The 115343-nt window shown below is 60.2% G+C and carries 102 protein-coding genes, 1 other RNA gene and 1 pseudogene (1 of these 104 only partly in view); 46 read left to right on the forward strand and 58 right to left on the reverse strand.

What is annotated here, in order from left to right; translation table 11 throughout:
* On the forward strand, positions 1-772 hold the 3' portion of the coding sequence (gene adeC / locus PQR62_RS18250) for an AdeC/AdeK/OprM family multidrug efflux complex outer membrane factor (RefSeq protein WP_408159436.1). Its footprint begins 728 nt before the window's first position; 772 of the gene's 1500 nt are visible here — the last part of the coding sequence; its start codon lies off the left edge, out of view; it ends in the stop codon at positions 770-772.
* On the forward strand, positions 772-1407 hold the full coding sequence (locus tag PQR62_RS18255; RefSeq protein WP_408159437.1) for a TetR family transcriptional regulator: 636 nt from the start codon (positions 772-774) through the stop codon (positions 1405-1407). Before adeC ends, PQR62_RS18255 begins: the two co-directional genes overlap by 1 nt.
* A gap of 115 nt (positions 1408-1522) precedes the next feature.
* On the opposite strand, the gene PQR62_RS18260 is transcribed toward PQR62_RS18255, so the two are convergent.
* Positions 1523-2200, reverse strand: a complete 678-nt coding sequence (locus PQR62_RS18260) for a winged helix-turn-helix transcriptional regulator (protein WP_408159438.1) — start codon at positions 2198-2200, stop codon at positions 1523-1525.
* 99 nt (positions 2201-2299) lie between these two features.
* On the opposite strand from PQR62_RS18260, the gene PQR62_RS18265 reads away from it, so the two are divergent.
* Positions 2300-2767 (forward strand): MaoC family dehydratase, encoded by a 468-nt coding sequence (locus PQR62_RS18265; RefSeq protein WP_408159439.1) that lies wholly within the window; start codon positions 2300-2302, stop codon positions 2765-2767.
* An 89-nt stretch (positions 2768-2856) separates the two neighbouring features.
* Positions 2857-3006, forward strand: a complete 150-nt coding sequence (locus PQR62_RS18270; protein ID WP_408159440.1) for a hypothetical protein — start codon at positions 2857-2859, stop codon at positions 3004-3006.
* Positions 3007-3109: 103 nt separating this feature from the next.
* Here the strand turns inward: PQR62_RS18270 and PQR62_RS18275 are convergent, their stop codons facing one another.
* From PQR62_RS18275 to PQR62_RS18295, 5 genes are all read right to left on the reverse strand, one after another.
* The gene (locus PQR62_RS18275) at positions 3110-3256 is read right to left on the reverse strand and encodes a hypothetical protein (protein WP_408159441.1); all 147 of its coding nucleotides are present in this window, start codon (positions 3254-3256) and stop codon (positions 3110-3112) included.
* Between the two features lie 403 nt (positions 3257-3659).
* Positions 3660-4307, reverse strand: a complete 648-nt coding sequence (gene maiA, locus PQR62_RS18280) for a maleylacetoacetate isomerase (RefSeq protein ID WP_408159442.1) — start codon at positions 4305-4307, stop codon at positions 3660-3662.
* 109 nt (positions 4308-4416) lie between these two features.
* Entirely contained in the window at positions 4417-5754 is a 1338-nt protein-coding gene (fahA, locus tag PQR62_RS18285; RefSeq protein WP_408159443.1) for a fumarylacetoacetase, read from the reverse strand.
* The gene (gene hmgA, locus PQR62_RS18290) at positions 5751-7106 is read right to left on the reverse strand and encodes a homogentisate 1,2-dioxygenase (RefSeq protein WP_408159444.1); all 1356 of its coding nucleotides are present in this window, start codon (positions 7104-7106) and stop codon (positions 5751-5753) included. Before hmgA ends, fahA begins: the two co-directional genes overlap by 4 nt.
* Positions 7107-7155: 49 nt before the next feature.
* Complete coding sequence (locus tag PQR62_RS18295; RefSeq protein ID WP_408159445.1) at positions 7156-8481, reverse strand: MFS transporter; 1326 nt, start codon at positions 8479-8481, stop codon at positions 7156-7158.
* Positions 8482-8840: 359 nt separating this feature from the next.
* Here PQR62_RS18295 and PQR62_RS18300 point away from each other — a divergent pair, with 359 nt between their 5' ends.
* The 5 genes from PQR62_RS18300 (at position 8841) to PQR62_RS18320 (ending at position 16751) form a co-directional block, all read left to right on the forward strand.
* On the forward strand, positions 8841-9746 hold the full coding sequence (locus PQR62_RS18300; RefSeq protein WP_408159446.1) for a LysR family transcriptional regulator: 906 nt from the start codon (positions 8841-8843) through the stop codon (positions 9744-9746).
* A 55-nt stretch (positions 9747-9801) separates the two neighbouring features.
* The gene (locus tag PQR62_RS18305; protein ID WP_408159447.1) at positions 9802-10698 is read left to right on the forward strand and encodes an alpha/beta hydrolase; all 897 of its coding nucleotides are present in this window, start codon (positions 9802-9804) and stop codon (positions 10696-10698) included.
* A 355-nt stretch (positions 10699-11053) separates the two neighbouring features.
* Positions 11054-13807: a PepSY domain-containing protein gene (locus PQR62_RS18310; protein WP_408159448.1), complete on the forward strand. Its 2754-nt coding sequence runs from the start codon at positions 11054-11056 to the stop codon at positions 13805-13807.
* Positions 13808-14416: 609 nt separating this feature from the next.
* Positions 14417-15721: a cardiolipin synthase gene (cls, locus tag PQR62_RS18315; RefSeq protein WP_408159449.1), complete on the forward strand. Its 1305-nt coding sequence runs from the start codon at positions 14417-14419 to the stop codon at positions 15719-15721.
* Positions 15722-15860: 139 nt separating this feature from the next.
* Positions 15861-16751 carry a hypothetical protein gene (locus tag PQR62_RS18320; protein WP_408159696.1) on the forward strand — a complete coding sequence of 297 codons (891 nt, stop codon included), beginning with the start codon at positions 15861-15863 and terminating at the stop codon, positions 16749-16751.
* 128 nt (positions 16752-16879) lie between these two features.
* Here the strand turns inward: PQR62_RS18320 and PQR62_RS18325 are convergent, their stop codons facing one another.
* Together PQR62_RS18325 and ilvD are read right to left on the reverse strand one after the other, a co-directional pair.
* A complete protein-coding gene (locus PQR62_RS18325) occupies positions 16880-17191 on the reverse strand; it encodes a c-type cytochrome (protein WP_408159450.1) in 312 nt (103 codons plus the stop codon).
* 266 nt (positions 17192-17457) lie between these two features.
* Positions 17458-19128 carry a dihydroxy-acid dehydratase gene (gene ilvD, locus PQR62_RS18330; RefSeq protein ID WP_408159451.1) on the reverse strand — a complete coding sequence of 557 codons (1671 nt, stop codon included), beginning with the start codon at positions 19126-19128 and terminating at the stop codon, positions 17458-17460.
* 257 nt (positions 19129-19385) lie between these two features.
* Between ilvD and PQR62_RS18335 the strand changes: the two genes are divergently transcribed.
* Positions 19386-20306, forward strand: coding sequence for a LysR family transcriptional regulator (locus tag PQR62_RS18335; RefSeq protein WP_408159452.1), 921 nt, complete (start codon positions 19386-19388; stop codon positions 20304-20306).
* Positions 20307-20401: 95 nt separating this feature from the next.
* Positions 20402-21232, forward strand: a complete 831-nt coding sequence (lgt, locus tag PQR62_RS18340; protein WP_408159453.1) for a prolipoprotein diacylglyceryl transferase — start codon at positions 20402-20404, stop codon at positions 21230-21232.
* Between the two features lie 133 nt (positions 21233-21365).
* Here the strand turns inward: lgt and PQR62_RS18345 are convergent, their stop codons facing one another.
* Both PQR62_RS18345 and edd read right to left on the reverse strand, forming a co-directional pair.
* The gene (locus PQR62_RS18345; protein ID WP_408159454.1) at positions 21366-21995 is read right to left on the reverse strand and encodes a bifunctional 4-hydroxy-2-oxoglutarate aldolase/2-dehydro-3-deoxy-phosphogluconate aldolase; all 630 of its coding nucleotides are present in this window, start codon (positions 21993-21995) and stop codon (positions 21366-21368) included.
* Entirely contained in the window at positions 21992-23851 is a 1860-nt protein-coding gene (edd, locus tag PQR62_RS18350) for a phosphogluconate dehydratase (protein ID WP_408159455.1), read from the reverse strand. The genes PQR62_RS18345 and edd overlap by 4 nt, the downstream gene beginning before the upstream one ends.
* A gap of 284 nt (positions 23852-24135) precedes the next feature.
* Between edd and pgi the strand changes: the two genes are divergently transcribed.
* The 4 genes from pgi to tal all read left to right on the forward strand — a co-directional run bounded on the left by pgi (position 24136) and on the right by tal (position 29418).
* Positions 24136-25794 (forward strand): glucose-6-phosphate isomerase, encoded by a 1659-nt coding sequence (gene pgi / locus PQR62_RS18355; RefSeq protein WP_408159456.1) that lies wholly within the window; start codon positions 24136-24138, stop codon positions 25792-25794.
* Positions 25795-26018: 224 nt separating this feature from the next.
* Positions 26019-27491 (forward strand): glucose-6-phosphate dehydrogenase, encoded by a 1473-nt coding sequence (gene zwf / locus PQR62_RS18360; RefSeq protein ID WP_408159457.1) that lies wholly within the window; start codon positions 26019-26021, stop codon positions 27489-27491.
* 28 nt (positions 27492-27519) lie between these two features.
* The gene (locus PQR62_RS18365) at positions 27520-28374 is read left to right on the forward strand and encodes an SIS domain-containing protein (protein WP_408159697.1); all 855 of its coding nucleotides are present in this window, start codon (positions 27520-27522) and stop codon (positions 28372-28374) included.
* 108 nt (positions 28375-28482) lie between these two features.
* Positions 28483-29418 carry a transaldolase gene (gene tal, locus PQR62_RS18370; RefSeq protein ID WP_408159458.1) on the forward strand — a complete coding sequence of 312 codons (936 nt, stop codon included), beginning with the start codon at positions 28483-28485 and terminating at the stop codon, positions 29416-29418.
* A 132-nt stretch (positions 29419-29550) separates the two neighbouring features.
* On the opposite strand, the gene PQR62_RS18375 is transcribed toward tal, so the two are convergent.
* The 24 genes from PQR62_RS18375 to gyrA all read right to left on the reverse strand — a co-directional run bounded on the left by PQR62_RS18375 (position 29551) and on the right by gyrA (position 56734).
* Positions 29551-29964 carry a DUF3597 domain-containing protein gene (locus PQR62_RS18375; protein WP_408159459.1) on the reverse strand — a complete coding sequence of 138 codons (414 nt, stop codon included), beginning with the start codon at positions 29962-29964 and terminating at the stop codon, positions 29551-29553.
* A 269-nt stretch (positions 29965-30233) separates the two neighbouring features.
* A complete protein-coding gene (locus PQR62_RS18380; protein WP_408159460.1) occupies positions 30234-31085 on the reverse strand; it encodes an ABC transporter permease in 852 nt (283 codons plus the stop codon).
* Between the two features lie 14 nt (positions 31086-31099).
* Entirely contained in the window at positions 31100-31909 is an 810-nt protein-coding gene (locus PQR62_RS18385; RefSeq protein WP_408159461.1) for an ABC transporter ATP-binding protein, read from the reverse strand.
* 227 nt (positions 31910-32136) lie between these two features.
* Complete coding sequence (locus PQR62_RS18390; protein WP_408159462.1) at positions 32137-33174, reverse strand: ABC transporter substrate-binding protein; 1038 nt, start codon at positions 33172-33174, stop codon at positions 32137-32139.
* Positions 33175-33268: 94 nt separating this feature from the next.
* Entirely contained in the window at positions 33269-34564 is a 1296-nt protein-coding gene (locus PQR62_RS18395; RefSeq protein WP_408159463.1) for a CaiB/BaiF CoA transferase family protein, read from the reverse strand.
* A gap of 268 nt (positions 34565-34832) precedes the next feature.
* The gene (recR, locus tag PQR62_RS18400) at positions 34833-35429 is read right to left on the reverse strand and encodes a recombination mediator RecR (protein ID WP_408159464.1); all 597 of its coding nucleotides are present in this window, start codon (positions 35427-35429) and stop codon (positions 34833-34835) included.
* Positions 35426-35728: a YciI family protein gene (locus PQR62_RS18405; protein ID WP_408159465.1), complete on the reverse strand. Its 303-nt coding sequence runs from the start codon at positions 35726-35728 to the stop codon at positions 35426-35428. The genes recR and PQR62_RS18405 overlap by 4 nt, the downstream gene beginning before the upstream one ends.
* Before the next feature lie 157 nt (positions 35729-35885).
* A complete protein-coding gene (locus PQR62_RS18410; protein ID WP_408159698.1) occupies positions 35886-36212 on the reverse strand; it encodes a YbaB/EbfC family nucleoid-associated protein in 327 nt (108 codons plus the stop codon).
* 117 nt (positions 36213-36329) lie between these two features.
* Positions 36330-38513, reverse strand: a complete 2184-nt coding sequence (locus PQR62_RS18415) for a DNA polymerase III subunit gamma/tau (RefSeq protein WP_408159466.1) — start codon at positions 38511-38513, stop codon at positions 36330-36332.
* Between the two features lie 279 nt (positions 38514-38792).
* Positions 38793-39764, reverse strand: coding sequence for a GGDEF domain-containing protein (locus tag PQR62_RS18420; RefSeq protein ID WP_408159467.1), 972 nt, complete (start codon positions 39762-39764; stop codon positions 38793-38795).
* A gap of 435 nt (positions 39765-40199) precedes the next feature.
* On the reverse strand, positions 40200-40559 hold the full coding sequence (locus PQR62_RS18425) for a ComEA family DNA-binding protein (protein WP_408159468.1): 360 nt from the start codon (positions 40557-40559) through the stop codon (positions 40200-40202).
* Positions 40560-40755: 196 nt separating this feature from the next.
* A complete protein-coding gene (gene rfaE1, locus PQR62_RS18430; protein ID WP_408159469.1) occupies positions 40756-41688 on the reverse strand; it encodes a D-glycero-beta-D-manno-heptose-7-phosphate kinase in 933 nt (310 codons plus the stop codon).
* A gap of 4 nt (positions 41689-41692) precedes the next feature.
* The gene (locus PQR62_RS18435; protein WP_408159470.1) at positions 41693-43069 is read right to left on the reverse strand and encodes a UDP-glucose dehydrogenase family protein; all 1377 of its coding nucleotides are present in this window, start codon (positions 43067-43069) and stop codon (positions 41693-41695) included.
* 36 nt (positions 43070-43105) lie between these two features.
* Positions 43106-44281 carry a lipopolysaccharide assembly protein LapB gene (gene lapB, locus PQR62_RS18440; protein WP_408159471.1) on the reverse strand — a complete coding sequence of 392 codons (1176 nt, stop codon included), beginning with the start codon at positions 44279-44281 and terminating at the stop codon, positions 43106-43108.
* A gap of 15 nt (positions 44282-44296) precedes the next feature.
* A complete protein-coding gene (locus PQR62_RS18445) occupies positions 44297-44623 on the reverse strand; it encodes a LapA family protein (protein ID WP_408159472.1) in 327 nt (108 codons plus the stop codon).
* 301 nt (positions 44624-44924) lie between these two features.
* A complete protein-coding gene (locus PQR62_RS18450; RefSeq protein WP_408159473.1) occupies positions 44925-45230 on the reverse strand; it encodes an integration host factor subunit beta in 306 nt (101 codons plus the stop codon).
* Between the two features lie 14 nt (positions 45231-45244).
* A complete protein-coding gene (gene rpsA / locus PQR62_RS18455; protein WP_408159474.1) occupies positions 45245-46960 on the reverse strand; it encodes a 30S ribosomal protein S1 in 1716 nt (571 codons plus the stop codon).
* A gap of 315 nt (positions 46961-47275) precedes the next feature.
* Positions 47276-47944, reverse strand: coding sequence for a (d)CMP kinase (gene cmk / locus PQR62_RS18460; protein ID WP_408159475.1), 669 nt, complete (start codon positions 47942-47944; stop codon positions 47276-47278).
* Between the two features lie 57 nt (positions 47945-48001).
* Positions 48002-49333: a 3-phosphoshikimate 1-carboxyvinyltransferase gene (gene aroA / locus PQR62_RS18465; protein WP_408159476.1), complete on the reverse strand. Its 1332-nt coding sequence runs from the start codon at positions 49331-49333 to the stop codon at positions 48002-48004.
* Between the two features lie 144 nt (positions 49334-49477).
* On the reverse strand, positions 49478-50392 hold the full coding sequence (locus PQR62_RS18470; RefSeq protein ID WP_408159699.1) for a prephenate dehydrogenase: 915 nt from the start codon (positions 50390-50392) through the stop codon (positions 49478-49480).
* Positions 50393-50453: 61 nt separating this feature from the next.
* Positions 50454-51560 (reverse strand): histidinol-phosphate transaminase, encoded by a 1107-nt coding sequence (gene hisC / locus PQR62_RS18475; protein WP_408159700.1) that lies wholly within the window; start codon positions 51558-51560, stop codon positions 50454-50456.
* 90 nt (positions 51561-51650) lie between these two features.
* Positions 51651-52724 (reverse strand): prephenate dehydratase, encoded by a 1074-nt coding sequence (pheA, locus tag PQR62_RS18480; protein ID WP_408159477.1) that lies wholly within the window; start codon positions 52722-52724, stop codon positions 51651-51653.
* Between the two features lie 136 nt (positions 52725-52860).
* Positions 52861-53976, reverse strand: a complete 1116-nt coding sequence (gene serC, locus PQR62_RS18485) for a 3-phosphoserine/phosphohydroxythreonine transaminase (RefSeq protein WP_408159478.1) — start codon at positions 53974-53976, stop codon at positions 52861-52863.
* Positions 53977-54037: 61 nt separating this feature from the next.
* Positions 54038-56734 carry a DNA gyrase subunit A gene (gene gyrA / locus PQR62_RS18490; protein WP_408159479.1) on the reverse strand — a complete coding sequence of 899 codons (2697 nt, stop codon included), beginning with the start codon at positions 56732-56734 and terminating at the stop codon, positions 54038-54040.
* 818 nt (positions 56735-57552) lie between these two features.
* Here gyrA and ompA point away from each other — a divergent pair.
* The 7 genes and pseudogenes from ompA to PQR62_RS18525 form a co-directional block, all read left to right on the forward strand.
* Entirely contained in the window at positions 57553-58167 is a 615-nt protein-coding gene (gene ompA / locus PQR62_RS18495; RefSeq protein WP_408159480.1) for an outer membrane protein OmpA, read from the forward strand.
* 123 nt (positions 58168-58290) lie between these two features.
* Entirely contained in the window at positions 58291-58989 is a 699-nt protein-coding gene (ubiG, locus tag PQR62_RS18500) for a bifunctional 2-polyprenyl-6-hydroxyphenol methylase/3-demethylubiquinol 3-O-methyltransferase UbiG (RefSeq protein WP_408159481.1), read from the forward strand.
* Positions 58990-59140: 151 nt separating this feature from the next.
* Positions 59141-59803 (forward strand): HAD family hydrolase, encoded by a 663-nt coding sequence (locus PQR62_RS18505; RefSeq protein WP_408159482.1) that lies wholly within the window; start codon positions 59141-59143, stop codon positions 59801-59803.
* A 180-nt stretch (positions 59804-59983) separates the two neighbouring features.
* The gene (locus PQR62_RS18510) at positions 59984-63859 is read left to right on the forward strand and encodes a DUF748 domain-containing protein (RefSeq protein ID WP_408159483.1); all 3876 of its coding nucleotides are present in this window, start codon (positions 59984-59986) and stop codon (positions 63857-63859) included.
* 90 nt (positions 63860-63949) lie between these two features.
* Positions 63950-64313: a transfer-messenger RNA gene (gene ssrA / locus PQR62_RS18515) on the forward strand.
* 165 nt (positions 64314-64478) lie between these two features.
* A complete protein-coding gene (locus tag PQR62_RS18520) occupies positions 64479-64940 on the forward strand; it encodes a tyrosine-type recombinase/integrase (RefSeq protein WP_408159484.1) in 462 nt (153 codons plus the stop codon).
* A 101-nt stretch (positions 64941-65041) separates the two neighbouring features.
* Positions 65042-65431 (forward strand): annotated as a pseudogene (locus PQR62_RS18525) (helix-turn-helix domain-containing protein); the annotation flags it as partial.
* Here PQR62_RS18525 and PQR62_RS18530 read toward each other — a convergent pair.
* Both PQR62_RS18530 and PQR62_RS18535 read right to left on the reverse strand, forming a co-directional pair.
* Positions 65388-65765: a hypothetical protein gene (locus tag PQR62_RS18530; protein ID WP_408159485.1), complete on the reverse strand. Its 378-nt coding sequence runs from the start codon at positions 65763-65765 to the stop codon at positions 65388-65390. The pseudogene PQR62_RS18525 and the gene PQR62_RS18530 sit on opposite strands and share 44 nt — an antisense overlap.
* 138 nt (positions 65766-65903) lie before the next feature.
* Positions 65904-66485 carry a TetR/AcrR family transcriptional regulator gene (locus PQR62_RS18535; protein ID WP_408159486.1) on the reverse strand — a complete coding sequence of 194 codons (582 nt, stop codon included), beginning with the start codon at positions 66483-66485 and terminating at the stop codon, positions 65904-65906.
* Positions 66486-66663: 178 nt separating this feature from the next.
* Between PQR62_RS18535 and PQR62_RS18540 the strand changes: the two genes are divergently transcribed.
* The gene (locus tag PQR62_RS18540; protein ID WP_408159487.1) at positions 66664-66882 is read left to right on the forward strand and encodes a hypothetical protein; all 219 of its coding nucleotides are present in this window, start codon (positions 66664-66666) and stop codon (positions 66880-66882) included.
* A gap of 112 nt (positions 66883-66994) precedes the next feature.
* On the opposite strand, the gene PQR62_RS18545 is transcribed toward PQR62_RS18540, so the two are convergent.
* The 3 genes from PQR62_RS18545 to PQR62_RS18555 all read right to left on the reverse strand — a co-directional run bounded on the left by PQR62_RS18545 (position 66995) and on the right by PQR62_RS18555 (position 71354).
* The gene (locus PQR62_RS18545) at positions 66995-68695 is read right to left on the reverse strand and encodes a methyl-accepting chemotaxis protein (RefSeq protein WP_408159488.1); all 1701 of its coding nucleotides are present in this window, start codon (positions 68693-68695) and stop codon (positions 66995-66997) included.
* A 488-nt stretch (positions 68696-69183) separates the two neighbouring features.
* Positions 69184-70002, reverse strand: coding sequence for a hypothetical protein (locus tag PQR62_RS18550; RefSeq protein ID WP_408159489.1), 819 nt, complete (start codon positions 70000-70002; stop codon positions 69184-69186).
* A gap of 371 nt (positions 70003-70373) precedes the next feature.
* A complete protein-coding gene (locus PQR62_RS18555; protein ID WP_408159490.1) occupies positions 70374-71354 on the reverse strand; it encodes a flavin reductase family protein in 981 nt (326 codons plus the stop codon).
* A 43-nt stretch (positions 71355-71397) separates the two neighbouring features.
* On the opposite strand from PQR62_RS18555, the gene PQR62_RS18560 reads away from it, so the two are divergent.
* A complete protein-coding gene (locus tag PQR62_RS18560; RefSeq protein ID WP_408159491.1) occupies positions 71398-71841 on the forward strand; it encodes a hypothetical protein in 444 nt (147 codons plus the stop codon).
* A 109-nt stretch (positions 71842-71950) separates the two neighbouring features.
* Here the strand turns inward: PQR62_RS18560 and PQR62_RS18565 are convergent, their stop codons facing one another.
* Positions 71951-72424 carry a VOC family protein gene (locus PQR62_RS18565; protein ID WP_408159701.1) on the reverse strand — a complete coding sequence of 158 codons (474 nt, stop codon included), beginning with the start codon at positions 72422-72424 and terminating at the stop codon, positions 71951-71953.
* Between the two features lie 236 nt (positions 72425-72660).
* Complete coding sequence (locus PQR62_RS18570; protein WP_408159492.1) at positions 72661-73410, reverse strand: helix-turn-helix domain-containing protein; 750 nt, start codon at positions 73408-73410, stop codon at positions 72661-72663.
* Positions 73411-73636: 226 nt separating this feature from the next.
* On the opposite strand from PQR62_RS18570, the gene PQR62_RS18575 reads away from it, so the two are divergent.
* The 3 genes from PQR62_RS18575 to PQR62_RS18585 all read left to right on the forward strand — a co-directional run bounded on the left by PQR62_RS18575 (position 73637) and on the right by PQR62_RS18585 (position 75825).
* Positions 73637-74074, forward strand: a complete 438-nt coding sequence (locus PQR62_RS18575) for a hypothetical protein (protein ID WP_408159493.1) — start codon at positions 73637-73639, stop codon at positions 74072-74074.
* Positions 74075-74125: 51 nt separating this feature from the next.
* The gene (locus PQR62_RS18580; protein ID WP_408159494.1) at positions 74126-74920 is read left to right on the forward strand and encodes a DUF2145 domain-containing protein; all 795 of its coding nucleotides are present in this window, start codon (positions 74126-74128) and stop codon (positions 74918-74920) included.
* 122 nt (positions 74921-75042) lie between these two features.
* The gene (locus PQR62_RS18585; RefSeq protein WP_408159495.1) at positions 75043-75825 is read left to right on the forward strand and encodes a metallophosphoesterase; all 783 of its coding nucleotides are present in this window, start codon (positions 75043-75045) and stop codon (positions 75823-75825) included.
* A 310-nt stretch (positions 75826-76135) separates the two neighbouring features.
* Here the strand turns inward: PQR62_RS18585 and PQR62_RS18590 are convergent, their stop codons facing one another.
* Positions 76136-77077: a DMT family transporter gene (locus tag PQR62_RS18590; protein ID WP_408159496.1), complete on the reverse strand. Its 942-nt coding sequence runs from the start codon at positions 77075-77077 to the stop codon at positions 76136-76138.
* Positions 77078-77178: 101 nt separating this feature from the next.
* Here PQR62_RS18590 and PQR62_RS18595 point away from each other — a divergent pair, with 101 nt between their 5' ends.
* A complete protein-coding gene (locus PQR62_RS18595) occupies positions 77179-77325 on the forward strand; it encodes a hypothetical protein (RefSeq protein ID WP_408159497.1) in 147 nt (48 codons plus the stop codon).
* Positions 77326-77517: 192 nt separating this feature from the next.
* Here the strand turns inward: PQR62_RS18595 and PQR62_RS18600 are convergent, their stop codons facing one another.
* From PQR62_RS18600 to PQR62_RS18630, 7 genes are all read right to left on the reverse strand, one after another.
* The gene (locus tag PQR62_RS18600; protein WP_408159498.1) at positions 77518-78834 is read right to left on the reverse strand and encodes an MFS transporter; all 1317 of its coding nucleotides are present in this window, start codon (positions 78832-78834) and stop codon (positions 77518-77520) included.
* A 115-nt stretch (positions 78835-78949) separates the two neighbouring features.
* The gene (locus tag PQR62_RS18605) at positions 78950-79972 is read right to left on the reverse strand and encodes an SMP-30/gluconolactonase/LRE family protein (protein ID WP_408159499.1); all 1023 of its coding nucleotides are present in this window, start codon (positions 79970-79972) and stop codon (positions 78950-78952) included.
* Between the two features lie 59 nt (positions 79973-80031).
* Positions 80032-80415 (reverse strand): VOC family protein, encoded by a 384-nt coding sequence (locus PQR62_RS18610; RefSeq protein WP_408159500.1) that lies wholly within the window; start codon positions 80413-80415, stop codon positions 80032-80034.
* Positions 80412-81389 (reverse strand): hydroxymethylglutaryl-CoA lyase, encoded by a 978-nt coding sequence (locus PQR62_RS18615; RefSeq protein ID WP_408159501.1) that lies wholly within the window; start codon positions 81387-81389, stop codon positions 80412-80414. Before PQR62_RS18615 ends, PQR62_RS18610 begins: the two co-directional genes overlap by 4 nt.
* A gap of 16 nt (positions 81390-81405) precedes the next feature.
* Positions 81406-82596 (reverse strand): CaiB/BaiF CoA transferase family protein, encoded by a 1191-nt coding sequence (locus tag PQR62_RS18620; protein ID WP_408159502.1) that lies wholly within the window; start codon positions 82594-82596, stop codon positions 81406-81408.
* A 109-nt stretch (positions 82597-82705) separates the two neighbouring features.
* A complete protein-coding gene (locus PQR62_RS18625; protein WP_408159503.1) occupies positions 82706-83605 on the reverse strand; it encodes a LysR family transcriptional regulator in 900 nt (299 codons plus the stop codon).
* 214 nt (positions 83606-83819) lie between these two features.
* The gene (locus PQR62_RS18630) at positions 83820-84827 is read right to left on the reverse strand and encodes a zinc-binding alcohol dehydrogenase family protein (RefSeq protein WP_408159504.1); all 1008 of its coding nucleotides are present in this window, start codon (positions 84825-84827) and stop codon (positions 83820-83822) included.
* A gap of 174 nt (positions 84828-85001) precedes the next feature.
* On the opposite strand from PQR62_RS18630, the gene PQR62_RS18635 reads away from it, so the two are divergent.
* A complete protein-coding gene (locus PQR62_RS18635; protein WP_408159505.1) occupies positions 85002-85955 on the forward strand; it encodes a LysR family transcriptional regulator in 954 nt (317 codons plus the stop codon).
* 20 nt (positions 85956-85975) lie between these two features.
* On the opposite strand, the gene PQR62_RS18640 is transcribed toward PQR62_RS18635, so the two are convergent.
* Complete coding sequence (locus PQR62_RS18640) at positions 85976-86875, reverse strand: LysR substrate-binding domain-containing protein (RefSeq protein WP_408159506.1); 900 nt, start codon at positions 86873-86875, stop codon at positions 85976-85978.
* 178 nt (positions 86876-87053) lie between these two features.
* Here PQR62_RS18640 and PQR62_RS18645 point away from each other — a divergent pair, with 178 nt between their 5' ends.
* Positions 87054-87590 carry a GlcG/HbpS family heme-binding protein gene (locus tag PQR62_RS18645; protein WP_408159507.1) on the forward strand — a complete coding sequence of 179 codons (537 nt, stop codon included), beginning with the start codon at positions 87054-87056 and terminating at the stop codon, positions 87588-87590.
* Positions 87591-87673: 83 nt separating this feature from the next.
* Positions 87674-89224 carry an MFS transporter gene (locus PQR62_RS18650; protein ID WP_408159508.1) on the forward strand — a complete coding sequence of 517 codons (1551 nt, stop codon included), beginning with the start codon at positions 87674-87676 and terminating at the stop codon, positions 89222-89224.
* A 31-nt stretch (positions 89225-89255) separates the two neighbouring features.
* On the opposite strand, the gene PQR62_RS18655 is transcribed toward PQR62_RS18650, so the two are convergent.
* Positions 89256-90005, reverse strand: coding sequence for an SDR family oxidoreductase (locus PQR62_RS18655; protein WP_408159509.1), 750 nt, complete (start codon positions 90003-90005; stop codon positions 89256-89258).
* 227 nt (positions 90006-90232) lie between these two features.
* On the opposite strand from PQR62_RS18655, the gene PQR62_RS18660 reads away from it, so the two are divergent.
* The 3 genes from PQR62_RS18660 to PQR62_RS18670 all read left to right on the forward strand — a co-directional run bounded on the left by PQR62_RS18660 (position 90233) and on the right by PQR62_RS18670 (position 94811).
* A complete protein-coding gene (locus PQR62_RS18660; RefSeq protein WP_408159510.1) occupies positions 90233-91138 on the forward strand; it encodes a LysR family transcriptional regulator in 906 nt (301 codons plus the stop codon).
* 395 nt (positions 91139-91533) lie between these two features.
* Positions 91534-93057: a SulP family inorganic anion transporter gene (locus PQR62_RS18665; RefSeq protein WP_408159511.1), complete on the forward strand. Its 1524-nt coding sequence runs from the start codon at positions 91534-91536 to the stop codon at positions 93055-93057.
* 113 nt (positions 93058-93170) lie between these two features.
* Entirely contained in the window at positions 93171-94811 is a 1641-nt protein-coding gene (locus tag PQR62_RS18670) for a CYTH and CHAD domain-containing protein (RefSeq protein ID WP_408159512.1), read from the forward strand.
* A 91-nt stretch (positions 94812-94902) separates the two neighbouring features.
* On the opposite strand, the gene PQR62_RS18675 is transcribed toward PQR62_RS18670, so the two are convergent.
* Positions 94903-95745, reverse strand: a complete 843-nt coding sequence (locus PQR62_RS18675) for an oxidoreductase (protein WP_408159513.1) — start codon at positions 95743-95745, stop codon at positions 94903-94905.
* 219 nt (positions 95746-95964) lie between these two features.
* Here PQR62_RS18675 and PQR62_RS18680 point away from each other — a divergent pair, with 219 nt between their 5' ends.
* Entirely contained in the window at positions 95965-96912 is a 948-nt protein-coding gene (locus PQR62_RS18680; protein WP_408159514.1) for an AraC family transcriptional regulator, read from the forward strand.
* A gap of 18 nt (positions 96913-96930) precedes the next feature.
* Here PQR62_RS18680 and PQR62_RS18685 read toward each other — a convergent pair whose 3' ends face one another.
* Together PQR62_RS18685 and PQR62_RS18690 are read right to left on the reverse strand one after the other, a co-directional pair.
* A complete protein-coding gene (locus tag PQR62_RS18685; protein WP_408159515.1) occupies positions 96931-97179 on the reverse strand; it encodes a hypothetical protein in 249 nt (82 codons plus the stop codon).
* Between the two features lie 247 nt (positions 97180-97426).
* Entirely contained in the window at positions 97427-97798 is a 372-nt protein-coding gene (locus tag PQR62_RS18690; RefSeq protein WP_408159516.1) for a hypothetical protein, read from the reverse strand.
* A gap of 362 nt (positions 97799-98160) precedes the next feature.
* On the opposite strand from PQR62_RS18690, the gene PQR62_RS18695 reads away from it, so the two are divergent.
* From PQR62_RS18695 to PQR62_RS18705, 3 genes are all read left to right on the forward strand, one after another.
* Positions 98161-99720, forward strand: coding sequence for a GGDEF domain-containing protein (locus PQR62_RS18695; RefSeq protein ID WP_408159517.1), 1560 nt, complete (start codon positions 98161-98163; stop codon positions 99718-99720).
* Positions 99721-100052: 332 nt separating this feature from the next.
* Positions 100053-100760 (forward strand): aspartate/glutamate racemase family protein, encoded by a 708-nt coding sequence (locus PQR62_RS18700; protein WP_408159518.1) that lies wholly within the window; start codon positions 100053-100055, stop codon positions 100758-100760.
* 113 nt (positions 100761-100873) lie between these two features.
* On the forward strand, positions 100874-101920 hold the full coding sequence (locus PQR62_RS18705) for a DMT family transporter (protein WP_408159519.1): 1047 nt from the start codon (positions 100874-100876) through the stop codon (positions 101918-101920).
* Between the two features lie 38 nt (positions 101921-101958).
* Here the strand turns inward: PQR62_RS18705 and PQR62_RS18710 are convergent, their stop codons facing one another.
* Complete coding sequence (locus tag PQR62_RS18710) at positions 101959-104310, reverse strand: FdhF/YdeP family oxidoreductase (protein ID WP_408159520.1); 2352 nt, start codon at positions 104308-104310, stop codon at positions 101959-101961.
* 301 nt (positions 104311-104611) lie between these two features.
* On the opposite strand from PQR62_RS18710, the gene PQR62_RS18715 reads away from it, so the two are divergent.
* Positions 104612-104806 (forward strand): hypothetical protein, encoded by a 195-nt coding sequence (locus PQR62_RS18715; RefSeq protein ID WP_408159521.1) that lies wholly within the window; start codon positions 104612-104614, stop codon positions 104804-104806.
* A gap of 288 nt (positions 104807-105094) precedes the next feature.
* On the opposite strand, the gene PQR62_RS18720 is transcribed toward PQR62_RS18715, so the two are convergent.
* Together PQR62_RS18720 and PQR62_RS18725 are read right to left on the reverse strand one after the other, a co-directional pair.
* The gene (locus PQR62_RS18720; RefSeq protein WP_408159522.1) at positions 105095-105553 is read right to left on the reverse strand and encodes a hypothetical protein; all 459 of its coding nucleotides are present in this window, start codon (positions 105551-105553) and stop codon (positions 105095-105097) included.
* Between the two features lie 434 nt (positions 105554-105987).
* Positions 105988-107109, reverse strand: a complete 1122-nt coding sequence (locus PQR62_RS18725; protein WP_408159523.1) for a catalase family protein — start codon at positions 107107-107109, stop codon at positions 105988-105990.
* A gap of 407 nt (positions 107110-107516) precedes the next feature.
* Between PQR62_RS18725 and PQR62_RS18730 the strand changes: the two genes are divergently transcribed.
* The 6 genes from PQR62_RS18730 to PQR62_RS18755 all read left to right on the forward strand — a co-directional run bounded on the left by PQR62_RS18730 (position 107517) and on the right by PQR62_RS18755 (position 112463).
* Positions 107517-108587: an acyl-CoA dehydrogenase family protein gene (locus tag PQR62_RS18730; RefSeq protein WP_408159524.1), complete on the forward strand. Its 1071-nt coding sequence runs from the start codon at positions 107517-107519 to the stop codon at positions 108585-108587.
* On the forward strand, positions 108575-109333 hold the full coding sequence (locus tag PQR62_RS18735) for a PIG-L deacetylase family protein (protein ID WP_408159525.1): 759 nt from the start codon (positions 108575-108577) through the stop codon (positions 109331-109333). The genes PQR62_RS18730 and PQR62_RS18735 overlap by 13 nt, the downstream gene beginning before the upstream one ends.
* Positions 109330-109989, forward strand: coding sequence for a class I SAM-dependent methyltransferase (locus PQR62_RS18740; RefSeq protein ID WP_408159526.1), 660 nt, complete (start codon positions 109330-109332; stop codon positions 109987-109989). Before PQR62_RS18735 ends, PQR62_RS18740 begins: the two co-directional genes overlap by 4 nt.
* A 10-nt stretch (positions 109990-109999) precedes the next feature.
* Positions 110000-110680 (forward strand): glycosyltransferase family 2 protein, encoded by a 681-nt coding sequence (locus PQR62_RS18745; RefSeq protein WP_408159527.1) that lies wholly within the window; start codon positions 110000-110002, stop codon positions 110678-110680.
* Positions 110681-110857: 177 nt separating this feature from the next.
* Entirely contained in the window at positions 110858-111742 is an 885-nt protein-coding gene (locus PQR62_RS18750) for an SDR family oxidoreductase (protein WP_408159528.1), read from the forward strand.
* A gap of 268 nt (positions 111743-112010) precedes the next feature.
* Positions 112011-112463, forward strand: coding sequence for a response regulator (locus PQR62_RS18755; protein ID WP_408159529.1), 453 nt, complete (start codon positions 112011-112013; stop codon positions 112461-112463).
* A 64-nt stretch (positions 112464-112527) separates the two neighbouring features.
* Here the strand turns inward: PQR62_RS18755 and PQR62_RS18760 are convergent, their stop codons facing one another.
* Positions 112528-114075, reverse strand: coding sequence for a YihY/virulence factor BrkB family protein (locus tag PQR62_RS18760; RefSeq protein WP_408159530.1), 1548 nt, complete (start codon positions 114073-114075; stop codon positions 112528-112530).
* A 411-nt stretch (positions 114076-114486) separates the two neighbouring features.
* On the opposite strand from PQR62_RS18760, the gene rutR reads away from it, so the two are divergent.
* Positions 114487-115284 (forward strand): HTH-type transcriptional regulator RutR, encoded by a 798-nt coding sequence (rutR, locus tag PQR62_RS18765; RefSeq protein ID WP_408159531.1) that lies wholly within the window; start codon positions 114487-114489, stop codon positions 115282-115284.
* The last annotated feature ends 59 nt before the right edge of the window (positions 115285-115343 follow it).

Raw genomic sequence — 115343 nt, forward strand, 5'->3', positions numbered from 1 at the left:
TGTAGAGCGTTACACCTCGCAGGTGGCGCAAGACCGCAATGCACTGATTCTGCTGGTCGGCGCCGAATTGCCGGATGCGCTGCTGCCCGCCGGCCTGCCCGATGACGCCACGGCCGCGTCCAGTCCGCTGGCCAGCATTCCACCCGGCCTCCCTTCAGACCTGTTGCAGCGGCGTCCGGATATCCTGCAAGCGGAGCACGACTTGCAGTCCGCCAGCGCCAGCATCGGCGCCGCGCGCGCCGCCTTCTATCCGCGCATCAGCCTGACCGCTTCTGCGGGAAGTTCCAGCGCCAGCCTGTCCGGGCTGTTTGGCGCGGGTTCCGGCAACTGGACGTTTGCGCCGCAGATCTCCTTGCCGATCTTCGATGGCGGCAGCAACCGCGCCAATCTGACGATCGCCACCACCAACCGAGACATCTATGTTGCGCAGTATGAGAAAGCCATCCAGACGGCCTTTCGCGAAGTATCCGACGCGCTGGCGCAACGCAACACGCTGGGCCGTCAACTGGCTGCGCAGCAGGCGCTGGTCGGTGCAACGTCAGCCTCGTACCGCTTGTCGGACGCGCGCTTCAAGCGCGGCGTCGACAGCTACCTTACGGTGCTCGACTCCCAGCGTTCGCTCTACACGGCTCAGCAGAATCTGATTGGCACCCGGCTGTCGCGCTTCACCAACCTGGTGACGTTCTACAAGACTCTGGGCGGCGGCTGGATAGAAACGACCGGTTCGCCGGTCGCTGCGGCGGAGCCGGATACGGCGGCAATGGGGCGGTGATGAACTCGCGCGCCGAGCGAACTCGCGCCGCCTTGCGGGATGCTGCGTTGACCGCATTCGCACAGCGCGGGATACGCGCCACCACCCTGGAGGATGTCGCCGCGAGGGCAAACGTCACTCGCGGCGCGGTGTACTGGCATTTTGCGGACAAGGCTGCGCTGGTGCGCGAAGTATTCAATGATCTGGCGTGGCCGCTCGACATCGGCACCAATATGGACGCCTACTGGCTGTGTGAAAATCCAATGCAGCTGCTGCGTCAGGTGCTTTGGCTGAGGATGAGAAATTGCATCGAGGATGTACGCCAGCACAGCATGATTACGCTGCTCCTCAGACAAGGCGGAACCGGTGATGTGTCATACGATCTGGCCGGCCGATTTGAAATCATGACGGCGCTTTCCGTCCAGCGTCTTGAGACGGTCATTGACATCTGCTATCAGCGCGGCGGCTCACGCCCCGGACTGACGCCGCTTCAGGTCGCCGAATGCATACACGCGACCGGCCTCGGCGTACTCGCGGAAAAACCAGGCCGTCTGCCGGATCCCTATGGTTCTTCCTTCTTCCTTCCGCTGGACCTGGTGCTTTTGGGCGCGTCTTTGGCAGGCGATGGACTCGGGATAGAAACCTACCGGCTTTAAGCCTGGCGGAGCGAGGTTCTGCATGAGCTTCGTGCGCAAGCAGAATCGTCCTCGCGATAAAAAAGCCGGCGCTCTGATGCGCGCCGGCTTGAAGACAGTTTGCGAAAAGAAAGAATCAGGCCTGTTTGCTCGCGGCCTTGCGCTTGGCCTTGAGGTCGGGCTCCGCCAGCTTGAGCGTTTTGGCGGCCGCTTTGGCCGCTGATTTCACCGCGCCTTTTTTGCTGCCGGTTTTCGCCGGCTTGCTGATGGCGGCAATGGCATCCTCATCCAGTTCGCCGTCATAGTCGACCGCGCCTTCATTTGCCGCCTTGCGGCTGGCGAAACTCAGACGCCGCAATACACCCTCCTCCGCTTGCGGTCCGGCCACGATTTTGAAGGCGCCCGGTATCACTTCCTTGCCGCTGTTGCGATCCACCAGCATCAGATCCGCAGGCGCGCCGGTCTCGCTGTCGACCAGCAAGACGCTCGCGCCTTCCGGTGCGAAATGCTTGTTGCCCCAGGCATTCAGCGACAACAGCACAAAGCGGAAATCGCGGCCGAGATCGGTCAGCACGTATTCGAAACGCGGCGGACGGTCGGTGTACTGGCGGCGTTCCAGCAAGCCGGCATCGACCAATGAATGGAGGCGCCGCGTCAGCATGTTGGGCGCGATGTCGAGACTCTTCTGAAACTGATCGAAGCGCGTCAGGCCATGAAAGGCATCGCGCAGAATCAGGATGCTCCACCATTCGCCGACCCGTTCCAGCGTGCGCGCAATCGGACATTGCATGTTGCCAAAGCTTTTGCGTTCCATGGAAATACTCCTGCGAAATCAATACTGATTTTAAGTTACTATCATTCTGCAATGCTTCACAGTATATATTAATTCAAGGCAGAAATTGCCAGGGAGACCATGATGACGCAAGCCTCGCCAGCGATGTATCTGGAGGATTTCGAAACGGGTGCGATGTTCCGTGCGGCAACGGATGTACCCATCAGCGCGGAGGAAATCAAGACCTTCGCCGCCAGTTACGACCCGCAACCGTTTCATCTGGATGAGGCGGCCGCCGCACAGAGCTTCTTTGGCGGACTGGCCGCCAGCGGCTGGCAGACGGCCGGGCTGACCATGCGTCTGCTGCTGCAGGCGCTGCCGATTCACGGCGGACTGATCGGCGCCGGCTTCGAAGAATTCCGCTGGCCGCGCCCTACCCGGCCCGGCGATGTGTTGCGGCTTGAAGTGGAGATTCTCGGTGTGAAATTCTCGCAGTCGAAACCGCAGCAAGGTTTTCTCAAACATCGGGTCACCACCTATAACCAGAACAATGAAGCAGTGCTGGTGATGGTGGGCAATCTGCTGGTGCCGCGCAAGCCGCAAAGCTGAGCGCGGCAAGGCAGACTCAAGTTGACGCAATGAAACGGCCTGGTTCTGTCGACGAAAAAAGGCCGCCCGCAGGCGGCCGAGAGACGTGAATGCAACTACCCGTAGAGCGCGGTGAATGGCAGCAAGCCATCAAGGTAGTCGATGTACTCGAGGTAAAACGGGTCAAAGAGCTTACGCAGCATCGTTCTGCTCCTGCTGAATTAAGTGGACAAGCCAAGCTTTCAAACGATCTCAAATGACTCTGACGAACCAGCCTGCCACGATGACCGGGGCTTCCGATTGAGCGCATTCGCATACAAGTTGAATGAGGTAATCCATGTGTTTCTCCTGTTAAGTGTTTGTTCAGTGGACGATGCCGCCAACGGTGTTCAGAAGCTGAAAAAACCATTCATTGTTGACACTGCGAAAGACTTCCCGGCTTGCAGCCTCGGCGCAAGATGAGGCCAGAAGGGTGACCGCAGCAGCGAAGTAGAGGGAATAAATTCGCATGGTGTTCTCCTTGGCGTGAGGGTTGTATTGCATTCGGTATGGATGCATCTTGATCCCGGCACATTCAATCCGTATTTCAAACCCCGCCGCTCGTGTTTCAATTGAAACGATGGACGTAAAAAAACCGCCACCAGGCGGTAATGCAGTTCAGTTAAGCAAAATTTTCACACAAGCCGTTCGGGCTGAGCAGGTCCGCAGGAGCGTATCGAGCAGCCGGCGCCCCTCTCCGCGCTTGCTCGCCCTTCGATACGCGGCTTTGCCGCTACTCAGGGCGAACGGGGTTCAAATCAATGCTACAAAAAATGCCGTTCAGTTCTTAGCTGAACGGCATGAGCCAGCAGGCCGTCCTTCGTTTGCGGCAACGCATGCCTGTGCACCATCACGCATCCCGGCGTCCGGAAACTCAGGCCGAATCAGGCTGCACCGAAGGATGCGCCAGCTGAAACGCCGGCACGCTGTTGCAGGCCTCTTCAATCGCCACCAGAGTCGGATACGGACTCATGTCCACGTCGAAACGGCGCGCATTGAAGATCTGCGGAATCAGGCAGCAGTCGGCCATGGTCGGCGCATCGCCCACGCAGAAATGACCACGCAACTTATCGCTGCCGATCTGTTTCTCCAGCGCCGCAAAACCGAGCGTGATCCAGTGCTGAATCCAGGCGTTCTTGGCCTCTTCCTCGACCTTCAGATCGTGCTTGAGATAACGCAGCACGCGCAGATTGTTCAGAGGATGAATCTCGCACGCCACCGCCAGTGAAAGCTCACGGATGCGTGCGCGCTGCAAAGGATCGCCCGGCAGCAACGAAGGCATCGGACAGCGTTCTTCCAGATATTCCAGAATCGCCAGCGATTGTGTCAGATAGGCATTGTCGTGCTCGAACACCGGTACCAGCGAATGCGGATTCATCTCGCTGAAGTCGGGCTTGAATTGCTCCCCTCCCTGATTCAGCAGATGCACCGGCACGGTGTCGAACGGCAGCTTCTTCAGATGCAGCGCGATGCGCACGCGATAAGAAGCCGAACTGCGGAAGTATCCGTAAAGCGTGGTCATCTGGACTCCTGAAAATTTTGACGAAGACGGATCGCTGCATGATCCGCGTTCGCCGTCAGTCAACATCTCTCGGCAAAAATGCACGCGGCCCGCACATTGTAGCGAAGGCTCAGAGCGCACGCGCCGGCAGCACCGTGCCGACCACTTCGCCGAAGCCTATGCGCGGCAAGCCGGCCTTGTGTGCGACCGCGCGCATGACGATGCTGTCGCCGTCTTCAATGAAGATGCGCTTTTCGCCATTGGCCAGTTCGACGGCTTTTTTTCCGCCGCCGCTCAGTTCCAGCAGCGAGCCGGCTTCTTCCGGACGCGCCCCCGATTGCGTGCCCGAGCCCAGCAGATCGCCGGCGCGCATATTGCAACCGTTGACGGTGTGATGCGCCACCAGTTGCGACACGCTCCAGTACGAATCGCGGAAGTTGGAGGCCGACAAACGCTGCGGCGGCAAGCCCGCTTCGCGCATCGCCGGCGTCTGAATCAATACTTCCAGTTGCAGATCGATGGCGCCGGCATCGCGCAGTTGCGGCGAATCCAGATAGGCCAGCGGCTGCGGATCGGCGGCGTCGCGCGTCCATGCTGCACGATAAGGCGCCAGTGCTTCCAGCGTGACGATCCAGGGCGAGATGGTGGAAGCGAAATTCTTTGCCAGGAAAGGGCCGAGCGGTTGATATTCCCAGGCCTGCACATCGCGCGCCGACCAGTCGTTCAGCAGGCACAGGCCGAACACGCTCTGCTCCGCCTGTGCGATGGAGATCGTCTCGCCCAGCGCATTGCCGCCGCCGATGAAGATGCCGACCTCCAGTTCATAGTCGAGCCGCTTGCAGGGCGCCAGCACCGGGGTCTCGCTATCGGGCGCCTTGATCTGTCCGACCGGGCGGCGAAACTGCTGACCGCTGACGCCGATGGAGGAAGATCGGCCGTGATAACCGATCGGCACCCATTTGTAATTCGGCAGGAGTGGATTGTCCGGACGGAACAGCTTGCCGATGGCGGTGGCGTGATGAATCGAGGTGTAGAAATCGGTATAGTCGCCGATCTGTGCCGGCAGATTGTATTCGGCCTCGGCCTGCGGCAGCAGACAAGCGCGCAGCTTGTCTTCATGCCTGGCGCCGGCGCGCAGCACGCGCGACAAGGCCAGACGCAAGGCCGACCACGAGGCGGCGCCGAGCTGCATCAAGGCATTCAGCGAAACGCCCTGCGCCGCTGCAATAACTGCTTGCTGCGCCAACTGTTCTGCGTCGCCAAACACACCGGCCGCATGCGCCGCGCGCAGGTCAAGAATCTGATCGCCGATGGCGACGCCGGCGCGCCAGCTTTGCTCGTCTTCGCCACGGCGACGGAACACGCCGTAAGGCAGATTCTGCAAGGGGAATTCGCATTCTGCGTCGTTCGCGCTTTGCAGCCAGCTGCGCAGCGCGGCGTCGTGGGTTTCGTTCAATTGCATGCTCATTGTTGCTCCGGGTTGAAGTTCTTTTTGATGTCGCTCCAGCACTTGTAATAGTTGGCTTGCAGCGTCGGCGTTTCCAATGCGTAGCGCGTCGGACGAATCACCTGACGCGTCTCGAACATGAAGGCCATGGTGTCGTCCACCTTGCGCGGCTGGCTGACATCGCCTTGCGAGGCCTTCTCAAACGTCGCAGCATCCGGTCCGTGGCCGGTCATGCAGTTGTGCAGACTGCCGCCGCCGGGACGGAAGCCATCGGCCTTGGCATCGTACTCGCCATGAATCAGGCCCATGAATTCGCTCGCCACATTGCGATGGAACCAGGGTGGACGGAAGGTATGCTCAGCCGCCAGCCAGCGCGGCGGGAAGATCACGAAATCGATCGTGTCCACACCCGGCGTATCGCTCTGCGCCTGCAGCACCAGAAAGATCGAGGGATCGGGGTGATCGTAACTGATGGAGCCTATGGTGTTGAACTGGCGCAGATCGTATTTGTAGGGCGCGTAATTGCCGTGCCACGCCACCACGTCCAGCGGCGAATGAGCGATGGCGGCCTGCCACAGATGGCCGCCGAATTTCGCCAGCAACGTGAAGTCGCCTTCGCGATCTTCGTACCAGGCGCGCGGCGTCATGAAGTCGCGCGGATTGGCGAGGCCGTTGGAACCCAGCGGTCCCAGATCCGGCAGACGGAACAGCGCGCCGAAGTTCTCGCAGATGTAGCCGCGCGCCTGGCCGTCCGGCAAGCGCACCTGAAAACGCACGCCGCGCGGAATCACCGCGATCTCCTGCGGCTCCAGATGGATCACGCCCATCTCGGTGCGCAATTCGAGTCGCCCCTGCTGCGGCACGATCAGCAGTTCGCCATCAGCCGAATAGAAGAAGCGATCCGTCATGTCGCGATTGGCGAGATAGAGATGAATCGCACAACCGCTCTGCGCATCGGGCGAGCCGTTGCCGGCCATGGTGATCAGTCCCTCGACGAAATCGGTAGGCTGATCGGGCATGGTTTGCGGATCCCAGCGCAATTGATTGGGCGGGGTGGGCACGGCATTGAAATCGCTGAGCAGCAGGCCGCTGTCGATCTGGCGGAAGGGTTCATGCACGGCAGCCGGCCGGATGCGATACACCCACGACCGGCGATTGTGGCTGCGCGGCGCCGTGAATGCGGTGCCGGAAATCTGCTCCGCATACAAACCATAGGCCACTTTCTGCGGCGAATTCTGATGCGGCGGCAAAGCGCCCGGCAGCGCTTCGGTCGCGAACTCATTGCCAAAACCTGACTGATAGCCTGCGGACTTTGCGCTCTTGTCCGCCGACACTTCACGGGCTGAAAAATGTGATTCTGCCAAGCTGTTCATGCTCTCTCTCCTTCTCAATGCTGCTTCCTGCTGCTTGATATCTTTTACTTCAGGCGGTCGCGCCGCCTTTGCTCCAATGCAAGCGTGCGACCATCACCGCTGAAATAAGTGCCGGCACCGCTGCCGCCATGAACAGCGAACCGTTGCTCCATTGCATGGCGATCAACTGACCGCCGATCACCGGGCCGACCACCGAACCGATGCGGCCTATGCCCAGCGCCCAGCCGATGCCGGTAGAGCGCAGCGAGGTCGGATAGTAGGTGCCGGCCAGCGCATTCACCGCCGGCTGACCGCCCACCACGCAGAAACCCGCCACCACCACCGCGATGAACAGCAGCGCCGGCACCGCCGCCACCTTGCCGATCAGGGCGATGGCAACGCAGGCGGTAATAAAGCAGGCGCCCAGCACTTTGGTGAATCCGAAACGGTTGATGAACCAGCCCAGCGTCAGTGTGCCGACCACGCCGCCGACTTGCAGCGAGGTGCCGATCAATACCGCCATGCCGGTGGTATAGCCGGCATCCTTGATCAGGGTCGGCAGCCAGTTCGAAAGGAAATACAGATTGATCAGATTCATGAAACTGATCAGCCACAGCAGCAGCGTGATGCCGGCGCGGCCGCCGCGGAACAGTTCGGCCACCGGCATGCCGTCGTTCCTGGCTTCCTTCACCACGATGCGGGTATCGGCATTGATCACCAGCGCAGGATCGAGCTTGCGCAGCCAGCGCGAAATCTTGCTCAGCGGGCGTTTGTGCAAGACCAGAAACTGAATCGACTCGGGCAGCCAGAACAGCATGGCAATGCCGAGCAGCAAGGGCACCAGCCCGCCTACCCAGAATACCGCATGCCAGCCGTGCGCCGGAATCAGCGCCGCGCTCACAAACCCGCCGGCGGCGGCACCCACGGTGAAGCCGCAGGACACCAGCATCATGCGCGTGACGCGAGAACTGGAGGGACTGAATTCACCGACCAGCGCCATCGCATTGGGCATGATGCTGCCGAGCCCGAAGCCGGTGATGAAGCGCAGCACCAGCAGCGCATCCAGCGTCTGTACTTGCGTGGTCAGCAACATGCAGACCGAGAAAAACAGGGTCGATATGATCAGCACCGGACGTCGTCCGTAACGATCGCCGACCGGCGTCAGCACCAGCGAACCGAGCAGCATGCCGAACAGGCCGGCGCCGAATACCGGCCCCAGGCTGGCCTTGCTGATGTTCCAGTCATTGATGATGGCGGGTGCAACATAGCCCATGGCCTGCACATCGAAACCATCGATGATCAGGCACAGGCCGCATAAAAAAAGCAATCCGAACTGAAATGCGCCGAAGCGGCTTTGCTCGACAACCTGCTCGACAACGAGCTCTGGTCCCTTCATGTCTCTTCTCCGATCTGTAGTATTGAATTTCACGACGCCGGCGCGGGTAGCGAGGATGGGCGGCATGACAAGCTGCAGAGGGTGGCTGAGCGCCTGTCTCGTGAAATGGGTTCATTGTTTTTGTTAGGTTGACACTCTAGTGCAAAGCGTTCAGTTCTACGATATAAATACGGAAATGTAGATCATTGATTTCATGAATAATGGTGATCTGGACATGAGAACACACAAGAAGAACACGGACGGACTTAGACTGCACCTGGGCCTCCGCATTGCCGGGCGAGAACCACGCCGATTCGCGCGCAAACCATGCTGCAGTGCACCGAGCGCCGCAAGATTCAATCTGAAAGAGAACTGCAACCATGATGGAACCGCGCGATATCGATCTGAACCTGCTGGTGGTGTTTCAGGAAGTGTTTCAGGAACGCCAGATTTCTGCGGTGGCGCGCCGCCTCAATCTGTCGCAGCCGGCGGTCAGCAATGCCCTGTCGCGCCTGCGCCGCAGCTTCGACGATGAACTGTTCGTGCGCACCGCGCAGGGCATGCAGCCGACGCCGCTGGCCGAACAACTGGCCGAGCCGGTCGCTTCAGCGCTGTTGCTGGTGTCGCGCGCGCTGAACCGGCAGCAGGTGTTTTCCAGCGACAGCAGCCAGCGCGTCTTCACCATCGCCATGACCGATGTCGGCGAGGTGTATTTCATGCCGGCGCTGATCGAATTGCTGCATGAGCGTGCGCCCGGCATTGAAATCGGTACGGTGCGCGCCAGCAGCATCGACCTCAAGACCGAGATGGAATCCGGCCGTGTCGATCTGGCCATCGGCGCCTTCGACGATGTCTCGGAGGCGTTGTATCAACGCAGGCTGTTCCGCCAGAATTACGTCAGCATGTTTCGCGCCGGCCATCCGCTGGCGGGCAGGGAGGTGACGCTCAAGGAGTTCCTGGCGGCGCGGCATCTGCTGGTGTCTTCGCTGGAAAGTCCCTACGACCGCATCAATCAGAATCTGGAAAAGGCCGGCATTTTCTCCAGCGCGCAATTCCGCGTGCCGCATTTCACCGCCGTGCCTTACATCGTCAGCAGCACCGATCTGGTCGTGACAGTGCCGCGCAAGCTGGCCGAGAGCGCGGCCAAACCCTTCAACCTGCAATACATCAAGCCGCCGCTGCGACTGCCCTCGCTGCAGACCAACATCTTCTGGCATCGCCGCTACAACCAGGATGAAGGCAATCAGTGGCTGCGCAATCTGATCTCGGAACGCTTCGCGGAATAACTTCGCCGGATGCCGACCGCACTTCAAAAACATACATACAGGAGACGCGACGAACATGAGTACAGACCGACTGGTGTATCGCCAGTACACGCAAGAAGAACTCGACCGCCAATACAATGTGCGGCTAGGCATTCCGAATTTTCAGGCCTACTTTGATCGCTTCAGCACATTGGCGGAGGCTTTCCGCCGCAGCGTTGCGATTCAGGCCGATCTGCCATATGGCGATCATCCCTTGCAGACGCTGGATTATTTCCCGGCCGCTGCCGCTGCCGACGCCGGGAATGCGCCGCTGCTGCTGTTCATCCACGGCGGCTACTGGCGCAGTCTGGATAAGAGCGACTTCAGCCACGTCGCGGCATCGTTTGTCGCGGCCGGCATCAACGTGGCGCTGATCAATTACCGGCTAGCGCCGCAGGCGACGATGGACGAGACTACCGGCGACTGCCGCGCGGCGCTGCACTATCTGGTTCAACAGGCGTCCTCGCTGCGCTTCGATCCCAATCAGATGCACCTCGCCGGACATTCGGCCGGCGGCCATCTCACCGCCGCACTGGCCGGCGCAACAGCCTCGCAGCCGGACGCATTTCCGGCACTGCGCAGCATCTGCTGCATCAGCGGACTCTACGATCTGCAACCCGTGGCGCTGAGTTATCTGAATCAGGATTTGCATCTGCGTGAAGCTGAAATCGATGCCCACAGCCCTCTGCAGCATCTGCCGGCATCGACCACGCAAGTCATCCTGACCGTGGGCGGGCGCGAGTCGGATGCGTTCCATGATCAGCAACATCGGTATGCGCAGGCATTGACCGCATGCGGTATGACACCACGCATCGTGACGCTGCCGGCGGCGCATCATCTGGATGTCATCGACGTCTTGGCGGACGGCAATAGCGAATTGACGCGCGCGATGCATGAAGCGATACAGGCATGCAGGGTCAAGGCAGGCACTTAGACCCGCCGCACTGAACCGCGGACGGACTGCTCTGCGATGGATTGGCAATAAAGCTACGCGCGATGGCGAGCTGCGAGAAATGTCAATAGTTATCATTTACGATTCAACTATAATAGACGGCTTTCGCACCGACATTGTCGCAATGCAACATCAGACTCGTACATCAGAGGGATACTGATGCGCACGTCAGCCCTGGCGGCGCGAAAGAAGCAAGCCTCACCGCCGCAACTCGCCAGCTAGCGACAGCCCGCATCTCATCCACGCAGAAGGCTGGCGAAACACGCAGGCGAGATAACAACAAGCCGCCCGGGCACATTCACCGTAGCCCGCTCGCCCTTCGCCACTGCCATTCGCTATGTTCAAGAAAATCTGGTTTCAAATTCACTGGTTCATCGGCATCACCGCCGGCACCATCCTGATGCTGATCGGCGTCACCGGCGCGACGCTGGCCTTCCGCGAAGAGCTGCTGAATGTATTCAATCCGGGCATGATGCACGTCGCGGCCAGCAATCAACCGCTGCTGACGCCGCAACAGATCATCGACCAGGTGCATCTGAGCCATCCGGAGCGACGCATCACCTCGATCAACCTGTCGGCCACGCCCGGCACGTCGCCGCGCATCATCTTCGCGCCGCCGCCTTCGGTGCGCCGTGGCGAAGCACGCTACGTCAATCCTTACACGGCCGAAGTGTTTCCGGCGCCGACCGCCGGCGAATTCTTCGAAGTCACCGAACGCCTGCACCGCTGGCTGCTGCTGCCGGTCGAGATCGGCAAGATCGTGCTTGGCACGCTGGCGCTGTGTCTGCTGATCCTGGCGCTGTCCGGCCTGTACTTGCGCTGGCCGCGCCGGCCGCTGTCGCTGCAGGCCTGGTTCCGGCTCGACTTCAAGCTGACCGGCCGCTCCTTTCTGTGGAACCTGCACTCCATCATCGGCACCTGCGCGCTGATCATGTATGTGATCTTCACCACCACCGGCATGTACTGGTCGTTCGACTGGTTCAAGCAAGGCGTCAACACGCTGGTGGGCGAAGCCGCGCCGGCGCGCGCTGCGCCGCCGGCCGGCGGCAGACCGCAGGGCCAGGGCAATCAGGGCGGGCGCAGAGACAAAGAGAAGACGCAGGAAAAGAATGCAGAGGAAGAAAAACCGCTCAATCTGGATCTGGCCTGGGCCAGCTTCCTGCGCGAATCGGGCGGCTACGACGAAGCCAGCCTGCGCCTGCCGGATCGCTCCGGCAAGACCATGCAGGTACTGTATCTGGCGCACGGTGCGCCGCATGAACGCGCGCGCAGCCGCATGGTGATCCAGTTGCAGAACGGTGAAGTGAAACAGAGCGAACGCTACAGCGACAAGGGTCTGAGCGGCAAATTCCTCGCGGCGATCTATCCGCTGCACATGGGCACCTATTTCGGTCTGCCGGGGCGCATCATCATGGCCATCGCCGCGCTGATCCTGCCTCTCTTCGGCATCACCGGCTGGATGCTGTATCTGGATCGTCGCAGGAAAAAGCGCCTGCTGCGCGCTGAACGTGCAGCGCTGCAAGAGACCGTGACGGCGCCGCTGCGGCCAGGCAAAATCAGCGCCACCGGCGCTGCGGCGGCCACCCCGCAAGACAGCAGCCCGCTGCTGATCGCCTTCGCCTCGCAAGCGGGACAGGCCGAACAACTGGCGCTCAAGACCGCTGCGCTGATGCGTCAGGCCGGCGCCGAGGTCACGCTGCAATCGCTGGCGCGCCTCAATCCTGAGCGCTTGCGTCATCACCACCGCATCCTGTTCATCGTCAGCACCTTCGGCGAAGGCGATGCGCCGGACAGCGCGCGCGCCTTTGCCAAGCGCATGCAGTTCGAATCGGGCGAAGCGCTGGCGCATGTGGAATACGCGATGCTGGCACTGGGCGACCGTAACTACGTGAAATTCTGCGGCTTCGGCCACACGCTCGATCACTGGCTGCGCAACCGCGGCGCACATGCAGCGTTCCCGATGGTGGAAGTGGATCGTATGGACAAGGCTGCGCTGCAAGTCTGGCAACATGGCTTGAGCGGCTGGATCGGTTACCGGGCCGACAGCGCCGACGCCCCTCATTCGGCTGCCGAAATCGCCTCCGATGCGTTCAGCGCCGATCTGAGCGACGACGGTGACGCCTACAGCGCGTGGCAACTCAGCGAACGCTTGCTGCTCAACAACGGCAGCCTGGGCCAGCCTATCTTCCATCTGGAGTTGCGCCCTGAAGACGGACATGCTGCGCAATGGAAGTCAGGCGCGCTGGTGGAAATTCTGCCGCGCCATGCTCCCGATCGCGTCGAAGCGCTGCTGCGCCGCTGGCAACTGGATGGCGAAATCGGCGTCACGTATGCCGGCCGGCCCTGTACGCTCAGCGCGGCATTGGCGCGCAGCGTGCTGCCGGTGACGTATCACCTGGAAGGCGATACCAGGACACAAGCGCAGATTGTCGCCCAGGCGCTGACCGATTCGTTGCAAGCATTGAGCCCACGCCGCTATTCAATCGCATCGATACCGCAGGACGGCGCAGTGCATCTGCTGGTGCGCCAGGTCAGCCATGAAGATGGGCTGGGTCTGGCCTCCGGCTGGCTGACCGAGTACGCGCCGCTGGGTGGCGCGCTCGACTTGCGAATTCTGCCGAATCGCAGTTTTGAGCTGGCCTGCGCAGAGCATCAGGAAACTGAAGATGTTGCAGACAGCGCAGCGGCGATCTTCATCGGCAACGGCTCCGGTCTGGCCGGTCTGCGCAGTCATCTGCGCGAGCGCATGCGCCGCGGCGAACCGCGCAACTGGCTGCTGTTCGGCGAACGCAATCGCCGCTTCGATTATCTGTATCAGGCCGAGATCGAACAATGGCAACACAGCGGCATGCTGGAACGCGTCGATCTCGCTTTCTCGCGCGACCAGACTGAACGCATCTACGTTCAGGACAAGCTGCGCGAGGCCGGCGATGCCATCCGCGAATGGGTACGCGACGGCGCGGTGCTGTATGTCTGCGGCAGCCTGGATGGCATGGCTGCCGGAGTCGATGCGGCACTGGAAGAAGTGCTTGGTCAGAGTGGCGTAGAAGACCTGATCGCGGCCAATCGATATCGGCGCGACGTGTATTAGCCCAGTTTTATTGGCCCGGTTTTATTGGCCCGATTTATTAACTCTTTTTCAGCTCGGTTTTTGGCTCTGCAGGCAGAGTCAAAAGCACCTCCCCAAAAAGCCGCACATCCTGGTGTGGCTTTTTTTCGCCCCGACGCTCTGCGGCAGCCTTACCATGCAAACAACACAGGCTGTAGGCAGCCTGCGCTTTTTCTTGTAGGACGATACTGATTCACGCGCCCGGCGGGCCGTAGTGCATTTTGTGCGCTAGAGCAAAATGCGCTGCGCACCTATACTCAAACGGCAAGAGAAGCTCAGCAGAGCGGCTGTCATGCAGGATTGCTCCAGCGAGAGCAAGAGTTCAAGAGTTCAACAGCGCGCGACCAAAACAAAGAGCGAAGAGACTTGGCCTGATAGCCGGATCAAGCCGCTTCACCGCCGTGCCGCATCGCGATTTTCCAGCCTTACGATCAAGCCAACCTCCGCGCCGGGATCACCATGAATCAGTTCGCTTCAATAAAAAATACAAGCCGAACCAAGCGTCCTGCAGCCTCATCGCTGCTCGTGCTGAGTTGCGTCCTATGTGCATTGCTGAGCGGCTGCGGCTCGCTGCCGCGCGTGGTACCCGACATGGACATGCGCTCGTCGGAGTCGATCAAAATGACCGGCGGCCGCGGCGTGCTGAGCGAGCAGCAGACCAAGGCCATACTCGCCAAGATGAAAAAGAGCGATGCCGACAATCCGATACTGGAACGGCATCTGGAAGTGGAAAACGCCATTACCGGCACGCCGCTGGTGACCGGCAACAAGATCAGCCTGCTGATCGACGGCCCCGCCACTTACGCCTCCATGTTTGCCGCCATCAAGGATGCGCGCCAGCACATCAACATGGAAACTTACATCATGGAAGACGATGACGTCGGCCATCAGTTTGCGCAGGCGCTGATCAACAAGCAGAAAAGCGGCGTACAGGTCAACCTGATGTATGACAGCGTCGGCTCGCTGAGCACGCCGCGCGGCTTCTTCCAGCCGATGATAGACAGCGGCATCAAGGTCCTGGAGTTCAATCCGATCAACCCGGCCGTCGCGCGCAAAGATTGGGAAGTCAATCAGCGCGACCACCGCAAGCTGCTGATCGTGGACGGCAAGACCGCCTTCGTCGGCGGCATCAACATCAGCAGCGTGTACTCCGCCGGCTCCTTCAGCAAATCCCGGAAACCCAAGCGTGACGCCGACGCCAAGGATGTCCCATGGCGCGATACCCAGGTGCGGGTGGATGGCCCGGTGGTCGCCGAATTCCAGAAGCTGTTCATGGAAACGTGGCAGAAACAGCATGGACCCGATCTCGGCGAGCATGCCTATTTTCCTACGGTCGCGCCGGCCGGCAACGACATCGTGCGCGCTATCGGCAGCGCGCCGGATGAGCCTTACAGCGTGATCTACGCCACCTTCATCTCGGCCATCAATCACGCCGAAGCCAAGGTCTATCTGACCAACGCCTACTTCGTTCCCGATCCGCAATTGCGCGAAGCGCTCAAGAATGCGGTCGCGCGCGGCGTCGATGTGCGCCTGATCCTGCCGAGCAAGAGCGACTCCTCTTTGGTGTTCTACGCCTCGCGTTCCTTCTACGATGAATTGCTGCGCGACGGCGTCAAGATCTATGAGCGTCAGGATGCGCTGCTGCATTCCAAGACGGCGCTGATCGACGATGTCTGGTCCACGGTCGGCTCCACCAATCTGGACTGGCGCAGCTTCGTGTTCAATCAGGAAATCAACGCCGTGATTCTCGGCACCCAGTTCGGCGCGCAGATGCAGACCATGTTTCAGCGCGATCTCGACGCCTCAAAGGAAATTACGCTGGAGCAATGGAAGGAGCGCCCGGTCAGCGAGCGCATGAAGGAGTTCGGCGCCCGCCTGTGGGAACGCTTGCTGTAAGAAAGCAGTCTCCTTTACATGAGGCTTGCAATTGCCCGGCCAAGGCTGAGCTTGCAACTGCAAAAACGAAAAGGAGTCAGGTTTGCCATTGATATTCACCAAGCTGCGCAGTGTTCACGTCATTCCCCTGCAGGCGCTGATGCTGGTTTTTTGCGCCGTCTTGCTGAGCTGGTCACCGCTCGCGCGCGCAGAAACCAGCGCTGGCGCAGCACAAAATCCGGACGGCCCTGCCGGGCTGAGTCAGCAGTACGAAACGCTGAAGGATCAGCTGCTGCACAACCAGTACGGCAAGCCGCTGTATCTGAATTCGGCCGAGAGTTCGGACAGCGTCAAGGGCGACATCTACGCCATACTGGATGCACCGTTTTCGCAGGTGCATGCCGCGCTCGGCAGTTCGGCCAACTGGTGCGATATTCTGATCCTGCATCTCAACACCAAGTATTGCCGCATCACGAACGATCAGAACAAACCCATGCTGCGGGTTCACATCGGAAAGAAGCTGGAGCAGGATCTGGACGATACCTATCGCGTCGATTTCAACTATCGCACCCTGGCCAGCAACGACACTTATTTTTCAACCGCAATGCAGGCAGATAAAGGTCCGCTGGACACCAGCAATTACCGCATCCGGATTGAAGCGATCCCACTGCCCGATGGCCGCTCGTTTTTGCATCTGATGTATTCCTACTCTTACGGCATGGCCAGCAAGATCGCCTTGCGTGCGTATCTGGCGACCATCGGCCGCGACAAGGTCGGTTTCACCGTCACCGGCAAACGCGCCAACGGCGAACCGGAATACGTGCGCGGCGTGCGCGCCACGGTCGAGCGCAATACCATGCGCTATTACCTGGCCATCAGCGCCTATCTCGACAGCCTGGCAACGCCGCCGGATCAGCGCCTGGAGAAGCGCCTGGTGAGCTGGTTCAACGACACCGAGCTGTACAAGCCGCAATTGCATGAGGTGGATCGCAGCGAGTACATGTCGATGAAGCGCAATGAAATTGCGCGGCAGCAGACCAAGCTGGAGTGATTGAAGACGCGCTGCCCTGCCGCGAAACTTCCGCACCAAAACAAAAAGGGAAACGTCGCAACGTTTCCCTTTTTGTTTGAGTACGCATGCAGCGTCGCGGATGCAGCCAGCGGCAAGCGGCAGATGATTTACTTCAGCGTGAGTATCCATTTCACCAGCGTCTGCGCTTCCGCTTCCGACACCTGACGATTGGCCGGCATCGGCACCGCACCCCATACGCCGCCGCCGCCGTTGACCACTTTGTGGGCCAGCTTGGCTTCGGCATCTTTCTGCCCGGCGTATTTCCTGGCGATGTCCTTGAAGGCCGGGCCGACCACTTTGTTGTTCACGGTGTGGCAGGCCATGCAGTTTTTGGCCTTGGCCAGATCGGGGTTGGCCGAAGCCTGAGACGACAGCAAGGCGCCCGTCAGCAGCGATGCCATCAACAGCAGATGTTTCATAGGGACTCCTTTTCGACGGGCACATTCTAACCCGCTTTGCAGGCGCACCATTATCTGCTGCCGAGTATAAGCATCATAAGCAATCCTTCATCCGCAGCCCTAAGCGCAGCGACCCAGGCCTGCTTTGCGGGCGATCGGAATACGGCAGAGAATGACACCGGCTGCGCGATCCGGAAAGGTCAACATGCCGGACAGACGTGCAATAAAAAAGCCGGATCGCTCCGGCTTTTCTCTCGCTGCGCATGCTGCCAGACGCTGAGTCGGCATCAGCCGGTCACGGCGCCCTTGCTGGCGGTGGACGCCAGCGCTGCGTACTTGGCCAGCACGCCGCGGGTATAACGCGGCGCAGGTTGTTTCCAGTTGGCGCGACGGCGTGCGATTTCTTCTTCCGGCACATTCAGCTGGATCAGCAACTGACGCGCATCGATGGTGACCGAGTCCCCCTCTTCCACCAGACCGATGGTGCCGCCGACGAATGCCTCCGGCGCCACGTGGCCGACCACCATGCCCCAGGTGCCGCCCGAGAAACGGCCGTCGGTGATCAGGCCTACCGATTCGCCGAGGCCCTTGCCGATCAAGGCGGAAGTCGGCGCCAGCATCTCCGGCATGCCGGGCCCGCCCTTCGGCCCCAGATAACGCATCACCAGCACGTCGCCCGGCTTGATCTTGTCGGCCAGGATCGCGTCCATGGCGGTGTATTCATCTTCGAACACGCGTGCCGGACCGGTGATGACCGGATTCTTCAGACCAGTGATCTTGGCGACGCAACCTTCCGGCGCCAGATTGCCCTTGAGGATGGCCAGATGGCCTTGCTTGTACAGCGCCTTGTCGATAGGACGGATCACGTCCTGATCGCTGCGCAGGTCGGGAATGTTTTCCAGCTCTTCCGCAATCGTCTTGCCGGTGATGGTCAGGCAATCGCCGTGCAGCAGGCCGGCCTGATGCAGCACCTTCAACACCGCCGGAATACCGCCGGCCTTGTGCAAATCGGTCGCAACATATTTGCCGGAAGGCTTGAGGTCGCAGATAACCGGCACTTTCTGGCGCATACGCTCGAAGTCGTCGATGGTCCATTCGACTTCGGCGGCGTGCGCGATCGCCAGAAAGTGCAGCACGGCATTGGTGGAGCCGCCGGTGGCCATGATCAGGCTCACCGCATTTTCGATGGACTTGCGGGTGATGATGTCGCGCGGCTTGATGTCCTTCTTCACGGCTTCGACCAGCACGCGTGCCGACTCGGCGGCGGAGCCGGTCTTTTCATCGTCGGGATTGGCCATGGTGGAAGAATAGAACAGGCCCATGCCCAGCGCTTCGAAGGCGGACGACATGGTGTTGGCGGTGTACATGCCGCCGCAGGAGCCGGAGGAGGGACAGGCATTGCGTTCGATGCCGTCGAAGTCTTCCTGCGACATGCGGCCGGCCGAGAATTCACCCACCGCTTCGAAGGCCGAAACGATGGTCAGGTCCTTGCCCTTCCAGTTGCCCGGCTTGATGGTGCCGCCGTAGACGTAGATGCCCGGCACATTGGTGCGCGCCAGCGCGATCATGCCGCCCGGCATGTTCTTGTCGCAACCGCCGATGACCACCACGCCGTCCATCCACTGGCCGTTGACGGCGGTCTCGATGCAGTCGGCAATCACTTCGCGCGAGATCAGCGAATACTTCATGCCTTCGGTGCCCATCGACATGCCGTCGGAAATGGTGGGCGTACCGAACACCTGCGGATTGGCGCCGGCCTGCTTGATGGTGGAGATGGCGACATCGGCCAGTTTTTGCAGGCCGGAGTTGCACGGAGTGATGGTGGAATGACCGTTGGCGATGCCGATCATCGGCTTGTCGAAGTCGTCCTTTTCGTAGCCCAGCGCGTAATACATGGAACGGTTGGGGCTGCGCGAAATGCCTTGGGTAATGTTTTTGGAACGGCGATTGAATGTCATGTCTGTCTCCTGGTTGAACAATGAGAACCCTCCCCGTTCGGCCAGGAGCTACTGGCGTGAACCCTCGACTTTTGATGGAAGCTGCGGCGCCGGCCTGGCAAGCGTGATCGTGATTGATCGCTTGCCGGACGAGCAGCGCGATGAGCGCTGCCGACGGGCATGGACAGTCGGGAATGAGTTCTGGCTGGCGTTCAGAGTGCCTTGCGTGGTGTCGCCTGTCAAATATATGATTCGTTGCAGACTAATATGGAATGCATATGAATCACGAGTCCCGTCTGGAACTGCGCCAACTGCGCTACTTCGTCGCCGTTGCCGAAGAAAAACATTTCGGCCGCGCCGCCCAGCGGCTGCACATGACACAGCCGCCGCTGTCGCAAACCATACAGGCGCTGGAAGAAATGCTGGGTACGCCGCTGTTCGCCCGCACCAAGCGCAGCGTCAGCCTGACGCCGGCCGGCCTGGCGCTGCTGCCGGAAGCGCAACGCATCCTGCAGCAGGCCGCCGCTCTGCCCGATCTGGCGCGCCGCGCCGCCAGCGGCACCTCCGGCCTGCTGTCGCTGTCGTTCATCTCGACCGCCGATTACAGCATCCTGCCGCCGCTGCTGCAGCGTTTTCGGGCGCGCTATCCTCAGGTGCAGATCGATCTGCGCGAAGCCACCACCGACATCCAGCTGGAAGATCTGACGCAGGGCAAGATCGACGCCGGCCTGCTGCTGCCGCCGCTGCCCGACAAGGCCCTGGCGACGCTGGACTATCGCCCGGTGCTGTCGGAACCGCTGATCGCCGCGCTGCCGGCGGGCGCGGTGCGCGGCAATGCACCGGTAGCCTTGAAGTCGCTCAAGGAGTTGCCGCTGATCATTTTTCCGCGCCGCATCTCGCCCGCATTTCACGACACCATCCTGAGCTGCTTCCGCGATGCCGGCGTGACGCCGCATATCAGCCAGGAGGCGATCCAGATGCAAACCATCGTCGGCCTGGTGTCGGCTGGCATGGGAATGGCGCTTGTGCCACAATCCGTGTCGAATCTGAAACGCCCCGGCGTCGATTACCGGCGGCTGACCGGCAAGGTGCCATCAATTGAAACCGGTCTGGCCTGGCGCCGCGACAGCCAGTCCACGGTGTTGCGCGCCTTTCTCGAACTGATCGATACCCCGGTGGCGGACGACGGCGCAAGCTGAACTTGTTTCGAAGACGCGTGCTCCAAGCAAGGCCTCATTGATGCCCGCGCTGCCTGCGCAAGAACAATACAAAAAACGTTAAGAAAGCCCCACTCATGCTGATCCACCCCATGCCCAATCCGATCGCCTTTTCGGTCGGCCCGCTCGCCGTACATTGGTACGGCCTGATGTACCTGCTGGCGTTTGCCCAGTTCATCTTGATCGGACGCCTGCGCATCCGGCAGCCCCACATTGCCGCCGTCGGCTGGAAGAAGGAGGACCTGGACGACATGCTGTTCTACGGCGTGCTGGGCGTGGTGATCGGCGGCCGCCTGGGTGAAATCCTGTTCTACAACCCGGCCTACTATTTCGCCAATCCGGCCGACATGATCGCGGTGTGGAAAGGCGGCATGTCCTTCCACGGCGGCTTCCTCGGGGTACTGATCGCAATGGCTATCTGGGGCCGCAAGCGCGGCCGTCATCTGATGGACATCATGGACTTCATCGCGCCCATGGTGCCGCTGGGCTACGCTGCCGGCCGCCTCGGCAATTTCATCAACGCCGAATTGCCGGGCCGCCCGGCCGATCCTTCGCTGCCATGGGCGATGATCTGGCCCAATGTCGACAACATCCCGCGCCATCCTTCGCCCATCTATCAGATGCTGGTGGACGGCATTCTGCTGTTCATCATCCTGTGGTTCTTCGCACGCAATCCGCGCCCGCGCATGGCGGTGGCCGGCATGTTTTCGCTGCTGTACGGCTGCGCCCGTTTCTTTACCGAATACTTCCGCACACCGGATTACAACGTGAGCTTCGGCGGCATCACCATCTCGGCCGGGCAGATGCTGTCGGTGCCGATGATCGTTCTGGGGATCATCCTGCTGGTGGTGGCCTATCGCAACAAGCAGCAGGCGCAGCCGGCTTTGCAAACGGGTAGCGGCAAGTAGCAAAACAATCCGATACACATGCAAAACGGGCGCTACCGGATTCCGGTAGCGCCCGTTTTTACTTTGCCCGGCTTTTTCCTGCGATCCCGACGGCAGTCAGAACGCAGACAAGCTGAGCTACATCAAGCCTTCTTCAAGCCTTTTTCAAGGCGCTTGCTGCACGCGCCAGCTCGGTGATCTTGTCCCAGTCGCCCGCTTCGATGGCGGCCTTGGGCGTGAGCCAGGAACCGCCGACGCAGGCCACGTTCTTGCAGGCCAGGAACTGGGCCGCGGTCTCTTGGGAGATGCCGCCGGTCGGGCAGAACGTGACATCGCCCAGTGGACCGGCGATGCCGTTCAACATGCCGACGCCGCCGGCCGGCACGGCCGGGAACAACTTCAGCTGGCGGAAACCGGCTTCGCGCGCAACCATGACTTCCGACGGCGTCATCACGCCCGGCAGCAAGGGCAGGCCGCTGGATTTGGAAGCGGCGATCAGCGCTGCAGTCAGGCCCGGCGAGACGCCGAACACCGCGCCGGCATCGCGCGAGGCGCCGAATTCTTCCGGGCTGGTCAGGGTGCCGACGCCGACGATGGCGTCCGGCACTTCATCGGCAATAGCGCGGATTGCCGGCAGACCATGCTGCGTGCGCAGCGTGATTTCCAGCACGCGGATACCGCCCGCCACCAGCGCCCTGGCCAACGGCACGGCATGTTCAAGTTTGTCGATGGCGATCACCGGAATGACCGGCGAAGTGCGCATGATTTCCAGGATCGTTTTCATACTGTCTCTTTCTCTTTTTCAAAAACCGGCGGCAAGCCGAATGTGGCGCCGCCCTCTTCCGCACTGCTGACTGCGGCCCGGAACACGCTGAACAATTCGCGTCCCATGCCGTGCTGATTGCCGTTCAGATTGCTCACGTCCTGCTTGCGCGCAGCCCACTCCTCCTGCGGCACCAACGCTTCCAGAATACCGGCCTCGGCATCCAGACGAATCATGTCGCCGGTGCGCACCAGACCGAGCGGGCCGCCGGCCAGCACTTCCGGCGTGATGTGAATCGCCGACGGCACTTTACCCGACGCACCCGACATCCGTCCATCGGTGACCAGCGCCACCTGACGGCCCTTGTCCTGCAAGATGCCCAGCGCCGGCGTCAGCGCGTGCAGTTCCGGCATGCCGTTGGCGCGCGGCCCCTGGAAGGTGATCACGGCGATGAAATCCTTGTCCAGCTCGCCCGCCTTGAAGGCGGCCATGAAGGCTTCCTGCGAATGGAACACGATGGCCGGCGCCTGCACTGCGCGGTGTTCATGCGCCACGGCCGAAGTCTTCATGACCGAACGGCCGAGATTGCCCTGCAACAGCTTCAGGCCGCCATCGGCCGAGAACGGTTTGGCGACGGTGCCGACCACGGCTTCGTCGGCGCTTTTTGCCGGCGAGTCTTTCCAGACCACCTTGCCGACATTATCGCCGTCCAGCAGCGGCTCCTTGCAATGCGCACGCAGGCCCTGACCGAGAATGGTGGTGACGTCATCATGCATCAGACCGGCATCGATCAGTTCGCGCAATACGAAACCGGTGCCGCCTGCGGCATGGAAGTGATTGACGTCGGCGCCGCCGTTCGGATAGATGCGGGTAATCAGCGGCACCACCGACGACAGGGTGGCGAAATCGTCCCAGTCGATCACGATGCCGGCGGCCTTGGCGATGGCCACCACATGCAGCGTGTGGTTGGTCGAACCGCCGGTGGCGTGCAACGCGACGATGGCGTTGACGATGGCTTTTTCGTCGATCATGCGGCCGACCGGCGTGTATTGCGAGCCAAGGTCGGTGATCTTGATCGCCTGTTGCGTGGCGGCTGCCGTCAGCGCATCACGCAGCGGCGTATTCGGGGTGATAAAGGCTGCGCCCGGCAGGTGCAGGCCCATGGCTTCCATCAGCATCTGATTGCTGTTGGCGGTGCCGTAGAAGGTGCAGGTGCCGGCGCCGTGGTAGGACTTCGATTCGGCCTCCAGCAAATCATCGCGGGTCAGCTTGCCTTCGGCGTAGAGCTGGCGAATCCTGACCTTTTCCTTGTTGCTCATGCCGCTGGTCATCGGCCCGGCCGGCACGAACACCGCTGGCAGGTGACCGAAGTGCAGCGCACCGATCAGCAGGCCGGGCACGATCTTGTCGCATACGCCCAGATAAAGCGCGGCGTCGAACATGTTGTGTGAAAGCGCGACCGCCGTGCCCATGGCAATCGTATCGCGCGAGAACAGCGACAGCTCCATGCCGGTCTGACCTTGCGTCACCCCATCGCACATGGCAGGCACGCCGCCGGCAAATTGCGCCACGCCGCCGGCATCGCGTGCAGCCTGACGGATGATTTCCGGGAAACGTTCAAAGGGTTGATGCGCCGACAACATATCGTTGTAGGCCGAGACGATGGCAACCGACGGACTCTTGTCCTGCTTGAGCTTGAGTTTGTCGTTGGGAGGAAAAGCGGCGAAGCCGTGGGCCAGGTTGGTACATGCCAGCGCACCGCGCTGCACGCCCTGATGACGGGCAGCCTCGATCCGTTCCAGATAGGCTGTGCGATAAGGCCGACTACGTTCGGCGATGCGTCGGGTGACGCTGGCTAAGGTAGCGTGGAGGGGCATTATGGGTTCCTGTTAGCGTTAACAAATGTAATTTTACTACAAAATATTAATCCATGTTCCTCTTGTATGCGGCGAATTCATCTGCTGCAATGCATCAAAACATTGAAAATTTCAACCAAAACTCAACAGCAATTTGACCAAATTCTCAGCGTGACTCGACGTAAAATTGGCAGCCCCGGCATTTGCGCAGCGCTGAATAAATGCGCTGTAGTGAAATTACCAATGGCAATTCAAATCATGTATAGTTGCGGAGTGATTTTTCGTGCAGCCAAAAATTGAATAACATGCCAAACACCGCACTGACCGACGCCGCAGCCTTCAAACAACTGCAGGAACACCACCAGACAGCCCTCGGCTGGCACATGCGCGAACTGTTCTCGGCCCAGCCGGATCGCTTTGAGCGGATGTCGCTCTCGGCAGCAGGCCTGCTGCTCGATTACTCCAAGAACCGCATCGAATCCAGCACGCTTGAACTGCTGCTGTCGCTGGCGCGCGAGCGTCAGGTCGAGGCTTTGCGCGACGCCATGTTCACTGGCGAAAAGATCAACTTCACCGAGCATCGCGCAGTCTTGCACACCGCGCTGCGCACTCCGGCAGCGCAGGCCGACGCCGCGGCCCTGCAGGTTGATGGACAGCATATCGCAGAAGATGTTCAAGGTGTTCTGAGTCGCATCCAGAGCTTCACCACGCGCGTGCGCGACGGACAATGGCGCGGCCATACCGGCAAGGAAATCACCGACATCGTCAACATCGGCATCGGCGGCTCGCATCTGGGTCCGCAAATGGTGTGCACCGCTCTGCACAATTTCACGCATCCGCGTCTGCAGTCGCATTTCGTGTCGAACGTCGACGGTCACGATCTGGATGCGGTGCTGGCGGATGTTAATCCCGAGACAACACTGTTCATCGTTGCCTCCAAGACCTTCACCACGCAGGAAACCATGATGAACGCGCAAACCGCGCGGCGCTGGTTTCTGAAGCATGCCAAGGAAGCCGCTCTGGCGCTGCATTTTGTCGCGGTGTCGACCAATGCCCAGGCGGTCGGCGCGTTCGGCATCGATACCGCCAACATGTTTCCGTTCTGGGACTGGGTCGGCGGCCGCTATTCGGTGTGGTCGGCGATCGGCCTGTCGATTGCGCTGGCGATCGGCTTCGACAACTTCCGCGCCTTCCTCGACGGCGCCAACGCCATGGATCGCCACTTCCGCGAAGCGCCGCTGGAAAGCAACATGCCGGTGATTCAGGCGCTGATCGGCATCTGGAACCGCAACTTCTTCAACAGCGAATCGCTGTCGATTGCGCCTTACCATCACAACCTGCGCTTCTTCCCGGCTTACCTGCAACAGCTGGACATGGAAAGCAACGGCAAGCGCATCACGCGCGACGGCAGCGCAGTGGAAGTCGCCACCTGTCCCTTCATCTGGGGCGATGTCGGCACCAACGGCCAGCATGCCTTCTTCCAGCTGCTGCATCAGGGCACCGACATCACGCCTATCGATTTCATCGCCGTGCTCAAGCCCGCGCATGACATCCCGCAGCATCATCAGGTGCTGCTGGCCAACTGTTTTGCGCAATCGGAAGCCTTCATGCGCGGCAAGCAGGCCGACGAGGTGCGCGCCGATCTGCAGCAACAAGGTGCAAATGAAGCGGAACTGAATATGCTTTTGCCGCACAAAACCTTCAACGGCAACCGTCCCAGCAACACTATCCTGATGCAGGAACTGACGCCGGCGACGCTGGGTGCGCTGATCGCGCTGTACGAGCACAAGACCTTCGTGCAAGGCGCGATCTGGGGCATCAACAGTTTTGATCAATGGGGCGTGGAACTGGGCAAGGTGCTGGCCAAGACCATCCATTCCGAACTGACCGGCGAGGCAGTGCCGGCCCGACACGACGCCTCGACCAACGCGCTCATCGCACTGGCAAAGCAAGCGCTTGGCTAATCCATCGCTCCACTGATGCGCCGAGCAAACGGCGGCGAGAGCAAAGACAGCAACAGTTTCATCGGCAGCAACAAGGGCTGCGGCGGCATGGCAAGGCGCCCGGCCCCTGAACAATCAGAATAGTCAGAGACGACAGCAAGCTCAGCACATTCAGATAATCTTCCCGGCCGGCTGGCGCCAACGAGCGCAGCCGGCATGACTCAGGACTACAGGCAAACATACACATGGCTATTTCCGATTTCGATCTGGTTTTATTCGGCGGCACCGGCGATCTTTCGATGCGCAAATTGCTGCCCGCACTCTATGCACGCGATCGCGCCAAAGACTTGCCGGCCGAAGGCCGCATCATCTGTATCGGCCGCGACAACAAGAGCGATGAAGACTTCATCGCCATCGTCGAGAAAGATTCCAAACCCCATATTTCCGCCGCCAGCATGGATGCCGACGTGTGGCAGCGCTTCTGCAAGCGCCTGCGCTATGTTTCGGTCAATGCCAAGGAAGCCGGCAGCTTCCAGAATCTGGTCAAGGCGCTGCGCGACGATCCGCAACTGACGCGCGTGTTCTATCTGGCCACCCCGCCCAGCCTGTTCGCGTCGATCTGCGAAAACCTGGCCAATGCCGGACTCGCCACCGCCAATTCGCGCGTGGTGCTGGAAAAACCGCTGGGCCGCGATCTGGCCAGCGCGCGCGACATCAACAAGCAGGTCGGCCGCCATTTCAGCGAATCGCAGATCTTCCGCATCGACCACTACCTGGGCAAGGAGGCGGTACAAAATCTGCTGGCGCTGCGCTTCGGCAACGTGCTGTTCGAGCCGCTGTGGCGCCGTGAGTGGATTTCCGATGTGCAGATCACCATCGCCGAAGAACTCGGCGCGGGCGGCCGCGTCGATTACTACGACACCGCCGGCGCGCTGCGCGACATGCTGCAGAATCACCTGCTGCAATTGCTGTGCATCGTGGCGATGGAGCCGCCGGTCACCAATTCCGCCGATGCTGTGCGCGATGAAAAACTCAAGGTGCTGCGCTCGCTGAAACGCTTTACGCCGACCACGCTGGCAATGAACGTGGTGCGCGGCCAGTATCGCGCCGGCCACGTCAACGGCGTGGCAGTGCCCGGCTATCGCAAGGAAGAAGACGCCAATCCGGAATCGCACACCGAGACCTTCGTCGCCGTCAAAGCCGAAATCGATACCTGGCGCTGGGCCGGCGTGCCTTTCTATCTGCGCACCGGCAAGCGCATGGCCGACAGCCTGGCGGAAATCGTGGTGCGCTTCAAGAGCGTGCCGCATTCGATCTTCGCACAGCAGAACAACAGCACGCTGCCGAACTGCCTGGTGATCCGTCTGCAACCGGACGAAGGCCTGCACATGAATCTGATGGCCAAGACGCCGGGCGATGGCATGCGCCTGCGTCCGGTCGAACTGGAAATGGATTTCCGCGAGAAGTTCAAGACGCCGCGCATGGAAGCCTACGAGCGCCTGCTGCTGGACGTGCTGCGCGGTCATCTGACCTTGTTCATGCGCAGCGATGAGCTGGAAGCGGCATGGGAATGGGTCGAACCTATCCTGGAGCACTGGGAACAGCAGGAAACCGATCCGATTCCTTACAACGCCGGCACCTGGGGCCCGGCGGCAGCGAGCGCGCTGATCGGCCGCGACGGACTGCAGTGGCGCGAAGAAGCGCTGCCCGAAGTCTGATCGCAAGCGCCACCGAACTGACGCCATGATGCTGCTCGACTCCATTCGCACCCACATCAACTCTCTGTCGAAATCGGAGAAGAAAGTGGCCGCGACCATCCTCGCCAATCCGCAACTGGCGCTGGCGGAGAATCTGACCGCGCTGGCCAAGAACGCCGAGGTGTCGGAGCCGACCGTGATCCGCTTCTGCCGCGCCATCGGCTACGAGGGCTGGCACGACTTCAAGCTCAAGCTGGCGCAGAGTCTGGCGCTGGCCTTGCCGGGTGCAGACGAGTCGCTGGCGCAGGACGATCTGGCTGCGGACCTGGTCAACAAGATCTGCAGCCGCTCGATCAACACCTTGCTGGATCTGCGCAATCACCTGAACCCGGATGCCATCCAGCTGGCGCTCGATGTGCTGGCGCGCGCCAACAAGATCGAGTTCTACGGCCAGGGCACTTCCGGCATCGTCGCCAACGATGCGCAGCACAAGTTTTTCCGCTCGGGTGTGCCGACCGTGGCCTACTCCGATCCGCACATACACAGCATCGCCGCTTCGCTGCTCAAGGCCGGCGATTGTGTGGTGGCGATCTCGCAGCGCGGCGGCAACGCGGCGCTGCTGCGCAGTATTCAGCTGGCGCGCAAGGGCGGCGCCGACATCATCGTGCTGGGCCCCAGCGGCACGCCGCTGGCCGAGCTGGCGACGGTGCTGGTGCCGATCGACCTGAGCTTCAACATTGATCCTTACACGCCGATCTCGGCACGTCTCGCGCATCTGGTGGTGATCGATATTCTGGCGGTCGGCCTGGCGCTGCGGCGCGGTCCGGAATTCCGCAAGCAGATGCAGAATGCGCAAAAGTCTCTGCAGAAATTCGACATGCAGTTCGACTCTTTCTTCCGCTGAAGTCTCATGCACCGCGCTTCCATCAGGCTCAGACTTACGTAGAATGGAGGCGGTAGATTTCGCACTTTACCTACTCACCTACCAAAATCAAATCAGTCAGGACGGACCATGAACCAGCTTGAACAACTGAAGCAATTCACTACCATCGTTGCCGACACCGGCGATTTCCAGTCCATGAAGATGTTCGCGCCGCAGGATGCGACCACCAATCCGTCGCTGATCCTGAAGGCGGTGCAAAAGGATGAATACAAGCCCTTGCTGGCGGCGGCGGTCAAGGAACATGGCAGCTTGGACACCGGCGCCATCATCGACCGCCTGCTGGTGAAGTTCGGGCTGGAAATCCTGAAGCTGATTCCCGGCCGCGTTTCGACCGAGACCGACGCACGCCTGTCTTTCGATACTGCCGGCACCGTGGCCAAGGGTCGTGAACTGATCCGCCTGTATGAAGAAGCCGGCATCAAGCGCGAGCGCGTGCTGATCAAGATCGCCTCGACCTGGGAAGGCATCCGCGCCGCCGAGATTCTGGAAAAGGAAGACATACACTGCAACCTGACGCTGCTGTTCAGCCTGCCGCAAGCCATCGCCTGCGCTGAAGCCAGGGTGCAACTGATTTCGCCCTTCGTCGGCCGCATCTACGACTGGTACAAGAAATCCAGCGGCCAGGAATACACCGGCGCCGATGACCCTGGCGTGCAATCGGTCAAGAAGGTCTACAACTACTATCGCAAGTTCGGCTACGCCACCGAAGTGATGGGCGCCAGCTTCCGCAACACCTCGCAGATCGTGGAACTGGCCGGTTGCGACCTGCTGACCATCAGCCCCGATCTGCTGCAAAAACTGGCGGAGAGCGACGCGCCGGTGGCACGCAAGCTGAGCAAGGAAGAAAGCCAGAGCGCCGATCTGCAAAAAATCTCGCTCGATGAAAAGAGCTTCCGCCTGATGCTCAACGACGATGCGATGGCCACAGAAAAGCTGTCGGAAGGCATACGCCTGTTCTGCGCAGACTCGGTCAAGCTGGACAAGATCGTCGAAGGACTGCGCTAATCGGCAATCTGTTGCGCTGCTAGAAAAACGGGGATGCGAAAGTCATTTCGCATCCCCGTTTTACTTTGACTCCTGTTGGCGCGTGCCGTTAAAACACGCGCTGCAGACGTCCACTTTACACTTAAGGCCTGCTCAGCCCTTCAACTCATCCGGCACCTTACCGCCGTTCTCGGCCAGCTTGCGCATGACCTGCTGATGCAGCCAGATATTCATCGCCGCCGAATCGGCGCTGTTACCGCTGTAATGCAGCTCAGCGGCCAAGGCCTTGCGCGCCTCCAGGCTGCTGTCCAGCCCCAGCAATTTCAAGAGATCGACGATGGAGCTGCGCCAGTTCAGCGACTGGCTGTTCTTCTGCGACATGGCGACCAGAATGGCGGCGACATCCACCGGCTCGATGGCGGCCGGTGCAGCCGCCATCGCAGACGCATCAGAAGTTGTCGCCACCGCTGCCCCGGCGCCTGCGGCGCCTGATGCATCCGCTGCGGTCTTGTCTGCTGTCGACGAGGAAGGAAAAATCTTGCCGAAAATATTGCCCAGAATGCCCATGCGTTTCTCCTGAAGTGATCCAAGCAAAGACCGGCTGGTCAATGCAGCGGTCTGAGGCAGTGCCCCACTTCGAGTTCCGGCTGCTGGCGGCGATGACGTCGATATTGGAATATTCAAAAAAGATTTCAGATGAATATCAACGCAATCGGAAAAATCGCAAGAATGTGCGAGGAATCGGCAGCCGCAGGGCACAAAAAAAGAGACGGGATTCCGTCTCTTTTTTCATTGCATCCGGGCTTGTACAGCCTGGATATCAACTCGCCGCTTGCCTACATCTTTTCGGTCTCGCCCGACTTCGGCTGCCATTTCATCAGCCGCTTCTCGATCAAGCCCACCGCGACGTCCAGTACCAGCGCGAAGACTGTCAGCACCACGATGCCGGCAAATACAGTGTTGATGTCGAAGCTGCCTTCCGCTTGCAAAATCAGATAACCGACGCCGCGCGCCGAGCCCAGGTACTCGCCCACCACCGCGCCGACGAAGGCCAGACCGATGGAGGTATGCAGGCTGGAGAACACCCACGAAGTCGCCGACGGCAGATACACCGTGCGCAGCAACTGACGCGCATTGGCGCCCAGCATGCGCGCATTGGCCAGCACCACCGGGCTGACTTCCTTGACGCCCTGATAGACGTTGAAGAACACGATGAAGAACACCAGCGTGACCGCCAGCGCCACCTTGGACCAGATGCCGAGGCCGAACCACATCGCGAAGATCGGCGCCAGAATCACGCGCGGCATCGAGTTGGCAGCCTTGACGTAAGGATCGAGAATCGCCGAGGCGGTCGGCGACAGCGCCAGCCACAGGCCGATGCCGAGACCCAGCACGGTGCCGATGACGAAGGCCAGCACGGTTTCGGTCAGCGTCACCAGCAGGTGCGAATAAATTTCAGCCGGGAAGCTGAGTGTGAAAAATGTCGTATCGCCGAAGCCGATTTCCAGCGAGCCGCTGCCGACGGTGAACCATTGCCAGATGCGTTCGGCCACCTTGAGCGGCTCGCCGAAGAAGAAGGCGGTCTGCGGATTGCGGGTGGCGAAATGCCAGCCCAGCAGGACCACGACCAGCACCAGCAATTGCCAGAAGCGAATGTTCTTGTGATTGGGTTTCAGTAATTTCCACATGTCCGTTGCCTGCCTTACGCCGCGCGCTTTTGTTGTTGATATCCCTTGAGCACTTCATCGCGCAAGACGTCCCAGATCTGTTTGTGGAGCTCGACGAAACGCGGATGCATGCGGATTTCCGCCACATCGCGCGGACGCGGCAAATCGATGCGGAATTCTCCGATGGGATGTGTGCCGGGCCCCGCCGACAGCACGATCACGCGGTCCGACATGGCAATCGCCTCATCCAGATCGTGAGTGATGAACAGCACCGCTTTCTTCTTGGCGTTCCACAGCTCCAGCACTTCGTTTTCCATCAACTGCCGGGTCTGGATGTCGAGCGCCGAAAACGGCTCGTCCATCAGGATGATGTCCGGATCCAGAATCAGGGTCTGCGCGAGCGCCACGCGCTTGCGCATGCCGCCCGACAACTGGTGCGGATAGCGGTCGCCGAAACCTTGCAGACCGACACGCGTCAGCCATTGTTCGCCCAGTTGCTCCGCCTCTTTCGCTTCCGTGCCGCGATATTGCAGGCCGGCGATCACGTTCTGCAGTGCGCTGCGCCACGGCATCAGCGCCTCTGCCTGGAACATGTAGCCGGCGCGCTTGTTGATGCCGTTCAGCGGCTCGCCGAAGACCTTGACCTCGCCGGTGGATGGCTGCAGCAGACCGGCGCCGACGTTGAGCAGCGTGGACTTGCCGCAGCCGGTAGGACCGACTACCGAAACGAACTCGCCCGGCGCGATGGCCAGCGTGGTGTTGGCGACGGCGGTGTAACGCTGCGAGCGATCGTCGCGCGAGACGAAGGTGCAGGAGATGTCATCTAAGAGAAGAGCTGGCGTCATAAGAAAGGCAAAGAAAAATGCGACTCAGGATGAAACGAAAAATATGGTCGGTACGGAAATACCAAGAAGGCAAAGAGTGCGGAGAAAGAGAGTGGGCCGGCGCTATACCTCAGATCAAAGCAACGCCCTTTGGCACGCCCCGCCTACTCAATGAAAACCGAATCCTTCAGATGGACAAATGCCCGTTGCCGGGCATTTGTCTTCAGATCGCAAGCAGTATTTCAGGCTTACTTGTACTTGGCGTTGGCCTTCTTCACGAACTCATTGGTGAAAGTCTTGGACAGGTCAACGGTCTTGCCGGCCAGCGCAGGGTCAAACGCTTGCAGCGTCTTCAGTGCAGTGTCGGGGCCGCCCGGCGGGAAATAGCCGTCCGGCGAGATCGCCTGACGCACCTTGCTGAAGGCATCGATGTACAAGGCACGGTCGCCCAGCAGATAGCTTTCCGGCACGGTCTTGATGATGTCGGACGGGCCGGCCTTCTGGATCCACTTGAGTGCGCGCACCATGGCGTTGGTCAAGGCCTGGGTGGTGTTGGGATACTTTTGCACGAAGGCTTCAGGTGCATACAGCGTGGCTGCCGGCATCGGGCCGCCGAACACGGCATTGGTGTCCTTCAGCGTGCGGGTGTCGGCCACGGCCGTGATTTCCTTGCTCTGTTCCAGCATCGAGATCACCGGATCCAGATTGGCGATGGCGTCGATCTGGCCCGAGCGGATCGCCGAGATGGCGCCGGCGCCGGCGCCGACGCCGATGAAGGACACGTCAGTCGGCTTCAGACCGGCCTTGGCGAGCACGAAGCTGGCCATCACGCTGGTCGACGAACCCGGTGCGGTGACGCCGATTTTCTTGCCCTTCAGATCGGCGATGGTCTTGTAGTTCGGCATGGTCTTGTTGGACACGCCCAGCACGATCTGCGGCGCCCGGCCTTGCAGCACGAAGGCCACGATAGGCTGGTTCTTCACCTGCATGCTGATGGTGTGTTCGTAAGCGCCCGAGACCACGTCGGCGCTGCCGCCCACCATCGCCTGCAGCGCCTTGGCGCCGCCGGCGAAGTCGGAGATTTCGACTTGCAGGCCTTCATCCTTGAAGTAGCCGAGTTGTTCGGCGATGGTCAGCGGCAGGTAGTAGAACAGATTCTTGCCGCCGACGGCGATCGACACCTTGGTCTTCTCAGGCGCCTGCGCAAACACGTTATTGTTGAACGAAAAATAGCCGGCCAGGAAAAGGCCGAGCGCGATTGCCAGTTGTTTCCAGCTTAATTTCATTATGTCTCCTCCGTGAATGAAGCGAATCGCTGATGGGGTCGCGATATTAATTATTGGATAACTTATTTATTGGACAACGCGTACTGAGTACCTCTCAGACCACCTTGTCCTGGCGGTATTGCGCGATTCGGGCATCATCATACCCCAGCGACCGCAGGATTTCATCGGTATGTTCGCCCAGCCCGGGGCCGAGCCAGCGCGTCTGCCCCGGCGTTTCCGACATCTTGGGCGTGACGGCAGGCAACTTGATCGGCGTGCCGTCGGCGAAATGATGCTGCTCGAACATCTTGCGCGCCAGAAATTGCGGGTCGCTCATCATGTCCTTGACCGAGTAGATTTTACCGACCGGCACGTCGGCGCCCTGCAGGATCGCCAGCGCCGTATCGATGGTCTGGGTCTGACACCAGGCCTGAATCACGGCGTCGATTTCTGCGGTGCGCGGCACCCGGCCATCATTGCGCGCCAGGCCCGGATCACCGGCCATGTCTTCACGGCCGATGGCCAGCATCAGGCGCTTGAAGATGGCGTCGCCATTGCCTGCGATGACGATGTTCATGCCGTCGCCGGTGGTGTAAGTGTTGGAGGGAACGATGCCCGGCAAGGCGCCGCCGGTGCGTTCGCGCACCACGCCGGCCTGATCGAACTCCGGCACCATGGATTCCATCATGTTGAAGACGGCTTCGTAGAGCGCGACGTCCACCATCTGCCCTTGTCCGGCGATGCAGTCGGCACCGCTCTTGCCGTTCCAGCGGCCGCCGGTGACGTCGCGATGGCGCAGCGCCATCATGGCGCCGATCACGCCGTGCAGCGCCGCAATGGAGTCGCCGATGGAGATGCCGATACGCACCGGCGGACGATCGGGATGGCCGGAGACGTAGCGAATGCCGCCCATCGACTCGCCGATGGCGCCGAAGCCCGGCAAATCCTTCAGCGGCCCGGTCTGGCCGTAGCCGGACAGGCGCACCATGATGGTGGCGGGGTTCAGTTTCTTGAGAGCCTCGTAACCGAGATTCCATTTTTCCAGCACGCCCGGGCGATAGTTCTCGATGATGACATCGGCTTCCAGCGCCAGTTGCCGCGCCACCTCCTGCGCCCGCTCGTCCTTCATGTTGAGCGTGATGCTTTTCTTGTTGCGCGCCTGCACCGACCACCACAGCGAAGTGCCGTCCTTGAGCACGCGCCACTGGCGAATCGGATCGCCGACTTCGGGTGCTTCAACCTTGATGACGTCAGCACCGAACTCGGCCAGCATGCGCGAGCAGAATGGTCCGGCGATCAGCGTGCCAAGCTCCAGCACCTTGATGCCGGCCAGCGGGCCGGTGGATTTTTTGGGCGCGCTGTCGGAACTTGATTCGGCAGCGGATGGGGAATCGGCGGAAGGTGTCGTCATGCTTGTCGCATCTGCCATCCTGTCCGCGAAAAACGCAGACGGCCGGATGTCAGATGATCTCCTTGTTATGCAAACGAAAAGGCTCTACGGCCTTGTCCGTCATGAATTGGTTTGCTGATGGCTTGCTTGGGCGCCCGCCGGGACAGTTTCGCTCACGGCGCAGCGGCCCGGCAAGGGCCTTATTCTAGTGGAAGCCGCCGTCCCTGAGGAGCGTTCGGGCTTGCAAAAATTTCATCCGGCCTGGGCCGGGCCGGGCTTGGCGCTGCTCTCAGGTGACGCGGCGATCCAGCATGGCGCGCGCGATGGTGCCGGCATCCACGTATTCCAGCTCGCCGCCGACCGGCACGCCGCGCGCCAGACGGCTGACCTTGAGACCGCGCGCCTTGAGCGTTTCGCTGATGTAATGCGCGGTGGCTTCGCCTTCATTGGTGAAATTGGTCGCCAGCACCACTTCGCTGACCACGCCGTCGGTGGCGCGCGTGATGAGTTTCTCCAGATGAATGTCTTTGGGGCCGATACCGTCCAGCGGCGACAAACGTCCCATCAGCACGAAATACAGGCCCTTGAAGGTCAGCGTCTGCTCGATCATGATCTGATCGCTGGGCGACTCCACCACGCACAGCAAGGTGGTATCGCGCTCGGCGCTCTGGCAGGTATCGCAGATGACTTGTTCGGTGAAGGTATTGCACAGCGCGCAATGACGGATGCTGTCCATCGCGTGCGCCAGCGCCTTGCTCAATTCAATGGCGCCGTCGCGGTTGTGCTGCAGCAGGTGATAGGCCATGCGTTGCGCCGACTTCGGACCGATGCCGGGCAGTTGCCGCAGCGATTCGGTCAGAACGGTAAGACTGGAGGGTGTTTTCAATTGCGATCGGCAGTATGGCGAAAATCGGACAGCGCCTCGGCTGTCATGGAGGGAACGAATTCGATGATCTCGTATTCGGCGACACCGGCGATGTAAAACGGGTCGAACTGGATGATGTCTTCGATCTCGGCGCGGTCGGCGGCATCGGCAATGATGATGCCGCCGCTGCGCGGCACCTTGCGGCCCGACATCAGGAACACGCCATCGGCGTACTGCTCGTTCAGGAACTGGCGATGCGCCGTCAGCAAGGCGTCGATTTCGCCTGCCGGCTTGGTGTACGTGATCGAGATGATGAACATGTCGCCTCCTGAAAACTTCAGTACCGAATACCCTGTCCGATGCTAACCGCTAATCACCGCCCGCGCTTTCCCCCGCACGTCCTGCACTTTCTGTACTTCCCGAATCAAAGGCTGCCGCGGCCACGCAAACATGCCCGGGCGGCAGCTGAACGGAAACTCAGAACGGCATCTTGAAGCCGGGCGGCAAAGGCATGCCGGCGGTCATGCCGGACATCTTTTCCTGCGACAAGGCTTCGGCCTTGCGCACCGCGTCGTTGAACGCAGCGGCGACCAGATCTTCCAGCATGTCCTTGTCGTCCGCCAGCAGCGAAGGATCGATAGACACGCGCTTGACGTCGTTCTTACAGGTCATGACAACCTTCACCATGCCGGCGCCGGACTGACCTTCGACTTCGATCAGTGCCAGTTGGTCCTGCATCTTTTTCATGTTGTCCTGCATTGCCTGGGCTTGTTTCATCAGCCCTGCCAGTTGGCCCTTCATCATCATTGCACTCCTTGTTTGGTCAGACGGATTTTACTTGGTTTGCGACGCCGGCGAAGCGATGGCATCGCCGACGCGGCAGTGCTGCGAACGCAACGCTGCCGCCCTGTTCCTTGCATCTCATAAAGGCTGGATCGAACCCGGCACGATGCTGGCGCCGAATTCGCGCATCATGCTCTGCACGAAGGGATCACTCTGCACCTTTTGTTCGGCCACGCGCAGACGTGCGGCGCGGTCGGCTTCAGCCTTGACGTTGGCGGTGTCGAACACCGGCCCGATTTCGGTTTCAACCCGGATTTCCTTGCTGAACCGCTCACCCAATGCGGCGCACAGCTTATCGACACTGCCCGAGGATCGCAAGGTCTCCAGCGGAATGCGCAAATGGAAGCAGACATTACCGCCATTGAGCGCTTCGCAGCGGATCAGCTCACTCTGAAACGCCATCTGGTGCGCCACGCCGCGCAGATTGAGGTTGGCAGCCAGCTCCGCCCAGTTGCCGTTCCATCCGAGTTCGGCGACCACGCGCGCGGTTTCTTCCACCATCGCCGGGCTGACCGTCGTACGCACCACCGGCGCAGCCGATGGTGTGAAAGCCAGCATGCCGGGCGAAGCTGCGGCTTCGCCGGACTCTGCGCCATAGGCGGCGCCGTCCGGGCCGTTCAGTCCGGGAGCTTCAGTTTTTTTTTGAGCCACCTCGTCCGGAAACTCAGAGAAAGGCGGCGGCGCATCGTCCCATGGCGGCGCTGATTCCTGCATGGCAGGTGGCGCGGCGGCGATGACCGGAGCAGAAACGGGGGCAGAAACCGGCGCCGCTGCAGCTTGCGCAATCTGAGCGGCAGCGGCGCCAGCCGCGGCTGCCGCAGCGCCTCGGTTACTCTTGCCGCCGAGACCGGCCGCTTGCAAGGCGGCGGCGCGCGCTGAATTCATGGGACTGGCCGCGGCCGGCGGCGCCGGGAAAACAGAAGCAGCAGGAGCAGCTTGTGCAGTCCTGGCCGGCACGACGATAGGCGCCGGGGCCGGAGCAGCGACGGGTGTCGGTGCAGGTGCGGCAGGAGCGGCCGCCGCGGGTGCAGGTGCAACAGGTGGCGGCCGGCTCACCGGGGCGCTGGTCACCGCTACTTGCGGAGCAGCACTCAGTGGTCGTGCCGCCGGTCTTGGCGCCGCCGTTGTCTGCGGCCCCTGGCCGCCGGGGGCAGTCGTTGCGCTGACCGGACGGAAGGCCAGCATGCGCAGCAAGGTCATGCTGAAGCCGGCGTATTCGTCGGGCGCCAGGCCGAGCTCATTACGGCCGTGTACCACGATCTGATAAAACAGTTGCACGTGCTCGGGCGTGAACTGCCCGGCCAGACGCATGATGTCTTCGCGATTCGGCACATCTTCTGCCAGCGCAGCCGGCACACTTTGTCCCAGCGCGATCTGATGCAGCAAGGTGCCGAGATCCTGCAACGCCGAGTTGTAGGACAGGCTGCGCGTGGCCATTTCGTCCGCCACCGCCAGCAAGGCGGCGCCATCCTGTACGGCCAGCGCGTCGAGGATGCGGATCAGATAAGACTGGTCGAGCGCACCCAGCATGCCCTGCACTGCCTCCAGCGTCACTTTGCCGGCGGCGTAGGCGATCGCCTGATCGGTCAGCGACAAGGCGTCGCGCATCGAGCCGCTGGCGCCCTGGGCCAGCAGACGCAAGGCCGGCGGATCGAATTCGATCTGTTCCTGGCCGAGGATATTGTCCAGATGGCTGATGATGTGGCCCGGCGGCATCTGCTTCAGATTGAACTGCAGGCAGCGCGACAGCACGGTGACCGGAATTTTTTGCGGATCGGTGGTGGCGAGAATGAATTTGATATGCGCCGGCGGTTCTTCCAGCGTCTTCAGCATGGAGTTGAAGGCGTGGTTGGTCAGCATGTGCACTTCGTCGATCATGTAGACCTTGAAACGAGCATTGGATGGCGCGTACACAGCCTGCTCCAGCAATTGCGCCATTTCATCGACACCACGGTTGGAGGCCGCATCCATCTCGATGTAATCGACGAAGCGGCCGGCATCGATCGCCACACAAGCTTCGCACACGCCGCAAGGCGCTGCCGTGATGCCGCCGTTGCCGTCGGTGCCGACGCAGTTGAGCGACTTCGCCAGAATCCGCGACAAGGTGGTCTTGCCGACGCCGCGCGTGCCGGTGAACAGATAGGCGTGATGCAGCCGCTGTTGCTCCAGCGCATGTGTCAGCGCGCGTACGACGTGCTCCTGGCCGACCAGGGTATCGAAGCTGCGTGGACGATATTTGCGTGCGAGAACTTGATAAGACATAAATGGCGGGACCGGGGGTTTTGGCTCAGGTGGGCATTTTAGTCCATTTCGCCGGGCATATCGCCGTTGCGGCTGTCATTCATGCCGGCTTTCACGATGCGGGGAGCGAGAAAGTTGTCGCCTGAGAATCGGCGCCGTGAAATCAGGGCCGATGTGGCCTGAATGCAGCCGTGCTGCGGACAAGAAAAGCGTGGTCTGAATGCTTTCCTTGCAGGACAAATTTGACAAGCAGACGCAGAGCAAGCTGGTCGTCCGCTTGCCCAGCATGCTAACCGGCGCTCAGCTGGCTGCCCTGCGCCGGCTTTTTTTCTGCTCGTACATCAGACTGTCGGCGCTACTCATCAGATCGGCAATCGTCGCGTGCTGCAGCGGATCGAATTCGATCAGGCCGACGCTGTAGAGCAGATCGTAGCCGCGATGGCTGGCGGCATTGTGATCGGCGATGGTTTGCGCCAGATGTTCCAGCACCGCGCCAGCTTCCTGCTTTGAGGTATTCGTCAGAAACACCGCAAACTCATCGCCGCCGAGCCGGCCAATGACGTCGGACTCACGAAAATTGCGCGCCAGCATCATGGCGAAACTGGACAGGGCGTAATCCCCTTCGGCGTGGCCGAAGCGGTCGTTGATCTGCTTGAACAGATCCAGATCGAAATAGAGTAGCGAGGCCGGTCTGCCGATGCGCTTGCACAAGCCCAGAGCATGCTGGGACAGTGTTTCGAAACCGCGCCGATTCGACAGCTTGGTCAGATCGTCGATAGTGGCGAGCCGGATGGCGGTGAGCTCCTGCTCGACCATCATCCCCAGATCGCGCAGCAGCGCCTGATCGTCTTCATCGAATTCACGCGGCGCGGAGTCGATCAGGCACAAGGTACCAAGCTTGTAGCCCTTGGGCGTGCTGATCGGACAACCGGCATAGAAGCGGATATGCGGCGGGCCGGTGACCAGCGGATTGTCGCTGAAACGCTCATCGGCGGCGGCATCATTGACCACCAGCACATCGCTGCCAAGGATGGCATGTGCGCAGAAGGACACATCGCGCGGCGTCTCGCTGGCATCGAGACCGATGCAGGACTTGAACCACTGGCGATTGGCGTCGACCAGACTGACGACTGCAATCGGCACACCGAACAGGCGACGCGCCAGGCGGGTCAGACGATCAAAACGTTCTTCGGGGGCGGAGTCGAGAATCTGCAGCGAATGCAAGGCCTCGATGCGTTGCTCTTCCTGAGCGGGGAAATCGGCGATTTTCATGATTCGACAGTTCAGTAAGTTGGCGAAAAACCATGCAATGCTGAAACGACAAAATGCGAACACACAAAACTTAAGCGATCAACACTATCTCAAGTATCCGGATATCAGAGCCTGACCATGTGCAGAAAAAACCATGAAGCGGCCCTATCTCGCCCCCTGACTCCTATGTGGTTTTCTCTCCGGTGCCGATGAACTGTAATACCAATATTTTGGAGAAACAAGTCGTACGAAATATTCCTCACACTTGCCTCATGGCAATGCCGGCCTGCGTCTTCCCATGAGCATGCTTGCGGAACATGCACAAATGAAAATGCCGCCCGGCGATTAACCGAACGGCATGAGAGCGAACACGATTTAAGCCTGCGCCGAATGGCGATCATGTCGGCGCACGTTAGCGTGCGGCGAAAGCAAGTTAGCCAGCTTGAATTTCCCGGCTTAGTTTGCGGCCTTGTTTTTCTTTGTGGATTCTGCGGCACCGCCGGCATCCGCTTTGGCGGTCTTCGCAGCCGGCCTGGCGGCAGTACCGGACTTGGTCTGGCCATTGACGGTCAGGCCGGCATCCGACAGCTTGGCGGCGCTCTTGTCCTTGATGCCCTTTACGCGCGCCTGCAGGTCGGCCCAATCCTTGAACTCGCCTTTTTTACGCTCGTCCAGAATGCGTTTGGACGTGGCAGGGCCGATGCCGCGAATACCATCGAGAGCGGCCTGATCGGCCTTGTTGACATCGACCTGGGCAAATGCCAGGCCGATTCCGAGTACAAAAGTGGTGATTGCGAACAAAAATTTCTTCAACATGGCGAGTCCTTTCCAAGGGCCGAAAACAAGATTCATCGAATTTGAAGCACGGTTCCATGCACGCCGGCTTGCCGGCATGCAATGAAATCCGTTACTGCTTAACGATGTCTCTGACTCGCAGTTGACGAAAAATCAACCAAATACGCTTAGAACTATGTGCGTTTATTGAGGCACAAACTTATCCGCAAAGCCTGGGTCAGGCACTCAGTTCTTCTTGTGTGACAGTGGCCGTACCAAGCTTGCCAACCACGATGCCGCCGGCCTTGTTGGCCATGCTGACCGCATCCACCAGCGAAGCACCGCTGCCGAGCATGACCGCGAGCGTGGCGATCACCGTGTCGCCGGCGCCGGACACATCGAACACTTCACGCGCCATGGTCGGGAAATGTTGCACGTCGTTGTCGCGATACAGCGTCATGCCCTCTTCCGAACGCGTCAGCAGCAAGGCTTCCATATCCAGCGACTGGCGCAGATTCTGCGCCTTGGTGGTCAGTTCTTCTTCGCTCTTCCAGTTGCCGACGATGCGGATCAGTTCGGAGCGATTCGGCGTCAATATCGATGCGCCGCGATACGGCGAAAAATCATCGCCCTTGGGATCGACCAGAATTTTCTTGCCCAGCTTGGCCGCCACCGAAATCATGTCGCGCACGTTAACCAGGCTGCCCTTGGCGTAATCCGACAAGACGATCACGTCGTAGTCGCCGACCAGCGCGTTGAACTGCGTGAGCTTGTCGCGCAGCACGGTGTCGGTCGGCGCCTCTTCGAAATCGATACGCACCAGTTGCTGCTGGCGCCCGATCACGCGCAGTTTGACGATGGTCGAAATCGAAGGATCGCGGTTCAGATGGCTGCGCACGCCGATATCAGTGAGCAGATCTTCCACCACCGAGCCGGCTTCGTCGGCGCCGGTCACACCCAACAGCGCGGTCTGCGCACCCAGACTCGCAGCATTGCGGGCGACGTTGGCGGCGCCGCCGAGACGCTCTTCACGGCGCTCGACACGCACCACCGGCACCGGGGCTTCCGGCGAAATGCGATTGACTTCACCGAACCAGTAACGATCCAGCATGACGTCGCCGACGATCAGGATCTTGGCCCTATTCCAGGCGATGGGGGCTGAGTTGCTCATACGTTTATCCACGCGTCAAAATTGAACGGCCGATGCCGTGATACTCGATCCCGCTCGCCGCCATGACTTGCGGCTCAAACAGATTGCGACCATCGAAAATAACCGGGTTCTTCAGCGCCGCTTTTAAGCGGTCGAAGTCGGGGCTGCGGAAGGCCTTCCATTCCGTCACGATGGCCAGCGCATCGGCTTGCTCCAGGGCCTGCATCGGGCTTTCCGCGAAGCTGACGCGATCCAGCAGGACTGGTGCATCCGCGAAATCCAGCTTCAGCACGCGTGCCGCTTCGGTCATCGCAACCGGATCGTACACGGCAACGCTGGCGCCGCGGCGGACCAACTCACCGATCAGCACGCGCGAGGAAGCCTCACGCATGTCATCGGTGTTCGGCTTGAACGCCAGACCCCAGACCGCGAAATGCTTGCCGCTCAGATCTTCGCCGAAACGCGCGACCACCTTCTTGCCCAGCACATGCTTCTGCTGATTGTTGACCTCTTCCACCGCGCGCAGGATCAGCAACTCCTGATCGTAGCCGCGTGCGGTGCGTTCCAGCGCCTGCACGTCCTTGGGGAAGCAAGAGCCGCCATAGCCGCAACCCGCATACAGGAAGCTGTGACCGATGCGCGGATCGGAACCGATGCCGTGACGTACCGCTTCAATATCGGCGCCGACCTTGTCGGCCAGATTCGCCAGTTCATTCATGAAGGAAATCCGCGTGGCCAGCATGGCGTTGGCGGCGTATTTGGTGAACTCGGCGGAACGCACATCCATCCAGAAAGTCCGTTCGTGATTGCGGTTGAACGGCGCGTAGAGTTTCTTCATCTGTGCATAGGCCTGCAGGCCTTCCGGGGTCCGATCGTGACCGATCACGATGCGATCCGGACGCATGAAATCTTCGACCGCAGCGCCTTCTTTCAGGAACTCGGGATTCGACACCACCGAGAAAGCGGCATCTTTCAGGCCACGCTTGCTCAGCTCTTCGGCAATGGCGGCGCTGACCTTGTCGGCGGTGCCGACCGGCACGGTCGACTTGTCGACCACCACCTTGAAGCCGGTCATGTAGCGGCCGATATTGCGCGCAGCCGCCAAGACATATTGCAGGTCGGCAGAACCGTCTTCATCAGGCGGCGTACCGACCGCGATGAACTGTACTTCGCCATGCGCGACACTGGCCGCGACATCGGTCGAGAAATGCAGACGTCCTGCAGCGCGATTGCGCGCGACTACGTCTTCCAGCCCCGGCTCGTGAATCGGAATGCCGCCGCTGTTCAGGATATCAACCTTGGACTGATCCACGTCCAGGCAGAACACGTCGTTGCCCAATTCCGCCAGACAGGCGCCGGTGACCAGGCCGACATAGCCGGTGCCGATAATAGTAATCTTCATAAGAATTGCTCGAGAGCGAACGCAGCTGCGTTCTGGTTAGTTGATGACATTCAGTTCTTCGGTACGGCGCGGCGGGTAGGTTTCCCAACGGCTGCAACCGGGGCACTGCCAGTAAAACTGGCGCGCCTTGAAACCACAATGGCTGCACTGATAGCGCGCCAGTTTTTGCGTATAGCTATGCACCAGCGTCTTGACCACCGCCAGCTCGGGACGCACCTGCAGCGGCACCGTCATCATGCGCGCCTCAAGGAATTTATCGAGGCCCAGCAGCGTCGGCGTGCGGCGCAATTCGTCGGTAACCAACTGATCTGCGGCGGCGATACCGTCCAGTTGCAAGACGGCCTTGAAGACGACTTCCAGCAGATCGATGGACGGCGCCTCAGCCAGATAAGCGCGCAGCAGGTTGATGCCTTCCTGCTGGCGGTGTACCGCCTGATAACCATCCATCAGGCGCTGCGCCACCAGGGCGGTATGCGGCACGCTCTGATGCTCGACGCGACGCCAGGACTCCAGTGCGGCCTCGATATCGCCTTTGGCGCGCAGCGCATCGCCCAGCAATATGGTGGCGCGCACGCTCTTGCGATCTGTCGCCAGCGCCTTTTCAAGCAGCTCGATAGCCGCATCGGGATGCGTACGCACCAGTTCGTCCGCGGCCAGTTCGCAATAGAACTGTGCGATCTCGCGTTGACGGCCGCCGGCGCCTGACGCCTGCAGAATTTCAGCGGCGCTGATGGCCCGCATCCATTCCTTTTCGCGCTGATAGATTTCCAGCAGGGCACGACCAGCCTGCGCGCTGTATTGGGTGTCGATCAGATGATTGAAGGTTTCTTCTGCGCGATCCAGCAGACCGGCTTTCAGATAATCCTGTCCCAGTTCATATTGCGCCTGGGCCTTTTGTTCAGCCGCCAGATCCGGACGCGCCAGCAGATTCTGGTGCACGCGGATGGCACGCTCGGTTTCGCCGCGGCGGCGGAACAGATTGCCCAGCGCGAAATGCAGCTCTACGGTTTCAGGGTCAAGTTTGACGATTTCGATGAAGGCGTCGATGGCCTTGTCGGGCTGCTCGTTGAGCAGGAAATTCAGTCCCTTGAAATAACCACGCGGCAAGGTACGCGATTCGGACAGCAATTGATTGATATCGACACGCGCGGCAATCCAGCCCAAGCCGAAAAAAACCGGAATGCCCAGTAACCACCAGAATTCAAATTCCATAAAACGAGGCTCGGTTTAAAGTAAGTGCTGAGGCGTGACCACGCTGTCAGGCAGTGGCGGCTGAATCTGCGCCTGCAGTTCCGCTTCGCGCTCGCGGCGCAGCAGCGCCAGGGCTTTCTGATGCCGCGCCGATTCGCGCCGATGGCGGAACACGATAGGCGTCATCGCCAATACGCCAAGCACCGCGCCAACCACGAAGAAGGCCAGCAGCACCAGCACCAGCGGATCCGTGCGTTCGTAACCGAGGAAGAAATGCAGCGTGACTTCCTGAGTATTCTTCAGCGCAAAGAAGAAGAACAAAATGAAGAGGATGACCGCGATCAATCTGGAAATTATTTTCATGACGCTTATCCTTGTGGATTATAAAAAATGCTCCGTACAGCATGCTGCTGCAAGCAATCCGACTCGATGCACAGCCGGCAGAGCGCCGCCGCAAGAACTTCGGAGGCCCATCTGAAATCGGCATCAGGCGGCTTGCGGGAACATCTTGCGCGCTATGGAGCGCAACATCCCATTGAAAACGAAATTGTACGTGAAAAAAAACGGCATCCAAAGATGCCGTTGATTTTGTTACTGCGTATTTACATGCTCTGACGCGCCGAATACGGCACGTCCCAGCTGCTCAACACGCTGTCGCGCTGGCTTAGTCTTCCCTGATCGGCTGCCCGACCATCGCATCCACGCGCTCGCGCAATTCCTTGCCAGGCTTGAAATGCGGCACCCGTTTTTCGGGCACCATCACCTTGTCGCCGGACTTGGGATTGCGGCCGATGCGTGGCGGCCGGCGGTTCAGCGCGAAACTGCCGAACCCCCGGATCTCAATGCGCTGGCCTGCCGCTAGAGCGTCAACCATGGCATCGAGAATGGTTTTGACCGCGTAATCCGCATCCTTAGCAACCAGTTGCGGATAACGTTCGGCCAAACGAGCAATCAGCTCAGACTTAGTCATTATTCAGCGACAGATCAGTTCTTGTTGTCGAGCTTAGCCTTCAGCAACGCGCCCAGGCTGGTGGTACCGGAAGCAGCGCTGGAGTCCGAAGACATCTTTTGCATTGCTTCTTGGGTCTCAGCATTGTCCTTTGCCTTGATCGACAGTTGGATGCTGCGCGCCTTGCGGTCGATATTGATGACCAGAGCTTCGACGCTGTCGCCGACCTTCAGGTGAGTACCGGCATCTTCCACGCGGTCGCGGGAGATTTCGGATGCACGCAGATAGCCTTCGACTTCTTCCGACAACTGAATCACTGCGCCCTTAGGCTCGACCGACTTGACTGTACCGTTGACCAGTGCACCCTTGTCGTTCATTGCAGCGAAGTTGTTGAACGGATCGCCTTCCAGTTGCTTGACGCCCAGGGAAACGCGCTCGCGTTCCACATCGATTGCCAGCACGACTGCTTCCAGTTCGTCGCCCTTCTTGAACTTGCGCACGGCTTCTTCGCCAGCTTCGGTCCAGGACAGGTCGGACAGGTGAACCAGACCGTCGATGTTGCCTGGCAGGCCGATGAACACGCCGAAGTCGGTGATCGACTTGATTGCGCCCTTGACCTTGTCGCCCTTCTTGTGAGTGATCGCGAAGTCGTCCCAAGGATTCGCCTTGCATTGCTTCATGCCCAGGCTGATACGGCGACGCTCTTCATCGATTTCCAGAACCATGACTTCAACTTCGTCGCCCAGCTGAACAACCTTGTTAGGCGCGACGTTCTTGTTGGTCCAGTCCATTTCGGAGACGTGCACCAGACCTTCGATGCCTTGCTCGACTTCAACGAACGCACCGTAGTCGGTCAGGTTCGTGACCTTGCCGAACAGGCGTGTGCCTTGCGGGTAACGACGCGACAGACCGGTCCATGGATCGTCGCCCAGTTGCTTGACGCCCAGCGAAACGCGGTTCTTTTCTTGATCGTACTTGAGGACCTTGGCAGTGATTTCCTGGCCAACCGACAGCACTTCCGACGGGTGACGCACACGACGCCATGCCAGATCGGTGATGTGCAGCAGACCATCGATGCCGCCCAGATCCACGAACGCGCCGTAGTCGGTGATGTTCTTGACGATACCGGTAACGACCGTACCCTCCTTCAGGGTTTCCATCAGCTTTGCGCGTTCTTCGCCCATCGAGGCTTCGATCACAGCGCGGCGCGACAGCACCACGTTGTTGCGCTTGCGGTCCAGCTTGATGACCTTGAATTCCAGGGTCTTGCCTTCGAAAGGCGTAGTGTCCTTGACCGGACGGGTGTCGACCAGCGAACCCGGCAGGAAGGCACGAATGCCGTTGGTCAGAACGGTCAGACCGCCCTTGACCTTGCCATTGACAGTACCGGTAACGATCTCGCCGGACTCCATCGCCTTTTCCAGCGAGAGCCACGATGCCAGACGCTTGGCCTTGTCGCGCGACAGGATGGTGTCGCCGAAGCCGTTTTCCAGCGACTCGATTGCGACGGAAATGAAATCGCCAACGTTGACTTCGAGTTCACCGTTGTCGTTCTTGAATTCTTCAACAGGAATGAAGGCTTCGGACTTCAGGCCGGCGTTGACGATAACGAAGTTATGGTCGAGGCGGACGACTTCAGCCGAAATGACTTCACCAGAACGCATGTCCTGACGCGACAGCGATTCTTCAAAAAGGGCTGCAAACTCAGTAGCGAAATCTGCGCCATGAGCCAGTACGGTAGTGGTAGACATATGAGAAAAGAAAGGTTTTGGCCAATATTCGCTTGTCCGATCAGACAACCAGCAAAATCACCGGAACGAATAGAGGGTTAGGTTTTACAACGCCCGCCAGACTTTGCATCTGTTGGGCACCAGGGACGACGTTTATTTACTTCTTTGTTTTACTGCGTGCTGCATTCACTGCTACTAATTCTCGCCACAACAAATCCGAATGGCGCCGCATCTGAATCGGGTGCTGCGCGCATCTGGATTGATTTGCTGCGTGTATCTGCTTCTACTGCTTTTATTCTTTTGACTGCTTTTTATTCTTTTCGGGGGATCACTTGATCAATGACCCACAGCGGCATACCAGCCCAGCACTTTCTGCACCGCTTCATCAGCAGTCATGTCGGAAGTATCCAGGTGATACGCGTTCTCAGCCGGTTTGAGCGGAGCCGAGGCACGATTCATGTCGCGCTCGTCGCGTTCTCTCAAATCCTTCGAAAGGTCTTGCATACTAGCAGAAAAACCCTTGTCAATCAATTGCTTATAACGTCTTTGCGCACGCGCTTCCACACTTGCGGTCAAAAACACCTTCAATCTTGCCGTCGGGAAAATCACCGTCCCCATGTCGCGGCCGTCCGCCACCAGCCCGGGCGGCTTGCGAAAGCCCAGTTGCAGACCATACAGCGCCTGGCGCACGGTCTGAAAGGCGGCGATTTTCGATGCCGTATTACCAACTTCTTCAGCACGGATAGCTTGGGTCACGTCTTCATTGGCCAGAAAAATATGGCCGCCGTCGAAATGGCAATGCAGGTGCTCCGCGACCTTGGCCAGCGCGTGATCGTCGTTCATCGGCGTCGCCCGGCGCAATACCGACAAGGCGGTCAGGCGATACAAGGCCCCCGAGTCAAGATAGTGAAACCCCAGTTGCTGCGCGACCTTCTGCGCGACCGTGCCTTTGCCCGAAGCGGTCGGACCGTCGATCGTAATGACGGGAATTATTGCCTTATCCATGGGAAATCCCGTTCTTCAGTAAATCAGTTGAGTGGAAAACATTATTGAGGCAAGGCATCAGATCAGCGTCTGCTCAGCGATTTCCTCGAAGACCTTGAAGTAGTCGGGGAAAGTCTTGGCCACGCATTTGGGATCGTTGATGCGAATCCGTGTGCCTTGCAGCAGTTTGCCATCCAGCGACGCCAACGAGAAGCACATCGCCATGCGGTGATCGTCGTAAGTATCGATGGTGGCCGGCTCCATCGCCGCCGGCGGCGTGACCTTGAGGTAATCCGCGCCCTCTTCGACTTGTGCACCCAGCTTGCGCAGCTCGGTCGCCATGGCCGACAGGCGGTCGGTTTCCTTGACGCGCCAGCTGCCGATATTGCGCAAGGTGCTGGGACCGTCGGCATACAAGGCAGCCACCGCGATAGTCATTGCGGCATCGGGAATATGATTGAAATCGGCGTCGATGGCCTTGAGCGGCCCATTCGACGAAGCCTCGATCCAGTTGTCGCCGACTTCGATGGTCGCGCCCATCTGGCGCAGCGCTTCGACGAAACGTACGTCGCCCTGAATGCTGTCGCGCCCGACGCCTTCGACCCGCACCGGACCGCCGGTGATGGCGCCCGCCGCCAGGAAGTAGGACGCCGAAGACGCATCGCCTTCGACATGAATCACGCCCGGACTCTGATAGCTCTGCTCGGCCTCAATCATGAAACTCTGCCAGCCGTCGCGCTGTACGTCCACGCCGAAGCGGCGCATCAGATTCAGCGTGATTTCGATATACGGCTTGGAAATCAGCTCTCCCACCACGTCGATGCGCATGGCCTGCTCGCGCGCCATCAGCGGCGCCGCCATCAGCAAGGCCGTCAGGAACTGGCTCGATACATTGCCGCGCACCTTCATGCTGTGCGCCGCCAGCTGACCGCGTCGTACATGCAACGGCGGATAGCCGGGATTGCCGGTGTATTCAATCCGCATGCCGACTTCATTGAGGGCATCGACCAGATCGCCGATCGGCCGCTCATGCATGCGCGGCACGCCGTGCAGCGTGTAGTCGCCGCCCAGCACCGCCAGCGCAGCCGTCAGCGGACGGATCGCGGTGCCGGCGTTACCCATGAACAAATCGGCCTGATGCACCGGCAATTGACCGTCGACGCCGTGCACGATGTAGTTTTGCGTGCCTTCTATCTGTTCCCACTTCACGCCCAGTTGCTGCAAAGCCATCAGCATCACCAGGGTGTCGTCCGAAGCCAGCAGATCCATGATGCGCGTGCTGCCGGCGCTCAAGGCCGCCAGCAACAGGATGCGATTGGAAATACTCTTCGAACCCGGCAACTTGACCGTGCCCTGCACATGCGCCGCCGGCGCCAGATCGATATGGTGGGGGTAATAAGGCTGCTTCATCGGTTCAGATTTTCACTTCATTGATAGGGACACAGGCCGCGATGGCGGGGACATGGAGGTGTCATTCAGTACGGCTGGCAACATCATGCATGCAAAACGAACATGAATGAGCGTCGCAAAGCTCAGCTTGCATTGTACGCAAGCTCAGTCGCCGCCTTGCTCGCGCGCCGGTTCGCGCCGATTCTTTTCCGCCGCCTCGATGGCCGCCATCCAATCCAGCCGCGCCTTTTGCGCAGTGGTGTAGACGTCTTCCAGCGCCGCACCGTCACTCTCCGCCAGCATCTGCCGCATGCGCGTCAGTTGCATCAGATAAGCATCTACCTCTTGCAATAGCGCATCACGATTGGCCAGCGAGATGTCGCGCCACATTTCCGGCGAGGAACCGGAAATACGCGTGAAGTCGCGAAAGCCGCTGGCCGCATATTGAAACAGCGTCGCCGCATGCGGCTTGGCCGCAATGTCAGCCACCAGCGCATAAGCCAGCACGTGCGGCAGATGACTCACGGAAGCGAACACCGCGTCATGTTCCTGCGCGGACAAACGATGGATCACCGCGCCGCAGGCCAGCCAGGCGGATGCGACACGCTCGACATCTGCCGCACTGTTTTCCGGCAGCGCGGTCAGCACCACTTTCTTGCCGACGTACAAATCGTCGATGGCGGCATCCGGACCGTTGGATTCGCGCCCGGCAATCGGGTGACCAGGCACGAACTGATTGATCATGTCACCCAACTCGGCACGCGCTGCGGCAACCACGTCGCCCTTGGTGCTTCCCGCGTCGGTGACAATGACGCCGGGCTTCAGATAAGGCGCCAGCGAGCGCAGTATTGCGCCGGTCTGTGCCACGGGTGCAGCGATCAAGACCAGATCGGCGCCGTCCATGGCGGCGGCGATATCGGTCGCGGCGGCATCGATGATACCCAGTTCCTGGGCGCGCGCAAGGCTGGCGGCAGAACGGCCGACGCCGACGATCTGGCGCGCTGCGCCGGCTTTTTTCAGCGCCAGCGCAAACGATCCGCCGATCAGGCCGACACCGCAGATAAGAACTTTATTGAACACGATACGACTCAAGGCTAATTCCGCTAGTCAGTCATTCAGGAAACCTTGATCAGAAGACTGATCAGGCCAGCACACTTTTCAGCGCGGCGATGAAGGCGGCGTTTTCTTCCGGCAAGCCGATGGAAATGCGCAGCCATTGCGGCAGACCGTAATTCGCAACCGGACGCACGATGATGCCCTTCTTCAACAGCGCCAGATTGACGCGCGCACCGGCAGCGTCATCCGTGCCGACCTGCACCAGCACGAAGTTGCCGAAGGACGGTACATAGGTCAGGCCCAACTCATCGAAGGCGGTAATCAACTGACGATAACCGGCAGCATTCACTTCAGCGCTCTGCTGCAGAAACGCCTTGTCGTTCAGCGCCGCAATCGCAGCGGCCTGCGCCAGCGAATTGACGTTGAACGGTTGACGGATGCGATTCATCAGATCGGTCACCGCCGGTTGCGCAATCGCAAAGCCGACGCGCAGACCGGCCAGGCCATAAGCCTTGGACATGGTGCGCGACACGACCAGATTCGGATAGGTGCGCACCCACTGCGTCGATTCATATTGCTGCTCGGCCGCCAGATATTCGTTGTAAGCCTCGTCCAGTACCACCACAACGTGCGCCGGCACTGCCTTCAGAAATGCTTCCAGTTCGGCGGCGGAAACAAAGGTGCCGGTCGGATTATTCGGGTTGGCCAGATACACCAGACGCGTGTCCTCGGTGATCGCCTCGGCCATCGCAGCCAGATCGTGACCGAAGTCCTTGGCAGGCACTTCGATGGCGCGCGCGCCGACGGCTTGCGTCGCCAGCGCGTAGACCAGAAAACCATATTGCGCATACACCACCGACTGCCCCGGCTGCACAAAAGCGTGTGCGGCGATTTCCAGAATGTCGTTACTGCCATTGCCCAGCGTGATCCAGCTTTGCGGCACATCGTACTTGGCGCCGATCGCCGCCTTCAGTTCGAAGCCGTTGGCATCGGGATAACGCCCCAACTCAGCCATTGCCTGCTGCATCGCCAGCTTGGCCGATGCCGGCATGCCCAGCGGATTTTCGTTGGAGGCCAGTTTGACGATGCTGGCTTCATCGAGGCCGAATTCACGCGCCACCTCGGCGATGGGTTTACCGGCCTGATAAGGCGCGATGGCGCGCACATATTCCGGAGCAAGTTGTATCGACATCATTGACCTTCGAATTGATTTAATCGGGAACGGGCATTCGCATATCAGCGCGCCCTGGCAAATCTCGGCACCTCAGACGCGCCGCCGGATTTACAGCGCCAGCGGATAGGAACCCAGCAACTTGAAAAATGCCGCATTCTGTTTCAGTTCGGCCAGCGCACGCGCCACTTTCTCGTCCTGCTCGTGGCCTTCAAGATCGACGTAAAAGTAGTACTCCCACGCGCCCATGCGCGCCGGACGCGATTCAAAACGCGTCATCGACACGCCGTGCTCTGCCAGCGGCGCCAGCAACTTGTAGACGGCGCCGGCCTTGTTCGGCACCGACAACACGATAGAAGTCTGATCGCGGCCTGACGGCGCCGTATGCAGACGACCGATCACGGCAAAGCGCGTGCGATTGTGCGGGTCGTCCTGAATGTGCGCGTTGACGGTTTGCAGATTGTATTTTTGTCCGGCGATCTCGCCGGCAATCGCCGCCACCGAAGTGTCGTCGCTGGCCATGCGCGCGGCTTCGGCATTCGACGCCACGGCCTGCCGCTGGATCTGCGGATAGTTTTGATTGAGCCAGGCATTGCATTGCGCCAGCGCTTGCGAATGGGCGCAGATGCGAGTGATGCCGTCCATGCCGCCTCCCTTGGTCATCAGGCTGTGATGCACCGGGATCGAGATTTCGCCGCTGATCGACAAGGTCGTCTGCAGCAGCAGATCGAGCGTGCGATTGATCACGCCCTCCGAAGAATTCTCGATCGGCACCACGCCGAAATCGGCGGTGCCGGCTTCCGCATCGCGAAACACTTCGTCGATGGACACGCAGGACAGACCTTCGACCGCATGGCCGAATTGCTGATACACGGCCTGTTCGCTGAAGGTGCCCGCCGGGCCGAGGTAGGCCACCACCACACGCTTTTCCAGCGCGCGGCAAGCCGACATCACTTCCCGGAAAATAGTCTGAATATCGGTGCCCAGCAAGGGTCCCGGATTGCGTTCGGCGGCCTTGCGCAGCACCTGCGCTTCGCGCTCAGGGCGGAACACCGGCGCATTGGTCTCGGCCTTGACGTGGCCGACTTCCTGCGCGACGCGTGCGCGCTGGTTCAGCAGGTCGAGTATCTGCGCGTCGATCGCATCAATTTTCTGACGCAATGGCAGCAGCTTGTCGTCGCTCATTTTTTATCTTCCCGATTCGAGGCCGTCTGGCGGCCCCGCCACTTGAATCGGGCAGAACCGCAGACGGCGATAGTCCATGCGCAGGCCAGAATGAAAGTGGCGTACAGTCGTTGCCGACCCCACCCCAAACACATGCTTAGCCCTGCTTCTTTTCGAATTCTTTTAAATAATCGACCAGCGCTTGTACACCTTCGATTGGCATCGCGTTGTAAATCGATGCACGCATGCCGCCGACCGACTTGTGGCCTTTCAGCTGCAGCAGACCGCGCTCTTTGGCGCCGGCCAGAAATGTTTCGTTCAATGTATCGTCGCGCAGATAAAACGGCACGTTCATGCGCGAGCGGCAATCCGCTGCGATGCGATTACTGTAGAACGCCGAGCTGTCCAGATAACCGTACAGCAGTTCGGCCTTGGCAATATTGCGCGCCTCCATCGCCGCCACGCCACCCTGGCGCTTGAGCCACTGGAACACCAGACCGGCGATGTAGATCGCGTAGGTCGGCGGCGTGTTGTACATGGAGTCGTTGTCGGCCACGATCTTCCAGTTGAAAGCGGAAGGACAGGACGGCAAGGCATGACCCAGCAAGTCTTCGCGCACGATCAGCAGCGTGACGCCGGCCGGACCGATATTCTTTTGCGCGCCGCCGTAGATGACACCGTATCTGGAGATATCGATTTCGCGCGACAGAATGTGCGAAGACATGTCCGCCACCAGCGGCGCGTTGTTGGTGTCGGCGGCGACATCCGGCGTGAAATGGTATTCGGCGCCATCGATGGTTTCGTTGGTGCAGAGATGCACGTAGGCAGCATCCTTGCTCAGCTTCCAGTCGGCGCGCGCGGGAATGCGTGCGAATTTTTCAGCGGCCGACGAGGCCGCCACATTCACCCGGCAATAACGGCTGGCCTCCTTGATCGACTTGGTCGACCACGAGCCGGTTTCGATGTAATCGGCAACGCCGGGCTGACGCGGCTGCCCCGACGGCGAACGCAAACCGGCCAGGTTCATCGGCACAATCGCGTTTTCCGCAATCGCTCCGCCCTGCAGGAACAGCACTTTGTAATTGGAGGGGATGTTGAGCAGATCGCGCAGATCCTGCAGCGCGGCCTCAAGGATGGACATGAACTCTTTGCCGCGATGACTCATTTCCATCACGGACATGCCACTGCCATGCCAGTCCAGCATCTCTTCAGCTGCCTGCTGCAGCACTTCTCGCGGCAAGGCTGCCGGACCCGGGGAAAAGTTATAGACCATGTCAGATCACAATCAAAAAGGGCGGTCGCCTGATCAGGCTGACCGCCCTGCGTTCATCGTATTACTCGGCGGCCGGAGTATCTGGCGTATCCGGAGTTTCGTCGCCGGCTGCCGGCGCTTCGCCTTCAGCCGAATTGGTCGCTTCCGATCCTTCCGCACCTTCCAGACGCTCTTCTTCCACATCCGACTCGACCACGCGCTGCAGACCGCTCAGCTTGGTGCCGTCTTCCACCGAAATCAGGGTCACGCCCTGAGTCGCACGACCCATTTCGCGAATCTCTGCGACACGGGTGCGGATCAGCACGCCACCAGTAGTGATCAGCATGATTTCATCGGTCGGCTCGACCAGCGTGGCGGCAACGACCTTGCCGTTGCGCTCGCTGGTCTGGATCGCGATCATGCCCTTGGTGCCGCGGCCATGGCGCGTGTACTCGGTGATCGGAGTACGCTTGCCGTAACCGTTTTCGGTTGCCGTCAGCACCGACTGCTGTTCGTTTTCAGCGACCAGCAAGGCGATGACCTGCTGACCTTCTTCCAGGTTCATGCCGCGCACGCCGCGTGCCGTACGCCCCATCGGACGCACATCGTTTTCGTCGAAACGCACGGCCTTGCCGGAATCGGAGAACAGCATCACGTCGTGCTGGCCATCAGTCAGCGCTGCGCCGATCAGGAAATCGCCCTCATCCAGATCGACCGCGATGATGCCGGCCTTGCGTGGATTGCTGAAGTCGGACAGCGGTGTTTTCTTGACGGTGCCGAGGCTGGTCGACATGAAGACGTAACGGTCCTCAGGGAAAGTACGGTTCTCGCCGGAGACCGGCAGAATGACCGTGATCTTTTCGCCATCCTGCAGCGGGAACATGTTGACGATAGGCTTGCCGCGCGAGTTGCGCGAACCTTGCGGCACTTCCCACACCTTCAGCCAGTACATGCGGCCGCGGTTGGAGAAGCACAGAATGTAGTCGTGCGTGTTGGCGATGAAGAGCTGATCGATCCAGTCGTCGTCCTTGGTCGCCATGGCCTGCTTGCCGCGACCGCCGCGTTTCTGCGCACGGTATTCGGACACCGGCTGCGACTTCATGTAGCCGGTATGTGACAAGGTCACGACCAGATCTTGCGGCGTGATCAGATCTTCGGTGCCGAGATCGGTGGCGTTCAGTTCGATGGTGGAACGACGTTCGTCCTTGGCGCCGATGCCGAAATCGTTCTTCGCTGCATTCAGCTCATCGGTAATGATGGCGGTGACACGTGCCGGCTTGGACAAGATATCCAGCAGGTCGGCGATCTGCGCCATGACATCCTTGTACTCGTTGACGATCTTGTCCTGCTCGAGACCGGTCAGACGTTGCAGACGCATCTGCAGGATTTCCTGGGCTTGCTCATCCGACAGCTTGTACAGGCCGTCGGCCTGAATGCCGTAATGCGCAGGCAGATGTTCCGGACGGAAGGCTTCGATGCCGCCGGTGTTTTCAGCGCCGGTACGCGCCAGCATCTCGCGCACCACGGAGGAATCCCAGGCGCGCGTCATCAGTTCGGCCTTGGCGATAGGCGGCGTCGGCGCGGCTCGGATGATGGCGATGAAATCATCGATATTGGCCAGTGCGACCGCCAGACCTTCCAATACGTGACCGCGTTCGCGCGCCTTGCGCAGTTCGAAAATCGTGCGGCGCGTGACCACTTCGCGGCGATGCGAGAGGAAGCATTCCAGCATCTGCTTCAGATTCAGCAGCTTGGGCTGACCGTCCACCAGCGCCACCATGTTCATGCCGAAAGTGTCTTGCAGCTGAGTCTGCTTGTACAGATTGTTCAGCACGACTTCAGGCACTTCGCCGCGCTTGAGTTCGATCACCACGCGCATGCCGGACTTGTCCGACTCGTCGCGCAGATCGGAAATGCCTTCCAGCTTCTTGTCGCGCACCAGTTCGGCGATGCGTTCCAGCAGCGCCTTCTTGTTGACCTGATACGGCAGCTCATCAACGATGATCGCAGTACGACCTTCGCGGCCATACTCTTCGAAGTGCGTCTTGGCGCGCATCACCACACGGCCGCGGCCGGTGCGATAACCGTCGCGCACGCCGGATACGCCGTAAATGATGGCGCCGGTCGGAAAATCAGGCGCCGGGATGATTTCGATCAGCTCATCCACCGTGCAGTCGGCATTGCTCAGCACGTGCAGTGCGCCGTTGACCACTTCGGTGATGTTATGCGGGGGAATATTGGTTGCCATCCCCACCGCGATACCGGAAGAACCGTTGATCAGCAGATTGGGAATACGGGTCGGCAGCACCGACGGCTCTTTTTCCTTGCCGTCGTAGTTGGGCACGAAATCGACGGTTTCCTTTTCGATATCGGCAAGCAATTCGTTGGCGATCTTGTCCAGCCGGCACTCGGTGTAACGCATCGCCGCAGCACCGTCGCCATCGATGGAGCCGAAGTTGCCCTGACCGTCCACCAGCGTATAGCGCAGCGAGAAATCCTGCGCCATCCGCACCAGCGTGTCGTAAATCGAGGCATCGCCGTGGGGGTGATACTTACCCATGACTTCACCGACCACGCGCGCGCATTTAACGAATGGGCGATTCCACACGTTGTTCATTTCGTGCATCGCAAACAGCACGCGCCGGTGCACCGGCTTCAAACCGTCGCGCACGTCCGGCAAAGCACGACCCACGATCACGCTCATCGCGTAATCGAGGTAACTCTTGCGCATCTCTTCTTCGAGGGAAATGGGGATTGTTTCTTTGGCGAATTGATCCATTGGCGATTCTGAAGATGTTTCTTGATGGGGAAGCCACGCTGTGACCAGCTAAACCGCGTGCTTCAAACCAAACATTTTAGCACGCCGGGGGGCTGCCAAGACGCGCCAAGGGCACTGGCGGGCCGTAAAACAGCCTTGAAAGGCCCAGCATTCGACCAGGGCGGCACGCGGCGATAATTCCCAGGGGGAAACTGATGCATAACGGGATCAGCACGACGGGAAGCAACTGCGCCTGATTAATGCCATAGATAACAAAAAGACAAGCAACAATAAAGCGAAGAGCAAGGCAAATCGTCCGCCGAAATCATCCACCTAATATATATAAGCAGATGGGATAGCCAAAAACCGAAAGTAGCATCAAGGAAATTCCAGGCGGGCACTCACATTTCTCTAATTTCGGTCCGCGCAAGTCACTCAGATTTACTTTGGTCACACCATCGGGGTTTTCCTTGTTTATCCCTTTGCACCCGTTTCCCCGTCCACGCGTGTATTTTTATGCAAGATGCATCCACTCCGAAATGACTGAAAAATAAGGAAATTTCATTTTAAATTGCCGCTTTTCCTACAAACTTCCCAGCAAAATACGCCGCAAAAGCGACGTTGCGCATAAACAACACAGCGCCAAAAACGTTGCTCCGTCTAATTGGCAAGCCTCGCTGATCGCACCACCCTGTGGCAGAATGGCGACTAAGTTCATCGCTTGCCCCCTCTAGAAAAGAGGGCATGTGACGACCTGAACACATGATATTATTCATTTTTTTGATGTCGTAATCTTGTAGCGCAGTTTATCTGCGGATATCTCACCCGAGAGGAGAAACATGAACAAATTAGCAAAACTCGTCTTCGCTGCTGCGTCCGCAGCCATCGCATTGTCTGCAACAGCGCAAGAAGTGAAGGACATCAAAGTCCGTCCTAACAGCCTGTACCTGCAAGATGGCCGTGACGTTGTAACTCGCAGCGGCTACGGTCTGTGCTGGAATACCGCATATGTAAACGGTCCTTGCGAAGAGCCGCCTGCACCAGCACCGGTTGCTGCTGCTCCAGCTGCTGCTCCGGCCGCTCCTGCTGCTGCTCCGACATCGGAAAAAGTTACTTACGCTGCTGACGCATTCTTCGACTTCGACAAGGCTGTCCTGAAGCCAGCTGGCAAGTCGAAGCTGGATGAGCTGGTCGCAAACCTGGGCAAGCTGAACCTGGAAGTCATCATCGCAGTCGGTCACACTGACTCGGTCGGTTCGGTTGCTTACAACCAGAAGCTGTCGGTTCGCCGCGCTGAATCGGTCAAGGCATACCTGGTTTCCAAGGGTGTTGAAGCCAACCGCGTCTACACTGAAGGCAAGGGCAAATCGCAACCAGTCGCAGACAACAAGACTGCAGCTGGCCGCGCTAAGAACCGCCGCGTTGAAATCGAAGTTGTGGGCACCCGCAAGTAATCGATACACGCAGCAAGATCAAACCCCGCTCCGGCGGGGTTTTTTTATGGGAATTCCATTTGCATCGGGAAATTTGATGCAGGCCATTCTGAACTTCCGGCTCTTTGGGCTATCATTCAGGCTATGAATGCCGATCCCTTAGAACTTCAGAAATTCAGTGAACTGGCTCACCATTGGTGGGACCCCACTTCCGAATTCCGTCCCCTGCACGAAATCAATCCGCTGCGCCTTGAATGGATCAACGCGCGCGCTCCGCTGGCCGGCAGGAAAGTCGTCGACATCGGTTGCGGCGGAGGTATTCTGGCCGAATCGATGGCTGCCAAAGGCGCCGACGTTACCGGCATCGATCTCTCGGACAAAGCCCTGAAAGTCGCCGACCTCCACAGTATGGAATCCGGCGTCCAGGTGCGTTACGAAAAGATCGCAGCGGAAGATCTGGCACTGCGCGAACCGGGCCAGTTTGATATCGTGACCTGCATGGAAATGCTGGAACACGTGCCTGATCCGTCCTCCATCGTGCGCGCCTGCGCGACGCTGGCCAAACCTGGCGGCAAGATCTTCTTCTCGACACTCAATCGCAATCCGAAAGCTTATCTGCTGGCGATTCTCGGCGCCGAATACTTGCTGCGCATGCTGCCCAAAGGCACGCATGATTACGCCAAGTTCATCACGCCGGCCGAGCTGGCGCAATACACGCGGCAGGCCGGTCTGGACATCGATGGCTTCAAGGGCCTCAGCTACAACCCGCTGACCAAGATCTATTCCTTGAATCAGGACACTGACGTCAACTATCTGGTGGCCTGCAGCAAGCCGGCTCAGTAATGAAAAAAGCGAAGCCATCACGCATCAAACGGCTTCTCCAGCTCACATCGCTACGTCGGCATCACGGCCTTTGGCTCCCTGCCATCCGGTCGCAACAAAATCAAGAATTCCGTGTCCTAAACGGGCCTCTCATCACGTCTGCTGAATCCTCATGCCATTGAACAAGCTCACCAAACCCAAAGCCATTCTGTTCGATCTCGATGGCACGCTGGCCGACACTGCGCCTGACCTCGCCGCCGCCGTCAATCAACTGCGCGCCGAACGCGGGCTCGACGCCACGCCTTACGAACAATTGCGCCCGGTTGCTTCCGCCGGCGCGCGCGGGTTGATCGGCGCGGCATTCGGCATTCGTCCCGATGATGAACGCTACGAAGCGCTGCGCGTGAGCTTCCTCAACACCTATGAAAGCGCCCTGGTCGTACACAGCACGCTGTTCGAAGGCGTAATTGAAATGCTGGCGCAGCTGGACAAGCAAGGCATCGCCTGGGGGATTGTCACCAACAAGGCTTCGCGCTTCACCGACCCGCTGGTGCCGCTGATCGGCCTGGGCCACGCCGGCTGCATCGTGTCGGGTGACACCACGCCGCATCCGAAACCGCATCCGGCGCCACTGCTGGAAGCCGCTCAACGCCTGCAGCTGGAGCCGCAAGAATGCTGGTACGTTGGCGACGATCTGCGCGACATCCAGGCCGGGCGCGCGGCTGGCATGCCGACCATCGCCGCCGCCTGGGGTTATTGCGGCCACGTCGAGCCGGAAACCTGGGAAGCCGATGCGCTGCTGCACGAGCCGCAACAACTGCTGAGTTTGCTCTAAGATAGCCGCTCCGAACCACCTCGCCGGACATTGCGCACTCATCATTCAGAACACCAGGCAATGCCCGGCCGCGAGCCTGCTCGCACGCAGCACAATCCATACAATTCGAATCATTGAACGCACCGGCGCAGACCTCCCATTCAAAGATTCCGTCGCCCGGTGACACTGCAAGGAACCAGCATGGCGACATCCACCACCTCCAGCCCCACAAGAAAATGGCAATGGCAGCGTTATCAGCGGCCGCTGCGCTGGATCGCGTATATCGTCGCAGCGCTGCTGTTGCTGGCTGCGATCAGCTGGCTGGCGCTCCCCGGCCAGATCAAGAAAATCGCCATCGTACAGACCCAGGAAAAAATCGGGCGCAAGCTGGAGCTCGGCGAAGTCGCCTTCAATCCCTTCAAGCTGGCGCTGACGGTCTCCGACATCACACTGTACGAGCCGGATCAGAAAACGCCCTTCTTCTCCGCCAAGGGTCTGCTGGTAAATGCATCGGCCGCCTCGATATTTCGTCTGGCCCCGGTCCTCGATGAAGTCAAGCTGACCACGCCCGACCTGCACGTAGTGCGCCTGAGCGCAGACGGTATCGGCCGCTACAATTTCAGCGATGTGATCGACCGCGTGCTGGCCATGCCCAAGAGCGAAGGCGAAAGCCATTTCACGCTGGCCAATGTGCAGCTGGAGAACGGCAACATCAAATTTGAGGACAAGGTCAGCGGCAAAAGCATCGACATCAAGACGCTGCAGATCGGCGTGCCTTTCATCTCCAATCAACCCGGCAATATCGACAGCTTCGTGCAGCCGCATTTGTCGGCCGACATCAACGGCACCCACTTCGCGCTGAACGGCCGCAGCAAGCCGTTCACCAGTTCGCTGGAAAGCGCCTTCGCGATCGACATCAACCGGCTCGATCTGGTCAGCTACCTGCCCTTCCTGCCGCTGGAATTGCCGGTCGTGCTGGAAAGCGCCAAGCTCTCCACCAAACTCGACCTCTCTTTCTCACGCGCGCAGGATGCGCCCAAGGTCGCGCTGAGCGGCGACATCACGCTGGACGAGCTTTCCGTCACGGAAAAAAATCGCGCGCCGCTGCTCAAGAGCAAACGCATCGCCGCCAGAATCAAGCAACTCGATGTGTTCACTGCCAATGGCGAAATCGAACAGCTTGAAATCGATGCACCGCAAGTCTGGGCCGCCATGAACAACAAGGGCGAATTGAACTGGCTGCGCGTGGCGGCAAGCGCAAGCGGCTCTTCGGGCAAAACAAAACCGGCCGCCAATAAAGGCAAACCGGAGAGCAGCGTTGCGACAGCGGCAACAGGCTCAAGTACACCATCGAAGACGGCATCGTCTGCGACACCTGCAGCAACTCCCGGCACTCCCGACGCGCCGAGCAAGCCCGCCACGGAAACCGGCAAGGCGGCATCAGCGATCGTTCTGAAGCAAGTCACCTTGCGCAACGGCGAAATCAACTGGCGCGACGAAGCCAACGCCGCTCCCGCACAAAGCGTGCAGCTCAGCAAGCTGAGCATCGATGCCAGCGACATTTCGACAGCCGCCGATGCCAAACCGGCAAGCGTCAAAATCGCAGCGACCGAGAACGGCCACGGCAGCATTGGCTTCGATGGACAGCTGCAAGCGATGAAAGCCGGCGTCAACGGCAAGGCATCACTGAACGCGGTCGAACTCTCCGGCTATCAGAATTATCTGAACCGCAGTCTTGCCGCCAACCTGTCGGGCAAGGTTTCCGGCAGCACCGAACTGTCACTGGAAAACCAGCAATTCAAACTGGCGCAACTGGGCATCGAGGTAAGCAATCTGAAGCTGGCGCCCAAGGCCAAAGGCGCCAATGCGATCAATGTGAAATCAATCGCACTGCAAAATGCAGCAGTGGACCTGAGCGCACACAAAGCACAGGCCGACAGCTTCCGCATCAGCGGCTTGCAGGGCGAAGTGCGACGCGAAAGCAATGGCGAATTCAGTCTGACCAAACTGCTGGCGGAGTCGCCGGAAACCTCTGCCGCCGGCAAAGAAAAAGACGCTGAAACCGCTGACAAGCACGCCGCTACACCATCAGGCAAAGTGCAAAAAGATGCCAGAGCAACTACCGCGAGTAGCGCATGGCAGGCACGCCTCAGCAGCTTCAGCATCACCGACAGCGGCCTGAATTTTGAAGACGCCAATGTCGGCACGCAGCAAAAACTGCAAGTGCGCGGCATCAATCTGCAGGTACAGAATCTTTCCAGCCAGCTTGATCAGAGCGCCAGGATTTCGCTGCAGGCGCAGTTGAACAAGGATGGCAAATTGTCCGTCACCGGCCAGACCGCGCCGCAACTCAAGAGCATCAATCTGGATCTGGACGGTCAGAATCTGCCGGTCGGCCCGTTCCAGGCCTACTTCACCAATGTACTCAACGTCACGCTTTCCACCGGCTTGCTCAATGCCAAAGGCAAGCTGGCGATTGCACCGCCGCTGAACAAGCAGCCGTTCGCACTGAGCTATACCGGCAATGCCGCACTCAATAATTTCCGCATCCAGGACAAGCTCAGCGCCAGCGACTTCCTGCGCTGGCGCACGCTTAATCTGAATGGCATCCAGGTCAGAGTCGACACGCGCACGCACATTGCACTGGAAAAAATCGTGCTATCCAATTTTTATGCGCGTGTGATTCTGTCTGAAAAAGGGCGCCTCAATCTACAGGACATTCTCGTGTCAGATGCCCAATCGGCAGGTTCGATCACCGATCCGGACAACAAGGAAAACGCTGCGGCAGGCAAAGACGGCCCACCAGAAAAACCTTCCGCCACATCGCGTAAAACCACGACCTCCAGCGAAGCAGTGACCGCCGAAGCGCCCAATCCGAATGCACCCGTCATCCGCGTCGGCCAGATTCTTCTCGATACCGGCAACGTCAATTACACCGACAACTTCGTCAAGCCGAACTACACCGCCAACATGACCGGGCTGTCCGGCTCGGTGGGCAAGATTGCATCGGATGAAGCGCAGCCGGCACCTCTGGATCTGAAAGGCAAGATCGACAACGATGCGCCGCTGCAGATTTCAGGCACGCTCAATCCGCTGTTCAAGCCGATGTTCCTCGACATCAAGGCCAGCGCCAACGGCGTACAGCTGCCGCGGCTGACACCCTACTCCGCCAAGTATGCGGGCTACCCGATCACCAAAGGCAAGCTGTCGATGGATGTGCAATACAAGATCGAGAACGACAAGCTGGTCGCGCAGAATGATGTACGCATCGAACAACTGACCTTTGGCGACCACGTCGACAGCCCGTCCGCTACCAAGCTGCCGGTGATGCTCGCGGTGTCGCTTCTCAAGGATCGCAATGGCAACATCAATCTCAACCTGCCGATTTCGGGCTCGCTGTCCGATCCTCAGTTTTCCATCGGCAGCGTGATTTTGCGCATCTTCACCAATCTGATCGTCAAAGCCGTGACTTCACCGTTCGCACTGATCAGTTCGATGTTCAACAGCAGCGCCGGCGAGCTCAGCTATATCGAATTCGAGCCAGGCTCCTCGGAGATCACTGCGGACATCCGCAAGAAGCTGGACACCTTGGGCTACGCCCTTAACGAACGGCCCGGCATCAAGCTCGATATCATGGGCCGTGCAGATCCCAAAGTGGACGATATCGGCCTGCGCCAGGAAGCATTGAACCGCAAGATGCGCGCGCTCAAGCGCAAGGACCTGATCGAAACCGAAGGCCAGCCTTCGGGCAAGGTTGAGCTGAATGCGGGCGAGCGCAGCAAATACATGGAAAAGGTCTACAAGGATGAGAAATTCAAGAAGCCGCGCAATGTGATCGGCATCAGTAAATCCCTGCCGGAAGATGAGATGGAAAAGCTGATCGTCGACAACACCGAAGTCACGCAGGACGATCTGCGCAATCTGGCGCAGCGGCGTGCCGATCAGATCCGCAATTACCTGCAGGAGCAAAGCGTGATCCCGGCGGCACGCATCTTCCTGGTGGCGCCGCGCCTGAACGCCGACGACATCAAGGACAAGGGCAAGACCAGCCGCGTGGATCTGACCATACAACAGTGATTCGATGCCCTCCAAGGCGCAAGTTAATAGCAATGCTCTTGATAAAGCACGGGCTGCCCTCACTCTGGGCTATAATCCTAGTTCTCCTCAGGGGGCGACCTTGGTTTCGACGTGGGTTGCAAAGCAGCGCAGGGCATACCGAGGACTGACTACCTCGTAAATACAATCAGACAAGCTATAACTGCAAACGATAACTCGTACGCACAAGCGGCTTAATCCCCGCTTGCTCTACACTACTTCTTCCTTGGGGTAGGCTGGTAAAACAGCAGTAGAGTCATTTACAAGGAATCGCTTTGAATCGGGTCACTTGATTCAAGGTTAAATCCAAGGTGACTCGCCTTAACGAAGCGTGCGCGTCCGCGTCGTTCGGGTTAAATCAAATGGCAGCGCTAAGTATGTAGAACTGTCTGTAGAGTGCTTGCGGACGCGGGTTCGATTCCCGCCGCCTCCACCACCTTACCTTCCAAGGGTATCCAAGGAAGTTCAAAAAACCGCCTAAAACCTGCATGGTTAGGCGGTTTTTTGTTTTCTGCGCTCCCGACTGATCCGTTGACATCCAGTATGGGTAGGGGTAGTTTTAGGGGTAACCCAGCTTTACCCCAAAACAGCTACCCCTAAAATGCCCCGAATCATTGAGCCCCTCAAAGACCTACAGGTTAAAAATGCCAAACCTAAGGACAAGTCATACAAGCTATCCGATGGAGGCGGGTTGTATTTGTTGATTACACCAGCAGGCAGCAAGGGGTGGCGTCTAAAGTACCTGTATCAAGGGAAAGAAAAGCTAATTTCGCTGGGCACATATCCGGAAGTGGGCTTGCAGGAAGCACGCAAAAAGCGAGAGTCCAATAAAGAACTGCTGGCCAATGGAACGGATCCCAGCGGCAATCGAAAGGCAAAAAAACTCGCCGATATCGAACAAGCCGCCAACAGCTTTGAAGCGATTGCTCGCGAATGGCTCGTCAAAAATAGAGATGGATGGGTGAAATCCCACTATGAAAAAATTGCCGCCAGATTAGAAAACGATGTTTTCCCCTACTTAGGTAATAAGCCCATTGCAACAATTACTGCTCCCGACCTGTAGATTTGCATCGAAAACTGACCCACTTTGCTGGGATTTTTGCATCGAAAATTGACCCACGTTTGAGACACAATCCTACCTAGGCAATCAGGTGGGAGATTGGAGTGATCGACGTGGCATTACTAGGAATTATTCGGCGCTGGCACCTACGAGACCAGATATCGCTAAGAGAGATCGCCAAGCGACTTGGCATTTCAAGGAACACCGTTAGACGTCACCTGCGCTCTGAAACTGTAGAGCCAGCCTACGCAGACCGACGTTCGGCCAGTGCTTTGGATGCATACGCATTCAAGCTTTCAACGTGGCTAAAAACGGAATCCACCAAATCTAGAAAGCAAAAACGCAGCCTCAAGCAGATGCACGCAGACCTGTGCGCGCTCGGGTTCGAAGGCTCATATGACCGCGTTGCCGCGTTCGCTCGCCAATGGAAGGTGGATCAGTTAGATAGGGTCAATTCTGCAAGCAAAGGAACAGTCCGTCCGGCACGCGCCGCAAGGTCTCGCTGACTGTCGGAACCATCAGCAGGAAGGTCGTCACGGTCAAACAGCACGTCTCCAGATAAACCGCAGCCCGCCCCAGAGGGAGCCAAGCAACACCATAACCCGCCAGCAAGAACAGCAGCGTCGCCGCCGCGATGCCATAGCTGATCGGCTGGTGTGCCACCAGCAAGACGGTCAGCGCGCCGGTCAGCATCGAGATGAAATAGACTGCGCCCAGCTTAGAGCGAGGTACGATGCGCCCATAACGGGCGTACATGTAGACGGCAACCGGGATGGCCGGCAGACTGCCCAGCGTATGAATCCAGCCGAAGGGGGAAATTCCGAACATGACGAAGTCCTTTGTCGAGAAGATGAAATGCCGGCATGAAAACCGGCACAGTAGAACAACAAATATCTACCTACTAATTGGTAGATAAACAGGTAAAAAATTTGAGGCAACTTTAGCCTCGCGTTCATTCAGACAGACTCAGCCCTTGCGAACCAGCCGCTCCACCACCGGATTGATGATGGCACCGAACATCTTCGGATCCCCATATGCACGGGCCGACAGCATGGCGCCGTGCATGGCGGCCATAAATATTTCGGCCTCCACCTTGGGCAGTGCGCTCAGCTCGAAACGACCAAGCTTGGCACCCCGCTCAAATACCGATGCCAGCCAGGCAGATAGCGAGCGGAAATGCGCCCTAACCTCCAGCGCGATCTCTTCCGGCAGCAAGGGCATTTCACTGGCCAGCAGCGCACACACGCAAAAGGAGGCAGTTGCCTGGTCGATGCATGTTTCCCAGAACCCCGTATAAGCGCACAGCTGGCCGAGCGGATCGGTAACCTGCCGCTCCATCTCTGCAATCCCGGCCTCGACCTCCTGCCGATACCGCACCACCAGGGTCTGCACCAGGATGGCTTTGCTGGGAAAGTGATGATGGATACTGGCATTGCGCACGCCGACGACCTTGGCGATGTCGGCATAGCTGAAACCGTTGTAGCCGCCGGCCACGATCAGCGATTGCGCGCAGAGAAGAATGTTTTCGGATGTGCTTGAAGAATTCATTATGCGCACAGACTACCTTCTAATAGATAGCATGTCAAGCCAGAGAAACAGGCTGGCGACACCGATGCCCCTTGCCGTTCTGGCTCACCTGAAACTGACGAAGCGAGCCAGGGAAAAAATTCCGTCTTATATGCCCTACCGCACCGAAAGAAATCATCGGATCCGCCTAGAGTGAATAATGAACAAGCAAGATCCCCTGCTGCGCAATCTGGCGAGGCTGGACGTCGCCGATGCCAAGGTAAGAAAGGCCTTGTCAAAAATCAGGCGGCACACGGTCATGCTGGGAAACGGTGGTTCCGCAAGAATCACGCAGGAACGGATTCAGGACTATCGCGATGCAGCGAGGCAGGCGATCGCCTTCACGGTGACCGCGCAGAAAATCCTTGCTGAACTTTGAATCCGGCGCTGAAGTCCGGCTACATAGCGACAAGCCCTCCGGCTCATGGCTAAAGTCATGAGCCGGAGGGCTTGTCGATCATTGCCGAATATCAGCCCCAGATGAACTGGTCTTAGAAGGAACTCCATTCGTTCGAATCAGCGGCCTGTTGCTTGCCCGATGTTGGCAGCGCCTTCAATTCGCTGCGCGGCTTGCTCACAGTCTTGAGCTTGCTTGCCGTCGTGCGGGGTGCAGCAACCGGGCTGGCGTTCCGCGCAAATGCACTGTTCATCTTGAAGACACTCACGACCTGCGAGAGATTGCCGGCCTGATCCTGAAGCGATTGCGCGGCAGCTGCGGCCTCTTCGACCAGAGCAGCGTTCTGCTGAGTCACCTCATCCATCTGGGCCACAGCGCGATTGATCTCATCAATCCCTACACTCTGCTCCTGGCTCGCCGCCGAGATCTCCGCAACCACATCAGTCACCCGGCCGACGCTGGCGACAACTTCAGCCATGGTCTGACCCGCATTCTCGACCAATGAGGTGCCCACGCCGACCTTGGCGACCGAGTCATCGATCAGGGCCTTGATTTCTTTGGCGGCGGAAGCAGAACGTTGCGCCAGACTGCGGACTTCGGAGGCGACCACCGCAAAGCCACGGCCTTGTTCTCCGGCTCGTGCGGCTTCAACCGCTGCGTTGAGGGCCAGGATATTCGTCTGGAAGGCAATCCCGTCAATCACGCTGATGATTTCAACGATCTTCTTCGATGCGTCGTTGATGGATGACATGGTGGAGACCACCTGCCCGACTACCGTCCCGCCTTGCGCCGCGACCTGGGATGCGGTCACCGCCAACTGGTTGGCCTGGCGTGCGTTGTCCGAGTTCTGTTTTACTGTCGAGGTCAGCTCCTCAAGCGCCGATGCAGTCTCTTCGAGCGAACTGGCTTGCTCCTCGGTACGGCTGGACAAGTCAAGATTGCCGGTAGCGATTTGCGTCGATGCGGTCGCGATGGTGTCGGTGCCCGCGCGGACCTGACCGACAATATTCAAGAGACTGTCATTCATGGCCTTGAGCGAATCCATCAACTGCCCGGTTTCGTCCTTGCCTTCGGATCTGATGTCAGCAGTCAAATCGCCTTGAGCGACCTGCCGTGCGACGCCGACCGCAATGGCCAGGGGCGCCGAAATGATGCGTGCAACGTACATGGCCAATGCCATACCGATGACCAATGCGGCGACCAGCATCGAGATGATCCACGAGCGGCCGCTGGCAAAGCTTGCGTCCGCGCCTTTGGTGGCGGCATCACTGCCCTCTGCATTGACTGCAACCAACTTGTCCAGATTGGCCAGGAGTTCAGGATAGATCTTGTTTGAATCGCCAAGATAGAGTGCCCGGCCGCCGGCAAGGTCCTTGGCTAGAAACGCAGCCATGATCTTTTCATGCTCAACCAGATAGTTGCTCATTCCCTTCTGGACTGCTGGATATATGGCTTTTTCTGCAGGCTCCGTGATTTCACCTTCATAGCGTTTCGCGGTGCTGTTCAGCAGCGATACGATGGCTTGCGACCGTTTGTAGAGTCCCTCCATCGCAGTCGTATCGCCATCATAGATTGCCATCTGCGCCTCGGTACTCCGCACACGGGCCAACAAGAGCTTGATGTCCGCAAGCGTACGAATGGTGGGCAGCCAATTTGTCGCAATTTCAGTCGAGGCGTTGTTGACCTTATTGAGCTGCGCAATCGAAAAAACTCCCAAAATTGCCGTCAGCGTCAATACGCACAAAAAAGAAATCAATAGCTTCTTGGCAATCATTAAATTACGAAACCAACTCATTTTTTCACCCCTTTTTTAACTTCATGTTAAGCACCTCGATCAGCGCCGGACTTAAATTAACAAAAAAACAACTAAACCGGCGAACTATGACGAGATTTTGTTTAAATAACAACAATCTGATGGCGCGCAATACGCAGGAATTTCTATGTGGAAATGTTATTTTGATATCAAACAATGCAAGGCTAATGGCAGTGCTGATCCGCTGCTATCAGGCAATCCCTGAGTCGACGCAACGCAAGGTCTGAGATTGACCATCAAAGAGAAGGCTGCTGGCCGCCAAATTCGGCAGCAGAAAACAAAAAAACCGTATGAAAAGCTATCCGGTGAGTACTTTCATACGGCCTGCGCTAGATGGACAGTCTTTGTCCCGCTGAAGCTTTCGCAGAATGTCGGACATGCTTCAGCGATAAAGAAAAATCAGCCGCCACATCCAAGGCGCCCGGATTTCAGATTTTGCCGCGCCGCCTGAGGAGCGACGCAGCGTTACGCTATAGCGTCGCTGCGATCATGCTCTGGCGATAAGTCTGATCGAGTGCTTCGACCATCTGCCTGATCGCCTCGATTTCGGTGTCGTCAAACTCCGGGTTCGGATGCGTTATCCACCATGTCCATGACTCGGCCAGGAACAGCGATTTTTGCTTGAAGTCTTCTGCCGACTGACCGGTCTCGAATTTCCATCCGCTCAGGATTGCATAAGGAAGATGTCGCGCCAGATCATGCAGCAAATGGGCAAACAAGGCCTCATTGAGGAACGGGCCGATAGACATCTGCTGAGCGTCCGCGTTGAGCAGTGTCATGCCATCGCAGCTTCCGTGCGCGCCGTAGCCGCAGAGTTGCCGGTAGCGCAGACCGCGCTGAATATCGTTATTGCTATTGCGCGCGTCGAGCCAGACCCTGACGGCAGCGGGATGAAAATCCGGGGCGTCCGGCGCATCCATCCATTTGATCAGCATGTCGTCACGATTGGCCTCCAGGAAATCCAGCAAAAATGCCGCTTCCATGAAGTCACGCATACAGGCGATCGCCGCAGAATAATATCCGCACAAGAGCAAATTGAAACTGGACGCCATGGAATTGAACATGCGGATGTTCAGGCCCGACAGCGCGGTCTCGGTCTCAGAGAGATGCCCTTCACTTCTGGTGTGCGCCCATTGCAGGGCGTTGAGACTGGCAAGGATAAGATTGATGTGGCTGCTCATGGCCGGATCGGCATTCGCCGCCACAATCGATGCGGTGATGATGCGGTCTTCTTCTCGTTTGAGCACTGCCATGTTGCCAGGCAGAAACGGCAATTTTATATTCGACATGTAAGCCTTGGTCCGCACACCCTGAGGAAATTATTCATACGACGCTTGCCGGAAGATAGACAACGCCGTCCCGATGACGCGCCTGCTTATTCTCTTGCGATGGATTCCATTGAATCAGTATTGCCCGCGATCACGAACACGGATACGCCCCCGCGATAATCCGACGCCGGCACCAGGCTGGCAACGACGGCTTTTCAGCCGCGCCCCAACCCGCTCAGCGATTGTTCGGCGCAATCTTAAAACAATGCCTCATTAACAAGCTTGATGTAAAGCAAGCACCCGCTGACAAATGATTCTCCCAGAATAACCCGCGCGCCATGCCTTGATGAGAAACGGAGAAATCAGTCATTTGTGCCGGAACAGCAGCTCGCTTAAGGTTTCCTTGCAATCCATTCCTGAGGGCTGGGAACGATCATTTCAAAATGATCGCGCGTCCTGGTGTACAGGCGGCCGAACATGCGGCCGATAGGACGATATTTTTGCGTATCGATGTAGTTGGTCGCCGGGTCGAGCAAGCCGTCCCGCACATGCATGCGAACCACCTTACCGATGGCAATATTGCGATGCGCGTTGATCTGCAGGAGGCCCAGCTTTTCGCATTCGAAAGCGATCGGCGCCTCGACGATGCGCTTCGGCTTCACCACACTGGAGGGCGTCAGCGTCAGGCCGGCTTCGGTGATCTCGCTGGTGTCGCTGGGAAAGTCGACGGCGCAGATATTCATGGCCTGCGCCAGATCTTCATCGACCAGATGCACCACGTATTGACCGGTGTCGCGGATATTGCGCGTGGTGTCCTTGAGGCCGGCGCGGCCCGGTTTGTCTTGCAGGCCCAGCACCAGAACCGGCGGATCTTCTCCCATGAGATTGAAGAGGCTAAACGGCGCGGCATTGTCGCCATGTTCCTCTGAGTAGGTGGTGACCAGTGCAATCGGGCGCGGCACGATGGTTGAAGAAAGCAGTTTGTATTGTTCTGCTGCCGGCAATGCATTGATATCAATTTCCAATGAGATCCCCTTGAGGTGAATTAATCGCCGCTGCGTGCGGGCGAATCCGGCCCGATCCGAAATCAGCCGCAAGGCGCGCGCCGGCCCTTCTGCACATCGAAGTCTTCGGCGTCTTTCGGCGCGCGTGTACTTGAATCTGCCAGCCGGATATAGGCCTTCCCCGGCGAGCTTCATTGTAGAACGGCGCCGGGTTTCAAGTGCAGCGCTGCCGGACCGGTTTGAGAGGCAACTGAAGGCATTTGCCTGCCCGATACCGACGCGACGATTCGTATCGCCGCGCACTGCGCACGATGCCTTGGCACCGATGCAAAACGAGACGATACGGACCGCTCTCTTCAGAAACTTCAAGGGCGGCCGATATGAACTAGATGCGCAGAACAGGAGCAAAAAAATGAAGCTCGGTCCAGATATCGATGCGTTCTACTCGCTGCCGGAACAGACTGAAATCACACCGGCAGAAGCCGCCTACGCGGAGACATATGCCGACGCCATGCACGCCGCCGAACTGGCGTCGGAGCCGGGCTTTATCGTCAATCTGTCGGAGGAAGGCAGGCGGCTGTCGATGGCGGCGCTGGAAGGCTCTATCGATATCGAGGTCGAGACCTTGAACCATCTCTCCAATTTGCTGGAGCAGGAATTCATCAAGAAGAATGCGGCCATGAAACGCAACAGCAAGAAAAAAACCGCCGTGCCGAAACTGTTGATACTCGATGTAGACGGCTTCCGCCTGATCCGCGAAAAGATCCGCGCCAAATTGCTGGGCCTCAAACCGCGCCCGCAAAAGCAGGTTGAAGAACAGGAAGCCAAGGCCTCATCAGTAGCGCCGGGCACTTGAACGACGCTGCCGGTCTTGGCGCGAAACGCTGCGACTCAGCGACTCAGCGACTCAGCGATTCAGCGATTCAGCGATTCAGCGACCTTGCGCACCGGATCAACCGTATCGGTCACACCGCATCGTAAGCCTGCTGCAAGCCGGCGATTTCTATCTTCTTCATCTGCATCATCGCCTGCATGACACGCTGCGATTTCAGCGCGTTCTTATCTTGCAGCATCTCCCACAGCAGATTCGGCACCACCTGCCACGACAAGCCGAAGCGGTCCTTGAGCCAGCCGCACATCGAAGTCTCGCCGCCAACCGACAGCCGCTCCCACATGACGTCGACCTCCATCTGATCTTCACAGCGCACAAACAAGGAAACCGCCTGGTTGAACTTGAAACCCGGGCCGCCGTTAAGCGCAATGAACTCCTGCCCTTCCAGCTCGAAGATCACCGCCATCACGCTACCCTTGGGTGCCGGCCCGACTTCACCATAGTGCGATATCTGCGCGATGCGTGAATTGTGGAAGATGGAAACGTAGTGCTCCGCCGCCTGCTGGGCCTGACCGTCGAACCACAGAAAGGGCGTGATTTTCTGAATACGCGACATGTGCTGGTCTCCTCGTCATGAGATCGGCCGCCTTGTCATCGATCGTCAACGATCCGGTGCCGGCGGCTCATTTCATCCGTCCGCAACAGGTGCCTGGTCTTTGTATGAAACTTGTCGGGGCAGTTGCGAAGAATAAGGCGCGTCCTCAGAAATGAGGCGCGCCTGTCTTCGGATGTTAGTCGAAAAAGGAGCCGTCGCAAGCCATTCTTTTTGAGCCGGAATGCACTTCAGTCTTGCTGCGCTGCGGGTCTTTGAAATTGCTTGAAGCTCTCCGGCATCCATGGCCGCACCGCCAGAATCAGGCTGGTGCCGAAGCGCTGCGCCAGCGGCAAATTCAAGTCCTGATGGTGCAGCGCCGAAAACTCCGCCGCCAGCCGCCGCATATGCTGCTGCACAATGGCATTGCTGGCCGGAGACAGCATGCCGCTGAGCATGCTCATCTGCTCGCCGCGTTGATCGAAACTGGAATTGAAGAAGTCATTCCGCAATTGCGCGCGGAAATATTGCTGGATGGGGCCGCCCGGCAACCAGCTGAAATCCGGCGCCACGCGCACGCGGATCTTGTTGTTGGGCAGCAGATCGATGATGCCCAGTTTGTCCAGCCGTGTCAGCAAGCGTATGCATTCGGTTCGCGACAAACTGAAGCTCTCCAGCATTTCTTCCATCGACCAGTGATTGACGGCATGCACCGCCACCATCAGCAGCCTGGGATCGGACACCAGCTTGTTTTCCTGCTCCCGCGTGAGTTGCGTGGGCGCTGTCGATTCATTGGCAATCATGCGCGCCAGGTCGCTGATCTGTATGCCGAGCAGACTGCAGATCTGATCGAAGCGCTCCAGCGTAAAACTTTGCGCCGCGAAGATACGCTTGACGCTGGCCTCGCTCAGCCCCAGGCCCTTGGCCAGTTGCGCGTAAGTCATGCCGCGCGCTTTCAGCACGCTTTTCAGTGCATTCACCAATGCGGTGGTCTGAGCCATCTGAATTCCTTTGTTTCAAACCCTGCGATTACTGTAAGAGTATCGAATTTCACTACTTTATATCCAATAAATCAATTCTTTTATCAATTTTATGCGTATTTCAATACCTACTTATAAAGTCCGCCTGCGCTCTGGATTTCAGACGAAATGCAACAAGCAAGCCGGATGAAGCTCCTCACTGCCATCCGGCAAACACTTATACAGCCCTCATGAAAAAGGAAACGACATGAACAAGAACTTGCTCTCCCGCATTTCCCCACGCGCCCTGATGACACGCACCGCCATCGCCTTCGCGCTGTGCACCGCACTGGCCGGCCAGCCGGCAGCGGCGCAATCAACTGCGAGCGATGCCTCGGCGATCTCGGTCGTGGCTTCGGTAGTAGCGCCGGCCTTCTTCATTTCGGAAGCCAGCGAATATGTGGTCAAGGGGGTGGAGGCATCCGCCAACGGCACCGTCTACGTGCTGGAAAAAATCGGCAGCGGCGTGCGCGGCTCGGTCACGGTAGGCGCCAATATCAGCGGCGCGATGTCGGTCGGCGTGGGTGAGGTGATCAAGCTCTCGACGACTGCGGCCGGCACCCTCCTGATCAGCGCCGGCAAGGTGCTGGCGATCATTCCGAACGCGTTGGGCAAGAGCCTGATGCAGAGCCGCAAGATTTCCTGAGCCGACGCATCAGCTGCGCTCCACCCATTTCAATCACGAGATTCTCACACCATGTACAAACGCTACCTGCTGGCCCTGCTCAGCTGCCTTGCGCTCAATGCCGGCGCCGCCCGCGCCGGCCAGACCTGCGAACAAAATCCGCCCTCGGCCGAGATGGTCGGCAAGGGCATCGCGATGGCCGTAAAGACCGTCGGCCAACTCAATGCCGGCGATGCGCAGGTAGTCATCATCGGCCGCGTCGGCCAGGATCTGCGCAAATACAAACAACACTATTCGCACCTCGGTTTCGCCTACCGCCAAGGCACCGGCAAGGAGGCCGCCTGGACCATCGTGCACAAGCTCAACGAATGCGGCACCGCACTGAGCAACATCTATGAACAGGGCATGGGCCAGTTTTTCCTCGACGATCCCTTCCGCTTTGAAACCGCAGTCCTGGTCCCGACTCCGGAGCTGCAGCAGAAACTGCTGCGGGTGCTGACCGATCCCAAGCGCGTGCTCGCTGAACATACGCCCGACTACAACATGCTGGCCTACGTATGGAATACACGCTATCAGCAATCGAACCAATGGGTGCTGGAAACCATGGCCATGGCGCAGGAAACCAGCATCGTGAATCGTGAACAGGCGCAGGCCTGGCTCAAGTTCAAGGGCTATCAACCGACGGTGCTGCAACTGGGCCCGATGACACGTCTCGGCGGCCGCATGTTCAAGGCCAACATCGCCTTCGACGATCATCCCAACGAAAAGCGTTTCAGCGACCGCATCGAAACCATAGGCGCCGACTCCGTTTTCGATTTCATGCAGAAGGCGGGCATGAGCACGGATTACTTCGTCGTGTCGCTCTAGATAGAACGATCACACAAACGAATCGGCAGCGCCGCAAATCGGCGCTGCCGAATTCCTGTTTCAGATTCGACTTATCATTGCGTCTTACCTCATCTGCCCATCTTCCATTCAACTGCTCAGCCATGCGTCTATTGATCTTGTCCGACCTGCACCTCGAAGTCTGGCGCGAACGCGCCCCGCTCATCGATCCCGCCGTCAGCCAACCTGATTTAGTGATCCTGGCCGGCGATATCGAAAACGGTACGCGCGCGGTGAGCTGGGCCGAGCAGAAATTCACAGGTATTCCGGTGCTGTACGTGGCCGGCAATCACGAGGCCTACGGCGGCACCTGGGAGACCACCCTCGCCGATCTGGAGCAGGCCTGCGCCGATTCGCCCAATGTGCAATTCCTGAATCGGGGCACGACGGTCGTTGCGGGAGTACGTTTTCTGGGCGTTACGCTATGGACCGATTTCGAACTGTACGGCGCACAGCAGAAAGAGGCTGCCATGCTGGCGGCGCAGCCGGTGATGGTGGATTACCGGCGGATTCAGGTGGCACAGCCCTTCATGCACATGATGACGCCGGACGACACCATCCTTCTGCATGCCGGCGATCGCGCATGGCTGCAACAGCAACTGGCGCAGCCCTTCGATGGCCGCACCGTGGTGATCACGCACATGGCGCCGTCCATGCAATCGGTGGCGCCCCGCTATGCCGACGATCTGGTGTCGGCGGCGTTCGCCTCGCAACTGGAGTCCATCGCTGCCGGCGCAGATCTCTGGATCCATGGCCACATGCATGATTCTTTCGATTACCGCCTCGGCGACTGCCGCGTGGTGTGCAATCCCTGCGGCTATGTGCAACGCGACGGCGCGGCCGAGAATGAGAACTTCAATCCGGATTTTGTGCTTGAGTTGAATTGAGCTGGATTGAGAGGGATTGCTCCGGTCAGGCAGCAGCCCGAAAAAAGCGCACGCGGGGCAATGCCGTTCAGTGAAGAACTGAACGGCATTTTTTTGTACTGTTTGATTTCAACTCCATTCACCCTGAGTAGCGGCACAGCCGCTATCGAAGGGTGGGAAGCGCTGTGAACCTTGCACGTCGGCTTCGATACGGTGTTGCGGACCTGCTCAGCCCGAACGGCCTGCCTGGGGAGATTTACTTCACTGAACGGCATGAACCCGTGCGGCATCCTTTTTTATTCTGTAGCCGACCTCATTGCCGCTAGCCCGCTCAGGAAACCGCCGGACTACGACGCCACGACATGCGCGGCAAGGCCGGGATCAGCAAGCCCAGGCAGATCAGCGCCACGCCCATCAGCAGATCGGCCGACAGCGTCTCGCCGAAGATGAAGGACGACAGCGTGATGCCGACCACCGGCACCCCCAGCATGCAGACCGACACCGTCACCGGCGACAGACGCTGGGTCATTTGCAGCACGATCAGGAAAGTCAGGGCGGTCGCCAGCGGACCTGTGTAAGCGATCACATACCAGGAATGCGATTCGGCCAGGAAGGTCGGTGCGCCATCGACGGCGAAGGCCAGTATCGTCAGCGGCACCGCCGCCACCAGCGTCTGCCATGGCAGCAGATCGAAGTCCAGCTTGACGCCCTTGGTCGATTTGATCTGCAGAATATTGATGGCCCACGACAACGAGGCCGCCCCCAGCATCAGATAACCGATCATGCCGTGCAGGTCGGCATGCAGCAGCGCCGGCATTACCACGATCGCCATGCCGATGTAGCTGAACACGGTTGCCAGCCGCTGCTGGCCGCTGAGGCGTTGCTTGAGTACCAGTGCGGCGCCCGGCACCACCCAGATGGAAGTGGCGTAGGCGATGAGCGAAGCGCGGCCCGGCATGACGAAATGCAGTGCGCCGGTCACCAGCGCCGTAAACAAACCCATCTGCAAAATGCCGACGCCCAGCACCACCGGCCATTCTTCGCGACGCGGCAGGCGCAGCTTGCCGATGGCAGCGGCGATGGCGAAGCTCAGTAAAGCCGCGGACACGAAACGGCTGGCGGCGAACCACAGCGGCGGAATGTATTGACTGCCGTATTTCATCACCGGCCAGTTGCCGCCCCAGATACAGATTGCCAGCACGACACACACCAGAAACGGCCCGCTGATGGTTTTTGGTTTTTTTTGATGGATGGCGGGGCTGCTGGCTGACATGACGATTCCGAATTTCCGAATAAGAGGCGCAAGGAGGGAAGCGCCCGCATATTCATCCTTGCCCATCGGCGAAAACAAGCCGGTTCCGGCAAGGAAATTTCATGTTGCAGCGCATCCAAATTGATGAATATGGTAGCGATTCACTCACAGACAGTGCTGCCGCTTTTGCAGAAAGAGTCCGACATAAACAGCATATTTATCTTTATTTTTTTATTTTTATTAACAAATATGCTTTTACAACAAAGTAAATCGAAATTGATAACAATCCTTAATTCCACGTATTCATGCCTTTTGCGGCGCGACATGGATATCGCCTTGTCATGAAAAACGCCGACCTGGAGGTCGGCGCTTGTTGGCGAGTCTGGCTTGAGTCAAGGCATCAAGTTGCCACCAAGGTCAGCGGCAAGCGAGGTATCAGGCGGATGCTTCTATCGGCTTTGTCAGCCATGGCGTTCCGCTGCAAACCTTGAGCTGCCGGCAGCATCTTTTCGCTGCTGGTGGCGGCCGGTGATGACGAACAGGATGGCAATGGCGACCACGCCGAATAGCGCGATCACCTGCAGCCCGCCATTGAAGCTGCCCGTGACATCCTTGACCTTGCCGACGATGTAGGGATTCACGAAGCCGGAGAGATTGCCGATGGAGTTGATCGCGGCGATGCCGGCTGCCAGCGCCGACGGGCCAAGGATGGTCGGCGGCAGAGTCCAGAACACCGGCAAGGCAGAAAACACGCCAAAGCTGGCCAGGCATAGCAAGGCCAGTTTCAATACCGGCAGCGCCGCCAGCGTGGAGCCGCCGAGTCCGATCACGGCCAGCACCAGCGGAAAGATGGTGTGAAAACGGCGCTCGCCGGTGCGGTCGGAACGCTTGCTCCACCAGATCATGCCGAGCGCGCCGGCGACGAACGGCAAGGCACTGACGAAGCCGGTCTGGATCAAGCTCAGGTCAAAGCCCTTGACGATCTGCGGCAGAAAAAAACTCATGCCGTAATTGAAACCCGTGACGCCGAAATAGGCCACGGCCAGACACCAGATCACCGGGCTGCGCACGATGTTCATGAAGCCCTGGCTGACCACCACCTGATGCTCGCGGCGCTCCTGCTCCAGCGTGTTCTTGAGCCAGTTTTTTTCGGCCGCGCTGAGCCATTCCGCATCGTCCGGCGAATCGCGCAAGACCTTCAGCACCACAAACGCCAGCACGATGGAGGGCACCGCTTCGATCAGGAACATGAGCTGCCAGCCGTGCATGCCGAACATGCCATCCAGCGACATCAGCAAACCCGACACCGGAGAACCGAACACACTGGCCAGCGGCATGGCCGCCATGAACGATCCGACCACGCCGGCGCGATAGGATTTGGGCAGCCAGAGCGTGAGGAAGAAAATCACGCCGGGGAAGAATCCGGCCTCGGCAATCCCCAGCAATACCCGCACGACATAGAAACCGGTTTCGGTCTGGACGAAGGCCGTGGCGCCGGACAGGATGCCCCAGCTCAGCATGATGCGCGCGATCCACAGACGCGCGCCGAAACGCTCCAGCGCCATGTTGGACGGCACTTCAAAGATGAAATAGCCGAGGAAAAAAAGCCCGGCGCCGAGTCCGAAGGCGGCGGAACTCATGCCCAGATCCCGGTTCATGGTGATGGCGGCGAAGCCGACGTTGACGCGGTCGAGAAAGGCCGCGATAAAGCAGATGGTCAACAGCGGCGCGAAACGCCGGATGACCTTGCGCATGGTGTTGCGTTCGATGTCGGACATGATGTCTCCTTCTCCTGATGGTCTTGATTATTTTTGATTGTTTTTCTATTGCTGCCGTCACGCGGCGCGTATTTCCTGGTGCTGCCACTGCCCTTTTTTCGTTGCGTGCTGCGGCTCAGGCGGCCACGCTTCTCCGCCAGTGCGCGGTCGGCAATCCCGGCAGCGGGCAATCAAAGGCGCGGATGACATCGTCCAGCAGACAGCCCAGATAAGCGGTGCGCAAATCAGGTCCGCCGAACGCCAGACTTGAGATATTGCCGAGCCGGGAACGGCCTGCGGTTTGCATGGTGGCGTGCTGCAGGCTTGCAGTCTTTACGCCGTGCATGACGAGTTCTTCGTGCGCGGGATCGGTGTCTTCCAGTATCGTCTGCAGCTCGCCATCCGGGCGCAGCAATATCAGGCGATTGCTGGCGATGCAGCTCAGCCATAGCCCGCCGTGGGCATCGAAAGTCAGACCGTCAGGCAGATTGGCGCCGCCCAGCCGCGCCACAATCTCTTTCGGGCCCAGCGCCGGCCCGGGCCGCAACTCGAAACGACTGACGCATTGGGCGTAGGTCTCGTTCACATAAAGCCAGCGGCCGTCCGGTGAAAACGCCACCTCGTTGGTGTAGCCGAGACCATCGGCGAGGATGCGTACGCCGTCCTTGTCCTGCACGGCGATGTAGCCGTCGTTCACGGTCGGCGTCCAGGCCTCGCTGCGCGGGCTGCGACGCGTGCTGACAGTCAGCCATAAGGTGCCGCCGGCGTCGACCGTGACGTAGTTGCTGGGCGCAATCGGACCGCCGCCTACGCTGTGCACCAGGCATTCCAGTGCGCCATCAGATGCCAACGCGAAAATCCCGCCGTGATGGGCGCCGAGGTCGGCAAACAGCACACGGCCATCGGGCGCCAGCGCGATGCCGTTGGGCACATAGCTACGCGCGGCCGTCGCCCCGCGGCCGGCTGCCGGCAGCACATGGTGCACGCTGCCATCAGACAGCACCCGGCTGTATCCGCCTTCGCCGTGCGAGGCCAGCAACTCGCCGCTGGCCAATGCCAGCACACATTCGGGACGCTTGACGCCGCGCGCCACCACCCGCAGATCTTCAAAGGCGAGGCGATAGTCGCGTGGCAAGGGATAGGCTGATTCTTTTTTCATGGGTCTCCTCCTGATGTAATAACGCCGCCCGTGCGCTTGGCTGCAGGCGGCGAATTCTTTCATGCCAGTTCCGATATCTCGATCAGGTTCAGATCCGGATCGCGCACATATACCGAACGTATTTTTTGCGTGGCGCCGGTGCGCATCACCGGACCTTCAATGATCGGCCACTGCTTTTCCTTGAGCCGGGCAATCACCTGCTCCAGCGGCACGGCGGCGATGAAACACAAGTCCAGTGCGCCCGGCACCGGCAGATGCGCCTTCGGTTCGAATTCCTTTCCGCGCACATGCAGATTGATCTTCTGATTGCCGAAGCGGAAAGCCTTGCGGCCCTCGCCGAAAGCTTCCAGTTGCATGCCAAGCACATCGACATAGAAGTGCTCGCTGGCCGCCGGGTCGACAGTGGTCAGTACCAGATGGTCGAGATGATCGATCAGGCTCATGCCAACTCCTTGCTGCGTTCAGCTTCGTCCAGATAATCCGGACGCGCATGCAGATCCAGACGACGGCCGGCCTTAAGCACCTGGCTGGGCACGTCGTGTCCGATCAGGCCGGGCAAACGCGCGGCGGCTTGCAGCAGCGCGGGCAAATCGATGCCGGTGTCATAGCCCATCAGCTGCAGCATATGCACCATGTCTTCGGTGCAGACGTTACCGGTGGCGCCGGGCGCATAAGGGCATCCCCCCAGGCCGCCCAGCGATGAATCGAAACGGTCGATGCCGGCCGCGATCGCCGCCAGTACATTGGCCAGCGCCATGCCGCGGGTATTGTGAAAATGCAGCGTGAGTTCGTGTTGCGGAAATACGTTTGCGGCATGCCCGCACAGTTGCTCGACCTGACTCGGGTAGGCCATGCCGGTGGTATCGCACAAGGTGAAGCCATGCACGCCGAGCTCGGCAAAACGCGCCATCCAGCGCAGCACTTCAGCCTCGTCGACATCGCCTTCCATCGGGCAGCCGAATACGGTCGAGAGCGAGACGTTGATGGCCACGCCGGACTCGCGCACGGCGCTCACCACATCTTTCAGTTGCGCAAAGGATTGCTCGCGGCTCATGCGCAAATTGGCGCGGTTGTGACTCTCGCTGACCGACATCACCAGATTGACTTCATCCACCTTGCACGACATCGCGCGTTCGGCGCCGCGTACATTCGGCACCAGCACCGTGTACACCACACCGGGCGCGCGGTGGATCTGATGCATCACCGCCTCGGCGTCGCGCAGCGCCGGAATGGCGCGTGGCGACGTGAAGGAAGTGGCTTCCACCTTGGCGAAACCGCAGGCGGACAGGCTGTCGATCAGCGCCACCTTGTCGGCCGTCTCGATGAAGCTCGCTTCGTTCTGAAACCCGTCACGCGTGGCGACTTCCTGGATGTAAATGCGCTTGCCTTGAGAGCTACTGTTCGATTGATGGGCCATGGCCATTTTCCTCATTTCAGATGATGTTGCGCTCGCGCCAGGCGGCGCGGGTGTCTTCCGCAATACCCAGCCCGGCGAGAATTTCATCGGTATGCTGCCCCAGACGCGGGGCCGGACGCTCTACACTTCCCGGCGTCGCACTCAGCTTGGGCAGCACGCCGGGCAAGCGGACCGGGGTGCCGTCGTCCAGCTGAGCGTCCAGCAGCATGCCGCGCGCCTGATAGTGAGGGTCGCCGGCGATGTCGGCGATGTCGTAAATCTTGCCCGAGGGAATGCGCGCCCGGTTGAGCGCGTCCAGCACGTCATCCAGACCATGTTGCGCCGTCCATTCGCCGATTGCGTCGTCGATGCGTTGTACCTGTTTGACGCGCCCATCGTTGTGCGCCAGCGCCGGATCCTCGGCCAGATCGTTGCGGCCGATGGCTTCCATCAGACGGCGAAAGATGCTGTCGCCATTGCCGGCGATCAAGGCATATTTGCCATCCGCGCAGCGATAGGCATTGCTGGGTGCGATGCCCGGCAGACTGCTGCCGGCAGGCTGGCGCACCGCACCGAACACAGAGTGCTCAGGCAACAGGCTTTCCATCATGTTGAATACCGATTCGTACAAGGCGACGTCAATCATCTGGCCTTCGCCGCCATGCTGGTCGCGCTGGCGCAAGGCCAGCAGGATGCCGATCACGCCATGCAGCGCCGATAGCGAATCGCCGATCGAGACGCCCACGCGCACCGGCGTGCGCCCCGGCTCGCCGCTCAGGTGGCGCAGGCCGCCCATGGCTTCACCGATGACGCCAAAACCCGGACGATCCCGATAGGGCCCGGTCTGCCCGTAGCCGGACACACGCAGCATCACCAGCCGCGGATTGATATCGCGCAAGACCTCCCAGCCCAGGCCCCACTCTTCCAGCATGCCGGGGCGAAAATTCTCGACCAGCACATCGGTCTCGCGCACCAGCTGCCGGATCACGTCCTGCGCTTCGGCCTGCCGCAGGTCCAGCGTCAGCGAGCGTTTGTTGCGCGACTGCGCGGCCCACCAGACTGAAGTGCCCTCATGCAGCAGGCGCCATTTGCGCAGGGGATCGCCGGTGCCGGGCGGCTCCACCTTGATCACATCGGCGCCGAACTCACCCAGCATCTTGGCCGCAAACGGGCCGGCGATCAGCTGGCCCAGTTCCAGCACGCGGATACCGTCTAGAGGTTTGGACATGCATACTCCAACTTGGTCATTCATAGCACCATGATGGACCCGTCGCCCGCGCCCGAAAATGTCGATTTTGTACAAGACCCTTTCCAGAACGGAAAGGGTCGTAACAGCGCTATTCGTATTGCGCTGCGAGGAAACTGAACATGCGCACCGCCTCGGGATGCACAGCGGCGGCCGATTTGCCCACCCACAGAGTGCGACTGGCCCAGCCGTCCGAAAGATTGATGGCGCTCAGGCGCGCGCCGAGAATTTCAGGACGTACCGCCGCCAGCGGCAGGATGCCTATGCCCAGTCCTGCTTCAATCATGCGGCAGATGCCGTCGAAGCTGCTGACCTGAATCCGGATACGCAGGGTCTTTTCGGCGGCGACGGCGGCATTGACCAGCCGGGCCAGCAGGGAACTGCCTTCGTTCAGCCCGACGTAGTCGTATTCCAGCGTTTCGACGAAAGCCGCTTCCGTACGGCCATCCAGAGCATGCCCGCGTGGCACCAGCAAGACCAGGCGGTCGCTGCGGTAAGGCCGCTTTTCGATTCCCGGGGCCGGCACATTGTCGGCAAATACGCCGACGTCGGCGCGACCATGGCCCAGCGCCTCGATGATTTCGCTGCTCAGCTTTTCCTCCAGGCCGATATGTACGCCCGGGTTGTCAGCCAGAAAGGCGGGCAGATCGTGCGGCAGAAACTGCACCACGGCCGAGGTGTTGACCCACATGCGCACGTGGCCGCGCACGCCGACCGCATAGTCGCCCATTTCGCCGGCCATGCGATTGACCTGATCCACCACGCGCCGCGCATGCTCCAGCAGACCGACGCCCGCCGGCGTCAGCTCGATTCCGCGCGGCAGGCGCACCAGCAATTCACAGTCGATGTTCTTTTCCAGCTCGCCGATGCGCTTGCTCACTGCGGACAAGGTCATATGCGCGCGCTCCGCCGCACGGGTCAGACTGCCGGAATCCGCCACCAGCAGAAAAATCCTCAGCGATTGAAGGTCGAAGTGCGCGGGGTTGATCATCTGCTCACCGGAAGAAGGAATGCAATTAAGGGATGCCGGTGATTATACGGATCGGGCGCACAGCCATTTTCTTGCCCTCAAAATGCATGCGACCAGCCGCGGTCCAGCAACTCGAAGCGCAATGAAAAAAGGCGACCGCCACGGATCGCCCTTTTTATTCAAGCCAATATCAGGCCGCTGCTACCGGCTTGATGCCGACAGTTTTTCAGATTCCTCAGAAACCTTCCAATACGATCTTGCCGCGCGCCTTGCCGCTTTCGATCAGCGCGTGCGCACGTCGCAGATTATCGGCATCGATCTTGCCGAAATGTTCGGCCAGCGTGGTCTTGATCACACCGTCGTCTACCAGCTGCGCCACCCGCTGCAGCAACTCATGCTGGCGGATCATGTCGTCGGTTTCAAAGATGGCGCGCGTAAACATCAGCTCCCAGTGCAGCGAAATGCTCTTGCGCTTGAGCGGCAGCGCATCCAGCGTGGCCGGGTCGTCGATCAGCGCGAACTTGCCTTGCGGCGCAAGCATATCGACGATCTCGGCATAGTGCTGGCCGGTCTGGGTCAGGCTGATGACGATGTCGACATCCTTGAAACCCAGCGTCGCCAGTTGCGGCTTGAGCGGCTGACTGTGGTCGATCACGTGATGCGCGCCGAGCTCGCCCGCCCATTGCGCGGTTTCCTTGCGCGAGGCGGTGCCGATCACGGTCAGGCGCGTCAGCTTGCGCGCCAGTTGAGTCAGGATGGAGCCGACGCCGCCGGCTGCGCCGATGATCAGCAGGCGCTTGCCCTGACCGCCGTCTTCCGGCACGGCGACGCGGTCAAACAACAGCTCCCAGGCGGTGATCGAGGTCAGCGGCAAGGCCGCAGCGGCGGCGAACTCCAGCGTGGCCGGTTTGCGCCCGACGATGCGTTCGTCGACCAGATGGAATTCACTGTAGGAACCCGGCCGGGTGATGGAGCCGGCGTAGAACACTTCGTCGCCCGGACGGAACAGCGTGACGTCGGCGCCGACTTCGCGCACGATGCCGGCCACGTCCCATCCCAGCACGCGCGGCTCTGTCACCGCGACGTTGTTGCGCAGCTTGGTATCGACCGGATTGACCGAAATCGCCTTCACCTCCACCAGCAGATCACGCGCACCGGGCGTCGGCTTCGGCAGGTCGCTGAGGTACAGGGACTGTGGGTCGGCAATCGGCAAACCGTGCTGCGTGTAGACTATCGCTTTCATGTTATTTCCTCGCATTTCAGTTAAATGAGTTCAAATCGCTGAATTCCGGCCACTATTGTCTTCGGCAGACCATACCGGAATCGGCTTGAATAATTGATCTGTTCTCATATTAAGGAAAATGAGCAAGAGGAAACATCCATCCAATCGATTAAGACTTTCACTTCAGGAGTGAAAATGATCAGGCTAGAAGACCTGACTCTGTTCGTCCGTTCCGCCGCGCTGGGCAGCTTCTCGCAGGCTGCGCGCGAGGTCGATCTGCTGCCCGGCCAGGTCAGCGCCGCCATCCAGCGCCTGGAACGCGACCTCGATATCCGCCTGTTCGCCCGCTCCACGCGCAGCCTGCGCCTGACGGAAGAAGGCGAGCGCTATCTGCCTTACGCGGTGGATGCGCTGGCCACGTTGCGCGAGGCACAGGAACAATTGCGCGGCGACGACGCCGAGCTGAACGGTACGCTGCAAGTGGCAGCGCCTTCCGACCTCGGGCGCAATGTGCTGTTGCCCTGGCTGTCCGAATTCCGGCGCACGCATCCGAAACTCAATCTGCGGCTGCTGCTGTCGGATCAGGTGGCCGACGTGTTTCGCGATCCGGTGGATGTGGCGATCCGCTACGGCCGCAGCGAAGACGCCAGTTTCGTCGCGCTGCCGCTGGCGCCGCACAACCGCCGCGTGCTGGTGGCATCTCCCGATTATCTGGCCCGTCGCGGCGAACCGCAGACGCTGGAGCAATTACGCGAGCACCCCTGCCTGCTGTATCAATTGCAGGGGCGGGTCTACGACAAATGGTTTTTCCCGGATCCCGATCCAGCGGCGCGCGCCGACGGCGGCAGCACCATACCGGTCAGCGGGCCGCTGGTCACCGACGACGCCGATATCGTGCGGCGCTGGGCGGTCGGCGGCGAAGGCATCGCCTATAAATCGTGGCTGGATGTGGGCGCCGACGTGCGTGCACGGCGCTTGCAGATTCTGCTGCCGCAACATGTCTGCGAGCCGACGCCACTGCACATGGTGTGCCCGCACCGGCGCCAGTTTTCACCGGCCGTGCGGCAATTGCATGCACTGCTGGAAAGCCGCTTCAGCGCACTGGGCGAAGACATGGAAAGAGAAATCACGCTGCGCCGGCATAGCTGACCCTGGCTCAGTCAGCCTGCTCAGTTCACTCCGTCCGCCTTGCCATCGTTCTGAAGCTGCCGGATGAAATGCATCACCGCCGGCGCGAACTCGCGCTTGCGAAACAGCGCCGCTACCTCGGACGTCACCGGCTTGCCGGCCAGCGGCCGGAACACCACATTCGGCATCGCCACGGCCGACGCCAGCACGTCAGGCACGATCGCCACGCCCTCGCCCAGCGACACCTGCGACAACACCGCGACCAGAGCGCCGGGCGCGGCGACGATGCGTGGCTCGAATCGTCCACGACGGCCGACTTCATGCGTGCCCAGCACCTGCTCCGGCACGATGAAGGCGGCCTCGGCCAGTTCGCGCGCTTTCACCGGTTGCAGCAAGAGATCGACGCCGGCCAGCGGATGTTCGGCCGGCAGCGCCACGCAAAAGCTGTCGCGCCACAGAACCTGCACTTGCAAGCTGGCCGACAGATGCATGGGCAGACGCACGAAGGCGACATCCACGCGGCCTTCTTCAATCAGACCCGGCAGCTCATCCATCACCAGCTCGCGCGCGTTCAGCACCACCTCCGGCCAGGCCAGGCGAAAGCGCCGCAACTGCTGCTGCAACACACCGGAAAACGTCGCCGAGCCGACATAGCCGATTTCAATCCGCCCGGTTTCGCCGCGACCGGCGCGCCGCCCCACATGCTGCGCATGCTCGAACTGCGCCAGCGTCTGCCGTGCTTCTTCGAGAAAGGCTGCGCCCGCCGTGGTCAAGGCCACGCTACGCTTGCTGCGCAGGAACAGGCGCGCCTGCAGGCTGCGTTCGATCTCCTGAATCTGCACCGTCAAGGTCGGCGGTGAAATGCCGAGGCGCTCGGCAGCCTGCGCGAAATGCAGTTCTTCGGCGACGGCAATGAAGTATTTCAGGTGACGCAATTCCATCCGGGAGTCCTGATTCCATAATTAGCTGATACCTAATTATCTTGCAAAACACCGGCAATGAAACAAATCAGCATTTTTGCTTAAATGAGCACGGCGCATCGCTCTCATGAACCGGGGCGCGCTGACTTCATCAATCCGGCGGCCAAGGCCGTCTGCAGTATTCAGACAGGAATCACACATGCATATCTCCCACCCCTCCTTCGCCCTCAAGACCCGCTCCCTGTTGGCGGCATGCAGCTTCGCGGCCGGCGCATTCGGCACGTTCGCCGCCATGCCCGCCGGCGCCGCAGAGTTGCCGCTGCAGCCGACGCTGTCGCTGGACGCAGCACGGCAGGTGCTGGCTGCGGCGGAAGCCAAGGCCAAGGCGGAAAACTGGCCCTGCGTAATCTCGGTGGTGGACGCCGGCGGCGCACCGGTTCTGCTGGTGCGCATGGATAACGCGGCAGTGCCGGCGGGAGTTGAACTGGCGCCCGGCAAGGCGCGCACCGCCGCACTGTTCCGTCGCCCCAGCGGCGCGCTGGAAGATGCGATCAACGGCCCGCGTCCGGCGGCCATCACCGCGCGCGGCTACACCCTGATGCGCGGCGGCTTGCCGCTCAGCGCCAATGGCGTGGTGGTCGGCGCCATCGGCGTCTCGGCCGACACGCCGCAGCATGATGAAGAAATCGCCAAGGCCGGCGCGGCGGCACTGGCTTCATTCATCGCGCAAAAGTAATCGCCCCCTGACGCCGGCCGCCGCTGACTCACTTTCATCAGACTCGGGATCCCGGTAGCTAAAAACAGAAAGAGCTTGCCAACATGAAAGCCAATTCGGCGGCTGCAAGTGCAGCGAACAACCGCAGTGCGACAAACCCGCGCGCCGGCAAAGCGCTGTTGCTGACGGCATCGATGGGCTGCGCCATGACGGTGCTGGACACCAATGTGGTCGGCATCGTGCTGCCCACCATCGCGCGTGAACTGAACGCCAGTTTCGCCGAGCTGCAATGGGTGATCAGCGCCTATGTGCTGTGCTTCGCAGCGTTGCTGTTGCCGGCCGGCGCCATCGCCGACCGCTATGGCCGGCGTCGCATTTTCCTGTGCGGCATTGCGCTGTTTGCGGCGGCCTCGCTGGCCTGCGGACTGGCGCCGTCGGCGCGCCTGCTGTACCTGGCGCGCGCGGTGCAAGGCCTGGGTTCGGCCTTTTTGCTGGCGCCGGCGCTGGCCATCATCGGCCACGGTTTTCATGACGAGCGCGAACGTGCGCAAGCCTGGGCCGTCTGGGGCGGCATCATGGGCCTGACCATGGTGCTCTCGCCGCTGATCGGCGGCGTGGTCAACAGCCTGTTCGGCTGGCGCTGGGCGTTTTACATCAATCTGCCGATCTGTGCAGCGCTGGCGGCTGCCGTGCTCACGCAAATAGAGGAATCGCGCGATCCCACACCGCGCACGCTGGACCTGGCCGGGATCGCCTTGTTTGCCACTGCCATGTTCGTGCTGACCTGGGCGCTGATCGGCGGCCCGGAATCCGGCTGGCTCAGCCTAAGCACGCTGAGTCGTGCCATCGGCGGCGTGGCCTTTTTCGGCGTATTCATTCTGGTCGAGCGGCGTCGTCTGCATCCCATGCTGGATCTCGCGCTGTTCCGTTCCATCCCCTTCATCGGCGCCGTCACCGCCATGTTCGCCTATGCCGCGTCGGCGCAAGTGATGGCTTCGCTGCTGCCGCTGTATCTGCAAAATGCGCGCGGCCATGCCACGCTGGCGGCCGGCATTGCCATGCTGCCGTTTGCGCTGGCCATGCTGATCTTGCCGCAAGTGGGGCGCCGTCTTGCGCGCTATCTCAACGCCTGCCGGATTCTGACTCTGGGATTGCTGCTGGTCGCCGCCGGCAATCTGCTGATGGCCTGGGCGGCAGATGGCGGCAGCGATCTGGCGGTCGCCTGTGCGATGGCGCTGCTCGGCAGCGGCGGCGGCCTGCTCAATGGCGAAACGCAAAAGGCGATCATGGGCACGGTGCCGCCGCAACGCGCCGGCATGGCCTCCGGCATCAGCACCACGGCGCGCTTCACCGGCATCCTGCTCGGTTTTTCCAGCCTCAGCGCAGTGCTGGCCGGCGCCATGCGTCACGTGCTGCCACAACAGGCGTGCAGCATCCGGGAGCTGCCTTGCCCGCTGCCCCCGCAGCTCGCCGCCGATCTGGCCGCCGGCGATATCGAGCGCGCTCTGGCACGCTATCCGCAGTGGGCAACGCCCTTGCACCAACTGATGCGCCACGCCTATGCCGCCGGCTTCCCCGTAGTTTTCGTCAGCGCCGCACTGCTCGCTTCGGTGGCGGCGCTGATCGTGTTTCGCTGCATGCGCAAGGCAGTCTGACTATTCAAGCGAAGTCACACAGTCAGCCGGCTCAAACCAGGCCGCCGTTGGCGCGCAAGGTCTGGCCGTTGATCCAGCTATCGGGCGTCGCCAGATAGGCCACTGCTTCGGCGATATCTTCCGGCGTGCCCAGACGTTCCAGTGGCGAGGCCTTGGACATGCGTTCGATCACCTCTTCGCTCTTGCCGTTCAGGAACAGCGCGGTGGCGGTCGGCCCCGGGGCGATGGCGTTGACCCTGATGTGCTTGCCGCGCAATTCCTTGGCCATGATATTGGTCATCACTTCGATGGCGGCCTTGGTGGCGGCGTAGACCGAATAGCCGGGCAAGGCCAGACCGATCACGCTGGTGGAAAAGTTGACGATGCGGCCGCCCTGCGCCATGCGTTTGGCGGCGCTGCGCATGGTGTTGAAACTGCCCTTGAGGTTGACCGCGATCAGACGATCGAAGGTGGCGTCGTCGGTATCGGCCAGCATCGGCAGATTGGGCGGCATGATGCCGGCATTGTTGATCAGCACATCGACGCGGCCGTAGGTGTTGTGCGCCTGTTCGAACATGGCCTCCACCGACACCGCATCGGCGACGTCGGCCTGCACCGCGATGGCCTGGCCGTCGGCGGCGACGATGCCGTCCACCACCTTTTGCGCCTCAGCAGCGCTGCCGCTGTAATTGACCACCACGGCGTAGCCGGCACGCGCCAGACGTGCGGCGATGGCGGCGCCGATGCCGCGCGATGCGCCGGTGACGATGGCGACTTGCTGAGGGTTCTGTATGGTTTGCATGATCTGCTCCTTGCTGTTGGATGGATTGGCTTGAATGGCTTGAATGGCTTGAATGGCTTGAATGGCTCTGACCGACGCGCCTGAGTTTTGTTTGCACGCGCTGTCTCGAGCGGGTGACTGCATTCTGCACCCTCGATCCATTTGAATAAATATGCTTAAATTGCTATTACTATTCAAAAACCATCAACAATCAATACAAACAAGCCATTCCAAACCGGGTCGCAAACATGGACAGATTCGAGGCCATGCGCCTTTTCACCCGCATCGTCGAGCTGGAGAGCTTCACCAAGGCAGCCGCCGACCTCGATCTGCCGCGCGCCACCGTGACGCACAGCATCAAGCAACTGGAGGCGCGGCTGGGCGTACGCCTGCTGCAGCGAACCACGCGCCACGTGAGCGCCACGCTGGACGGCAAGGCCTATTACGCGCGCTGCGTGCGCCTGATGGCCGATCTGGAAGAAGCCGAAACCGCCTTCGACGCCAATGCATCCAGCCCCAAGGGACTGCTGCGGGTCGATTTTCACGGCACGCTGGCGATGCACTTTCTGATGCCGCATCTGCCGCAGTTTCTGCAACGCTATCCCGGCATCGAGCTGGAGATCGGCATGGGCGACCGCACCGTCGATCTGGTGCGCGAAGGCATAGACTGCGTGCTGCGGGTCGGCCATCCGCCCGAATCCAGCCTGGTGGCGCGCAAGGTCGCCTCGCTGACGCAAGTCACCTGCGCCAGTCCGGCGTATCTGCAGCAGCACGGCCTGCCGCGCACGCCCGATGAGCTGGAGAGCATGGGGCATCAGGCAGTCAATTTCTTCTCCGCCAGCAGCGGCAAGCGCTGGCCTTTCGACTTCATGGTCGACGGCGAACTGCGCAGCCTGATGCTGCCGGGCCGGGTCTCCGTCAACAGCGCCGAGGCCTACCACCGCTGCTGCGCCGACGGCCTCGGGCTGATCCAGGCGCCGCGCTATCACATCGCGCAATTTCTGGAAACCGGCCTGCTGTGCGAGGTGCTGGCCGAGTTCCGGCCGCCGCCGATGCCGGTGTCGGTGATCTATCCGCATCACCGCCAGTTATCGCGCCGGGTACGCGTACTGGTGGACTGGGTGGCTGATCTGATGGGACGAGAGTCGTCCTGAAGCCGCTCTGAAGCGCTCTGACGCCGCCGGATTGCGGGAAGAACGACGGCAAATACAGTAAAATTGCGCGCTGCAACAGCCAGCACAGACCCCGGCGCCGGCGGCAGCAATACAAGCCGCCGCAACCGCGCAGTCTTGCCGTACCTTTACTTTCACATCTCCCCATTGCGACCGATGTAGTCATTGCCCAGCCATTCAGCCCAGCCTTACCGTGAGGACGAAACAGCCGGACGCGGCGAGCCCGGCAAGCGATCCGCTTCCCGCCTGAACGGCTCTGGCCCAGTCTTGCAGCAGGCACTGAATACCAATGCGCCGGCCTTGCGTGGATGCGCCAAGGCGCCGACTGCTCCGCGCTCGCCCCGCGCGCAAACGAATCCGAATACGACCTACCCTACATGAACACATCCACACTTCAAGGCCGCAGCGGCGCCTTCACCGATCTGCGCGCCAACCTGCTGGCCGGCCTGACCACCTCCTTCGCGCTGGTGCCCGAATGCATCGCCTTCGCGCTGGTGGCCCAGCTCAATCCGCTGATGGGCCTGTACGGTGCTTTCATCATCTGCACCATGACTGCGCTGCTGGGCGGACGGCCCGGGATGATCTCCGGCGCAGCCGGTTCGATGGCGGTGGTGATCGTGGCGCTGGTGGTGCAGCACGGCGCGCAGTATTTTCTGCTGACGGTGGTGCTGGGCGGCATCATCATGGTGCTGTTCGGCCTGCTGCGTCTGGGCAAGCTGATCCGCATGGTGCCGCATCCGGTGATGCTGGGTTTCGTCAACGGTCTGGCGATCATCATCGCCATGGCGCAGCTGGAACATTTCCGCGCCGGCACGCACGGCGCCGGCGGCATCGGCGCACCCTGGCTGCAAGGCACGCCGCTGCTGGTGATGGCAGGGCTGGTCGCATTGACCATGGCGATTGTGTATGTGCTGCCGCGCTTCACGCGCGCGGTGCCGCCGGCGCTGGCGGCAATCCTCGGGGTCGGCGTGCTGACCCAGTTGCTGCATCTGCCGACCCGCACGCTGGGCGACATGGCGCACATCGCCGGCGGCCTGCCTGTATTTCACATGCCGACCGCGCCGCTGAACCTGGAAACCCTGCGCATCGTGCTGCCGTATGCAACGCTGATGGCCATGGTCGGGCTGCTGGAAACCCTGCTGACCTTCAACCTCACCGATGAGATCACCGAAACGCGCGGCCAGCCGAATCGCGAATGCATGGCGCTGGGCGCGGCCAACATCGTCTCCGGCCTGTTCGGCGGCATGGGCGGTTGCGCCATGATCGGCCAGACCATGATCAACCTCAGTTCGGGCGGCCGCACGCGGCTGTCGGGCGTGACCAGCGGCGTGATGATGCTGCTGTTCATTTTGTTCCTGTCGCCGCTGATCGAACGCATTCCGCTGGCAGCGCTGGTCGGCGTGATGTTCGTGGTGGCGCAGCAGACCTTCGCCTGGGGCTCGCTGCGCGTGCTCGGCAAGATTCCGCGCAACGACGCCATCGTGATCGTCGCCGTCACCATCATCACGGTGTTCACCGATCTCGCGACTGCCGTGCTGTGCGGCATCGTGATCGCCGCGCTCAACTTCGCCTGGCAGCACGCCGGCGACATCCGCGCCGACATCGGCACCGGCCCTGATGAAGAAGGCCGCGAAAGCAAGACCTACACGCCGCACGGCACCCTGTTTTTCGCCTCCACCACGCACTTTCAGGAACTGTTCGACAGTGCGCGCGATCCAGTTCATGTACTGCTGGATTGCCGCTATCTGCGCGTGGCCGACCATTCAGGCATCTCGGCGCTGGAAAACTTGTTTGAACGCTATGCCAAGGCCGGCAAGCAGTTGCAGGCAGTCAATCTGTCGCCGCGTTGCCGGAAGCTATTGCAGCGCGCCGGTGTTGCGCTCATGCTCAAGGATGCCTGAACGCGCCTGGTTGTCTGCCTGGTTGTCTGCCTGGTTGTCTGCCTGGTTGCGGCCAGGTCAACGCAGGCTATGCGCCTCCCTCTCCCTGTCAGTGATCAATCAGAAAGCCGGTCATGGAAACCGAACTCAAACTTCTCATCGCGCCCGAACATGCGGCGGCGCTGCTGCAACATCCCCTGCTGGCGCGTTACGCCATCGCGGCGCCGCGCGCCAAACAGCAACTGAGCGTGTATTTCGATACGCCGGCCTTCGACATCAGCCGCCGTCGCGCCGGGCTGCGCGTGCGCCAGATCGGCGAGCGTTTCGTACAGACATTGAAGGCCGGCGGCGGCGTCAGCGGCGGTCTGCATCAGCGCAATGAATGGGAGTCGCCGGTGGACGCCATGCAACCCGACATGGATGCGCTGCAAGCCCTGATGCAGGACGATCTGAAACACGGCATGCCGGCCTTAAAGGCCATTTTCGCGCCGGCCGTCGCTGACCATATCGCCCCCATTTTCAGCACCCGCATCGAACGCACGCTATGGGATCTGGAACTGGCCGACGCCAACAGGCAACAGATCAGCGAGATCGAATTCGTACTCGATCGCGGCGCCGTCGAACATCGGGATTTGCAGGACCCGATCAGCGAAATCGAACTGGAACTCAAGTCCGGCAATCCCTGCGCCCTGTTCGATCTGGCGCTGCAATTGCTGGATGACATCCCGCTGCAGATCGGCAATCGCAGCAAGGCAGAGCGCGGCTATGCCCTGCTGGCCGCACCCGCGCCGAAGCAGCGCAAGGTGGTGAAAGCCAGGCCTTTGTCGTTGTCGGGCAAGATGAATGTGGAGCAGGCTTTCCTGGCGGTGATCGGCAATTGTCTGGATCAGATTCAAGGCAACGACATCAGCGCCGGTGCCCACGAACTTGCCAACATCGAAGGCGGCGCGGTCGAAACCCTGCACCAGTTGCGCGTCGGCCTGCGACGCCTGCGTTCGGCCTTCACACTGTTCCAGCGCGTGATTGCGCTGCCGGACGATTTACATCAGGGCTTCGGCAGACTGGCGCAACAGATAGGCGCCGCCCGCGACTGGGACGTGCTGAGTCACACCACGCTGCCGCAGATCGCCGCGACCGCCGACGCCACCGATATCTCTGCGCTGACCGCGGCGGCAGCAGCTCGCGCCGGCCAGATGCATGAAGCAGCGGCGGCCGCCATGCGTTCATCGGACTACACGCGCCTGATGCTGCGCTTCGGCCGCTGGCTGGCCGGCAGCGAATGGCGCAGCGGCATGCCGCCGCACGCCTTGCGCAATCTGACGCGCCCCTTGTCGCGCTTCGCCGGACAGCAACTGGAACATGATCGCAAGCGCATGCAGAAACGCGGCAAGGCCATGCTGCAGGCAGAACAGGCCGCAACAAACGATGGCGACAACAGCGCAGCATCGGCCCGCCACCGTACCCGTATCGCCGCCAAGAAACTGCGCTACGACACCGAATTCTTCAGCGCCCTGTATGCCGGCAGCAAAAGCAGACCCTACCTGAAAACACTCTCGACCTTGCAGCAAGAACTGGGCACGCTGAACGATCTCGCCGTCGCCGGAGAACTGCTGGCCGAGCTGACGGAATCTGCCGAGCACGCAAGACTGGCAAGTGAAGTCGCATTCGTGCGCGGCTACATTACCGGCATGGCGCGCTCGGACGGCCAGGCACGGCGCGCGGCGCAGCGCCATTGGACACAATGGAAGACGCGCGCCCGGCCCTGGCGCAAGTAATCGGCAGAACCACCTGCGACTCCGGTCGTAAGAAAGCCCCTCACCCTCTTCTGATGACGGGCTTTTCTTCATCTGCAGCAGCGATCAGGGCTCAGCCATCGGTAGACCGCGTCAGCGCTTCCCACTCCGTCAGACTGGCGTCGAATTGCTCCAGCTTGCCGCGCACCAATCCCAGCGCATCGCTGCCCAGCAACAGATGCGCCGGCGGATGCGCGCTTTGCACCAGCTTCAGAATCGCCTGCGCGGCCTTGGCCGGATCGCCCGGTTGCTTGCCGCTGCGCGCCATGCGGCTCTCACGAATCGGTTCGAACAGCTCATCGTAGTCGGCAATGCTGCGCGGCGAGCGCGTCATGGAGCGGCCGGCCCAATCGGTGCGAAATGAACCCGGCGCCACCGCCGTAACGGCAATGTTGAAGCCTTGCAATTCCTTGTGCAAGGTCTCCGAAATGCCTTCCAGCGCAAACTTGCTGCCGCAATAGAACGCAATGCCCGGCATGGTGATGAAGCCGCCCATCGACGTGATATTGATCAGATGGCCACGACGGCGCTGACGCATGTAAGGCACGAAAGCCTTCATCATCGCTACCGCGCCGAAGACGTTGACATCGAATTGCCGCTTCAGCTCATCCATGCCTGATTCTTCAAAGATGCCTTCGTGGCCGTAGCCGGCATTATTGACCAGTACATCCACCGGGCCAATCTTTTGCTCGACCTCGGCCACGATGCGCGGGACGGCGTCGAAGTCGGTCACATCCAGCAGAACGCCATGCGCCTGCCCCGGCCGGCTCAGGTACTCCACCTCGAAACGCTGCCTGTCTTTCTCATTGCGCAGGGTGCCGATCACGCGATGTCCTGCTTCTATGGCGGCTCTGGCCAGTGCATGGCCGAAGCCGCTGCTGACGCCGGTGATGAAAAAAGTCTTTGCTGTGCTCATTTTTTCTCTTTCAAAAAAGATGAAGTCGGAATGACTTGAAACAGACGACAAGGTCGCGACATCTATTTCTCCCGACCTGAACGGATGCATGCATTATCGTTTTCTGCCACGGAAGCAAGTGCAGGTTCTTCTCACATGCTTGCCTGATCCTATGAGGCGCTGGCTTATCGGCATGAGGCATGGCACAGTGCAGATTCTTCCCCGACAGGACCGGCATACATGAAGACAGCATCACTTTCCGATGAGATCCAGCGACGCACGGTGAGCTTGCTGGAGGCGCTGACACCGCTCGAAGGCTACAATCTTTCGCCGCTGCAACATGTGCGTTTTCTGCGGTCCAACCGGGCGCTGAAACGCACGCCGGTGCTGTATGAGCCAGGCATCGTGATCGTCTGCCAGGGACGCAAGCGCGGTTATCTCGGCGACGAAATTTATGTCTACGATGCGCGTCACTATCTGGTGGTGTCGGTGCCGGTACCGTTTTCGATGGAGACCGAGGCCAGTGAAAAAGCGCCGATGCTGGCGATCTATCTGCGACTGGATTTTCAGGTGGTGGCCGAGCTCATGCTGCAAATCGACGAACGCGTCGGCGCCAGCGATGCCAGACCGCGCAGCATGATGTCGACGCCGGTGGAGCCGGATCTGGCGCAGTCGGTGCTGCGCTTTCTGGAAGCCATGAACGATCCGCTGGCGGCCGACATTCTGGGGCCGTCGCTGATGCGTGAAATTTATTTTCGGGTGCTGAGCGGCAAGCAGAGTGCGACCATGCGCTCGGCGCTGACGCTGCAAGGCCAGTTCGGCAAGATCGCGCGCGCCATCCGTCTGATACACGCCAGCTACGCCGAGGCGCTCAGCATAGAAACGCTGGCGCAGGAGGCCGGCATGAGCGTGCCCAGTTTTCACGCCCACTTCAAGGCCGTGACCGATGCTTCGCCATTGCAATATCTGAAGTCGACCCGCCTGCATCAGGCACGTTTATTGATGGTGCGCAATGGCATGACGGCCGGCGCCGCCTGCGCGCGCGTGGGCTACGAAAGTCCCTCGCAATTCAGCAGGGAATTCAAGCGACTGTTCGGCCGTACGCCGGTGGAAGAAAGCGATCGCATGCGGCGCAGCTTCGCGCTGCCGCCGGCAGCGGATGCGACGATATTCGTCTCATCGCACTGAAGCGATCCCCCTCTGCCATCAGCCCGGAACAAAGCTCGCGCCACAGATGGAAGACAAGACATGCGCGCGTACCGCATCGCGCAGAAGTTCGCCGCCGGCGGTGTTGTGAGGAATGGAGCCGCTCGACCAGATATAGCGGTCGTCGCAGCGTATGGTGGCGTGCCAGTCTACCGAACGGCTACCGTTGTAGCTCGCCAGATACTGATACTTCCTGCCCTCGATGGTGCATCGATAACTCCCTTCGAGATCGCCCGACTGCTCTTTCATCTGCTCTCCGCCAACTGCTGTTGCATCCGGATGCCATGCGCCAGGCGCACCACCGGAATCAGGGCAAGTCTATCGTGCGACGAGAGGTAGCGGAATCAGGTGATTCCTGAAGAGGATGCGATGTGATTGTTCTGCATCACACGGAGCGACAAGCTGAGGCAGGAGCAGCGGAGCGGAGAAGAAACTCTGATTCTGAACAACACAGGAAAAGCGAGGCGGCGGTGCGTAACGCCGGTATTTTCAAACTTCAAACGGCCTGCGGCAAACTGTCTCCGACAGCGACGGCTGAGGCAGCATCTATGGCCTCGGCGCCAGCTTGCGCACTGCATTTCCCCACCGGCAAGACATCCGGCAGCGCGTTCTTGAGCATGTTCATGCGATCGCTATTCCACATGGTCTGGCCATCGCAGGCAACCCGCATCTCTATCGTGGCGCTGTCATGCACCAGCAGATTGCCCCCCACATCCAGATCGAAGCGGCTGATATCCACCTCGTAGCGTTCTGCGGTGATCTTGTAGAGCGCGGCGGAAATGGCCGTCTCAAGTTGCTGAATCGTCAGACGCTTGAGTGCGCGCGGCTTGCGATCCTTGATATCGGTCTGATCTGTCGTGCTCTTCATGTCGAGGCTCCCGGCTTTTCTGTGTGTATCGACGAAGATTAACCAAAACGATGCCATTTCCGCATCAGGAAATGCCTGATACGCCACGCCGCCGCGGGCATGCATCTGCGCCGATCCGACCCGGCGCCAGCCTGCATTGCCGCCCGGCATTCAGGTATTCCCCGATATCGAAATCGCATCTTTTCTCCTACCCTCTTTTCATCGATATTGAAGAGTCGAAGCAGCACTGTTGCTGCAAGGTACAGCGTAGCCGCGTTCCTCCCTGACCTTCATTACCGGCGCGGCAGATCCGGTCATTCGGGTAAGCAACACCACGGCGCATCAGTGTTCGACTCACGATGCGAAGAATAGAGGAGGCGTTCATGTTTCGTTCCAAGCAAAGCTCCACAGTCTGTCTGGCTACGCTGTTTGTGGTGCTGGCCTGCGTTGCGCTGATCGGACTGGATGCATGGCGCACCTGGGCCGCACGTGAAGATCAGCTGAACGATGCCTCGATCGCCGCTTCGAATATGGCGCAGGCGCTGGCACAGCATGCGGACGATACATTCAAGGAAGCCGATACGGTACTGATCAGCCTGCTGGAACACATCGCCGAAGACGGTCTCGACGAAAAAGGCAGGAAGCGCATACGGCAGTTGCTGACCACGCATGTCGGCGAGTTGCCGCAGCTCAATGGCGTGTTTGTCTATGATGCGCAGGGCCACTGGATCGTCAACTCGCAGCCGACGCTGGCCACCCAGTACAACAATGCCGACCGCGCCTATTTCATTTACCATCGCGATCATCCTGACCTGGAACCATACGTCGGCCCGCCGGTGCAAAGCCGCTCGACCGGCCGCTGGATTTTCACCATCAGCCGCCGCATCCCGACCGCCGACGGCAGCTTCACGGGCGTGGTGCTGGCGACCGTGGATTTCGACTATTTCCGCAAATACTACGAAGGTTTTGATGTAGGTCAGCAGGGCGCCATCCTGTTTGCACTCAACAACGGCACCATGCTGGTCCGCCACATGATGCACGACTCCACCACCGGCAAGAGTCTGGCCAATGCGGCCATCTATCGCGATTACGCCGCCAGGATGCAGAGCGGCACCGCCACCATCCAGTCGTCGCAGGATGGCGTGGTGCGCATCAACAGTTTTTTCCATCTGCAGCGCTATCCGATGTTCGTGACGGTCGCAGTGGCCAGGGACGAAGTGTTGAGCGCCTGGCGCCACGATGCCTATATCCGTACCATCGGCGTGCTATTCCTGGCCGGGGTATTGGCGGCCATGGGACGACTCATGGTGCGTCGGATCAAGAGCCAGGTGCGTTCTGAATTTGAAGCCCGCAGCGCCCGTGAAAAGTCGGAAGAGCTGAACGTGGCGCTGGCCCAACTGGCGATGCACGACGGCCTCACCGGACTTGCCAATCGGCGCCACTTCGATCGCACGCTGAGCGTCGAAATACCGCGTCTGGCAAAGATCAATGGCGCGCTCTCGCTGATTCTGATCGACGTCGACAACTTCAAGCTTTACAACGACGTCTACGGCCACGCCAAAGGCGACGATTGCCTGAAACATATCGCGCTGGCGATCCAGAGTTGCCAGCGGCGGCCGCGCGATCTGGCGGCGCGCTACGGCGGCGAAGAGTTTGCACTGATCCTCCCGGACTGCGATCTCGACAGCGCCATCACGCTGGCACACACCTTGCGCCAGCGCATCGCCGATCAGCGCCTGCCGCATTCGGGCAGCCGCGGCGGTTTCGTCACCGTGAGCATCGGCATCAGTTCACTGCAGCCGGTGCGCAAGAGCGACAACGCGCTGGAGCTGATCGAGTCGACCGACCAGGCGCTGTATCAGGCCAAGAAAAACGGCCGCGACCGCATCGAAGTGACGTCCAGCAATCTCAAGATCATCAAGACCAGCGATCTGGTGAAATAGCCTTCTCATCACAAGACGGACCGCCCCACGGCCTGATGCCGTGCCGGTCCGTTTTGCATTCTGCCTCCCGAATCCTGTGCCGCCCTTCTCTGTGCAAAGCCGCGTGGCCTGTGCGGCGGCATGCTTTTCGCTTGAACAGTCTGCAGGGCAGGCCGGCATCTCGAGAGTCGGCGAAGGTCCCTTGAAATAAACGCGAATTGTTGCCGGCGCACTTGCCATCGTCTTTGGCAAACCGGAATATCCGGCACAACTGCGGCGACAGCGAACACATGCGCAGGCGCGTGCATGCTCAGCACCTACAGACACAAACGCAATCACAAACGAGGCTCGTCATGAAAATCAACATCGTCAATCCCAACACCACCGCCAGCATGACGGCCAAGATCGGCGCCTGCGCCCGCCTGGTGGCCGCGCCCGGCACTGAAATCTGGGCCTGTAATCCGAGCGCCGGCCCGGCCACCATCGAAGGCCACTACGACGAAGCCATGAGCCAGCCCGGCCTGCTCGCCGAAATCCGCCGCGCGGAAACCGCCGGCGCCGACGCCCACATCATTGCCTGTTTCGGCGACCCGGGGCTGGAGGCCGCACGCGAACTGGCCAGCGGCCCGGTGATCGGGATTGCGGAAGCGGCGATGCATGCCGCCAGCTTCATCGGCAAGCATTTCAGCGTGGTCACCACGCTGGAACGCACCTGCGGTATCGCCGCGCACCTGGTGGAACGCTATGGCATGCAGCGCGCCTGCCGCAACATCCGCGCCTGCGAAATCGCGGTGCTGGAGCTGGAAAATCCGGCATCCCAGGCCTATGCCGCAATCCTGCATGAATGCCGGCTGGCGCTGGCGCAGGACAAGGTGGATTGCATCGTGCTCGGCTGCGCCGGCATGGCCGATCTGTGCCGTGAGCTCAGCCGCGAACTGGGCGTACCCGTGATTGACGGGGTGGCGGCGGCCGTCAGTTTTGCCGAAGCGCTGGTGCGGCTGGGACTGAAAACCAGCAAGCGCGGTGAATGGGCTTATCCCTTGCCCAAGGCCTATCTCTGATTGCCTGATGCCGCCGGGTCAGACCAAGCGCCGCTCATCTGCGGCCATACCGATGATGCATAATGAATTTCCCGGTCTGCATTTTTGCCCAATTCTGTCATCGGACATTTCCCATGCGCCATCTGAGTCAACCCGGTATCTCCGCCGCCCTGCTGGCGGCACTGCTGTTCGGTGCCGCGACGCCGGCAGCCAAATTCTTTCTTGACCATGCTTCGCCATGGGCCATGGCGGGCTTGCTGTATCTGGGATCGGGGGCGGGTCTGGCGCTGTATCGCCGGCTCATCGGCGCAGCGCCGGTCAGCCTGCCGCGTGTTGAGCGACGCTGGCTGGCCGGCGCCATCCTCAGCGGCGGCATCGTCGCGCCGGTGCTGATGATGGCCGGCCTGAGCGGCATGCACGCAGCCGAAGCTTCGCTGCTGCTGAACGCCGAGGGCGTCTTCACCGCTTTGCTGGCATGGATGGCCTTCAAGGAGAATTTCGACCGCCGTATTGCGCTGGGAATGTTATCCATTGTCGCCGGCGCCGTGGTTTTGAGCTGGCCGGCCGACGCCGGCTTCGACAGCCTCTGGCCCTCGCTGGCGATACTGGGCGCATGCCTGGCCTGGGGCATCGACAATAACCTGACGCGCAAGGTATCGCTCAACGACGCAGCATGGATTGCCTCGGTCAAGGGCCTGAGCTCAGGCCTCACCAATCTTTGCATTGCGCTGTTGCTGGGGGCGCAATTTCCATCGCTGCCGCAAAGCGGCGTGATCATGCTGACCGGTCTGCTCGGCTATGGCATCAGCCTGAGCCTGTTCGTGGTGGCCTTGCGCCATCTCGGCACGGCCAGAACCGGCGCCTATTTTTCCATCGCGCCGTTCTTCGGTGCACTGCTGGGCCTGCTCTCGGGCGAACCGCTGACGGCTACCTTGCTGCTGTCCGGCCTGCTGATGGGCCTGGGCATCTGGCTGCATCTGTCGGAACGGCATGAGCACCTGCATGTGCATGAGCCGTTAGAACACGAGCACGAACACGTGCATGACGAGCATCATCAGCACGATCATGAACATGTACATGCGCCTGCGCCGGGCGTGCCGCACCGCCACGTACACAGACACGCTCGGCTGCAACATACTCACGGGCATTTTCCGGATGCGCATCATCAGCATACGCACTGATAGCGTCACCGCCCGTGGAGGCTGCGGCCCTCCTGATCTCAGGCCGCTCTAATTTGTGATTCCGGATCAGTTGCCGCGCCCGGCCTGGGCCCGACAACTGACAGGCGCACCGGTATCGATTTCGCCGCCGGCACCTTGCTGCCCTTGGCATGATGCGCCAAAGGAATCAGCGGATTGAGTTCAGGGAAATATCCCATGATGCAGCCCGGCGGAATATCGAAGGACTGCACCCGCAGATTGCCGACGCGGCGATCGATGCCGTCATCGCAGACCGTGCGCGCCGTGACGAAATCGCCGTTGTTCAGTTGCAGGCGCTCCATGTCTGCAGCATTCAGCAGCAAGACCCGGCGCGTACCGTAGACGCCGCGAAAACGGTCGTCAAGACTGTAGACAGTGGTGTTGAACTGGCTGTCGCCGCGGGTGGTCATCAGGCGCAATACATCGGGGCCGTGCGCAGGCATGTCCGGGTCTTCTTCGAAACTGTCGGGCGCAATGAAGTTGGCCTTGCCGGTATCGGTATTCCACTTGCGCTCTCGCGCCGCCAGCGGCCGGGCGAAACCGCCCGGGGTCCACATGCGTTCATTGAAATCGTGAAATATCTCGGGATAGGTCTCGGCGATGGCTGAGCGGATCTTGCTGTAGTCGGCGCGCCAGGCATCCCAGTCCACCTTGGGATTGGGCGGCGTGATGCGCTTGGCCAGCTCGGCCACGATGGCCACTTCCGACCACAGATGTTCCGAGGCCGGCGCCGTCACGCCACGCGAGCCGTGCATGCAGCCGGTACTGTCTTCTACCGACACCGCTTGCGGCCCGCTGCCTTGCTGGTCGATCTCTATGCGTCCAAGGCAAGGCAGCAGATAGGATTTCTTGCCGTGGATCACCGTACTGCGGTTGAGCCGCGTCATGATCTGCACCGTCAGCGGAATCTCGCGCCAGGCCGGCTCCATGCGCGAATGATCGGGAATCGCGCGCACGAAATTTCCGCCCAGCATGATGAAGCCGGCGATGTCGCGCCTGAGGATTTCTTCGCAAGCCTCGACCGTATTGAGGCCCTTCTTTTGCGGCACCTCGAAACCGTATTGCGCGCGCAGTTTTTCCTGCGGCACCATTTCCGGCTTTTCGGTGATGCCGACGGTGCGCTGGCCCTGCACGTTGGAATGGCCGCGAATCGGACAGATGCCGGCGCCCGGCTTGCCGATGTTTCCGCGCAGCAGAAGCAGATTGGTCAGCATGTGAATGGTGCGCACCGCCTCGCGATGCTGGGTAATGCCCATGCCGTACATCAGCATGGCGGCGCGCGCGCCGGTATAGGTTTTTGCAGCCTGCTCGAGTTGATCGCGCGAAACGCCGGACTGGGTTTCGATCTCGCCCCAATCGGCAGCGCGCACCACGCGCGCGAACTCTTCAAAGCCGCTGGTGTGATCGGCGATGAAGCCGGGATCGAGCAGACGCGGCTGGCGCGCCGCCAGCGCGGCATCGTCTTCCTCGATCAGCCACTTGGCCATGCCCATCGCAGCGGCAGTGTCGCCGCCGATGCGGATTTGCAGATATTGGGTGCTGATCGCGGTGCGCGCCGGGGTCAGCATCTCCAGCGGCGATTGCGGATTCACGAAAGAAACCAGTCCGCGCTCGCGCAAGGGGTTGAAGGTAATCACCGGCACGCCGCGCTTGCGCGCTTCTTCCAGCGGATGCAACATGCGCGGCGCATTGGTGCCGGTGTTGTGACCGAAGAAGAGAATGCAGTCGGTATGTTCGAAGTCTTCCAGGCGCACCGTGCCGACCGCGACGCCTATGGTCTTGGGCAAGGCTACGGAGGTCGATTCGTGGCACATGTTGGAGCTGTCGGGCAGATTGTTGTTGCCGTACATGCGCGCCATGAGCTGATACATGTACGAAGTTTCAAGCGAGGCGCGTCCCGATGCATAGAAGACCACTTTCTCTGGCGGCATGGCGCGCAACTCCGTACCAATTTCATCAAGCGCCTGCTGCCAGGAAAGCGGCAGATATTTGTCGCTGGCGGCGTCATAGCGCAAAGGTTCGGTGAGACGTCCCACCGATTCCAGTTCGAGATCGGACCACTGCTCCAGCTCGCTCACGGTATGCGCGGCGAAAAATTCGGGCGTGGCGCGCTTGTCGGTAATTTCCCATGCAGTGGCTTTGGCGCCGTTCTCACAGAATTCAAACATATGCGGATCGGCCGGTTTGGCCCACGAGCAACTGACGCAGGCGAAGCCGTCCGGCTTGTTCTGTTTCATCAGCACGCGCGCGCCGTTGGCGACCACGTTCTCCTGCATCAGGATGGAACCCAGGGCCCGCACCGAACCCCAGCCGCCGGCGGCGTGCGTGTATTCCGTAAACGTGGCGTCCTGCGGAATGTCCTTGGTTTTCATCACATTGCTCCTGGATTGAGTACAAAGCCCGCCTGATTCGATCTGCAGCAGCGAGTATCCCTAGCGCACGGGAATGCCGATTCAACGGCATTCAATGATGGGCTGGACGCCGGGATTTGGATGTAGGCCGCATCCCGATTCGGATGCGCTGCTTTTCCTACAGCTGACCAAGTCGGGCCGGTATCGCAATCGCCAAATTTTGCAATGGCAGAAATGGCACAAAAGCTGAGGCCGAATGATGCGCATCCCGAGACTTGCATGTTAGGATTGCGCCGTTTGTTTAATGGATGGAAAAAGAGATATGTCTCCAGACAACGAAGTACAGATAGGACGCGATGTCTATGTCTTCGCCAGCCCGAGCGTCGCGCGCTCGTTCTCGACCTGCCTGATGAAAGATACGCTGGGCAAGTGCAAGGAAGATTTCCCGCCGCTCAATGTGCGCGTGCTCTCCGCCGCGCTGGACGATGAAGAAAACGGCGACGACGCCAAAGCCTGAACTGAAAAGCTGCCTGCCGGCAATCTGATCCGGCGCATGCCTTCCAAAATAAAAATAATAGCAATGCAATAACGACAACGAGGGATGAACCTGTTTCAGGAAACATCCCTCGTGGCCTTACTGCAGGCGCGATATAACTTCTCCGTATCACTTCTCTATCACTGGCCGCATTCAAGTCATTCACCGCGCTTGCGGGGGACTGCTCACGCTCAGGATGGCCGCTGCGGATGTTCCGAAGCGTAGCGAAATTGCCTGTCCTGCCTTCGTGAGCAATTGTCCGGCTTCAAATCAGCTGCCGCCGCCACCTGCTCCGCCGCCCGCACCACCACTACCGCCGCCGGAAGCACCGCCGGCTCCGCTTGCCCCGCCGCCGGAGCCGGCACCACTGCCTGAAGAAGAACCGGAACCGGTTGCGCCCGAATTGCCACCGCCGGGTGCCGTCGTCCCTGCTGCGCCGCCGTTACCGCTGGCGCCTGCGCTGCCGGTGCCGCTGGACCATGCGCCGTTCACCCCGCCCTTGCCGCCGTTCGTGCTACTACCATTGCCGCTGGTTCCGTTGGTGCCGCTTGTTCCGTTCGTGCCGCTGCCTGCAGCACCCATCCTGCCGGAAGTGCCCGGCACGCCCGGTTGCGTTGCGCCGGGCTGCGTACTCCCTGCGCCGGTGCCTGACGGGCTGGTCGTGGTTTGCGCATGGGCGCTGATGCCAAAGGCGCCGGCTGCAATCACTGCAATCAATTTAAGTTTCATTGTCTTCTCCTGGAAGGTGGCGATCAGTCCCGATTGATGTCGTGGATTGAGATCGTCTGTTGATCTATGTTCACTCTTGGCCGAGGAAGCACCTCACATTCCGACAGACCCGATACCTCAGCCTGCGTGAATCATGAGTAACTTCTTTTTCGACGTCAGGCGTACATGCTAGCCAAGGCGGCCAGCTCTGGCTGTCGGTTGTCGTCGGCAGCGCGCGTCGGTGTAAGCACTATGTTGCTGTCGGCGTCTGCGTGAAATACAAGACGGCTCTTTGACCCGGATCCGGGACTAACCTCAGCTCATCAGCCGGTGACCCGCATGCCGCGCAAAGTCGGGCGGATGAGCTGAAGTTTGAGCGAGCGGCGCGCTTGAACGGTGTGCCTGGGATTCGAAATAAAATTTCTCCGCGGCGGCCCAGGCACGGTGAATCCATCTCAATCGGGAAACGGTTCAAGCTGCGTCGGCTCGGCTGTCGAACGACCATTGTGTTCGCTGCGAAAACGCGCCGACATGACATAGGCCGCCTTGCGTACACGCATCACCGAACCGAGCGGACGATGCGCCGCCAGACCATGCCAGGGGCTGAACGACATGCCGTCGTCCACCACCTTGGAGCGCGCATCGCTCCAGGCCTGCTGGCGCGGCACGCGAATGCGCGCGACCGGAATGAAGGGGCTCAACTCTTCCGGCCAGACCACGGAGGCGTCTTCAAGCGGCATCCGTTCGAGGTCGGTGCACAGTTGCAGACGCAGCTCCCATTCGGCGTCCTGAGTGGCAAAGAATTCGCAGACCGCGTCACGCAGTCCATCCGGCCGGCCATCGATATCCAGCGCTTGTCCGGTCAGCGCTTTCAGGGCCGGCGAGACCGGTGCAATCGATGCTTTCACCATATAAGGCCCGCACAACAGCGGCACCTGGCTATAGAAGGTTTCACCGAGTATGTGCGTCACCGGATGGCCGCCCATGGACATCAAGGTCGTGCTTTGCTTGCCGGCAGATTCCAGCATGCTCTCGGCGCCGCGCAGCAAAGCCGAGAAGGCCTTTTTCAACTGCGGCGCCTTATCGGTGGTCTTGGCGAGCAACTTCAGTGTGGACAGAAACTTGCCCGCGCCCGCTACCGAAAATGCCGGCCCGTTGATCATCAGGAAATCCTGCGTCACGTCCTGTTCGCTGCCAGGCAAGCGGGCAGCAGCTGCACCCGGCACGCCCACCACTTTCAAGGCCAGCCCGCGCGGCGTCGACACCTTGTCGTCCAGCACATCGCCGGGCGACGTCGACAACCTCATCACTACCGGCCAGTGCCCGGGCTGCGCAAACATGCCCTGCGCCAGGGTCTGCGGCAAACCCGGCAGGACTTCGATTTCACCTTGCAGCAAACCGTGGCTCTTGGCATGCACGCTGCGCGTGGCATGGCCGGAATGTTTGAAAGTGGTTTCGGAAATTTCAGTCAGGGCCGCAATCAGGCCGGCTTCGACTTCATGTTCATCGGGCTCAAGAATTTCGCAGGAGGAATCATAGATCACAGGGGCCTGCGGATTTAGGTCATCGGGTTTCATGGCTTGCCTTTCAGTAAAACGAAGGGGTGGCTAAAACTGAGCATGGGTGAGCATCATCGAGCGCTATCGAACATAGGGCAGTTGATCAGCGCTGAGCAGCAAGACTAGGCATGCATCGCCCCCGCCGTCAGCAGCGCTTGCCCTTTAAGCTCGTCAGGCGCGTCTGTCGGACGCGTAGGCGCTTCTTGATGAGCTCATTGCGGCTGCGCCCATTGGCGATCTGCGCATCGGCGCGCCGTTATGGGGGTCTGTCCTACTGCAAATGCATGAGCTCGCCGACATCGCACAGGTCGCCATTTGCCAATAATCGCGGCATGCGTTGCTGCGGCAGCGCCTCCAGGAAAGAAATGGAGCAGCGTCTGCCGCACTTATCCGCCCTCCGACCCTCAGCCGGCTTGCCGAAAACCATGCACAAACCCGCTCGCAAAATCATTCCGGCGCAAGACATAGCGCAGACCATCGCCGCCCTGAACGCCATGGTGGGGCTGCCTCTCGCGCATGCCACGCAAGCCGGCATGCCGGCGCTGGTTGGTGAATTGCTGTGCCAGCTAGTGGACAATGGCATGGGCGATCTGCCGCTGCCGGGACATGGCCGCACGCTCCAACGCTGGCGCATGCTGGCGGCGGTGGCGGCACAGGATCTGAGTCTGGCCAAACTGTTTGAAGCGCACACGGATGCGCTGGCCATTCTGGCCGAAGCCGGGGTCCACGATCTGCCGCCGCATGCGGTATGGGGCGTGTGGTGCGCCGAGTCGAAAGACGGCGCCTTGCAAGTGCGCGACATCGTGGCGGGACACAGCCTCATGCTGAATGGCGAAAAGCTGTGGTGCTCCGGTGCGGCCAGCGTCACGCATGCACTGATCGGCTATCGGGATCAGCGGCAACGCTCCTGTCTGGCGGCAGTCGATCTTGCGCAGGAGGGAGTTGAAATCGTCGGGGACGACTGGAAGGCGGTCGGCATGGCCGCCACCGCCACCTCCGTACTGCAACTCAAAAACGTGCGCGGCACCCCCGTCGGCCCTGCCGGCTTTTATCTGAGCCGCGCCGGATTCTGGCAAGGCGGCGCGGGTATCGCCGCGTGCTGGCACGGTGCCGCCGCGGCCCTCGCCGGATGTACCAGAGACTGGCTAAAAAGTCGCAACGATGCACACGCGCTGGCGCATCTCGGCCAGCTGGAAGTGGTCCTGCATGCCAGCGCCGCAGCGCTGCGCGAGCTGGCGGCGTGGATTGATGCCAACCCGGCCTCGGATGCAATGCGCGGCGCGCTGCGCGTGCGGCTGCAGGCCGAGCATGCAGCACAGCATGCGCTGACGCATAGCGGCCGCGCACTCGGCCCCGGCCTCTATTGCGCCGATCGCCACAGCGCGCGCTTGCTGGCCGATCTGCCGGTGTTCATTCGCCAGAGTCACGCGGAACGCGATCTGCAGGCGCTCGGGATGCTCGCCATCGAAAGCGAGGAACAGCCATGGCAGATCTAGATCGCCATATCCATATCAATGCCGGCACCGCCGAGCATCTTTGGCAGGCGTCGCCTGAGCTGGCCGCGCTGCCGCCGCTCGAACTGGAGTTGCTGGTGCCGTCGCATTCGCGCGCGGTGATTCTGGCGCCGCATCCCGACGATGAAGTGCTGGGTTGCGGCGGCCTGATTGCCCAGCTGCGCACCCTGCATCGCGAGGTCGTGCTGGTCGCCGTCACCGACGGCGAAAAGAGTCATGGACCGTCGTCGGCATTGGCCGGCGCCTTACCGCACATGCGCAAAATGGAAACCGAAGCGGCGCTGCGATGCCTGAGCGATACACAGATCGAGGTAATGCGGGTCGGTATTCCCGACGGTGAAGTGGCCGGCCGCCAGCAGCAATTGCAGAGCTGGCTGCAAAAGCGTCTGCGCCTGACCGACGTGGTATTCGCCAGCTGGCGACTGGATGGGCATCCGGATCACGAAGCGGTCGGCCGCATTGGCGCCGCGCTGGAAGCGCAACTGGGCTGCAAGCTGGTGGAAGTGCCGATCTGGGCCTGGCACTGGGCGCAGCCGGCGCGCGGCGATCTGCCCTGGGCGCGCGCCCGCAGACTGAATTTCGATCCGGCCACGGAAGCGCGCAAGCGTGCTGCCATTCATTGTTTTCACAGTCAGATCAGCGCAGACCCATCAAGCGGCAACGAGCCGGTTTTGCCGCGCGAAGTGCTGGAACATTTCATCAGGCCCTACGAGGTGTATTTCACATGAACATCCCATCCGCATTTTCGTCCCCGGACTTTTCAAGCGCGCAAACCGGCGGCAGGCCGGCGGCGCACTTCGAGCGGCTCTATGCCGAAAGCGCCGATCCCTGGCATGCCGTCGACAGCTGGTACGAACAGCGCAAGCGCGCCATTCTTCTGGCCTTGCTGCCCAAGCCGCATTTCAGCCACATTTGCGAACCCGGTTGCGGCAACGGCGAACTGACGCTGGAGCTGGCGCGCCGTTGCGAACGCCTGACGGCGTCGGACTTTTGCGATCAGGCGGTGCAGATCGCACGCGAGAAAAGTGCTGCACTGGCCCACGTAGAAATCCTGCAGCAGAGCGTGCCGGAACAATGGTGGAGCGGCGCCGTAGAGCATCCGCAATTCGATCTGATTGTGCTCAGCGAATTCTGTTACTACCTCACCGCGGACCAGACCACGCTGCTGGCAGCGAAGCTCATGGATAGTCTCAGCCCTCAGGGTTACCTGCTGGCCTGCCACTGGAAACGTCCCTTCGATGATCGCCTGCAAGAGACGGATGCGATTCATGCCGCGCTCGGACAAGCCCCGGGCCTGCGCCAGGAAGCGCGTTACGAAGATGCCGACTTCGTGCTGGATCTGTGGATGCGCGCGCCGCTGCCGGCTGCCGCGCGCCCGAGCTGAGAGGCCCGGCATGATAGGCGTGGTGATCCCGGCGCATAACGAGGAACAATACCTGTCGGCCTGCCTGAGCGCGATGCACCTCGCCGCCCGGCATCCGGCGCTCAACGAAGCGGTGCGCATCATCGTGGCGCTGGATGCATGCACTGACCGCTCCGCGCTCATCGCGCGCAGCCATCAGGTGGAGATCATTGCCTTGCAGGCACGCAATGTAGGCATGGCGCGCGCTGCAGGCGCCAGCCGTTTGCTGGCGGCGGGCGCGCGCTGGCTGGCCTTTACCGATGCCGACAGTCTGGTGGCGCCGGACTGGCTGGCGGCGCAATTACTGCTGGAACTCAATGCGGATGCCGTCTGCGGCACCATTTGCGTGGATGACTGGAGCGAGCATTCGCCGCAGCTGCAAGAGCACTTCCGCACGAGCTATTTTGATCGCGAAGGCCATCGGCATATTCACGGCGCCAACTTCGGCATCTCGGCCCGGGCCTACAAAAGCGTGGGCGGCTTTCCGCCGATGGCCTGCAGCGAAGACGTGGCGATTGTCGATCTGCTGATCGCGGCCGGCGCCCGCATCGCCTGGAGCGCCTCGCCGCGCGTCAACACCAGCGCGCGTATTGCCAGCAAGGCCCGCGGCGGTTTCGGCGACACCTTGTCTGCCTGGCGGCCGGAAGATCCGGCAACTGCACCGCTGGCCTGAAGGGCAGATACCTGCCTTGCCCGCTGTCGTGCCAGGCAGCGATTCTTTGATAGCGACTCGCTATCCAATTCTCCAATTCTTACAGCAGGCCGGGATGCTGTCCGATGCCGCGCCTGCTGGCGCGCGCGTACATTTATGGTGAGACAAATCCGATTCCGACGGCGCCAGGAGCACGCGATGAACATCACCATTACCGCCACCACCGACAATCCCGCCCTGCTACCTGCGCAACATCAGACGCATCAGCCCGGCGAGGAGGCGGCGATGGTGCCGCGCCCGCGCAGCGAGCCGCTGGGCGCACCCCCCGGCATCGGCAAACTGGAAGGCAAGGTGGTATTGATCACCGGCGGCGACAGCGGCATCGGCCATGCGGTAGCACTGTTGTTTGCCCGCGAAGGCGCCAGCCTGGCGCTGGGTTATCTGGATGAAGAAGCGGATGCGCATCGCACCCGCGATGAGGTGGAACAGGCCGGTGCGGAATGCATACTGCTGCGCGGCGATGTCGGCAGCCCGCGCTTTTGCCGCGAGGCAGTGGCCGCGGTGATCGCGCGCTACGGCAAGATCGACGTATTGATCAACAATGCCGCGCAACAATATCCGCAAGAGAATATTCTGGACATTTCAGAGCAGCAGCTGGAAAAGACTTTCCGCACCAATATCTTCTCCATGTTCTACATGGTACAGGCCGCCCTGCCGCATCTGGCACGCGGCGCGCGCATCATCAACACCACGTCGGTCACCGCCTATCGCGGCAGCGCGCATCTGCTGGATTACGCGGCGACCAAGGGCGCCATCGTGGCCTTCACGCGTTCACTGGCGCAGCAACTGGTCAAATCCGGCGTGCATGTCAATGCGGTGGCGCCGGGGCCGGTCTGGACGCCGCTGATCCCGGCCAGTTTCCCGGCCGAGGAAGTTTCACAATTCGGCGCTCAGGTGCCGATGAAACGGCCAGGCCAGCCCGATGAGATTGCCCCCTGCTATCTGTTTCTGGCGACTGAAGGCGCGGCCTACATGAGCGGCCAGGTGCTGCATCCTAACGGCGGAGAAATTATCAATACCTGAAATGCCGGTGCATGCGTCGCAGCTGTGGCGATCGCAGGCGCCGGCAAAAGATTCATCTGAGGGGCCTAACGCGCCGCGCAAAGCGCTCTGCATTCACGCGCCGGTCGAAGCCGAGCCTTCATATCCGGCGGCCGCTTCTACCCGAGCTGACAAGGCACACGGCCCATGCACTCGCGGCAACATTTACTCTCAGGAAATCCCCTATAGCCGCTCCGCACGTGAACAGGCAATCTACGTACACAGAGTAAGCAGCCTGGAAACAACCTGTATGAACCTCCCGACAATCCTGATGATCGATGCCAGCGCAGAAGCCATTGAACTGGCGCGCTTCACGCTCTGGCGTAACAAGATCGAATGCGCCTTCCGCGGTTGTGACAGTGCCGAAACGGCAATGCGTTCGCTGGTGAATGGACGTCGTCGCAGCGACACCCAGGATATGCCTTCGATGATCCTGATCGATCCGCACCTGCCCATGATGGATGGCCTGGAACTGGTACGCATGCTGCGCCTGAACCCGGCGACTGCAGCGGTGCCTATCATTGTTTTTTCTTCCTCATCGGAAGCATCGGATCGGCAGCGCGCCGAGCTGGCCGGCGCCTCCGCGTATGTGGTCAAGCCCGTGGATGCCGCCGACTATGCCGGCACGCTGGTACGCACCATCCGCGATTGGCTGGCCCACTCTACCGCGATGGCAGCTGCCAGCATGCCGGCAGCTGCATGACAAAACAGATTCTCAGATCGTCGGACTTTCCCCTCTCCAGCTTCACTTCCCGCCTGCCCAAGATTCAGAGGCCGACTATCTCCGGCGCGGGTGTGCGCGCCTGTTCGGCACGCCGTGCGCGCTTGGCCTTGGAGCCGAAGTTGTTGGCATAGATCCAGGTAAATTCCGCGCCCAGCAGAAAGATCTGCGCCGAGTAATAAATCCACGCCAGCAGCAGCGCGAACGAACCGGCGGCGCCGAAACCGGAAGCCATGCCGGTGCGGCCCAGATACAGGCCGATCAGATATTTGCCGATGATGAACAAGACCGTGGTCACCACCGAGCCGATCCAGACGTCGTGCCATGACAGCGTCACGCGCGGCATGAATTTGTAGATCACCGAAAACAGGCCGGCAAACACCACGAAGGAAATCACGAAGTTGAGCAGTTGCAGCACGATCTGCCAGCCTTCGAACCAGCCGCCCCACCATTTGCCTATCGCTGCCAGACCGGCGCTGACAATCAGGGAAATGATCAGCACGAAGCCCAGGCCCAGAATCAGTCCGAACGACAACAGGCGAGTGCGCAGCAGATTCCAGATGCCGGTCTTGCGGGCGATGGCGGGCATGCGCCAGATGCGATCAAGCGCGCTTTGCAGTTCGGCGAACACCGCCGTGGCGCCGACCGCCAGCGTCACCACGCTGAGTGCGGTGGCAATGATGCCGTCGGTGGGCTTGCTCACCGACAGCAACAGACTCTGAATGGCTGCCGCGCCTTCGTTGCCGACGATGCTGCCGATCTGGTTGACGATTTCGCCCTGCGCCGCATCCTGGCCGAAGATCATGCCGGCCACCGCAATCGCGATGACCAGCATCGGCGCAATCGAAAAGATGGTGTAGTAGGCAATCGCCGCGCCCATGCTGGGCGCGAAATCTTCCAGCCAGGCGTTCACCGCCGCCATGCATAACTGGCCCATGCGCTGTACGCGCGTCTTGCCATCTATCGTCGCGACCGGCGCCCTCGCGTGCGAGGCGGGGATGGCTTCGACCTGCTCCTTGAGCACGTTGACGACTTCCTCCTTTTTCTTGTCATGCTCATCCTGTTTTTCGCGCTCATGCCGGCGCCGCTCCTGATGTGCTGCCACCAGCGGCAGAATCAGCGTCACTGCCCTGGCGATCTGCGCCGGCATGTCGCTTTGCGTTTTGCCGTGCTGCCCGCTGTTCTTTGATTTATTGGCAGTAGTCTTGCGTGCAGACGTATTCTTGTCGGGCGCCGCGCGAGGCGCCTTCGGCAAAGGCGGCCGTGATGCCGCCAGCGCGGCGGAACTGGAATAGGGACTGTCTTTGGAAATCGACAAGGGACGCGCGGCGCTTGCGGCGGCGCCGGACTTCTGCTGTTGCGCCTGTTTTTTCTGATTGGTGCGTCGCTTGGCAAACAGCAGACCCAGACCGCCTGCCACTGCGCCGCCGACCAGCAGACCGGCGCCGGCACGCAATCCTGATTTTGCTGCGGCGCTGCCGGCAGATGTCGCCATTGTTTTATGGGCGAGCGTCACGGGAAAAGGCGGCGTGGCCCGACTGGAGGGATCATTGGACGGATCGCTGGCGGGCGCGGAATTGTTGTTGTCGTTCATGTACTGTCCTGAATCGGGATGGAGAATCGGGATCAGAGGGCATTTCACCGCTGTATATCCGACGCGGGGTCAAGAATCGAAAAGATTTGAAACCTGATTATTGATTTCTCTGAGATTGCACTGCATGGCACGGCATTTCGGCGCCGCATTTCACTGTTCTTCACTGTTCTTATTACCTGCCCTCGGCCTGCCATTTTTCCACTTCATTTCATCGGGGCAAATGGCAGGCTGACTGTAGATTACCTGCTCGCGCTGCCGGCTACCGTCAGAGGAAACTTGTTTTCCTTGTAGGACGAAAAGAGACTGCGCCCGCCAATTCCTTTCCCGCGCAGCGGGAGGTATAGTGCAGCCTGCACGCCGTGGCAACGGCAGGCGACCGAATCTACGTACATCAAAAGGAGCATCACCAGCATGCCCAAGACCAGACGCCCGGCGGCCGATCAAACGCTCTCCGCCACCGTTCCGGACGATGCCACTGCCGGCCTGGCAGCGGCGGCTCCTGCCAAACGGCCGCGCCTGGCAGCCAAAGCGGCGCCGCGCAAGCGCGCCGAGAGAGCGCCCGCCGTACGGAGCGAAGCCGCCATCGGCCGCCGCCAGCGCCAGATCGAAGCCAAGCGCGAGAGCATCACCAGCGCAGCCCTGGCCTTGTTCTCACGCTTCGGCCTGCACGGCACCAGTCTGGATCAGGTGGCGCAGCGTGCCGACGTGTCGAAGACCAATCTGCTGTATTACTTTCCCAACAAGGAAGACTTGTATCTGGCCGTGCTGCGCGATTTGCTGGCGGTCTGGCTGGCGCCGCTCAGAGCGTTTCAGGCCGATCAGGACCCGGAGCAGGCCATCGGCGACTACATTCGCGGCAAGCTGGCGAACTCGCGCGACAACCCCGAGGCCTCGCGTCTGTTTTGCATGGAGGTGCTGCAGGGCGCGCCCTTGCTGCACGATGAACTGGGACATGAATTGCGCGATCTGGTGGAAGCCAAGTCGGAAGTGATCCGCGCCTGGGTGGCGGACGGCCGCCTGGCGCCGGTCGAGCCGCATCATTTTCTGTTTGCGCTGTGGTCGACCACGCAGCATTACGCCGACTTCAGCGTGCAGGTGCATGCGCTCACCGGCCGCACGCTGGATGAGCCGGCATTTTTCGAACAGGCCGTGGCCAACGTCCAGCACATCGTGCTGCATGGCGTGCTCACGCGCGCGACTTCCGGATAGCAGCGCTTCACTCCTCTTCATTTTCAGGCGGAGACTGCCGCACGATCTTGGCCCTGAAT

It is taken from the genome of Herbaspirillum lusitanum (assembly GCF_046025995.1).
GTDB classification, from domain to species: domain Bacteria; phylum Pseudomonadota; class Gammaproteobacteria; order Burkholderiales; family Burkholderiaceae_D; genus Herbaspirillum; species Herbaspirillum lusitanum_A.

What these genes read in the sequence shown, in the direction of transcription:
- hisC (WP_408159700.1), bottom strand. Translation starts at nt 51,560, where the DNA reads ATGTCGATACAACTTGCTCCGGAATATGTGCGCGCCATCGCGCCTTAT.
- PQR62_RS18740 (WP_408159526.1), top strand. Translation starts at nt 109,330, where the DNA reads ATGAACATCCCATCCGCATTTTCGTCCCCGGACTTTTCAAGCGCGCAA.
- pheA (WP_408159477.1), bottom strand. Translation starts at nt 52,724, where the DNA reads ATGAGCGACGACAAGCTGCTGCCATTGCGTCAGAAAATTGATGCGATC.
- PQR62_RS18660 (WP_408159510.1), top strand. Translation starts at nt 90,233, where the DNA reads ATGGACAGATTCGAGGCCATGCGCCTTTTCACCCGCATCGTCGAGCTG.
- PQR62_RS18405 (WP_408159465.1), bottom strand. Translation starts at nt 35,728, where the DNA reads ATGTTCATCATCTCGATCACGTACACCAAGCCGGCAGGCGAAATCGAC.
- PQR62_RS18570 (WP_408159492.1), bottom strand. Translation starts at nt 73,410, where the DNA reads ATGGCTCAGACCACCGCATTGGTGAATGCACTGAAAAGCGTGCTGAAA.
- PQR62_RS18505 (WP_408159482.1), top strand. Translation starts at nt 59,141, where the DNA reads ATGCCATTGAACAAGCTCACCAAACCCAAAGCCATTCTGTTCGATCTC.
- PQR62_RS18380 (WP_408159460.1), bottom strand. Translation starts at nt 31,085, where the DNA reads ATGTGGAAATTACTGAAACCCAATCACAAGAACATTCGCTTCTGGCAA.
- PQR62_RS18540 (WP_408159487.1), top strand. Translation starts at nt 66,664, where the DNA reads ATGAACAAGCAAGATCCCCTGCTGCGCAATCTGGCGAGGCTGGACGTC.
- maiA (WP_408159442.1), bottom strand. Translation starts at nt 4,307, where the DNA reads ATGACCACGCTTTACGGATACTTCCGCAGTTCGGCTTCTTATCGCGTG.
- PQR62_RS18655 (WP_408159509.1), bottom strand. Translation starts at nt 90,005, where the DNA reads ATGCAAACCATACAGAACCCTCAGCAAGTCGCCATCGTCACCGGCGCA.
- PQR62_RS18550 (WP_408159489.1), bottom strand. Translation starts at nt 70,002, where the DNA reads ATGTCGAATATAAAATTGCCGTTTCTGCCTGGCAACATGGCAGTGCTC.
- PQR62_RS18275 (WP_408159441.1), bottom strand. Translation starts at nt 3,256, where the DNA reads ATGCGAATTTATTCCCTCTACTTCGCTGCTGCGGTCACCCTTCTGGCC.
- zwf (WP_408159457.1), top strand. Translation starts at nt 26,019, where the DNA reads ATGGCTATTTCCGATTTCGATCTGGTTTTATTCGGCGGCACCGGCGAT.
- PQR62_RS18585 (WP_408159495.1), top strand. Translation starts at nt 75,043, where the DNA reads ATGCGTCTATTGATCTTGTCCGACCTGCACCTCGAAGTCTGGCGCGAA.
- PQR62_RS18605 (WP_408159499.1), bottom strand. Translation starts at nt 79,972, where the DNA reads ATGAAAAAAGAATCAGCCTATCCCTTGCCACGCGACTATCGCCTCGCC.
- PQR62_RS18705 (WP_408159519.1), top strand. Translation starts at nt 100,874, where the DNA reads ATGCGCCATCTGAGTCAACCCGGTATCTCCGCCGCCCTGCTGGCGGCA.
- PQR62_RS18530 (WP_408159485.1), bottom strand. Translation starts at nt 65,765, where the DNA reads ATGTTCGGAATTTCCCCCTTCGGCTGGATTCATACGCTGGGCAGTCTG.
- PQR62_RS18425 (WP_408159468.1), bottom strand. Translation starts at nt 40,559, where the DNA reads ATGTTGAAGAAATTTTTGTTCGCAATCACCACTTTTGTACTCGGAATC.
- PQR62_RS18335 (WP_408159452.1), top strand. Translation starts at nt 19,386, where the DNA reads ATGAATCACGAGTCCCGTCTGGAACTGCGCCAACTGCGCTACTTCGTC.
- PQR62_RS18545 (WP_408159488.1), bottom strand. Translation starts at nt 68,695, where the DNA reads ATGAGTTGGTTTCGTAATTTAATGATTGCCAAGAAGCTATTGATTTCT.
- PQR62_RS18670 (WP_408159512.1), top strand. Translation starts at nt 93,171, where the DNA reads ATGGAAACCGAACTCAAACTTCTCATCGCGCCCGAACATGCGGCGGCG.
- PQR62_RS18580 (WP_408159494.1), top strand. Translation starts at nt 74,126, where the DNA reads ATGTACAAACGCTACCTGCTGGCCCTGCTCAGCTGCCTTGCGCTCAAT.
- PQR62_RS18760 (WP_408159530.1), bottom strand. Translation starts at nt 114,075, where the DNA reads ATGAACGACAACAACAATTCCGCGCCCGCCAGCGATCCGTCCAATGAT.
- PQR62_RS18415 (WP_408159466.1), bottom strand. Translation starts at nt 38,513, where the DNA reads ATGTCTTATCAAGTTCTCGCACGCAAATATCGTCCACGCAGCTTCGAT.
- PQR62_RS18420 (WP_408159467.1), bottom strand. Translation starts at nt 39,764, where the DNA reads ATGAAAATCGCCGATTTCCCCGCTCAGGAAGAGCAACGCATCGAGGCC.
- PQR62_RS18735 (WP_408159525.1), top strand. Translation starts at nt 108,575, where the DNA reads ATGGCAGATCTAGATCGCCATATCCATATCAATGCCGGCACCGCCGAG.
- PQR62_RS18685 (WP_408159515.1), bottom strand. Translation starts at nt 97,179, where the DNA reads ATGAAAGAGCAGTCGGGCGATCTCGAAGGGAGTTATCGATGCACCATC.
- PQR62_RS18305 (WP_408159447.1), top strand. Translation starts at nt 9,802, where the DNA reads ATGAGTACAGACCGACTGGTGTATCGCCAGTACACGCAAGAAGAACTC.
- tal (WP_408159458.1), top strand. Translation starts at nt 28,483, where the DNA reads ATGAACCAGCTTGAACAACTGAAGCAATTCACTACCATCGTTGCCGAC.
- PQR62_RS18715 (WP_408159521.1), top strand. Translation starts at nt 104,612, where the DNA reads ATGTCTCCAGACAACGAAGTACAGATAGGACGCGATGTCTATGTCTTC.
- PQR62_RS18675 (WP_408159513.1), bottom strand. Translation starts at nt 95,745, where the DNA reads ATGAGCACAGCAAAGACTTTTTTCATCACCGGCGTCAGCAGCGGCTTC.
- serC (WP_408159478.1), bottom strand. Translation starts at nt 53,976, where the DNA reads ATGGTCTATAACTTTTCCCCGGGTCCGGCAGCCTTGCCGCGAGAAGTG.
- aroA (WP_408159476.1), bottom strand. Translation starts at nt 49,333, where the DNA reads ATGAAGCAGCCTTATTACCCCCACCATATCGATCTGGCGCCGGCGGCG.
- PQR62_RS18710 (WP_408159520.1), bottom strand. Translation starts at nt 104,310, where the DNA reads ATGAAAACCAAGGACATTCCGCAGGACGCCACGTTTACGGAATACACG.
- PQR62_RS18345 (WP_408159454.1), bottom strand. Translation starts at nt 21,995, where the DNA reads ATGAAAACGATCCTGGAAATCATGCGCACTTCGCCGGTCATTCCGGTG.
- PQR62_RS18445 (WP_408159472.1), bottom strand. Translation starts at nt 44,623, where the DNA reads ATGAAAATAATTTCCAGATTGATCGCGGTCATCCTCTTCATTTTGTTC.
- PQR62_RS18635 (WP_408159505.1), top strand. Translation starts at nt 85,002, where the DNA reads ATGATCAGGCTAGAAGACCTGACTCTGTTCGTCCGTTCCGCCGCGCTG.
- PQR62_RS18435 (WP_408159470.1), bottom strand. Translation starts at nt 43,069, where the DNA reads ATGAAGATTACTATTATCGGCACCGGCTATGTCGGCCTGGTCACCGGC.
- PQR62_RS18755 (WP_408159529.1), top strand. Translation starts at nt 112,011, where the DNA reads ATGAACCTCCCGACAATCCTGATGATCGATGCCAGCGCAGAAGCCATT.
- PQR62_RS18255 (WP_408159437.1), top strand. Translation starts at nt 772, where the DNA reads ATGAACTCGCGCGCCGAGCGAACTCGCGCCGCCTTGCGGGATGCTGCG.
- ompA (WP_408159480.1), top strand. Translation starts at nt 57,553, where the DNA reads ATGAACAAATTAGCAAAACTCGTCTTCGCTGCTGCGTCCGCAGCCATC.
- PQR62_RS18390 (WP_408159462.1), bottom strand. Translation starts at nt 33,174, where the DNA reads ATGAAATTAAGCTGGAAACAACTGGCAATCGCGCTCGGCCTTTTCCTG.
- PQR62_RS18590 (WP_408159496.1), bottom strand. Translation starts at nt 77,077, where the DNA reads ATGTCAGCCAGCAGCCCCGCCATCCATCAAAAAAAACCAAAAACCATC.
- PQR62_RS18535 (WP_408159486.1), bottom strand. Translation starts at nt 66,485, where the DNA reads ATGAATTCTTCAAGCACATCCGAAAACATTCTTCTCTGCGCGCAATCG.
- PQR62_RS18310 (WP_408159448.1), top strand. Translation starts at nt 11,054, where the DNA reads ATGTTCAAGAAAATCTGGTTTCAAATTCACTGGTTCATCGGCATCACC.
- PQR62_RS18325 (WP_408159450.1), bottom strand. Translation starts at nt 17,191, where the DNA reads ATGAAACATCTGCTGTTGATGGCATCGCTGCTGACGGGCGCCTTGCTG.
- PQR62_RS18630 (WP_408159504.1), bottom strand. Translation starts at nt 84,827, where the DNA reads ATGAAAGCGATAGTCTACACGCAGCACGGTTTGCCGATTGCCGACCCA.
- PQR62_RS18725 (WP_408159523.1), bottom strand. Translation starts at nt 107,109, where the DNA reads ATGAAACCCGATGACCTAAATCCGCAGGCCCCTGTGATCTATGATTCC.
- PQR62_RS18700 (WP_408159518.1), top strand. Translation starts at nt 100,053, where the DNA reads ATGAAAATCAACATCGTCAATCCCAACACCACCGCCAGCATGACGGCC.
- PQR62_RS18365 (WP_408159697.1), top strand. Translation starts at nt 27,520, where the DNA reads ATGCTGCTCGACTCCATTCGCACCCACATCAACTCTCTGTCGAAATCG.
- hmgA (WP_408159444.1), bottom strand. Translation starts at nt 7,106, where the DNA reads ATGAACAGCTTGGCAGAATCACATTTTTCAGCCCGTGAAGTGTCGGCG.
- PQR62_RS18665 (WP_408159511.1), top strand. Translation starts at nt 91,534, where the DNA reads ATGAACACATCCACACTTCAAGGCCGCAGCGGCGCCTTCACCGATCTG.
- PQR62_RS18270 (WP_408159440.1), top strand. Translation starts at nt 2,857, where the DNA reads ATGCAACTACCCGTAGAGCGCGGTGAATGGCAGCAAGCCATCAAGGTA.
- PQR62_RS18720 (WP_408159522.1), bottom strand. Translation starts at nt 105,553, where the DNA reads ATGAAACTTAAATTGATTGCAGTGATTGCAGCCGGCGCCTTTGGCATC.
- PQR62_RS18620 (WP_408159502.1), bottom strand. Translation starts at nt 82,596, where the DNA reads ATGTCCAAACCTCTAGACGGTATCCGCGTGCTGGAACTGGGCCAGCTG.
- PQR62_RS18265 (WP_408159439.1), top strand. Translation starts at nt 2,300, where the DNA reads ATGATGACGCAAGCCTCGCCAGCGATGTATCTGGAGGATTTCGAAACG.
- rfaE1 (WP_408159469.1), bottom strand. Translation starts at nt 41,688, where the DNA reads ATGAGCAACTCAGCCCCCATCGCCTGGAATAGGGCCAAGATCCTGATC.
- PQR62_RS18375 (WP_408159459.1), bottom strand. Translation starts at nt 29,964, where the DNA reads ATGGGCATTCTGGGCAATATTTTCGGCAAGATTTTTCCTTCCTCGTCG.
- PQR62_RS18450 (WP_408159473.1), bottom strand. Translation starts at nt 45,230, where the DNA reads ATGACTAAGTCTGAGCTGATTGCTCGTTTGGCCGAACGTTATCCGCAA.
- PQR62_RS18575 (WP_408159493.1), top strand. Translation starts at nt 73,637, where the DNA reads ATGAACAAGAACTTGCTCTCCCGCATTTCCCCACGCGCCCTGATGACA.
- lgt (WP_408159453.1), top strand. Translation starts at nt 20,402, where the DNA reads ATGCTGATCCACCCCATGCCCAATCCGATCGCCTTTTCGGTCGGCCCG.
- PQR62_RS18385 (WP_408159461.1), bottom strand. Translation starts at nt 31,909, where the DNA reads ATGACGCCAGCTCTTCTCTTAGATGACATCTCCTGCACCTTCGTCTCG.
- PQR62_RS18320 (WP_408159696.1), top strand. Translation starts at nt 15,861, where the DNA reads ATGCTGGTTTTTTGCGCCGTCTTGCTGAGCTGGTCACCGCTCGCGCGC.
- rpsA (WP_408159474.1), bottom strand. Translation starts at nt 46,960, where the DNA reads ATGTCTACCACTACCGTACTGGCTCATGGCGCAGATTTCGCTACTGAG.
- lapB (WP_408159471.1), bottom strand. Translation starts at nt 44,281, where the DNA reads ATGGAATTTGAATTCTGGTGGTTACTGGGCATTCCGGTTTTTTTCGGC.
- PQR62_RS18750 (WP_408159528.1), top strand. Translation starts at nt 110,858, where the DNA reads ATGAACATCACCATTACCGCCACCACCGACAATCCCGCCCTGCTACCT.
- PQR62_RS18410 (WP_408159698.1), bottom strand. Translation starts at nt 36,212, where the DNA reads ATGATGAAGGGCCAACTGGCAGGGCTGATGAAACAAGCCCAGGCAATG.
- PQR62_RS18695 (WP_408159517.1), top strand. Translation starts at nt 98,161, where the DNA reads ATGTTTCGTTCCAAGCAAAGCTCCACAGTCTGTCTGGCTACGCTGTTT.
- PQR62_RS18615 (WP_408159501.1), bottom strand. Translation starts at nt 81,389, where the DNA reads ATGGCCCATCAATCGAACAGTAGCTCTCAAGGCAAGCGCATTTACATC.
- edd (WP_408159455.1), bottom strand. Translation starts at nt 23,851, where the DNA reads ATGCCCCTCCACGCTACCTTAGCCAGCGTCACCCGACGCATCGCCGAA.
- fahA (WP_408159443.1), bottom strand. Translation starts at nt 5,754, where the DNA reads ATGAGCATGCAATTGAACGAAACCCACGACGCCGCGCTGCGCAGCTGG.
- PQR62_RS18730 (WP_408159524.1), top strand. Translation starts at nt 107,517, where the DNA reads ATGCACAAACCCGCTCGCAAAATCATTCCGGCGCAAGACATAGCGCAG.
- PQR62_RS18595 (WP_408159497.1), top strand. Translation starts at nt 77,179, where the DNA reads ATGTTGCAGCGCATCCAAATTGATGAATATGGTAGCGATTCACTCACA.
- PQR62_RS18520 (WP_408159484.1), top strand. Translation starts at nt 64,479, where the DNA reads ATGCCCCGAATCATTGAGCCCCTCAAAGACCTACAGGTTAAAAATGCC.
- PQR62_RS18260 (WP_408159438.1), bottom strand. Translation starts at nt 2,200, where the DNA reads ATGGAACGCAAAAGCTTTGGCAACATGCAATGTCCGATTGCGCGCACG.
- gyrA (WP_408159479.1), bottom strand. Translation starts at nt 56,734, where the DNA reads ATGGATCAATTCGCCAAAGAAACAATCCCCATTTCCCTCGAAGAAGAG.
- cls (WP_408159449.1), top strand. Translation starts at nt 14,417, where the DNA reads ATGGACATGCGCTCGTCGGAGTCGATCAAAATGACCGGCGGCCGCGGC.
- PQR62_RS18745 (WP_408159527.1), top strand. Translation starts at nt 110,000, where the DNA reads ATGATAGGCGTGGTGATCCCGGCGCATAACGAGGAACAATACCTGTCG.
- PQR62_RS18640 (WP_408159506.1), bottom strand. Translation starts at nt 86,875, where the DNA reads ATGGAATTGCGTCACCTGAAATACTTCATTGCCGTCGCCGAAGAACTG.
- pgi (WP_408159456.1), top strand. Translation starts at nt 24,136, where the DNA reads ATGCCAAACACCGCACTGACCGACGCCGCAGCCTTCAAACAACTGCAG.
- PQR62_RS18600 (WP_408159498.1), bottom strand. Translation starts at nt 78,834, where the DNA reads ATGTCCGACATCGAACGCAACACCATGCGCAAGGTCATCCGGCGTTTC.
- PQR62_RS18625 (WP_408159503.1), bottom strand. Translation starts at nt 83,605, where the DNA reads ATGATCAACCCCGCGCACTTCGACCTTCAATCGCTGAGGATTTTTCTG.
- ubiG (WP_408159481.1), top strand. Translation starts at nt 58,291, where the DNA reads ATGAATGCCGATCCCTTAGAACTTCAGAAATTCAGTGAACTGGCTCAC.
- PQR62_RS18645 (WP_408159507.1), top strand. Translation starts at nt 87,054, where the DNA reads ATGCATATCTCCCACCCCTCCTTCGCCCTCAAGACCCGCTCCCTGTTG.
- rutR (WP_408159531.1), top strand. Translation starts at nt 114,487, where the DNA reads ATGCCCAAGACCAGACGCCCGGCGGCCGATCAAACGCTCTCCGCCACC.
- ilvD (WP_408159451.1), bottom strand. Translation starts at nt 19,128, where the DNA reads ATGACATTCAATCGCCGTTCCAAAAACATTACCCAAGGCATTTCGCGC.
- PQR62_RS18680 (WP_408159514.1), top strand. Translation starts at nt 95,965, where the DNA reads ATGAAGACAGCATCACTTTCCGATGAGATCCAGCGACGCACGGTGAGC.
- PQR62_RS18395 (WP_408159463.1), bottom strand. Translation starts at nt 34,564, where the DNA reads ATGACGACACCTTCCGCCGATTCCCCATCCGCTGCCGAATCAAGTTCC.
- PQR62_RS18300 (WP_408159446.1), top strand. Translation starts at nt 8,841, where the DNA reads ATGATGGAACCGCGCGATATCGATCTGAACCTGCTGGTGGTGTTTCAG.
- PQR62_RS18610 (WP_408159500.1), bottom strand. Translation starts at nt 80,415, where the DNA reads ATGAGCCTGATCGATCATCTCGACCATCTGGTACTGACCACTGTCGAC.
- PQR62_RS18690 (WP_408159516.1), bottom strand. Translation starts at nt 97,798, where the DNA reads ATGAAGAGCACGACAGATCAGACCGATATCAAGGATCGCAAGCCGCGC.
- PQR62_RS18560 (WP_408159491.1), top strand. Translation starts at nt 71,398, where the DNA reads ATGAAGCTCGGTCCAGATATCGATGCGTTCTACTCGCTGCCGGAACAG.
- PQR62_RS18510 (WP_408159483.1), top strand. Translation starts at nt 59,984, where the DNA reads ATGGCGACATCCACCACCTCCAGCCCCACAAGAAAATGGCAATGGCAG.
- cmk (WP_408159475.1), bottom strand. Translation starts at nt 47,944, where the DNA reads ATGGATAAGGCAATAATTCCCGTCATTACGATCGACGGTCCGACCGCT.
- PQR62_RS18650 (WP_408159508.1), top strand. Translation starts at nt 87,674, where the DNA reads ATGAAAGCCAATTCGGCGGCTGCAAGTGCAGCGAACAACCGCAGTGCG.
- PQR62_RS18295 (WP_408159445.1), bottom strand. Translation starts at nt 8,481, where the DNA reads ATGAAGGGACCAGAGCTCGTTGTCGAGCAGGTTGTCGAGCAAAGCCGC.